Here is a 115343-nt window from a genome sequence, read left to right as displayed (position 1 = left end):
ATTATCAATCACACTAGTATCAAATTTTGTTTTGTATTTAATTTGATATTTATGATCTGTCCCCTCCTTAAGTGGGGAATTAAAGGAAACTGAAAAGCCTGCTGTTGTTTTTATCAGTGTATATTCTGTTGGGGAGAGTACTTTATTTCCAGCAGTTTTATCAATAATTTGGAAAGTATTTTCAAGGAAAGTCAATCCTTCAGACATTTTGTCTTCAAGTGACCAGTTTTCCATCCAATAGCCTGCACTATTAATATCTATTTTCCATGGAATTTCTCTATTCTCGTAATCAATATCTCCATCAATATTTTTAACGATTCCTTGTTGAGTTGCATTACCACCTGACTCGCTGTTATCTCCCGTATCAGTTGTTACTGAGTTATCAATGGTAACATTTCCATCTACGATATCTTTAACCTTCGTTTGATATTCAACTTTTACTGCATAATCGATATCAGTAATAAACTCAATTTTAAATTTTTGAGGATTATCAGGGTCTTGTACAAGTTTATAATCTTCCCCTTCTTTTAATTGAGCACCTTTAATTTCTTTTCCGTTACTATCAAAAGTAATTTTATAAAGTTTAACACTTCCGTTCACCAGCTCGATGGCATCACTCATGGTATCTTCAATAAATGACCCTGCTTTATGATTTTTTTCATTATAATTGTATTCTATATTCCAATTATAAATTTGATCGTTCCCTGTTGTAAATGGTCCATTTTTTTTAATTGGCCCTTTATATTGCGCAGTAACAGAGGCACTTGCATTGGTATCTGTTTTTCCATCATTTAATGTCGCTGTATTTTTAAAGCTTACAGCTCCCTCTTTTTCCGGAAAACTACTTTCATCGATAGTTGTTGTATAGACAACATTGAATGCTTGATCGGTGGTAGCATATTTACCAATAAAAGTAATTTTTCCATTTGAATCAACAGTATAATCTGTACCTTTTACTAAAGGATGTTCTTTATCAATGGAAATGATTTCTCCATTTTTTCCAACTGTCTCAGGGTAAATTTCGACGGATTCATAAGTTGTTCCTTCTGGCATTGGATCGGTAAGTGTAGCATTTTCCATTGTATTTAATGGACGGTTAATATTTATTTCCCAAATAACTTTACTAGGATTTGGAGTTTTATCGAAATGTCCTGATTTATCAATTGCTTGGTCATAGGTTGGCCGAACATGAATTTCTGAAGGGGGAAAATTTTACTCCGTTGGTGTATCAACTACAACTTCTCCTGGAACAATTGTCTTATCGAAATGTGCATCATAATGAAAGGTACCCTTAATATCATGATAGGTTTCAACTTTTTCATTGAAGACGAAACGAACGGTTCCATCTGCATTAATTGTATAGGTTCCATAATCTCCCAGTGACGATGTCGCTTGCTCAATCGTTACACCATCAGGAAGTTTAAAATCAAAGTAATCTCCTGATTTCAATGGTAAAATATCTTCTGGAATACTCCAGGTATAATCGATTTGAACTTCTGCATCTATCGGAACATCTGTTTGATCTGGATAAGGTTTTCCTTCTTTATCAAGATATATGACCTTAGCTGAGTCGATAATAGTCGCTGGTGAAATTCCTAAGTCTTCTAGAAGTTTACGAATATCTTGACTTTCCACAGTTTTTATAGCTTGCTCTGAATGTTTAGTCGTACTACTTTCTTTTTCTTTGATTTCAGGTGTAACAGTATTTTGAGTCACAGTGGAAGTTGACTGACTTGGGGTTTCTGAAGTTGAACTCGTTTTTGGCAACAATACATCAACTTGGCTATCATTTAATTTGGCTGTTAATCGCTCAAAGTTTTTCAAAAGTTCTTTAGAGATTGAAAAATTGACTTTCACTTCGCTTGTATTTAGTGAATTAAGGTCTATTGTCAATCTATTTTCGTCAGCAGTATAAGATGCTGTTGACTTTTGTCTGTTAGCCTCATTTGGTTCATTAATTTTAATTGATTTATCTAATTCAATAGTAGTTGTTTTACTTTTCAATATTGACTGATTAATCTTGAGACTTAAATCAAATGTCATTAAATCAGCATTACTTTCGGATTCATCTATTTTAAATTGACTTAATGTTATATCCGAATCATTTGTTTCTTCATTTATTGCTCCTGCAATTGCTCCAACTGGGGTAATAACATATTGTAAAAGCAGCATTAAACCTAAAATTATAGAAATAACTTTTTTTCTACTTTTCATAATGTCCTCCTTTTGATTTTAAATCAGTTTTGTAAGCGATGTATTTTATTAATTACATCCTCTTATAAAAATTGCTGATTCTAGGACATTATAGCATAATACAATACAAATGTGTAATAAATTTCGTACATTAAATTCTATTGTCTTACTTTTATTTATATTTTTGTTTGTTCCTAACATAGCCTTTTTGCAACATAATGGCTCCATAAAGCCATTAGCCCCTTTTTTAATATTTCATAAATATTTAAATGATTAATAAAAAAAGACCGATAAAAATTAAAAATTTGATTCTAAATCGACTTTTATAACAAAAAAAAAAAAGATAATACTTTTTTAAAAGGGGAAAGTTTCACTTTCGTTTTATTATTTTTACATTACACCTCTAAATTGAGTCTTATTTTAAATAATAAATATTATCCGCTTAAGCATTAAGGATAATAATGTATAATAAAGAGAAAGGAACGAGGAACAAATATGGATTATAATGATTTTATGAAAAGTAAGCACATTGCTGAACGTTGGGGAGAGTTTCAGGCTAATTATAAAAATTTAAATAAAACAAGTGAATTAAAGGCTTATCATGATTTACTGACAGAGTTTTATGATTATATTCAAAGCCTAGAAGCTCATCTTTTTAATGACGAAAAAGTTGCTGACCAAAAAAATTTACTGACAGAAAATGTAGCAACTCCTTCGCAATTTTTTAATGCTCCCAAAATTCCAGAAACAGTTTCTTTTGGTCAAGAAGCACTCGAAGGTGAGGAAGACCCTTGGTTTGGTTTTAATGATGAATAAAAATATTTACTGACCCACTCTGTCAGTAAATATTTTTTGTTTTATATGGGAATTTCATTGTGAAAACCTTTGCAAAAGTGATAAAATAGTGCTAGAAATGATTTTCAGTAAAAAGGAGAATAGCTTATGCCTCTAAATATTTTGGATTATGACCCTTATTTGGAACCTTTCAAAGAAGATTTGTCTTTGCGGCTTTTTGAATTTGCTCGAACAAAAAAACGGCTTTTAGGAACTGATGGTTCGCTTGTTGATTTTGCTAATGGTTATAAGTATTTTGGCTTTCAACAAGAAAGTAAACACTGGACTTTTCGCGAATGGGCACCAAATGCTAAAAGAGCTTGGTTGGTTGGAGATTTCAATAATTGGAAAAACAATTTTGAGTTGAAACAGGCCTATGGTGGGACTTGGGAAATTTCAATTCCGGGTATGCTACCTGTGGGTTCTAAGGTGAAGGTTAAGCTGCTTTTACCTTCTGGTGAAACAGTTTATCGTGTTCCCTCTTATATTATGTTTGCTGTCCCCAATGAGCGCCATGAATTGGATGGAGTGATTGTTCAACCAAAATATGATTGGAAGAATAAAGCCCCTCAGTTAAAAGAAGCTCCTTTGATTTATGAAGCACATATTGGTATTTCAACTGAAGAATATAAAATTAATTCTTATAAAGAATTCACGCGCGATGTCTTACCAAGAATTAAAAAGGCTGGTTACAATACTATTCAACTGATGGCAATTATGGAACATCCGCTCTATGCTAGTTTTGGTTATCAAGTTTCCAATTTCTTTGCAATTTCTAGTCGCTTTGGTCAGCCAGAAGATTTGATGGAATTGATTGATCAAGCTCATGGTATGGGTTTGCGAGTGCTTTTAGATGTGGTTCATTCACATGCTGTAAAAAATATCGAAGATGGTCTCAACTATTTTGATGGGACAGAAAATCAGTATTTTCATGAAGGTGAACGAGGAAATCATCCAGCTTGGAAGACAAAACTTTTTAATTATGGCAAAGATGAAGTGATTCATTTTCTACTTTCAAATCTTAAATTTTGGTTGGATACCTATCATTTTGACGGTTTTCGTTTTGACGGTGTGACTTCAATGCTTTATCATGATCATGGTTTAGGGACTGCTTTTACTGATTACAGCAAATATTTTTCGCTCAATACAGATATCGAAGCGGTGACTTATTTGATGTTGGCAAATGAATTAACACATTTATTCAATCCATCAGCAACAACAATCGCTGAAGATATGTCAGCCATGCCGGGAATGGCCCTACCTATTTCAAGTGGTGGAATTGGTTTCGATTACCGTTTATCAATGGGAATTCCTGATTTTTGGATTAAACAATTGAAAGAAAAAACGGATAATAGTCTTGACTTATTGAGTCTTTGGTGGGAATTAACGACGCGACGTCCTGGTGAAAAAAATATTGGTTATTCTGAAAGTCATGACCAAGCTTTAGTTGGTGATAAAACGATTATGATGTGGTTAGCTGATGAAGAGATTTATTGGAAAATGGACCTTAATAGTCAATCTCTAAAAATTGACCGTGCTATAGCGCTTCATAAATTAATTCGCCTAATTACTTTTAGTTTGGCTGGTGAGGGTTATTTAAATTTCATGGGTAATGAATTTGGCCACCCCGAATGGCTTGATTTTCCGCGTCAAGAAAATCATGATGATTTCCAACATGCTAGAAGACAATGGTCTTTAGCTGATAATAAAGATTTGCGTTTCCAATATTTATTGGCATTTGACCAAGCGATGATTAATCTAGAGCGACATTACAAGTTTTTAGAAAGCCCAGAACCTGTCCAACAACTTTGGATAAAAAATTCGGATAAATTACTAGCTTACAAAAAAGGGCAACTTCTTTTCGTCTTTAATTTCCATCCTAGTTATGAACAAGAGCTTCAACTCCAATTTCCTGAAAAACCAGAACTTATCTTCGATAGTGATGACCAAAAATTTGGTGGTTTTGGTCCAAGAAGTAGTTTTGGTTGGTCAAAAGAGCATTTAAATCTAATCCTTGAACCTAGAACTGCTATGGTTTTCCGAATTAAAGAATAAAAACCTGTCAATTGACAGGTTTTTTTACTGACAGTATCGCAAAAGTTACTGACAGAAATCCAAAAAGTCTGTCAGTAACTTTAAAAGGCATTTAAATTCGGTTCAAGCAAGGTCCAGAGATTTTCAAATTGATTTTGAAATTGGTCATCCCACTGTGGGGCAATTTTTGGGTGATGAAAATAAACAAAAGCTTGAATATATGCAGCAGCTTCCTCTTCACTTTCAAATTTAGCAGCTGTCTTTAGACTCTCAACCATTTCTAAAATATGTTTACGCCCCAATTCTAAATTTTCTCCAATGTAGGTTGTGTATAAGGCAAACATTTCTGGAGTTTTTCGATGTGCTTCATATTTGGCAATGGCGACTGACCAGAGCCAATCATGAACAATCTCTTTTTGATGTTGATACTTGCTTGTGTCAAAAGGAAATATTTTTACAAGTGTCTGACCATTGAGCCAACGAAGGGCAAGTATCGTTAAAAGTTCATCTTTACTTTTAAAGTGCTTATAAATAGCTGGTTGACTAATATTGAGTTCCTTAGCAATTTTTGAAATGGTGAGTTTCTCTATTCCATTCTCTAAGATAAATTCTTCTGTTTTTCCTAATATCTTTTCACGTGTATTCATAAATTAATTGTAACACAAGTTATAATTCTTGACAAATATAACTTTCTGGTTTATAATTCATTTTGTTGGTTATAAAAGTTAAAAAAAATAACCTCATAAAAAGGAGAAATCATGACATTTACAGGACATACGATTTTAATCACAGGTGGTACAAGCGGAATCGGACTTGGTTTTGCTAAAAAGTTTTCCGAATTAGGAAATAAAGTCATCATTACCGCCCGAAATGAAAAACGTCTTAATCAAATTTTAAATGAAAATCCAACTTTTACAGGATTTGTCAGTGATGTTGCTGACAAAGACTCCCTCCCCCAATTAGTCAAATTCATCAAAGAAAATTTCCCTCAACTTGATGTCATTATGAACTGTGCCGGAATTATGCGTGCGATTAATTTGTTTGAACAAGCTGACAATTCTCTGGAAGTACTGACAGAAGAAATTCATATTAATTTATTAGGAACAATTGCTGTGACACAAGCATTTTTGAAAATCCTTGTCGCAAATAACGGACTAGTCATTAATGTTTCATCAGGATTATCAAATCTGGCTGACGGTGCACACCCTATTTACAATTTGACCAAAGCTGGGGTTCATTTTTACTCTGATGCGCTTCGAGAACAAGCTAAATATTTTGAAAAGACTTTAAAAGTCATCGAATTAGTTCCACCATTAGTTGCTGAAACAAATCTCGAAAGCCATACAAATACTGACGTACCCAATAACATGGCACTTTCAGACTTAATTAGTGAAACTTTAGCCGGACTTGAAAATGGCTTAGACCGGATTGACGCTGGTTTTGCTAAACAACTTCACCAAATGGGCAAAGTAAATAGTGACGAAAACACCAAACTACTTTCTCAACAAATGCTCACTAATTATTTTCCCAAAATGAAAGATTAGAGAAGAAAAATGTCACTTAATCCCCTTCAAATGCATAATACCAAAAAAGAACTCCGTAAAAATTTTGAACTCACAAGACTTAGCAAATCTGAAGTTGCTACTGATTTAAAAATTAGCGAAGTAAAACTTGAAAAAATATTTAATCTTAAACAAAGAACACTCGAAGACACTTGGATTTTACGAAATTATTTACTAGAAAAAGTAGAAAAAACAGGTCAACAACCTGTTCCCTTTACCGCTTTATCTGGAGATTGGCACCGTCACTGGTTTTTAAATTCCAATCTAATTGACCAGCAACAAATGTCTAAAGGCGACAATTAAAACTCAAAGGAGAAAAATCATGAAAACACTTATCACTGGCGCAAATAAAGGAATTGGTTTTGCACTTGCTCAAAACCTTGGTCATCGTGGCTATGAGGTCTTGGTCGGAGCCCGTAATGAAGCACGTGGACAAGAAGCTGTTGAAAAACTGAAAGCCGAAGGAATTACTGCCGAATTTGTCAAAGTAGATTTAGATGACTTAAATCAATTGACGAGCCTGTCAGCACTGACAGATATTGATTTACTTATTAATAATGCTGGAATTTCTGGGAATATTCATTCAGATAAAGGGCACCTTGATATGGAAAAATCAGCTTTTGATTATTCAACAACTGATTTAGAAGAAACAATTAAGACCAATTTTTTGGGAACACATGCTGTGATTAAAGAACTTCTTCCACATTCACTGACAGAAAACGCTAAAATTATTAACATCACCGTACCCGTTTCTCAAGAATATTGGATGCCACTTGCTTATATCACTTCAAAAGCCGCACAAAATGCCATGACCTTTGCTTTTGGTCATCAATTCAAAAAAGATAAATCTAAAAAACAAATCTTTGCTGTTATGCCTGGTGCAGTTGCAACAGATTTGAATGGCGCAAAAGTTGGGGATAGTCCGTTTGTAAAATCTCCTGAAGAAACAGCTCAAATGATTAGTAAATTTATTTTTGATGACAAAAATCATAATGCTCAAATTATTAATTTTGACGGAACAATTTATGATAACTATGAACCAGGCTTACGTAACAAAGTCATTAAAGATGTCGCTAAAAATGGTTTAAAGCGTAAATTTAAAAAATAAATAAAAAAGTTACTGACAGATTGGTCAGCAACTTTTTTATTGTTTTTTGAAAAAAGCGTAAGCAAATCTTAACATTTATGATAAAATAATTCCATGGAAAAAGAAAGATTTTTGGCTTTTACAGATGCTATTATTGCCATCATTGCAACGATTATGGTTTTAGAATTTAAAACCCCTGATAAAAGTGGCTGGCCTGCTCTGACAGAATTAACCATCCCACTTTTAGCCTATGCTTTGAGCTTTTCTATGATTATGACCGTATGGTATAATCATCATCAACTTTATCGTGATATTAAAAATATTACTCCTCAAATATTCTTATTGAATACACTCTGGCTATTTATTATGTCATTTTTCCCCTTCACCACTGGTTGGGTCGGAAAACATGCAACTGAATTTCTTCCTGAGTTCTTCTATCTGGTCATCGTCTTTCTCTGGACAGCTGTATTTCATGTCATGGATCATGAACTTCTAAAAGAAAATCCAGATAAAGAATACAAAGAGCTTACACATAGTATTTCCCGCAGAAATATCTTCATCATATTAGGAATATCCCTTCCAATTGTTTGGTTTTGGCCTCCTATTGGCTTGGTTTGCGTAGCCATGCTTGGTGCTCTAGCCTTAGCCAGCTTTTTAAAAAAATAAAAGCCGTCAGTTAATGACAGCTTTTTATTTTAATCTTCTTGTTCATCCATAAAGCTATTGAAGACTTCTTCAATCATATCCCATTCATCTTCAGCATCTTCAGGGATTGGTTGCAAATCACCTTCAGTACCGTCAGCATTCTCAGTAAATGAGTAAGCCAAAACATCGATAAGACCTTGTTCATCTTCTTCAAACTCAGTAGGTTGTAAAACAACATAGTTTTTGCCAAATTCTTCTTGTCCATCAATGGTAATCAAAATTTGGAACAAGCTTTCGTTTCCATTTTCATCAACCAAAGTAATATAGTCAGGTTCATGATTATGGTCATGTTCGTGATCATGTGTATGAGTCATTTTATTTCCTTTTCTTCATCCTTAATTAGAGGAATTTTCTGCTATTCATAATAAAATAAATAGACAACTTTTACTGACAGAAAATCCTACGAATACTTGTCAGTATTTTTATACTTACAAATAAACTAAAGCTTTCATCAGTAAACCAAAAATTATAATTTTAATGCATGAGCATCCAAATAATTTTGTAAAATCAAAACAGCAGCCAATTTATCAATTGATTTTTTGCGATCTTTACGACGCACTCCACCATCAATCAATACTTTTTCAGCTTGCGCAGTTGTCAATCGTTCATCTTGATAAGCGACTTCCAAACCGAATTCATTGGCCAACTTTGTGCCATAATCCCGTGATGCTTCGGCACGAATCCCTTCATCACCGTTCATATGTTTTGGAAGACCAAGAACTACCTTTTCAGGTTTGTATTCTTTAATCAAAACGCCCAAACGTTCAAAGCCAAGCTCACCGGCTTCACTGTCAATCTTAATGGTTTCAACAGGTTGAGCGGTCATCCCAAGTAAATCACTGACAGAAACTCCCACAGTTTTTGTTCCGACATCAAGCCCTAAAATTCGTGCAAACACTATAAATTGACACCATTATCTTTCAAATAATTCTTGATTAATTCCTCAACAATATCATCTCGGTCAAAACGGCGAATTTTATTACGCGCATCATCATGACGAGGGATATAAGCAGGGTCTCCCGACAAAACATAACCCACGATTTGATTGATAGGATTGTAACCCTTAGCCTCAAGCACATTGTAAACATCAACGAGTGTTTCGCCAATTTCTTTCTTGTCCGAATCACCAAATTCAAAACGGACTGTTTCATCTGTAAAACTCATAAGACACCTCCTTTAAATTTATCTGTAAAGCCAGATTAAACTAAAAATCAATAATTTCCATCCCGTCAGCCAACTGATGTCCACATTTTTAGAAGACAATCATTTTATTTACTGACAGAAATATCCCATTAAAAATTTCTTAGATACATGTTAATTATACGTTATTTTTTGATTGAATTCAACCGTTTTCTCCATTAAAGTAAATAAAAGCCTTCTATCAAGGCTTTTAAATTTTAAATAAAAAGAGAATTTTAATTTGAAAATTACCAAAGAATAGTAAGCCTAATCACTAGTTACTCAGAATACCCAAAAGCTTAATAAATTTGGTAAATAAGTATTTATCAGATTTATTGAACTGTGAAGAGCGATACTTTCCCCAATTGCTTTACGCCGGTGATAGGCCAAAGTAACAACTAAACTTATGGGCAGATATAAAAAGAAAGAGTAAGTAAAACCAGTATGCACCCATGCAAACACAGTGACGCTCACAAAACAAGCCAAGCATTTTTTATCAAAAAGTCGATAAAGATATTCCCGATAAATCAACTCTTCACTAATCGGTCCAATCACGAATAAATCTAATGAATGCGACCAAAAAGGAGTCCGTGCAAAATAATTTACCAAATATATTGAATGTTCTGGAAAAGCTTCTAAAGCTGGTGTCATCTGAAAATATAAATGATGTGCCAAAGCAATAAAAATATTTCCACCAACAATAAAAAACAAAATAAATAACAAATTTTTTGGACGAAATATATCAAAAATCTTTTTAAAAGCATCATTTTTATAAGCAATAACTATTATTACTAAAAAAGTTAAAATATCCACAAATCCATAATAATTAAAAGCAAAATCATAGAAAGTTGGTGGAAAAATCCCCAAGTGGGGAGTCCAACCATTGTAAAGAATAACCGTCACTAATAGCAATAAAAGCGGTTTTAATTTAGTCCGTAAAAAATTTTTTATACGTTCAATCATAAAAGCCCCCACGTTAATAAAAAATAACAAATCTATTTATAATAAATTCTATATTAAATAATAATATGAAAAATCAAAACCATTAGATTATATCCTCCATGAACGATAATACTATCACTCACACGCTTATATCGGTGAAAAGTACTTGTGATGATTACACTCATTGGTAAGTATTCAAAAAAACTCCATGTCAACCTAGTATGAATTAATGTAAATAGAAGAATACTTAAAATATAAGCTAGCCATTTATGACTAAAAAAACGATAAAAATATTCCCTAAATGTTAGTTCTTCACAAATTGGAGCAATGATGACCATAAGAACATATACAAACCAAGTTGGTAAAAAAGAGTCAACGAGATTATTAGTAGCTTCATTTTCCACGATTGTATCAAGTGCAGGAACAAATCGCAGATATAAATAGTGTGCAATATTACCGAGAATATATCCCACAATTACAAACCCAAGAAGCCAAAGCAAATTTTGCAAGCGAAAAGTTTCTTTAAAATGCGCAAAAACACCATTTCTAATTGCAATATACAAAATAATCAACAAAATTACTAAAAATAAACTTGGATAAAAATCATGCACTGCCTCCATTGGAACAAAAGCACCAGGTCCAAGATAAAGTATTGTCGTCCCGAAGACTAAAAGTATGCTCTTTAACTTATTGAATATCGTTGTTTTATCTGTTTTCCCCATTTTTAACCTCACACATTCAAAACAAGGAATGCAAAGCACTCGCATTCCTTGTCATTAGCTGAAATTACTTAATTATTTATCCACGTTTAAGGAAGTTATTAGTGTAATTTTCAACCACATCATAACCTCCCCCACCGCCTGACCCACCGTCAGACAGTAAAGAACTCACGGAATGATTCCCAGTTACGCCCCCTCCTCCACTAACTTCCATCAATTCCTCATCAGTCAACACTTCAAATTCTTCAAAAATAGTTTGCAATTCCATAAAAACACACTTTCTAGTCCACTCCGGACTCGTTTTGAGCATTTTTAGTCAATAAACATTTCCACTAGAAAGGCTCATCGAATTTCGGCATCTTCGTAATTAATTACAAATATATTTTAAACTTTTCTGAATATTTAGTTAATACCACTTTAATATTCTTTTTGTGTACTTTTAGTTTATATTTTCACTATCTTTTAACAAATCATCTATTGAACATTTAAACACATTTGCCATCTATTGAACAAGTTCTAAACTCGGTTCACGTCGCCCGTGCTCCCAATTACAGACAGCTTGTTTACTCGAATAAAGCAGTTTCCCAAGTTCTTTTTGTGTCAACCCCAATATAATCCTTTTTTGTCGAAGATTACTAGAAAAATTTCCTCCAGAAATTTCTATCAATTCTTCATCACTAACTTTCTCAAAAATTTCTAACTTTGAAAAAATTTTTACCTTACTGTCATTCTTTTTCTTGAATTTTTAGAAAAATCCATCAGATTTCCTCCCAAAAAAGTAATCAAAAGACTAGTTTTTTTAAACTAGTCTCCTACTTTAATTATATTTAAGGTAAAATGTTTCCAGCCGCCATGTACAAGTCGTACCATTCCGCACGTTCTAAGACAATATCTGAAGCAGCAGCAATTTCTTCAATTCGACTCAATGTCATCGTTCCAATAATTGTTTGGATATTGGCAGGATGCCGATTAATCCAAGCGACAGCAATTCCAGTTGGAGTAGAATTGTATTTTTCTGCATAAAATTCCAATTTTTTATTCAAATCAGGGAATTTTTCATTTCCAACAAAGACGCCTTCAAAGAAACCATATTGGAAAGGTGACCAAGCCTGAATAGTCATCTTATTAATACGAGAATACTCTAAAATTCCATTATCATGAACAAAAGAACCTTCATCACTCATATTTACATGAATCCCAGCATCAATCATTCCCGTATGTTTTAAGCCAAACTGTAATTGATTAAACAACAATGGCTCTTTCACCGCTGTTTTCAACAGTTCAACTTGACCAGGATTTTGATTAGAAACCCCAAAATAACGTACTTTCCCTGCTTTTTCCAATTCATAAAAAGCCTCAGCTACTTCTTCAGGTTCGACTAAAGTATCTGGACGATGCAAGAGCAAAGTATCCAAATAATCAGTTTTTAAACGAGATAAACTCCCCTCAACCGATTCAATAATATGTTTTTTTGAAAAATCGAACATTTTTCCAGGAACAATTCCACATTTTGACTGTAAAATAATATCTTCTCGTTTTACTGACGATTTTTCTAGAGCATCTGCAAAAATCGATTCACAAGCTCCACCCCCATAGATATCAGCATGGTCAAAGAAATTTATCCCTTGCTCCACTGATTTTTCAATTACAGCAACCGGATCTTTTCCCTCTTCATTAATTCTCATACAACCTAAAATAATTTGAGAAGCTTCAAGTTCACCAATTTTGAATTTTTTCACGACAAAACTCTCCTTTAAGCGTGAGATTTCACCTTATCTTCAATCAACAAAGGAAAAAATTTCACTAATTATTTGATAAAACCATTATAACACAATTAATGAAACCGTTTAACAAAATATATTTAATCATCAACCGACTCCTGCCATATTTAGGAATAATCAAATAAAAAAAATCAGCCATAGGCTGATTTCAATTTCATTTACAAATTAAACTGTAAGTGAAGCACGTCCTTTACGACGACGAGCTGCAAGGACACGACGTCCGTTTTTAGTTGCCATACGGCTACGGAATCCGTGAGTAGTCTTACGAGATTTTTTGTGTGGTTGGTAAGTACGTTTCATTTTATATAAGTCCCTGGGCTACTTCACTTTTGGTTGAAAGTAGCTCCACCTTTTCGGTGTTCCTTTCATCTTTTTACTGCTATTAAAAGCATACCTTACAATTCTACACTATGAAAGGTCTTTTGTCAAGGCTAAATCTCTTTAGCCACAACAATATAGCGATTATATTCCTGTCCTTCTGAATGACTTGATACACCATTTTCCTGACCAATAATAGTGTGAACAATTTTACGTTCATTAGACTGTAAATCATTAATATAAACAGTTTCACCGCCACGCGCACGTTCAGCTGCACGATGAGCAAGACTTACGATATAAGCTTTACGTTTTTCATGATAATCACCCACATTAACAGCAATATTCATTCGTGTATTCAAAATACTATTAGCGTAAGCTTTAGCTAAAATTTGCAAACTTTGTAAAATTTTACCATGTTTACCAATAAGCAAAGCATCATGATTAGAAGTCAAATTGAAAACTGTTAAATTTCCGTCACGAGAAACTGAAACACGCGTTGCAATTCCCATTTCTTGTGTAATAGTTGTTAAATAGCTTGAAATTTTTGAAGCAATTTTTTCATCTTCGTTTGAAACTTCTTTCTTCGCTTCCACTTCTTCTTTAACAGCAGAAACCACATCAGAGAGGTCTGCTGTTCCTTGACGATTTTGAACAACCGTCTTTTTAGCCACTTCAATAATCGCATTACGCTCTTCTTCAGTGATTTCACCATTTTGTTCTCTCTCAGCCGCACGGACAGCTTTAACCACTTGGCTTAATTCAAGTGTTGCTTCCATAGCAGATTGTGACTTAGGCACACCAAGATTAATTGTATCATCCACACCACGTTCTGCTAAATGGTCAGCTTTACGCACTGTTTCTTCATGGATTGGCTCAATATTAACCCGAGCCCGTTTCTTTCCAAATCCTAAGAAACCCTTTTTTTCTTTTTGTTCAATATGAATATGAACATTTTCACGCTTAACATTTAAGCGATTTAAGCCACGTTCGATTGCATCTTCGACCGTTTCACCAGTAAAAATAGCCATAATAAAACTACTCCTGTCATATGATAAAGCCTATTGACAATTTCTAGCACAACTTCCAAATTAAAATAAAAACTGCCAATGGTATTTTTTATTTTTTTCTTGCTTTCTTCAATGCTTTTTCGCGAGCTTTAATTTTGTCTTTTTCGACCTGTACCTTAGCTTCACGCGCCGCAATAATTTTGTATGGATTTGCCAACAACATTGTTTGGAATACTTGGAAAGCATTAGAGATTACCCAGTAGAGTGCAATCCCAGCAGCAAAGTTAACCCCCATAATCAAGATGAAAATAGGCATGATATAAGTCATTGAAGTTGTCATTGCATTTCTTTCTGGAGCAGATTTCATCATCAAGTATGAACTCAAGAAAGTAAAGACCGCAGCCAATATAGGCAAAATAAAAGTAGGGTCTTTAGCACCAATTTCAAACCATAGGAAAGTTCCGTGTTTCAAAAAGTCCACACGAGACAAGGCTTGATATAGTGCCCATAGCACTGGCATTTGAACAACTAGTGGTAAACAACCCATGTAAGGGTTGACTTTATTTTCTGCATAAAGTTTTTGAATTTCCTCGTTCATCAAACGACGAGATTCCATATCTTTGCTTGGGTATTTAGCCTGAATTTTTTTGATTTCTGGCTGAATTTCTTGCATACGTTGGCTAGATTTGATTTGGATATTCATCAAGGGAAGCAATGCTGCCCGAATAACAATCGTGAATAAAATAATACCAACTCCGGTCAAACCACCAAATGACAAGAAACGAATAACTTGTGCAAAACCATATACAATTTGGTCCCAAAGGTTGGTTGAACTACTTGTCACAGCTGTTGTTCCACAAGCTGTAAGCAACAAAAGAGCTGCCCCTGCCATTGCGATCAAACTAAATTTCTTTTTCAATCGTTTTCTCCATCCACATAGATTTTTGACAACTTCAAAACGTGTTTTAGATTTTTCTTTACTTCCTCAAAACTGAGTGTTTCAACACCCGAACGTGCAATAATTACAAAATCTTCATCTGTCAAATAAGGCTTAAATTCAGCAATGGCATGGCGTAAAAGACGTTTAATTCGATTACGTAAAACCGCATGACCAAGCTTTTTGCTTACTGATAGACCTACACGAAAATGAGGTTGATTTGTGTTTAATTTATAGACCACAAATTTTTTATTGGCAAAGCTATGTTTCGCTGAAAAAATTTGGTCAAAATCCTTTGAGCGTTTAACGCGATATGTTTTTTTTATAGCCAAGCCACTCTCTCCCATTTTAGAAATTATCGTATTAATTTTATCATAAACTTGCTAAAAAGTCACTATATCACTTGAAAACGTTCTATATAGAACGAAGGGATTATCAGTTACATTTAGCATTTAAAAATACCATGTATTTAACAAGGTATTTTTAAATATTTTCTGGATTATCTAGACGACTAAGCAGATGATCAACCATGTAAGTAAAGGATTCTTCTTTAGAAATTGATCCAGACTGACGGAAATATCCTAATTGTGTTAAAGTGATAAATCCATGAAGCGTTGAGCGAAACATCCGACTGATATGAAAATTTTCTTCTTCTGACAAATGAAAATTTTCCAAGCTTCGACGAACCAAACGAATATTTTCTTTTGCCAAATATTCAAGTTCCCCATTATTTGTTTGGTGTATTACATTAATCAGTTCATAAACTGCTTCATATTTTTCAGCGAATCTTTTATAACTCTCAGCATAAGCCCTAAGTGCTGCCAAAGGAGTTAGTCCCACCATTGCATGAGTTAGTTCATAGTTTAATTCTTTTTGGAGGTAGACTGCCGTTGCCACACGTACTTCTTCCATATTTTTAAAATGATTATAAAGTGACGGAGCTTTAATTCCAAAATACTCAGCTAAGCGCGGAAAACTAACATTAGAGAGACCAATTTTACCAGCTAGTTCAATAGTAGCTTGAACGATTTTATCACGAGTCAATGCAATCCTTGCCATAATTGGATTCCTTTCAATACTTTCGATGTCGAAAGTTTACTCGAAGTTTGAACTTTTATAGTCGATTCAAACTATCTTACTATCAGTATAAAACTATTCTCAATCTTTTTCAAGCAATGTTTCGTCATTGACAAACTACGAACAATAGTTTTATAATATTATTATGAATACATCAAAAAAGAAGGACATTCATTCATGAAAGAATCATGGCAACGAAATTTAATTGTCCTTTGGTTTGGGACATTTATGACGGGGATAGGTTCAAGCCTTATCGCCCCTTTTATATCACTTTACATCAGTACACTTGGCCATTACTCAAAAACGGAATTAAACATCTGGTCAGGCTTGGTCTTCTCATCCACTTTTATTGTTTTAGCAATCGTTTCTCCCCTTTGGGGAAGATTAGCTGACCAGAAAGGTCGGAAATTGATGCTCTTACGCGCTTCTCTTGGGATGGCAATTTCAATTTCATTAATGGCTTTTGTTACAGCTGCTTGGCAATTGCTTATTTTACGCATGCTACTTGGGGCATTTTCCGGTTTTGTTTCTAATTCAATGGCCTTAATGGCCAGTTCTGCACCAAAGGAAAAATCAGGGGCCGTCTTATCGCTCCTTACAACAGGATCTGTTGCTGGAACTCTTATCGGTCCAATCATTGGCGGAATACTTGTTAATATAACTGGTTATCGTCGCGTTTTTAGCGTCACAGGAATCATTATGTTTCTCGTCTTTTTCCTTGCTTTAGTTTTTGTCAAAGAAACATTTAAGCCCGTTGAGAAGAAAAACATGCTTTCCTATAAACAAGTTTGGGAAGTTGTTACCCACCCAGCCATTATTTGGGGCATGTTTTTTGCAACCCTCATTACTCAAATGACCAATCAATCGATTAATCCTGTTCTTTCACTCTATGTCCAAGAACTTATGCATGGTCAAGGAAACATTACTTTCATGGCCGGAATTGTCGCTGCTGCCCCAGGAATTGTTACATTAGTGGCTGCTCCATTCTTAGGCCGTCTAGGTGATAAAGTTGGTCAAAGAAAAATACTTGGTTTTGGACTTTTCTTTTCACTAATCGTCTTCTCAATCACAGCAATGACAACTAATGTTTGGTTTTTAATTGTTATGCGACTACTTGTCGGAGTTTCTGATGCGGCAATTCTCCCTTCAGTTCAAGCCATCCTAGCAAAAGAATCTCCTCAAGCTATTACTGGTCGAATTTTCTCTTATAATCAATCTGCTCAATCAATTGGTGCTTTTGCAGGTCCCTTACTTGGTTCAGCTATTGCTGGATTTATTGACTATCGTTATGTCTTTGTGGGTTCAGCAATTCTGGTTGTCTTTAACTTAATAAACTACTTTACACATACTAAATCACTTGCTGTAAAAAACTAATTATAAAAAAGAACTTCAAATTTGAAGTTCTTTTTTTGCTTCTTCTATTTGTTTTTTAACCGATTCAAATCCTGTACCACCTAGAGAATTTCTTCTTGAAACTGCCGTTCTTGATTTTAAAATTTCATAAACATCTTCATTGATTAATGGAGATAGCATTTGATAATCTTGTAAATTTACATCTTGGAGGTAAATTCCTTTTTTTATACAATCTAATACTAAGAGACCAACTAATTCATGAGCTTTTCTAAAAGGAAGGCCTTTTGCTGCAAGGTAATCGGCCAACTCTGTCGCATTAGAAAAATCTTGTTCAGTTGATTTTTCCATGTTTACACGGTTTACAGTTAAAGTTGACAACATCCCATTCATAACTGTTAAAGAAGTTATTATAGTATCAGCACTATCAAACATTCCTTCTTTATCTTCTTGCAAATCTTTGTTATAAGCTAAAGGTAAACCTTTCATCACAGTCAATAAAGCTGTAAGATTTCCATAAACGCGGCCTGTTTTTCCTCTGATTAATTCTGCCATATCTGGATTCTTTTTCTGTGGCATAATAGAAGAACCCGTAGAATATGCATCAGACAGACTGACAAATTTGAATTCATGACTAGACCATAGTAAAAGCTCCTCACAAAACCTTGATAAGTGCATCATTAACAAACTTGCATTTGATAGAAATTCTAAAATAAAGTCACGGTCACTGACCGCATCCATTGAATTATCATAAGCCTTCTCAAAACCAAGTAATTTTGTCGTCAACATTCTATCAATCGGAAACGTTGTCCCAGCTAGAGCTGCTGCTCCTAAAGGATTCATATCTGTATGCTTAACATTAAATTCAAAACGTTCAAAATCACGTGTCAGCATTTGATAATAAGCCATTAGATGTTGACCAAAGGAAATCGGTTGTGCATGTTGCAAATGAGTATAACCAGGCATAATAGTGTCAATTTGGTTTACAGCGAGCTTTACAATTGTTTCTCTTAACCCTTTTAAAGCTTCTAAAACGGCCTCTAAGATACTTTTGAGGTATAAATGCATATCTGTTGCCACTTGATCATTTCTAGAGCGAGCCGTATGCAATTTACCAGCTAGTGGACCAATTTCTTGATGAAGATAAGATTCCATATTCATATGAATATCTTCATTTTCCATCTTGAATTCAATTTGGCCATTAAGAAGCTTTTCTTCTACTTTTTTCAGACCTTCGGCAATTTTTTGGGATTCCTCGGTAGTAATAATTCCTGTTTCACCCAACATCTTTACATGAGCTAATGAGCCTTTTAAATCAAAAGGAGCAAGTCGTTGCTCAAATTTAATTGATGCTCCAAATTCTTCCGTTTGTTTATCTAGTGACGCCTCAAAACGTCCTCCCCAAAGTTTTTCTACCATTCTCTTACTTTCCAAATTTTCCTATAGCTATTATTTGAGATTTACTTGAGCATTGACTTGAGTAGGTAGACCCCACAATTTAATAAATCCAACTGCCGCTGCTTGGTCAAACTCATCTGCAGCAGTATATGTTGCTAATTTTTCGCTGTAAAGCGAATTAGTTGATTTACGTCCCACTGGTGTTGCTAAACCTTTATATAATTTAATTTTTACAATCCCGTTAACTACTTTTTGAGTTTCATCAAGATAAGCAACCAAAGCCTTAGTAGCAGGATTGAACCACAAACCATTGTAAATCAAGTTTGCCAATTCATTTTCAAGAACTGGTTTAAAATGTGCAAGTTCTCGAACGAAAGTTAAGTCTTCCAAATCTTTATGTGCTTTTAATAAAGTAATGGCAGCAGGACATTCATAAAATTCACGTGATTTAATCCCAACCAGTCGATTTTCAATATGGTCAATCCGACCAATTCCATGTTTACCTGCAATAATATTCACTTCTTTGATAATTTCATGCAATTCTAAGCTTTTTCCATTTAAAGTGATTGGTAATCCTTCTTTAAATTCAACCTCAATAAAATCAGCTTCGTTTGGAGCGTCCTCCACAGAATTAGTCATAAAGAAAGCATCCTCTGGACAAGTATTCCAAGGATTTTCAAGAACACCAGCTTCAATCGCACGTCCCCATAAATTCATATCAATTGAGTAGGGATTATCTAAATCAGCAGGAATAGGAACACCATTTTGATTGGCGTATTCGATCTCTTCTTCACGAGCCCAATGCCATTCACGAACTGGAGCAATAACTTCAAGCTCAGGTGCAAGAGAATGGATGGCTACTTCAAAACGAACTTGGTCATTTCCTTTTCCTGTACAACCATGAGCAATAGCCGTTGCCCCTTTTTCTTTGGCAACTTCTACTAATTTTTGAGCAATCAAAGGACGACTCAAAGCGGATACTAAAGGATATTTATTTTCATACATTAAATTTCCTTTGAGTGCTGCTCCAACAAATATTTTAGCGAATTCTTCCTTGCAGTCCAAAACAACAGATTCCACCGCCCCTACTTGAAGCGCCTTATCATGAATAAAATTCAAGTCTTTTCCTTCGCCAACGTCCATGCAGGCAGCAATGACGTCAAATCCTTTATCAGTCAACCATTTTACAGCAACACTTGTATCCAATCCACCCGAATATGCCAAGACAATTTTTTTGTTTCCCATCATTTTTCTTCTTTCAAATTAATATAAATGCAATTGTACAGCATATTTATTCATTTGTCAACATTTTTGTATAAATATGCGCTTTATTTTCGTTCTAGCAATTTCATATTATTTCAAGAAGAGGATCAACTGTGATATAATTAATTTAGATAAAGGACTGGAGCCATGGCAGAGTGGTAATGCAGCGGACTCGAAATCCGTCGAACCGTGTAAAGCGGCGCAGGGGTTCAAATCCCCTTGACTCCTTTTATAAATGGATTTTTCTACCCTATTTGAAAAAATTATAGAAAATCCAGTGACCAATACGCTTACTCCTTTTCCTCCTGACTGTATAAGATTACATCAGGAGGTTTTTTATTCATTTTTATAAAAAAGATTCAACTCATTAATAAGTTGAATCTTTTTTATTTGGATATTTCCTCAACAGGATTTAGACTGTCTTTACTTTTATTAAATCCAATTATATCGTCTGCTAAAATAGCACAATTAAAGATTATTACAAAATATAAAAATAACAGTGGCCGGTCTGATGACGCTAATAGTGTCGGTGATAAACTAATAGCCATTCCCGCCGAAAAGGTGACAGCTAAAGAACCAATAGCTACGAAACTTTTCTTTGATTTACCATCCAATAAGATAATAACAAAGACAATCATAGCCAGCATTATCATAAAAATAACACTCGGTCCTAGTAACTTGCCAGTTATATTATAATTAAACTTCTTTTCCGATGAATGGTGCACAATTACACTAAGTGGATCTGAAATTAATTTTTGTGAGATTTTGGATAACATTATAAGCACAGCAGATAGTATTACGGACAATATCTGTCTTTTCTGAACTGCTCTCAATAATAACAATAGAAATAAAATCTCTATAAAGTTATGACTAACAATCAAATTTGAAGCGATATTGTTGAATTGAATTAGTAACTTATCAAAAAATGATAAATGGTTAAAAGTTGGAAACCAATGGACCATTTCTAAAGCTCCTCTTTTTTGATTTCCCGGGCATAGCAAGACATTTAAAATACTCAATAAAGAAACGAGAAGACAAACTATCCGATATGGGTTCAAAAATTCTTTTTTCTCAATAACAACTTGAATGATAAGATAGAGAAAAAGTACAATTGCCAATCCTTCATTAAATACTGATAGTATTAGAGAAAGAGTGGCGATAACAATCTTATAAATCGCAATTTTCTCTTCTGAATTTCTCTGACGGTCAATCATTAACCAGTATGCAAATAAGGCACTAGGCCAGACGTAATTCACAATTGTAGCAATTAGTCCTGCAGATTTAAGAGAGACCATTGGAAATAGTATTATAAAAACTAAAACAAGCACTAAATTACTTATAAATTTATTAAAAGAAATAAGTTGACTTATCGAATAAAATAACAGAAAGATAAAAACAATTGTTAGGATGAAAAAAATCAACAGATTTTTACTTGATAGAAGCACTGCTCCCTCAATCCAAAATCGAGAGGACCAAGTCTCATATCTGTCTATAGCAAAAGTAAGTGGCGAAGAATTAACTTTAGAGAACCACAAGGCATCTCCACCCAGCCAGTCAACTTGATTTGTTATAAAAAATAAAATGTAAAAAAGGACTATGAGCAGAAAGGGAAATTTTTCTTTTTTTATCACATTACTAACCTTTTACCTTTCTGATTGTTCAATGGTTCATCTTCGGACTTTATATTACTTTCTTTGATGATATAATTAGGACGTTTTTTTACTTCAATAAACGTTTTAGCTAGATATTTTCCGATGATTCCAGAGGCTAAAAGTTGCAATCCTCCCAACATTAGAACTAAGATAACAAGCGTTGGGAATCCTTGCACACTATCGCCCCAAACAAGTGTTTTTACTGTATAAAAAAGACTCAGAATGATTGATATAAAAAAACAAAGAATACCAACAAATGTCGCTATATTTAATGGTAACTCGGAAAAATTAACGAAACCATCAACAGAATACCGTAATAAACTCCAAAAAGACCATGAAGTTTGTCCTCTACTCCGTTCTCTATTCTCATATTCTAAATAAGTAACTTCATAACCCACCCAAGAAAACAAACCTTTGGAAAATCGATTACTTTCCTGAAGCTTTAAGATGCTATCTACCACTTGTCGAGTCATCAATCGATAATCACGCGCACCATCGACTATTTGTGGTTTAGAAATTTTATTTATTATTTTATAGAAAAGCTTTGCAAAGAAAGAGCGAATAGGAGGTTCTCCGGTTCGACTTGTTCGTCTTGTCCCCACAACATCATATCCTTCTTGCAACTTTTCAAACATTTCTGGAAGCATTTCTGGCGGGTCTTGTAAGTCTACATCCATAATCGTAACAAAGTCACCAACCGCTACTTCTAAACCTGCTAATAGAGCGGCTTCTTTACCAAAATTTCTCGAAAAGCTGATATATTGTATATCAGCTCTCTTTTCGGCTAGCTTTTTTATTATTTTTAATGTCTTATCAGTTGAACCGTCATTTACAAAATAAAAAATTTTTTCTAATGGTAAACTTTTGGTTTTTTCTTCCACTTCCTTTATGAATATTTCGATGCTTTCTTCTTCGTTATACACCGGAACTACAATTGATAACTTCATATTAAACTTTTCTCATTTTCTTAGATACTTAAGAATCCGTATTTCTTAATAGACAAAATAGAAATTTTTTTATCCATTTCTTTGCTTCTAGTATAGTTCATATATTGTTAAAAATCAACAAATTACTGTTATTTCTAGACAAACCTTAATACTATGTTTTGTAATACTTCATCCACTTTAATATTTACGAAATTTAATACTTTTTTAATTATTATTAATACATAAATACAAAAAACCTACAGATTAGTGTAGGCTTTTTGAATAAAAAAATTATATTTAGATTTTACTGAAATTTTTTCTGTTTAAGAATAGTGATAAAAATCCGGTTCCCAGTAGAATAATCGCAGAGATATAATATGGAAATAAATGGTTAAGGTCAAACATATAACCCGCGGCCATTGGCCCTAAAATATTTCCAAAACTCGTAAAGGCTGAGTTCAAGCCATTGATTGCCCCTTGGCGATTGCCCGCATGCTTTGAAAGATAGGTTGTTACAGCCGGCCTAAATAAATCAAAGGCTAGAAAAACAACAAATGTAGAAAGAGCAACGACTAAATTTGATTTTGTAAAGGCAATAACAGCAATGAAAATTGCACTGGCAAAGAAAGTTAATTGAATCAAGCCAAGTTCACCAATTTTATTGACGATTGCATCAAATAAGAAAAGTTGGAAAAAGAGGGCTAAAATTCCACTCACTGTAATTACCAAAGCAATTTCACTCATACTAAAACCAAAGTTAATGCTTGCCATGATACTATAAATTGACTCAAAGGCCTGTAAACCAAATGATGAAATCAAAATTATAATAAAGAGTGAACCAAATAATGGATTTTTGAGAATATCAAGAAATGAAACTTTTTCGATTTCTTGATGACTTTCAATTGTGCGCTCTGGTTCTCTTAAAATTGTGATTGTTAAAATAAAACCAAGGAAAGCTAAAATTGCTGCAACATAAAAAGGAACACGTATTCCAAAATGGGCAATAAAACCACCCACTCCAGGACCAATAATAAAGCCACCACTGATTGCTGCTGAAACAAGTCCCATCGCTTTAGGACGTTCAGCAATTGTGGTCATATCAGCCACGTAAGCAGTAACTGAAGGCATGAGCATCGCAGCTGCGACACCCCCTAGCGCTCGCGAAATATAAAAGCCTGTTTTCGCTTGTGCTAAACCAAATAAAAGTTCAGAAAAAGAAAAAATAATCATTCCAATGGCAATGAGTTTTTTGCGCCCAATTTTATCAGATAAAGCACCAGCGACTGGTGAAGCAACCAATTGAGCAATTGCAAAAATAGAAATCATCATTCCCATTGTTGTTCCTGAAAAGTGCATTTGTTCTTTAAGGGTTGGCAAAACAGGAATAACTAAACCTGCACCCAAAAATACTAAAAACAGATTAGAAATTGCTAAATTCATCATGCTTTTTTTGTTTTTCATTTTTTCCTCCTCATTAAAAATAGCAAATAGATTATTCTATTGCTATTTCTTTTATTTTTTACCAATTCTCTTATTATATCATGAAATCTATATACTAAAAAATTAAAAGACTGTATCATCTTTAGTGACCGCTTGTTACTTTTATTCCAATAATACCCACGACTAAACAGGCAATGAAAAGCCAAGTTAATGGTGGGACTTTATCTTTGAATAGAATAAGTCCGATTAAGATTGAGCCAACGGCTCCAATCCCCGTCCAAATTGGATAAGCAATCCCTAAAGGTAATTTTTTTAGAGCTAGTGCAAGAAAACCAAAGCTAGCAATCATTCCGATGATTGTCAGTAGTGTAAACTTCAAATTTGAAAAGCCGTGGCTCAACTTCATTGTTGTTGCCCAAGCCACTTCAAATGTTCCCGCTATAAGTAAATAAATCCAAGTCATTTTTGCCTCCTCAGCTAAAAAAAGAACGACCATCTACATTTCTTCTCAGACCTACTGAAATGTAAACAATCGTTCATACGATTTAACTCCCGGTGGAGTATTTATTCTATTTTCTTCATTCTATCACACTTTTATTAAAAAAGCTAAATTTATTTTTAACGAATAGGTATTCCCGCTGGAATTTGAATTCCTCCTGTGGTTTGTTTAGCTCCTGGGAATGAATCCCAATCGTAACCTGCTGGCAAGCTAGAAGTCCCTTTTACAGTCACACGTGCTTGTGTTGGTATCATTTGACTTCCTGCTATACCATTTGATTGATGAATACTTGAATAATCCTTGGCTAGGATATTCCACCAATTAAGCGCACCATTTCCCGGGCTGTCTATCCAATTTTCATAACCCAAAGGTGCTCCTTCAGTTGTAATGTTAGTAAAGGCCGCGTTAATAGAGTCTCCACCAAAAGCAGTCGCTCCTTGGGCACTGAGCATATAAAGAGCATTGGTTTCTGTCAGACCAGTTCGATCACTATTTAATATCGCATTAGTTGTTGATTTTGTTTCCTTAAAGTTTACTTTTTGACTTCCCATCAACACCCCATTTGCAAAGAAAGCGACAAGTTGACGACTTTGATAGTAAGCTAAGCTGAGATGTACTGTTTTACCAATTGGTGCAGAACCATAAGCGACATACAAAGCATTCCCTCCTTCATGCACTCCTCCGTCTGCAACATTTTCTGATAGATACAGCCCTTTACCAGACCATTGCCCATCATCCAAACCACTTTTAGCATCATACTGAATTCCAAAAGAGACGTTGTCTCCACCCATGTCACCAATCATAAGTTTTCCATGATAACCTCGTCCTGAACCAGTTAGGTCTAAATCAGCATCTACTTTTAAAGTTACTGGTCCTAGTTTATTTACATCTGCTTCTTCCATGATGTTATCACCAAAAACGGTATGAGCAATGCCTGGAATAGTATAGAAGCGAGAAACACCCGGTTTCCAAGATGGTTGTGGTTTGGGAGTTATCCAGGTTTCCGAAGTCCAAGCGACCGCTCCATATTCCCAACCAGATTTAAGAAGACTATTTTGTTCATTTGAATTTTTAGTAAAGTTATGTGAACCAGAGCTTGCATTTGGATTAAAAGCAACGTATACTGGAATATTCCCACCAGAATAGAAGACAGGTTGAGCATTATTATCCCATTTCCAGCCTTTTTTTACGAGTTGAGTAGCTTCATAATTACTTTTAGTATAATAGTGGTCTCCACTACGAGCATTGGGATTGAATACTCGGTAAATTGGAGTTGCAGATTTTTTAGGAGAAACCCAACCCACTCCTTCGTAAGACCAGCCTGATTTACTGACAGAATCACGCTCAAAAGCACTACTGGTATAAAAATGCTCGCCAGTGTTCTTATTGTATAAGCGATAAATTTCAGATTGTGTTGAATCAGCAGAGACTTTAACTCCACCAATCATCAAAATTGTCATAATGGTTAGAAATGACAGCAATACTTTTTTCATACTTTCCTTTTTACTCCTCACTTTTTAAAAACATTGAAATTTCTTTCACAAGAAATTCCTATTTAGTATAGTTTACCACAAAAAAGGGCATCAATCCATACAGCAAGCGGTTTGTATGACATTGCAGACATTATTTTTTGGTATTATTTTGAATTTCATGTATAATAAAATTTATGAAAAAATTTAGAAAAAAACAAATCTGGCGTGTGATAATTGGCCTTTTTGCTCTTCTTTTAGTTATTAATTTAGGAGCAACTTTATATTTTTATCAAATTGCCTGTGTTCGAAATAATCAACAGATTGGCCAGGTCAAAAGTAGCAGTCCTAATTATTCTTTGGTACAAAAATTCGATAAATTATCAAAAAGTACTGAGTCAATTAAAAATGATGGTCTGAAACTTGATGCATGGTATGTTCCAGCTGAGCACAAAACTAATAATACAGTAATCGTGGTACATGGTTTTCGCCAAGATAAGTCGGCTATGCGCCAGTATGGTCAACTTTTTCATGAATTAGGTTATAATGTGCTCATGCCAGATAATCGTGGGGCCGGTCAGTCAGAAGGCAAATTCATCACTTTTGGTTATCATGACAAATTTGATGTCATTGCTTGGGCTAACTATTTAACTGACAAGAATCCTGAGAGTCAAATAAGTCTTTATGGACTGTCCATGGGAGCTTCTACAGTAATGATGGCTTCCAGCGAAAAATCTTTGCCTTCGTCAGTAAAAAATATTATTGAAGATTGTGGATATACCAACGCTTGGGATGAAATTACTTATCAAGCAAAAGAAAGTTATAATATTCCACCTTTCCCACTCGTTTATAGTGTTTCTCTTGAAAGTAAATTGCGACAAGGTTGGTTTTTCCAAGAGGCTAGTGCTACAAAAGCACTGACAAAAGATAAACTTCCTATTCTATTGATTCATGGAAGTAATGATACTTACGTCCCTACTTCGATGGTTTACGAAAATTATAAAGCTGTCAAAAAAGGAACGCCAAAAGAATTATTGGTTATCAAAGGGGCTGCTCACGCCAAATCATTTGAAACAAACCCTGAACTTTATCGTCAAACAATTTCAAAATTTATGAAAGCTTATAATCCATAATTTACTATGAATCTTGTCAGTAAATTACGAGTTAATTCTTGACAGAGAACAATGAAAATGGTATTATATTTAGGTACTGTTTTCGCGGTGGTGGCGGAATTGGCAGACGCGCAGGATTAAGGATCCTGTCGGGAATTTTCTTGGTGCGGGTTCAAGTCCCGCCCACCGCACTAATAAAACTCAGCTAAGGCTGAGTTTTTTTGTCTCATTTTTTACTGACAGAACGCTCCTCAACCCTTTCTACTTCTGTCAGTAAATAAAAAGTGACTTTACATAAGTTTCATTTGTCTCTCCTTTATTTTCCTATTTTTTTATTATCTTTTTTTATGGTAAAATAGAGAAGTGTTGAAAGGCTTTCAACAAAATTTCTAAAAGAGGTAATATTTCCATGATGAATATGCAATCAATGATGAAACAAGCACAAAAACTTCAAAAACAAATGCAAGTTTCACAAGAAGAAATTGCCAATACAACTTTTGTTGGTAAATCTGCTCAAGACCTTGTAACCGTTGAATTTTCCGGTGACCGCACTTTGAAATCTCTCGACATCAAACCTGATGTGATTGACCCTGAAGATCCTGAAACTTTACAAGATATGGTTGCTGACGCTGTTAACGATGCGCTAAGCCAAATCGAAAAAGTTACTGAACAAAAACTTGGAAAATTCACTAAAGGATTACCATTTTAAGCATGTATGAGTTACTGACAGATTTTTTGTCAGTAACTTTTTTACTGCCCAAAAGGCAATGTTAGCAACCAAAAAGTTGTCACTGAAAGTAAAATACAATTCAATATCAGAATAATATATTTTTGTTTAGTCCAATAAATAGAAGTTGAGGTCATCACCCGTTGAATTAGATTAGGCAAGGCCATCAAAATTGGTAGGGCAATAATATTAAAAACTGAACCGCTAGTTTGCTTACTCGTCAAAATAAGCCAGAAATTAATATTAATTTGGCCAGGTAAAATGAATATCAAAACGAGACCGTAACCTCCCTCTCCAACTAACCAGTAATCAAAAAAATTTAGTTTTGTCATTTCTCTCCACTTATCATCATTGTAGCGCTTTAACATTAAAATAACACAAAAAAACTTATCCACGTGGATAAGTTTTTCTGTCAGTAAATTTGTTGTTGATAAATAGATTACAAAAAATCCTGTCAGAACTGACAGGATTCATTTATTCAAATCAATCGAAAAGATTATTTAGTGTATTCTTCAACGAGGGCAATAACTTCTTCCATTGTTGCACATTCGCTCAAAGCTTTGCTAGACAATTCTTCCATTTTCTTAGAATCCAAACGTTTCATAAGTGAACGAGTTTGGAGTACTGATGTTGCTGACATAGAGAATTCGTCAAGCCCCATACCCATAAGCAATGGTACAGCAGTTTGGTCGCCGGCCATTTCACCACACATACCAGCCCATTTACCTTCAGCGTGAGCTGCTTTGATTACATTGTTAATCAAACGAAGGATTGATGGATTGTAAGGTTGGTAAAGGTAAGAAACTTGTTCATTCATACGGTCTGCAGCCATTGTATATTGGATGAGGTCGTTTGTACCAATTGAGAAGAAATCAACTTCCTTAGCAAATTGGTCTGCAAGCATTGCTGCTGCTGGAATTTCAATCATGATACCTACTTCGATACCATCTGCAACTGGAACACCTTCAGCAATCAATTTTGCTTTTTCTTCGTCATAAATCTTCTTAGCTGCACGGAACTCAGTTACGAGAGCAACCATTGGGAACATGATACGAAGTTGTCCGTGTACAGAAGCACGCAAAAGTGCACGCAATTGTGTACGGAACATTCCGTCACCAGCTGTTGAAAGGCTGATACGAAGTGCACGCCATCCGAGGAATGGGTTCATTTCTTTAGGAAGGTCAAAGTAAGGCAATGTTTTGTCACCACCGATGTCCATTGTACGGACAACAACTGGTTTACCGTTCATTCCTTCAAGTACAGCTTTATATGCTTCGTATTGGTCATCTTCTGTAGGGAAATCTTGTGCATCCATGTACAAGAATTCTGTACGATAAAGACCAATTGCTTCAGCACCGTTATCGTTAACACCTTCAACGTCTTTAGGTGTTCCGATATTAGCAGCAAGCTCATAATGACGTCCGTCAGCTGTAACAGTTTCAGCGTCTTTAAGAGCAGCCCATTCTGCTTTTTGAGCAGCATAAGCTTCACCAGCTTTGCGGAATTCGCTTTGTTGTTCAGTAGATGGATCAAGAATTACTTCACCAGTCAATCCTGAAACAGCCAAAAGTTGACCTTCAGAAACAAGTTCAGTAATATTATTTGTTCCAAGAACAGCAGGAATTTCCAAAGTACGAGCCATAATTGCAGAGTGAGAAGTACGTCCACCAATGTTAGTAACAAAGGCTTTAACGAATTTCTTGTCCAATTGGGCTGTATCAGATGGTGTCAAGTCTTCTGCTACGATGATTACTTCTTCATCGATAAGCGCTGGACTTGGCAATTTAACACCAAGAAGGTGAGCCAAAACACGTTTTGTAACGTCTTTAATGTCAGCTGCACGTTCTTGCATATAAGCATTATCAGTCATTCCTTCAAAGATACCGATAAACATATCAGTTACTTCTTTGAGGGCTGATTCAGCGTTAACTTTTTTGTCGTTGATTACTGCTTTAATTTGAGCAGTCATATCTGGGTCAGCGAGGACCATCATATGAGCGTCAAATACAGATGCTGCTTCTTCACCAAGGGTTGTTACTGCTTTGTCCTTAATAAGTTGAAGCTCGCTTTGAGATGTAGCAAGTGCTGCATCAAGGCGAGCTTCTTCATTAGCTGTATCAGCAATTGTCTTTGTTTCGAAAGACAAATCTGGTTGGACAAGCAAGTATGCCTTAGCTACTGCTACACCTGATGATGCGGCGATACCTTTAAGCATAGTTGTCATGATTATTCTGCGAGTCCTTCTTTAGTCATTGTTTCAGCGATTGTTGAGATTGCATCGTCAGCATCTGCACCTTCAGCTGAAATAGTAACGTCAGCGCCTTGACCAACACCGAGTGACATAACACCCATGATTGATTTAAGGTTTACTGATTTACCTTTGTATTCCAAAGTGATTTCTGATGTGAATTTTGAAGCTGTTTGCACAAGCAATGTAGCTGGACGTGCATGGATACCAGTTTCTGCAACGATGTGGAATTCTTTAGATGCCATTTTTATGGTTCTCCTTAGATGTTTTTTCATTTTTATTGACGATATCTAAAATATCTATCACTCTTGAAATTGTACCACAAAACGAAAGGGTTTGCAATATCTGCTGTTAATTTTTCATTATTTTTTTCATGGCTGCTTTTGAATGGTTGCTAGACTTTGATTTCTTTTATCATCAAATAAGTATTTTTTATATTATTTTCCTGAAGAAAATGAGCTGAAAAAAAGCTGTCAGTTCTGACAGCTTTTATTTTTAGTTATTTTTGTTTTCAGCTTCGTAAATTTCTTGAACAAGTGCTTCTGTTTTATCCCAACCTAAACATGGGTCAGTAATTGATTTACCAAATACTTCTGGTTTATCTTGGCGACCATCTTCTAGGTAAGATTCAATCATGAAGCCACGAACATTTTGGCGAATTTTATCATCCCAGTCACGATTAACTAAGGTTTGACGAACAATACGGATTTGTTCCATAAATTTCTTACCAGAGTTATCATGGTTTGTATCAATGACAATAAAAGGATTTTTCAAGCCCATTTTTTCATAAATTTCAATTGTATCAAGCAAGTTATCAGTGTAGTAGTTTGGATGATATTTTCCATTTTCATCTTGTCCACCACGCAAAATCGCATGTGCTAAAGGATTTCCTGATGTTTGAACTTCTGCACGACCAAAGAGGAAATCTTGTGATTGTTGAGCGGCGTAAATTCCATTAAACATCACTTTCAAATTTCCTGATGTTGGATTTTTCAAACCAGTTGGCACATCAATCCCAGATGCAACAAAACGGTGTTGTTGATTTTCAACAGAACGTGCACCAATTGCATGGTAGCTGACCAAATCATCTACCATTGGAAGATTTTCTGGGTAAAGCATTTCATCAGCAGTTGTCAAACCAGTTTCAGTGATGACCTTGTAATGTAAGTCACGAACCATTTTGATTCCATTGATTAAATCGGTATGACCATCAGCATCTGGTTCGTGAATCAATCCTTTATAGCCATCGCCATTTGTACGGGGTTTTGCAGTATAGACACGCATGACCATAAAAATTTTATCTTTAACTGCTTCTTGAAGTTTAGCTAAACGGCGAGCATATTCTAAAACTGCTTCTTCATTGTCTGACGAACATGGCCCAATAATCAAGAGTAAACGGTCATCTTCACCTTTTATAATTGCTTCAAGTTCTTTATCTCGTTGCAATTTTTTTTCTTGTTGCTCACTGTTGAGATGTCCCAACATCTTAATCGCATCAATATTTATCTTAGGACTTATTTCTTTAAAACTCATTCCAATTCCTCGTATTTCGCTTTGTTATTTTATCTATTGTATCAAAAATTTATTTAATTCTATACTTATTTGCGTCCATTAGTGATAAAAAAATTTACTGACAGAGCTGTCAGTAAATTAATTGGCCTTTTAGGCAATATGTGTACGTCCGTGACAATTTTTAAACTTCTTACCAGAACCACAAGGACAAAGGTCGTTACGTCCAACATTTTCAAATGAAATTTCTTCACTGACAGAATGTTCAGTATCAACATTTGTAATATTTTCTTGTGAAGCTGTGGTTGTCATTCTTGGCGCTTCCTGACGGATTGCCGTTTGTGGTTGAATTTGAGCTTTCATCATCAAACGAGTCACTTCAAATTCAATCGCACCAATCATATTATTGTACATTTTATATGATTCTTCTTGATATTCAACAATAGGGTTATTTTGGGCATAACCACGAAGTCCTACTGATTGACGCATTTGGTCAAGCGCATCAATGTGTTCTGACCAGTTATTATCAACAACTCGTAAGATAACTGCACGTTGGAATTCCAACTGACGTTCTGGGTCAGATAATTTTTCCATTTGTGAAGCATAACGAGCTTTGACTTTATCAAAAATCAAATCTTTCATTGCTTGTACTGACAAGCCTGTCAGTTCAGACAATTCAATGCCATCTTCTGGCAACATTGTATTGTGTAATGTTTGCAAGAGATTTTTGACATTTTCTTCATCTTTAAGACTTCCTGCAAGTTCATGACCATCCACTTGACGATCAATTGTTCGCTTGAACATGCCCATCAAAACAGGAGTCATATCTTCTGTAGCCAAGATAACTTCCTGACGTTGCGCATAAATAACTTCACGTTGCTCACGGATGACATCATCATATTGCAAGACTTGTTTACGAGAATCGTAGTTATTTCCTTCGACACGTTTTTGTGAACTTTCAATCTGACGAGTAATCAAGCCAGATTTGATGACAGCATCTTCACCAGAAATACGCATTCTATCTAGGAAAGCTGAAACACGTTCCGAACCAAAACGTTTCATTAATTCATCTTCAAGAGAAAGATAGAATTGTGAAACCCCTGGGTCACCTTGACGTCCAGAACGACCACGTAATTGATTATCAATACGACGAGATTCATGACGCTCAGTACCAATAACAGCAAGACCTCGGAATTCAGGGTCTGCATGATCAATTACACCAGGCCCAAGCTTGATATCAGTCCCACGACCGGCCATGTTGGTCGCAATCGTTACTGCTCCTTGTTGACCCGCATTCATGATGATTTGTGCTTCACGGAAGTGATTTTTCGCATTCAAAACTTCGTGAGGAATTTTTGCTTCAACCAATTTCTTAGAAATCAATTCGGAAGTTTCGACAGCAACAGTACCAATCAATATTGGTTGACCTTCAGCATGACGACGTTTAATATCATCAATAACTGCTTTAAATTTAGCTTCCAAAGTTGGGTAAAGTAAATCTGGATGGTCTAAACGTTGAACAGGACGGTTTGTTGGAATTGGTGTGATTTGAATGTTATAAATCTCACGGAATTCTTCTTCTTCGGTTTTAGCAGTACCTGTCATCCCTGACAGTTTTTTATACATCCGGAAGTAGTTTTGAATCGTAATTGAAGCCATTGTTTTTGATTCGTCTTGAATCGGCACAGCTTCTTTAGCTTCAATTGCTTGATGAAGACCATCAGAATAGCGACGTCCAGGCATCGTACGTCCAGTAAATTGGTCAATAATCAAAACTTCTTGGTTTTCATCAACCATATAGTCGATGTCGTGAAGCATGATAAAGTTGGCACGTAAAGCATTATCTACAAAGTGAGTTAAGGCAACATTTTCCATATCATAAAGATTTTCGATTTGGAAGAATTTTTCGGCCTTATCAATTCCTTCTTCAGTTAAGGAAATTGTTTTTGATTGTAAATCAATCTTGTAATCGTCGCCTTCTTCATATTCAGAAGTAGCAACATTCAAGTTTTGACCTTTTAATGTCTTAGTGAATTGGTCAGCACGATAGTAAAGTGCTGATGAACTTTCAGCTTGTCCAGAAATAATCAAAGGTGTTCTGGCTTCATCGACCAAGATTGAGTCAACTTCATCGACAAGTGCATAGTTCAATGGCTTTTGAACCATATCTTCGGCACGTGTCACCATGTTATCACGAAGATAATCAAAGCCAAGCTCAGCTGATGTTGAATAAGTGATGTCACAGTTGTAAGCTTCACGTTTTTCTTCTGGTGATTTTGAATTCAAGTTCAAACCAACAGTCAATCCAAGCCAGCTGTAAAGTTCACCCATTTCAGTCATATCACGTGTTGCCAAATATTCATTGACAGTAACAACGTGAACGCCTTTACCTGACAAAGCGTTAAGATAAACTGGCATTGTCGCAGTTAAAGTTTTACCTTCACCAGTACGCATTTCGGGAACGTCACCATTATGTAAGACAATCCCACCCATAATTTGAACGTGGAAAGGGTACAACCCAAGCACACGGCGGGCCGCTTCACGACAGACAGCAAATGCTTCATAGAGAAGATCATCAAGACTTTCTCCTTTTGCAATACGTGCTTTTAATTCGGGAGTTTTGGCTTTCAATTGCTCATCAGTCAAATGTTCCATTTCATCAGCGAAACTTTCAACTTGAAGCGCCATTCTATTGAGTTTTTTGAGCTCTTTTTTGTCGTTTTCGACAAGTTTTCTAATAATATTCGGCATAATTTCTCTTTCACAAAATAAGTGGATATTACCATTAATTGTAACACTTTTACATAGCTTTTACAAACTGAAATACCACAAATAATTCGAATTTAATTCGTTTTCATGTTGACAAGCAACAAAATTAAGTTTATAATGTTGCTTATCAACAAAAAGAAAGAAGGATAAAAAAATGACAACTTTACTTATAATTTTAGCTCACCCACATACTGACGACTTTAGCTGGTCTCTTGCTACAGTAGAAGAATTCAAAAAATCTTATCAAGAGTCTCATCCTTTAGATAAAATAATCATCCGTGATTTATTTTCAGAAAAGGTCCCAGCTCTTGATAATGAAACTTTTGCTGCTTGGAAACGTAATAAATATGCTCCTGATACACTGAGTACTGATGATAAAAATTTACTACATCGACACGAAGAATATTTAGAAGAATTTCTATCAGCTGACAAATATGTTTTCGTCAACCCGATGTACAACGGCTTTGTCACTGCTGAATTGAAACAATATATTGATGTTATTGCTGTGCCTAGAAAACTTTTCCGTTATACTGAAAATGGTCCGATTGGCTTACTTGAAGGAAAAAAATCGCTTCACATTCAATCAGCTGGAGGATTTTATCATAATGAACAAGACCCAACACATATGGCTAACGATTTAGGTGCTGCTTATATTGACCAAACAATGAAAATGGTAGGAATTACTGACGAGAACCGTCAACAACTTTTCGTAGAAGGATATGCTCGCTACCCAGAACGTGCGGATGAATTAAAAGAAAAAGCATTTACCAGTGCAGAAAAATTTGGGAAAGACTTCTAATTCCCTTTTATTGTATAATGTAAGCATGGATAAGATGACCTCAGCAGACCTAAACCAACAAATTTCAAAAGAATTGCGTGAGTTACGACATGCAACTGACAATCGTTCTCAGGAAAGAAGCTGGATTTTAGCTCAATTAGATAATGATAAATTAGAAAAAGAAGTTTTGACTTTGTCAGTTGTTGCCCTTCACATTTTGTCAGCTTTGACCAAAGAAGATTTAACCGGTATTGAATTAGCCACAAAATTATCCGTCACTCGCGGCGGAGTGACTCGTGCTGTCCAAAATTTAATCAAATATCAGTTTTTAACTACTTATCAATCTGAAAGTGATAAAAAGAAAATTTTCTATCACCTGACAGTCAAAGGTCGAAAAGTAGCGACCATTCACGATAAAATGCATAAAATCATGGGTATTAAACTTGGACAAATTTTCGATAAATATAATGAACAAGAAAAATCAATTATTTTGAACTTTCTGTCTGATTTCAATCTGACAGAAGCAGGACTTTTTGATTCAGAATAAGTCAAAAAAAAAACCTAGCAAATCAATTTGCTAGGTTTTTTTATTTTGCTTCATAATGAAAATCTGGGTTCAATTCTCTATCAAGCTCTGCAAAAGCAACTTCCATTCGACGGTTAACTTCGGCAATGCCTGCTTCATCCATTTTTTTAATATCTGAAATATCAATTGGATGTCCAATATTTATTGAAACTTTTTGGCGCTTGAAAACACCTTTCATCGTCAAAGGCCCTTGATAGACGGCAGGTACAATTCGGACTTTTGCCATTTTAGCAATGACCGCAACGCCACCTTTCATCTCTGCACTATGACGACTTCCTGATGGAAACATAATCATTGATTTATCTGATTCTTTAAGCATTTTAACCGCATGTTTTAAAGGCTTAGTTCCTGGATTTTCGCGGTCAACTGGAAAGGCACCACACATTTTAATCCACCAACCTCCAAATCCTTTAAACAATTCTTTTTTCGCCATGAAAATAAATTGTTTAGGACGAGTTGCAAAAGCAAACCAAACTGGCTCCCAAGCCATTCGGTGAGGGGCGACTAATATATAATTTTCATCTTTAGGAATTCGGTCAACATTGTAGTATTTACTTTTTCCATTCAAAATCAAAAGTAAAAAAGCGACAAGATTGCGTAAAAAGACATAAAAGATTCGATGTTGTTTTTCATATTCTTTCATTTTTGGATAATTTACTCCTCATATCATAGTTGCTGATAACTTCCCTATTTTAACTTATTTTAGTAATTTTAGCAATTTTTGTCCGCTCCAAAATGATGACAAAAAAATGGTTCCAAAAGATTTTGAGCCCATTTTTTATAATATCTTTTTATTTTTCTTCTGATTTTCTGCTTCGACGATTTCCATAAGCAAAATAAATCAAAATTCCAATAAGGAACCAAATTCCTGAATAAAGTTTTGCTTGCACATCCAATCCCCAAAATACAAATAGTGAACCAATAAAACCAAGAGCTGGTAAAACTGGGTAGAAAGGCATTTTGTAAGTTGCTTCTGGCAAATCTTTTCCTTGACGACGACGAAGTGAATAGATTCCAAGTGTAACAAACATGAAAGCAATCAAAGTTCCTGCTGAAATAAGTTGAGCAAGGAAAGCAAAGGGGAAGAATGCCCCGATGACAATAGCAACAACGGCTAAGGTCCACACACCATTTGCTGGAAGATTTCGAGCATTCATTTTACCCAAACCTTTAGGTAAAAGTCCATCGCGTCCAAAAGCATAAAGCAAACGTGAACCTGCAAGAACCATTCCCAAAAGAGCGATAAACATTCCGGCAAGTGCAATAGCTGTTACAACTTCTGATAAAACAGAATAACCTGATTGTTGAAGAGCCCAACCAACTGGCGCTGCATTTCCTGCATAGGCTGAGTAAGGATGCATCCCTACAAGTACCAAGGTTACTGCTGCAAATAGAACAACAGCAATCAGAAGCGACCCAATAATTCCACGTGGCATTGTTTTTTGGGGGTTTTTAGCTTCCGCTGAATTGGCTGCAATTGAATCAAAACCGATATAGGCCAAGAAAATCATTGACACCCCAGACCAGATTCCCGAGAAGCCACCAAAACCTGTTTTGGGATTGTGTGGTGGAATAAATGGATGGTAATTTGCTGGCTTAATGACCGTAATCCCAACGATAATGAAAGCAATAACAGCTGCTACTTTAAGCACAACAAGAATTTGACTGATTCGTCCAGCATCAGATGCCCCACGAAAGACAATAATTGCCGAGAGTAAAATGACTAAAAGTGAAATAATATCGACAACTCCACCGTCTGTACCAAATGGATTGGCCAATACTTTTGGTAGATGGAAACCGAGTGGCGCTAGCAATTGTTGCAGATTTGCTGAGAAGCCTGAACCAACAAAGGCAACGGCAATAAAATATTCCGCAAGCAAAGCCCAACCAGCAATCCAACCAAAACCTTCGCCAAATAAGACTGAAATCCAAGAATAGGCTGAACCCGCAAATGGCATCACTGTTGACATTTCAGCATAAGCCAAGGCAACAAAACCAGCGACCAATGCAGCAAGCAGGTAAGAAAAAACAACACCTGGGCCTGCAAATTGAGCAGCGACCTGACCTGGTAAAGTAAAAATAGAAGTCGAAATAATTGTTCCAACACCTAGTGCAAGAAAATCACGTGTGGTTAACACCTGATTATAGTGTTTATCTGCATCTCGATAAAGCTCAAAATCAGCTTTTCTCATAAATCCCATAATAAATCCTCATTTTTCTGAATTTGTAACTAAATAATTTCAATAAACTGTATTTTACCGAATTGTCTGACAATTGTCAAGAACTAACTTTATGCAGTATAAAAATATTTTTTCCAAAAAAAATTACTGACAGACTTGTCAGTAAATTATTTCTTGAAAATTGAGTTCTGTCAGTACTTTTGGTGCCTTTAGATGATACGTTTTCAAACCTGCTGCTTGCGCCCCCAAGATATTATCCGCATTGTCATCAACAAATAAAGTTTCATCAGCCTTTAAATTTGACTGACGAAGAACCTCTTGAAAACTTTCAACTGTTGGCTTTCTTAAATGCAAATCATGTGAATAATAGGTTTTTCTAAAATAAGTTGATAGAGGCTGACCCATTTCTTCAATACAACGTTGCTCAAAACACTTAGCGTGAATAGCATTCGTATTTGAAAAAAGATAGAGTGAAAAATCTGCTGACAGCTCTGTCAGTAAATCCATTCGTTCTTTTTGGAAATCTTTTAGAATTAAATTCCAATTTTCTTCAATTATTTCATCTGTCAGTTGGCTATTTGTTGCTTCTCTAAACTTGTCATAAAAAATTTCGGGAGAAATAAGGCCTAATTCTAATTCCTCAAAAAAATCGACTTGCTTTTGCGGATTAAAATAAGCAGAAAAATCTTTTATTCCTAAGTTCTCAAAGGAGTTGACCATTCGTTCAAAACCTAAGTCTAAAATTACACCACCTAAATCAAAAATAATATTTTTTACAGTCATTATTAACCTTCTTTCAAATAAGGAACACCGATAGAACGTGTAGCAGCATAAACTTCTTCCTCCTGATTGCGGTCATTAACCATGCGGAACAAAAAGTTAAAAATAGGAACAATAACAAAGAGCCAATGTCCATAAAATGGAAAAATAATGGCAATAATCATGATGACAACATTCATTAGAATAGTTGAAAATAGCCTGATTAACCAAACACGACGCCAGAATTTAAATGATTTAGGCATTTTATGAAAATGATCTTTAGTAATTGAATAACTTAAAAGCTCCTGCTGAAGTAAAATCACAATCAAAACCAGACCAAAATTCAGGGCACTAAATGATGTTGGAGCAACCATAATCCATTTGGTCAACAGCGGAATTAGTGAAAGCAAACCAATAAAGATAAAATCTTGAACAATGATTTTTTCCGTAATTTCCTCTGTCAGAGCAAAAATCTTGTGACGATTGAACCAAAAATTAGCTGTAACAACAAAACTAACTAAGAAGATTCCAACTGAACTGATGAACTCCCAATAACCTTGATTACCAGAAGGGACAGGAATTTCAAGGAGCATAATTGTAATGATAACCGCAATAATTCCGTCAGCAAATGCTTCAATGTGATGACGGAGCTTTTGTTTTCTAAGCTTTTCATCTTCTAAAGCATGATGAGTCATTGATTCTTGCAATTCTTCACTCGTCATCTTGGCATATTGTGGATGCGTATTGAGAAACTCTTCTTTAAGTTCTTCACGCGCTTGAATCATCTCCGGATTGCTTTGCATTTCCTCAATTTTTCGTTTCTGACGTTCAGTCAGGTTTTGACTTTGTTGTTTTCTTGCCTGTTCCTTTAAATAATCTTCATCAAGGGATTGAATAATATTATTTTGCCAGATTTCACCAATTTGGTCAGGCTTTTCTGAGGCCTGATAAGTTTTTATTTTACTGACAGAGCGAACAGAAACCCGCTTTTTTACGCTACTTTTTTGCAGTCTTTTAGGCATTTTTTCTAGCTTCTTTCGTATCTAAAATAATAGTGACAGGACCATCATTTATCAATTCAACTTGCATATCTGCCCCAAAAACTCCTGCTTTAACCGGCACAATCTGAGCTAAGCTATCATTAAATTTTTCATACATTGCTTTAGCAAAATCAGGTTTTCCTGCTGCAGAAAAGCTCGGACGATTCCCTTTTTTAGTTTCCGCATACAAAGTAAACTGAGAAATTGATAAAATCTCTCCTTGAATATCTTGAACGGAGAGATTCATTTTATCAGCTTCATCTGAAAAAATTCGCATTTGCGCGATTTTACGTACTGCATAATCCAAATCAAAATTGCTGTCAGCATCTTCAACCCCAACCAACAATAAAAAGCCTTGATTAATTTTTTCCTTAATGACTCCATCAATACTGACAGAAGCTGACTTTACACGTTGAATTACTATTTTCATAATCTTTATATTTCACTCCTATGATAATCTCTTTACTGACAGTATAGCACAAAAAGTTCAATTTTAATCAGCTCTCTTTGGGCATTTCTTCATTTTAATAACATCAAAAGGAAGCTTGACATCACAGGACTCTTTAGCTATTATCATAAATAGGTACTAAGATAAGATAAGATAAAAAAACAATAAAGGAAAAAAATGGAAGAATTAGCGATTGTTGTCCCCGTTTATAACGAAGAAGAAACGATTGAGCTCTTTATTAAAGAGGTAAATGACAAAACAGAAAAACTTGAGCTAAAAAAGGTTTTTTACTTTGTAAACGACGGTTCTAGTGACCACACGCTTCCTCTTATAAAAAAATTAGCGAGTCAAGTTGACAATATTAACTACATTAGTTTCTCAAGAAATTTTGGTAAAGAAGCAGCTTTACTTGCTGGCTTAGAAGCTACTACAGAGCCACTTGTTACAGTAATGGATGTTGATTTACAAGATCCACCTGAACTAATTGTTTCTATGTATCAGAAACTTCAAGAAGGCTATGATAGTGTTGGTGCTCGCAGAATTTCACGTTCTGGTGAATCTCCACTGATTTCATTTTTCTCTCGACTTTTTTATAAGATTATTAATAAAGTATCGACTACACCTATTGTAGACGGAGCCAGAGATTTTCGGCTTATGACTCGTCAAGTTGTGGATAGTATTTTGACACTCAGAGAAAATAATCGTTTTTCAAAAGGACTTTTTTCTTGGGTCGGTTATGATGTAACTTATTTAGAATACGAAAATCACGAACGAAGTGCTGGTCAAACTTCTTGGTCTTTTAGTCAACTTCTCCGTTATTCTATTGATGGGATTATAAATTTTTCGGAAATGCCGCTCAATATTGCGACATTTGTTGGTTTTTTTAGTTTTTTAGCCTCACTTTTACTCAGTATTTTTTATCTTCTTAAAACGCTGATTTTTGGTGACCCTGTTCAAGGTTTTCCAACTTTGATTGTTTTGATTTTACTTTTGGGCGGCTTACAACTTCTCTCTCTTGGAATTATTGGTAAATATATCGCTAAAATATTCCTGGAAACAAAAAAACGTCCCAATTATATTATTAAAGAAAGTAATTTAAAAGAGCTTGACTAAGTCAAGCTCTTTTTTTAAGCATTTGTCCGTTTTACAGAATAAACATCTGGGGTCATTTTGATTTTATCAACAATCAAAGTCAAATCTGATAGATTTTTAATGCCTAAAGCGATGTGAATATTCGCCATTTTTTTATCTTTAGTGGGTTGAGCATTAATTGAAATCAAATTTTTAGTAGAATTTGATAAAACTTGCATCACATCATTGAGTAATCCAGGACGATTAAAGCCATAGACATCAATATTAGCGACATATTCTTTCACTAAGTTTTCTGAATCATCCCATTCAACTTCAACAAGTCTTTGTTCAAAGTCTTCCATACTTCGCACATTTTGACAATCAGCTCTATGAACTGAAACACCACGCCCTTTTGTAATATACCCCACAATTGGGTCCCCTGGAACAGGATTACAACATTTGGCGATACGAACTAGTAGGCTATCAATCCCTGAAACACTGACTCCACCATCGTGACGAATCTTCATGATGTTTTTACTTGATTCGCGTTTAACTTCACCCTTCATCAGCTCTTCAGCTTCGGCTTTTTGTTTGGCTCTCTCAACTTCACGACGTTCATTTTCAGTTAAACGATTGGCAATTGTTGTTGCTGAAAGCTCACCAAATCCAATCGCCGCATACAAAGCTTCCGCATTACGGTAGCTAATCTTATTGAAGACTTCATCTAGATGTTTCTTATCTAAATACTGATTTGGTACAAATCCACCTTCTTCCAAAGCTTCTTGTAACATTTCACGGCCTTTATTGACCGACAATTCTTTATCTTGGTTCTTAAAGAATTGTTTGATTTTGTTTCTAGCTTTATTAGTTTTAACTAGATTAATCCAGTCACGGCTTGGTCCAAAAGAGCTTGAGCTGGTAATAATTTCAACCCGATCACCTGTTTTTAGTTGAACAGATAATGGTTTCATTCGTCCATTTACTTTCGCTCCAGTCGCATGGTCACCAACTTTTGTATGGATAGCATAAGCAAAGTCAATAGGACCTGAACCTCTTGGTAATTCTTGGACTTCACCATTTGGAGTGAAGACATAAATCTTATCTGATAAAATATCTTCTTGAACGGCTTTGACAAAATCTTCTGCTGAATCACCAGCTTCTTCACGCAATTCCACAAGTTCATGAATCCAATTCAAGGTTTCAGAAATTTCATGAACATCAACTTTTGCTTTAATTCCTTGTTTGTAAGCCCAGTGAGCGGCAACCCCAAACTCAGCGATTTGGTGCATTTCTCGTGTTCTAATTTGGAATTCCATTGGCCCTTTGGGACCATAAACGGTTGTATGGACAGATTGATAACCATTGGCTTTTGGATTGGCAATATAGTCTTTAAAACGACCTGGCATTGGTTTCCAAAGGTCATGAATATAACCTAAAGTCGTGTAAACGTCACTTGTTGTTTCTGTGATACAACGAATGGCAATCAGGTCATAAATCTCATCAAAACGTTTTTTCTTATCGTGCATTTTACGATAAATAGAATAAATATGTTTTGGACGACCGTAAATTTCTGCGTCAACTCCAGCTTTTTCGACTCGTTCTTGTAATTTACCAATTACTTCAGCAACAAGCGCTTCACGAGCCGTTCTTTTTTCATTCATGAGACCACGAATGCGATAAAATTCTGCTTCTTCAAGATAACGGAATGATAAATCTTCTAATTCCCACTTGATACTGGCAATCCCCAAGCGATGAGCAAGAGGGGCATAAATTTCCATGGTTTCACGTGAAATCCGCTTTTGTTTATCTGGTCTGAGATGTTTAAGCGTGCGCATATTGTGCAAACGGTCAGCCAATTTGACCAAAATAACACGAATGTCTTTGGACATAGCCATAAGCATCTTACGGTGATTTTCAGCCAATTGTTCTTCGTGTGACTTATACTCAACTTTACCTAACTTAGTAACTCCATCAACAATTTCAGCAATTTCGTCGCCAAATAATTCTTGCAAATCACCTTGGGTAAAATTGGTATCTTCAACAACATCATGCAAAAAACCACAGGAAACGGTAACAGCATCCAGTTTTAATTTGGCTAAAATTCCTGCAACTTGGGTAGGGTGGACAAAGTAAGCTTCTCCTGATGCACGATATTGGTCTGCATGGGCAAGTGAAGCACAAGCAAGTGCTTTTTCTACGAGTAAAAGGTCTGTTTCATTCATGTAGTCAGAACAGATATTGACAACTTCTGCTCCGGTTAAGTCTGGTTCTTTAGGCATAACTTTAGATACTAGACCATTTTAAAAATGACTCTAAAATGGTGACCAGTTTTCCTCCTTATTTAGATTAATATATCATCTCATCAAATTTTGTAAGTTAAGGTTTATTTCACTTAATTTAATCTATTCTATCACATTTGTAGGTTAAGCAAAAGGATGACTATTGCAAAACTAAAGATAAAACTCCGATTATTCGGAGTTTATTTATTTTTTTCATTATAATCGGTTGAGGGTTGAATCATTTGTAGCATTTGCTCAGTTGTGGTAGAACTCATCATTCTAAAGCGTGGTAGCGTTAATAGACCATCACTTTCTTTGGCTGCTATTGCGACAGCACCGTTACGGCCCGGGTCAAGCAAACCAAACTTATAACCTAACTCGTTAGCTAAATTCAAGGTATTCTGGTTATAACCCCCTGCTGGATAACAGATGATATCTGTTTTTTGCTCGAGGTTTTTATCTAAATCTGCTTTTGATTGTTCAAGTTCTGTTCGTTGAGCTTCCAAAGTGAGCTTTCCTAAATCAGGATGGCTGACCGTATGACTGCCAAAATCAACAAGTCCACTTGCTTTCATTTCCTTGATTTGTTCCCAGGTCAAAATTCCGCCTTGGCCTTTATTCACATAACCTGTAATAATAAAATTCGTGGCGTGCATATTGTATTTTTTCAATAAAGGGAAAATTTCAGTATACATTGTGACTGAACCATCATCAAAAGTAAGCCAAACCATTTTATCACTTGGTTTTTCTTTGGTCGTTAGAATTTTTTCGGCATCTGAGCCACTAACCGTTGTGTAGCCTTTTTCTTTCAGCGCTTTTAATTCATTTTCAAAGGTTACAATATTGATGTTATTACTATCTTGTGGGAGCTGATCAGCCCTTGAAGTGACATAATGAAACATCAAAATGGGCAGTTGATTTTCATTTGATCCAGCCAGCCATTTTGTTTCTTTTGGTTGAGAAGCACTAGATGAGGCAGTGCTTTTTGCTTTTTCTTGACTTGAAGTTTGACTGATTTTTGGGCTTGTATTTGTTTTAGGACTTAACAAATGAACCCCAGCAAAAGCAATTGCAATTATTCCAATTAAAAGAACGAAAACTGTGAGAACTGAAGCCCAGCGAATTCGTTTTTTGTTACGTTGTGCACGTTTTTTCATAATCGATTTCCTAAAATTTTTCTTTATTTATAATAATTCAAAATAAGCTGAAATACTTGAGAGGGCATATAATGGAGCCGTTTCTGCTCTTAAAATTCGCGGCCCTAAGCCAATCATTTTTGCACCTAAATCGGAAAATTTTGTGATTTCGTCTGGACTAATTCCGCCTTCTGGTCCAAAAATGATAAGCACTTTTTGGTTGGGTGACATTTCTGTCAGTGCTTGTTTGAACATTGTTTTCTCACCCATTTTTGCTGATTCTTCATAAGCGATAAGAACTTGGTCAAAATCAGAAAATTTATCAAGTAAATCAGTAAATTGCTCAAAAAGTTGAAGTTCTGGAATCATTTGTCTGCGTGATTGTTCGGCTGCTCCTAGAGCAACTTTTTCCAATTTTTCTTGTTTTTTTGTCAGTTTTTTCTTGTCCCATTTACTGACAGAAGCTTTAAAAGGTGCTGACCAAATGGCTGTAGCTCCTAATTCTGTTGATTTTTCAACAATAAAATCGAGCTTATCCCCTTTAGGAAATCCTACAGCTACTGTAATTTGAACAGGCAATTCTGAGGACTCTGTCAGTAATTTTATCAGCTTCACTGATTGGTCACTTGGCGAGATGACTTCTGACAGCCCAATTTCACCATCAGTAAAAACAAGACGGATTTGGTCACCACTTTTAGCCCGCATCACAGTGAAAATATGATGAGCTGCTGCTTGATTTTCAATGATAAATTCTTCGCCCAGTTCTGGTGATTTTTTAAATACAAAATATTGGTTGGCCATATTTTTTTCCAATCATTTCTTAGAATAAAGTTTTGAATCTAATCTTTTCTTTATTATGCTTCTCCATTGACTGAAAGATAAACGACTTTATTTAAGCCTTTTATCCACCAATGACGCCTTCACGATTTTCTGTTTTCTTGAAAATCAGGCAGTTCCATTCGCCTTGAATCATTCGTGTTTCAAGGAAAAATCCAGCTTTTTCTGCTGATGCAATGACCATGTCCGCTTTGTCAGCAATAATTCCTGACATAATGAGATAGCCTTCTTCTTTGACCAAGCGGAATGCGTCTTCCGTCATTAAAACAAGAATATCAGCCAAAATATTAGCCACAATGACATCCGCTTTTTTGTCAATTCCTTCAAGCAGATTGTTTGCTGAAACGTGAATTTTTTCATGACCAGGATTGAGTTCAATATTTTCTAAAGCCACACGCACAGCCACTTCATCAATATCATAAGCAAATATTTCTGCTGCCCCAAGATATGAAGCTGCAACTGACAGCACGCCCGAACCTGTTCCAACGTCAAGTAACGTTTCTCCACCACGAAGAACTTGTTCTAAGGCATAAAGTGACATTTTGGTCGTTGGATGTGTTCCAGTCCCAAAAGCCATACCAGGGTCAAGTCGAATCAATTTTTCAGAGCCTGTCGCCACGTAATCCTCTGTCCAACTCGGCACAATGGTTAAATCATGCGTAATTCGTGCTGGTTCAAAATACTTTTTCCAAGCTTCTGCCCAATTTGTTTCTGACAGGTTATTCGTTGTTACTGACAGACCTGTCAGTGAAAAATAATCACTCAAATTTGCGATTTTATGTTCAATTTCGGCTTTGAGTTCCACAATTGGCATATTTTCTGGATAATAAGCAGTAATTTCAACAAAACCAGATTGTTCAATTTCAGGAAGAACTTCGCCAAATTGGTCTTCGTGATTAAGATAATCAGCACTGTCATTAATTTCAACGCCGGCTGAACCCGCCTCTATCAGCAAAGCTGAAATGGCCTCTTCGGCTTCCCGACTGATTTTTATTGTGATTGAATTCCAATTATTCATTTATTTCATCTTTCTTTCTATGGTTTATCTCGGCCTACAAAAGAGTTCTTTCCCAGTAAGAAACCAATCGCTCGCCTAACATTTCGCTCGATAGCTTCTTCTGTTTTCAACCTTGCAATATAACGATTAATTTCAACTTGTTTAGAGGGAATTAATTGGTCAAATACTTTTTTTGCTTCCGGATTTTTGGCTAATGCTTCACTTAAAACTTGTGGTTGTTTGACAATTCGTGGCTCTGAATCATAGGAAATTGTAAAATCAAAGATTTCCCCGATTCTTTTAGGCGAATTTTTCAGCATCGTCGTATTGACATATAAGCGCCAATCCCCTTTGAAAAACATTAGATTTTGCTGATAAGTTTTTTCATTAATCTGACCACAAATAGGAATGGGCGATTTTTCTCGTCCTGAATCCTGAAATATTTTCTGCAAAATATCTGGCGGTACAGCCACAAAGGGATTGATACCGATAATTTCCAGTTCAGCTTGAAAACTATAACTTTTCATAGTGCCCTTAAAGTCCTCTTTTCTGTCAGTAAAAAATTTACTTTTCAAGTTTTTTTAGTTCTCTTTGCATTCGCGAAACAAATTTTTTTGCTGACTTAAAATCTTCATCATCAACATATTCAACAGCATCTTCAAGCAAATCAATCCAACTCAATATCTCTGAGTTAAAATTGTTCACATCGTACTTTTTAAATTCTGTCAGTAAAATTTTAAGCGTCTTTACTAACTGTAAGCTCCGATAACGCCGCTCTGAGCGGCGTTTTGCCAAAGTTCGTGCATAATCTTGTTCGGGATTTTCCCAAGGATGAAGTTTCTGAGTCATTTTTCTCCTAATACTGTTTAATTTTTCATGCAAACCATTTCTTGTGTTTGTGCAAGCTAGTATAACTGCAGTTCAACTACCAATTTTTAAGAAAAATTAGAGATGAACTAGCATAAGAATTAATCAGTAATTACAAAATACGAGTTGTCCATTCTTCACAGTTAATGACATCAGAAACTAGACCTTCATAAAATTCTGGTTCATGTGAAACCATTAAAACAGTTCCCGGATATTCAATCAATGCACGTTTGAGTTCTTCTTTAGCGTCCACGTCCAAATGATTGGTTGGTTCATCCAAGATGAGAATGTTAGATTCGGTATTCATTAATTTAGCAAAACGTAATTTTGCTTGTTCTCCACCTGAAAGAACATAAACACGTGATTCAATTTGTTTGGCCGTCAAGCCCACTCGAGCAAGTGCCCCGCGGAGTTCTGCTTGATTCCAACTTGGATACTCATCCCATAAATCATCAAGTACCGTTTTTTGCGAAGGATTTTTGATTTCTTGCTCATAGTAAGCAATATCTTGGAAATTTCCTTTTTCAACTTCCCCATCAAGACTCGGAATCAAGCCCATTAAACTCTTGAGCAAAGTCGATTTCCCAATCCCGTTGGAACCAATAAAGGCAATTTTTTGTCCAGATTCTACTTTTAAATTAATTTCTGACGACAAAGGTTCATTGTAACCAATAACTAAATCTTTTGCCTCAAAAACGAGACGACTTGGTTTTCTACTAAATTTAAAATCAAAATGAGGTTTTGGCTTTTCAGAAATAGTCTCAACAATTTCCATTTTCGCCAATTTTTTCTCACGCGCTTTTGCTTGGCCAGACGTTGCCACATTCGCTTTTTTACGGGCAATGAAATCTTTAAGTTTAGCTTGTTCAGCGACCTGCGCATTATGCAAAGATTCAAGCTGTGCCTTTTTCTCTTCAAAGACACGTTCAAATTCCGCATACCCCATTGAATAGCGGGTAATCCCTAGACCATGCACATGATAAATGATATTGACCACTTCATCCATAAATGGCACATCATGCGAAATCAAAATAAAGGCATTTTCATAGTTTTTAAGGTAATTTTTCAACCATAAAATATGTTCTTCATCCAAATAGTTTGTTGGTTCATCCAAAAGCAAGATATCTGGTTTTTCAAGCAAAAGTTTACCAAGTAAAATTTTTGTTCTTTGCCCTCCAGAAAGCTCGGCTACATCTTTATCCAAAAGAGGAGTTAAACCAAGTCCTCGTGCTGTTTCTTCAACTTTGGCATCAATGAGATAAAAGTCACTATTATCCAATTCTTCTTGAAGTTCTCCTACATTCTCAAGCGCAGCATTCATCTCATCTTCTGACATTTCTGCCATTTTCATGTAAGTATCATTGATTTGCGCTTCTATATCAAAAAGATATTGAAAAGCCTCAGCCAATGCTTCACGCGTCGTTTTACCTTTTCCAAGCGCAGCGTGTTGATCCATATAGCCAACCCGGTGTTTTTTAGACCAGATTACTTTTCCCTCATCAGGAACCAGAGTTCCTGTGATAATATTCATGAAAGTTGATTTACCCTCACCATTTGCCCCAACAAAGCCGATGTGCTCACCTTTTAGCAAACGGAAACTTACATCTTCAAAAATTGCGCGGTCACCAAAACCGTGGGATAGATTTTTTACATTTAAAATACTCATTTTTTATTTCTTAAATCTTTCTAAATTTCTTAATATCTTGGATACTTATAAAAGTCTGTTTCAGATAAATCAGCAATGCCATTTTCAAAAGCTTCTTTATCCCAATTGACTGAAAATTCTTCGGCAGCTTCATCAGCTAGAAAGTCCATTAAATCATCCAAGCCTTGATCGGCACTTTCTTGTAAAAATTGAGCAAAATAAGCCAAAAATTCACGAGATAAGCCTTTTTCACCATAAGGAATTGTTGCCAAATAATCATTTTCATCAAAACGTGATTTAGCGGGATTATAAAATAAAACTGCATCCTCATAGACGATATTTTCTGCTGATTCTACTCCTTCTGCATCAGTCAAAAGCGCTCCAGAACTATTTTCTGCCTCTAGTAAAAAGCTGACTTCTACCGCAAAATTACGCTTATCCCAATTCATTTCAAAATCATAAGTAAATCCTTTTTCTAAAACTTCTTCCAAAACATCTAAAAACCCAAATTTAGCCATTGTTCACACCCTCTTTATATTATGTTAAAATAATTATAACAAAAATTTGCTCTAGAAAAGTCGCAAGACTTAATAAATCAGTTCATTTAATAGCTTTTTTACGTTTAGAATGTGTAAATAGATATTTTTTTAGAATTTGGAGAAAGATTTAATGGAAATTAGAAAAATAGAACCACGTGACTTTGTCAAAGTTGCTCAATTGGAAAATGAAAATTGGACCTTAGCTTCAACTCCACATGTCATGGATTCCTCAGCAGAAAAAATTATCGGTAAAATTATGACTGGAACCACTTATTTTCTGGCAGTAGAAAATGATGAAATTCTTGGAATACTTGATTACGGCCCCCGCCACAAATCTGAATTTGGAAGACATACTGTCACCTTTGGCATTATGACAGCACAAGAAGCCAGAGGTAAGGGCGTGGCTACTACACTAATAAACTTCTTTATTGATTTTGCAAAAAAAGAAGGATTCAAAAAAATTACAATTCAAGTGATGGGTTCAAATCCAGCAGCCTTGAAACTTTATAATAAATTAGGCTTTGTTGAAGAAGGACGTTTGAAAAAAGAATTTGTCATTGATGGTGAACATATTGATGATTACATTCTCACTTTCTATCTAGACAAAAGCCTTATGTAAACCAGATTTACATTTGTTGTAAACCTATGGATTGGAGAATAATATGGCACAAAATCTTGCAAGACGAATGAGACCACGAAATATTGATGAAATTGTTGGACAAAAACATTTAGTTGGTAAAGGAAAAATCATTCGCCGAATGGTCGAAACTCAACTTCTTTCAAGTATGATTCTCTACGGACCTCCTGGCATTGGTAAAACTTCAATTGCTTCAGCAATTGCTGGAACAATGAATGTCGCATTTCGGACATTTAATGCAACGACAGACACTAAAAAAAGACTTCAAGAAATAGCCTCAGAAGCCGAATTTTCTGGTCAGCTTGTTTTATTACTTGATGAAATTCATCGCCTAGACAAACCTAAACAAGATTTTCTTTTACCACTTTTAGAAAACGGACAAATTATTTTAATTGGAGCAACAACCGAAAACCCTTATTTTTCAGTTGTTCCAGCGATTCGTTCTCGCGTACAGATTTTTGAATTAAAACCTTTAGAACCAGAAGATTTAGAATTTGCTGTAAACCTAAGTTTACAAGATAAAGAACGTGGATTTGATTTTGATGTGACCATTGACGATGATGCACTTTACTTTTTAATTCATTCAACTAATGGGGATTTACGTTCTACTTTTAATGCCTTAGAATTAGCCGTTCTTTCCTCAGAAGAACACCATGTCACTTTAGATGATATGGAAAATTCTTTACAAAGAAAAGCTGCAACTTTTGATAAAGAGGGCGATGCTCATTATGACTTGCTTTCTGCTTTACAAAAGTCAATTCGTGGTTCTGATGTCAACGCAAGTTTACACTATGCGGCTCGTTTAATTGAGGGCGGAGATTTGCAGAGTCTAGCCCGGCGCTTAACCGTTATGGCTTATGAAGATATTGGTTTAGCAAATCCTGATGCCGCACTTCATACGGTTACAGCATTATCAGCAGCCGAAAAACTCGGTTTTCCTGAGGCACGGATTCCCCTTGCCAATATCATTATTGACTTGGCTTTATCCCCTAAATCAAACGCGGCTTATTTAGCGATGGATGAAGCCATTGCTGATTTAGGAAAATATGGAAATCTTGCTGTACCACCACACTTACAGGATGGCCATTACGCTGGGGCAAAAGATTTAGGAAGGTCTGTAGAATACCAATATGCTCATAATTTTCCTAATCACTGGGTAAACCAACAGTACTTACCTGATAAAATTAAAAATGCTGATTATTTCCGTCCTGATGATATGGGAAGATATGAAAAAGCACTTCACAGTCGTAAAGAATGGATTGATGAACAAAAAAAGAGGAACTGACAAATCTGTCAGTAAAATAGAGCACAATAAAATTTACTGACAGAAAGTGAAAAATATGGTAGAACAAATCACTCAACTTAAGTTGTCAACAATTGTAAAAAACCCTTACCAGCCTCGTCTTGTTTTTGATGAGGATAAATTAAAAGAATTGGCTAATTCTATCCAAGAAAATGGCGTTTTACAACCCATAATCGTTCGTAAATCAAAACTTGTTGGCTATGAGCTTTTAGCAGGTGAACGTCGGTTTCAAGCTTCAAAATTAGCTGGTTTAGAAACTATACCAGCAATTATTAGAAGCTATTCTGATGAAGAAATGATGACTCTCTCAATTTTAGAAAATTTGCAGAGAGAAAATCTCAATCCACTAGAAGAGTCCAAAAGCTTGGCACAACTGGCTGACAAATTGGGAATGACCCACGATCAAATCGCTAAGGCCCTTGGAAAATCAAGGTCTTATGTCTCTAATCTTATTCGTTTACTTGGTTTGCCTGACACAATTTTGAAGCATGTTGAAAATCGAGATATTTCACCTGCTCACGCTAGAACACTTTTAGCTGAAAAAAATCCTAAAAAGCAATTAGAGCTCGTTGATAAAATAATTAAAGAGCAGCTCAATGTCAGAGCACTTGAAGCTATTATTTATGGTGAAGAAAAAGTTACTGACAAATCTGTCAGTAAATTAAATATCAATCTTTTTACTGACGAAACTGAAAAAGAACTGATGAAAAAATTGGGAAATAGGGTTAAGATTCAAGCAAATAAAAAATATCAAGGGAATTTATCCATTCATTTTGATAATCTTGATGAACTGGAACATCTAATAAAATTACTAAAAAAATAAAAAAAATTTACTGACAGAGGACTTTTAAGCATTCCGTCAGTAAATTTTTTCTTTATCCTCTTAAAGCCCGAAGCGCATAGAGAATTGAAACAACATCAATGATCTCTTGGAACAAAGCTCCAATCACAGCTGGAATCACTCCCAGAGCTGCAATAAACATCAAAATAATACAAATGATAATCCCAATCATGACCGCTTGTTTAGCAATTTTTAACGTATCACGACTGATTTCAATAGATGTCGTCACTTTCCTAAGGTCATTTTGCAATAGAACAATGTCAGCCGCTTCACTTGCAACTGTACCTGAGCCCACACCAATCGAAATTCCAACATCTGCTGTGGCTAGAGCTGGAGCGTCATTAACTCCATCGCCAACCATAATTACTGGTCTATTCGTCGCATTTTTAATAAATTTTAATTTTTCATCTGGCATCAAACCTGCATAAACATTGTCAATTCCAACAGTGCTCGCAATTTTATCAGCAACAAGTTGATTGTCACCCGTCAACATTGTAATCTTTTCAAGACCAATTTTTCTCATCTGAGCAATTGTTTCTTTAGTTTCTGGTCTTAAAGTATCAGAAAAAGTGACCGCCCCAATATATTTACCAGCTTTACTCACATAAAATGCTGTTTCATAGTTAAGATTTTCAGGTGCATAAGCAAAAGAACTTCGGCCAATTTTAATTTCTTGACCTTTGATTTCTCCAATCACACCAAGTCCAGCAACCTCAGTTAAAGAGGTCAATTTTAATGGTTGAACCTTTTTATTTTCAGCATATTCAACAACAGCTTTTGCCAAAATATGACCACTTGATTTTTCAACCGTGTAAACCAACTGTAAAAGTTCTACTTCATCTACCGTTTCTATTGGTTTTAGACTGTCAACCTTAATTGTCCCCTCAGTAATTGTACCTGTTTTATCTAAAAATATTTCCCGAGCTTTTGCTAATTTTTCGATGACTGTTCCATTTTTGATTAATGCTCCATTTTGACTAGAGCGACTCATTCCCGAAACAAACGCGATAGGGGCTGCCAAAATCAATGGACAAGGGCTTGCAACCACTAGGACTTCCGCAATCCGCACTGGGTCACCAGAAATAAAGTAAGCAACTGCTGCAATAAGATAGGCAATAATTGTAAAAGGAACAGCATAACGATCAGCCAGACGTACAAATTGAGCTGGAGTTTTCTCCGTTTCTTTAACCAGTTCTACAATTTTTTGAAACTGTGATTCTGCCGCTATCACCGTAGTTTCAATCTGGATACTAGAATTCCCATTGATAGCTCCCGAAAGAACAGGATCACCTTTTACTAATTCATTCGGCTTGGTTTCACCCGTCAATGACGCTGTATCAAGTACCACTGCCTCAGAAATAAGTTTCCCGTCAATTGGAATAATTTCCATCGGTCTAATCAATAAATGACTCCCGACTTCCACATGGTCTATCGGCAAATCGACCACCTTATCTCCTTTTTGCACATGAGCAATATCAGGCGACTTATCTAATAAAGCAGCTAAAGCTCGGTGAGCTCGACCATTTGCATAGTCTTCTAAACTCTCACCTCCAACAAGCATGAGAATAATAATCAAAGAGGCCCAATATTCGCCCACTAGTAAAGTAGCAATAATGGCCGTGATGGCCAATAAGTCAACACCATAAGAGCCAGACCGTAAAGTTTTAATCATTTCAATCAGCATTGAGAAAGCCAAGACTCCCCCAGCAATTGTAACAATTAAGCGTGCCAAAAAAGGCTGATTAAAGCCAAAGTAAGCAATTAATGCCACGCCTGCAATGACAAAAACAAGAATCAGTTTTTTCCAGTTCTTCATTCATTTCTCCTTAAAAATTTAATTGTCCTAGAACATTGCCCTGCTTTGTGAGGAGTTTTTACGACCTGATTGTCTTCTCCTTACGCCGCTTTGATTCTTTCGAAGCTGAGCTTAAATTTTTAAGTTATCCGTTAAGTTACTTCTATTTTATCAAATTTGCGCTAAAGGCCCTATCATTTTAGTTGTCAAAGATATTTGTCAGTACTTTTGCTTACTCAAATTTTACTGACAGAAAGGTTTGCAAAAAATTGTCAAGTAATTTTACTTTACAAAACTTGCATTTCTGAAAATTTATGCTATACTAATAAAGTACGTTTTTGCACTCTGCAAGAACGAGATAAAATTCTACGGAGGAAAAAAACAATGGCAGTACCTGCACGTCACACTTCATCAGCAAAGAAAAACCGTCGTCGTACACATTACAAATTGACAGCTCCAACTGTTACTTTTGACGAAACTACTGGTGACTACCGTCACTCACATCGCGTTTCACTTAAAGGCTACTACAAAGGCCGCAAAGTTCGCGACACTAAATAATTCGACAAAAGTTATAGAAAGGGACTATCATGCGCGTAAATATTACACTTGAACACAAAGAATCTGGTGAACGTCTGTACCTTACTCAAAAGAACAAACGCAACACCCCAGACAAATTGGAACTTAAAAAATACTCTAAAAAATTGCGTAAACACGTAATCTTTAAAGAAGTTAAATAAGACTTCTTTACACGGCAATTAAGCTTTAAAATATTGCTGTACTGCGATTTATCAGAAATGAAATTTCAGTACATAGCAATAAAAATCAGTTGAATTACCATCAAAACTACCATCTTTTGCGTGAAATAAAAATCGGGAAGATTGAGAGACAGTGCTTGTTTACAGGTGCTGTTTTTTATTTTGATACCATCAAAATCTGAGCGAGTCTGTCAAGCTTGTACTTAAAACAAAAACAGGGCAACTTTCGCCCCTCCAAAAATGATATAATAGGCATATAAAAAAACAAAGGAAAGAACCACTAATGGCAACCATTGAACCGAGAATTTTCGACGAGCTGAAAACTGCACTATCCTCTTTTGGAAAAAAGTATTTTATCAGCGACGAACTCAACCGCTCAAAACTGACCGATGACTTGCGAGCTTATGACGAAGCTCTGCTTTCTCGTCTTTTTGAGATTGACTTCATCAAGCAGCACTATATCAAAGAAGTCTCAGGGCAGAAGCTCTTTCAGATTGAACAATTACAAGACGCTATCTTGTATAACGACTATTGGGACACGAGCTATACCAAGTATGAAAACCGTGTCGGCTTGGCGAGTAATGGAAAATTTTTGCAGGACAGCCAAGACGTTGTTTTGGACTTTCCTTTCAAAGATGGTGTCTTGACGGCAAACATGACAAAAGAAGATGCCGAAGAAGGTTATGACGACGCTTTTCTGAATGAAGTGATTGAAAAAGATGAGATTGACCGCCTTTTTGACAAGAAAATTTTGACGAACGTCAAAAGGTATGGGCAAGCAAGAACAGAACAGGTAGATGATAGGATTGTTTCTTTTGATAAGAAGAACGACAATCTGATTATCAAAGGAAACAATCTACTGGCATTACATACGCTGGCGGGTAAATATGCAGGTCAAATCAAGCTTATTTATATTGACCCACCTTACAATACAGGGTCAGATTCTTTTGCGTATAATGATAAATTTAATCACTCCGCTTGGCTTACTTTTATGAAAAATCGTTTAGAAATTGCTCGAGATTTACTGGCTGATGATGGTCTTCTTTGGGTACAAACAGATGATGTGGAAGTCAACTATCTCGGAGTACTTCTTGATGATATTTTTGAACGAAAAAATTTCATTAACTTAATTACTGTAAAAACAAAAATCGGTGGTGTATCAGGAAGTTCGGGGGGTAAAAGCTTAAAAGACGTCACTGAATTTATTCAAGTTTATGCAAAGAACAAGGAGCAAATCAATTTAGAACCTGTCTATGCGATGACACCAGTTTGGGATTATATTCAAGAGGAGTATATTGAAGCGGGTAAAAGCTGGAAATATACGTCTGTTTTGACAGAGCTCGGAGAAAGGGAACTCATCAAATTTGACGAAAAAGCAAATCGAAAGTATTATCATTATCCTAATGCCAAGCAGATGTCAGTCAAGCAGTATGCGACAGAAAATAACATGACCGAGGAAGAGGTTTATAATGCTGTTCCTGAAAAGATTTTTCGGTCAACCAATGCTCAGTCATCAGTTCGTGCAACAGTTATGGAGGAAACAAAATCAGTAAGTACTGGATTAGTAAGTATTGAGTATGTCCCAACAAAAGGGAAAAATAAAGATTCACTAACTGAAATTCTTTATACAGCAACAGGTGCAACAAATATGTTGATGTTTTTATCAGATATGCTAACAGAAGATAAAGATGGAAAATTACTTTATAAAGAAAAATTGACGACTCTTTGGGACGATATTCAATATAACAACTTGTCAAAAGAAGGGAAAGTGGATTTTCCAAATGGTAAGAAGCCTGAGAAATTGCTCCAAAATATTATAGAAATGTCGAGCTATAAGGGCGACTATGTTATGGATTTCTTCGGAGGGTCAGGTTCAACCGCAGCCGTTGCTCACAAACTGGGTAGGAGGTGGATTACTTGTGAGCAAATTGAAACGCAGGTTGAAAAGATGAAAGAGAGGCTTCAAAATGTTATTACTGGTGCAGATGATAAAGGGATTTCTTCTGATGTAAAATGGCAAGGCGGTGGCTCTTTCGTCTATGCTGAGCTTTTCCCTAAAAATATGGGTTACTTGCAAGACATTATCCACTCGTCAGATTTGACGGAACTCAAAACTGTTTATGACCGTATGCTCTCAGGTATTGACGGTTCACAAGAACCTGCTGACCTTTCTTTCCGTGCTGACCTTGATAAAATAGAATGGGAAGCCTCAAAGGTCAAATTTGACGATCAGAAGCGTTTGCTTGTCAAATTACTGGACAAAAATGGGCTTTATTATAATTATTCGGAAATTGACGATACAGTTGTCCGTGAGTTTCTTTCAAAGGAAGATATAGCTTTCAATAAAGCATTCTATGAAAGTGAGGCTTGACGATGGCAAAGGCAAAAAAGAATAAAGAAAAGACGCTCCAATTTCCGCTCATTGAACAAGCTAGACACGCTGACAATGCTTTCCTTGATGAAGCTGGTAACACTCTTGAGCACGCTTCTTTTGAAGTCCCAAGCTATATCGATGAAAATCTTCTTCATACGCTGCGAAACTATCAAAATCAGGCTCTAAGAAATTATCATTTTACACAAACCCATATTCAGCCAAACCCTCAGCACGTGCTTTTCAATATGGCAACGGGTTCAGGTAAGACCGACTTGATGGCAGCTTTGATTCTGTATCTCTATCAAGAGCATAATTATCAAAACTTCCTTTTCACAGTCAATACAAACTCAGTCTTAATGAAAACAGAGGATAATCTCGTCAATGCTGCAAGTGAGAAATATCTTTTCAATGAGAAAATTGAAATTGATGGCAACACTATTGCCATCAAAAAAGTGGAACGCTTCCCACGACTTACTCAAGCAAACACTATCTATATTAAACTTTCCTTGGTGCAAAATGTATTTGATGGCCTTTTCACGATAAAAGAGGGGACGATGGGACTTTCTGACTACGAACGCCACCCTGTCGCTATCCTAGCCGACGAAGCCCACCACTACTCAGCCAGCACCAAGTCGTCGGAGAAAGACGCTGAAAATACATGGGAATCAGCGATTAACAAGATTTGGAATGCTCGTAACAATGAGGAGCAAAAAAATCTCCTGCTGGAATTTACAGCGACCGTGGGTTTTGAAAAAGAAGCCATCTATGATAAATACCGTGATAAAGTGGTCTATCGCTATCCTTTGAGCAAATTCATGCTTGACGGTTACTCAAAGCAAGTTAAGCGGATTGAAACTTCTGCGAGTGATGAAGATAAAATGCTAAATGTGGTCTTGCTCTCACAGTTCAGAAAATACCGTGCTCAGATTGAGGGGGTAACAGGGAATTTCAAACCTGTCATCATGTTCAAATCGGCAAAGGTGGACATTTCAATTGCTGCGACAAAAGCCTTTAAAACACTGATTGCAAACTTGAATGCAAGTAAGCTCAGCAATTTTATCAAGCGGCAACAGCTTTTAGACAGCAATGACAGCTCAGCTTTAGAGCTTGCTTACACTTTCTATCTGAAAAACGAGGATAGACTGGCGGACATTGTGCGAGAAATCAAGCATGACTTTGACCCTAAAAACGTGCTGAATGTTAACGATAAAAGCGGAAATATGCTTGAAAAAGGGCAGTACGAGGCACTCAACACGCTTGAAAGCCCGAATAATTTTTATCGTGTGGTTTTTGCTGTCGCAAAACTGACTGAGGGTTGGGACGTGCTCAACCTTTATGATATTGTGCGAATCACTGAAAGTGCTGCCACCAATAAAGATGCCACGATGGTGGAAGCTCAGCTGATTGGACGTGGGGCTCGTTACTATCCTTTTGAGATTGAGGGCGTAAAAAGTTATAGCCGCCGCTTTGATGGCGATTCCTCAAATAAGCAGCTATTTCTTGAAACTCTGCATTATCACACAATGAATGAGCCACAATATCTCAAGCAGCTTGTTGGCTCACTCAAACAGATGGACTTGCCAACAGGAAAAGACAAGCAAAACCCACCGATTGAAATTAAAGTCAAATCTGCTTTCAAACGGACGGACGCTTGGAGAAACGGAAAGATTTACTACAACGAATCCGTTGAAGTGCCTGACAGTTACTTTGATAGTCTCGAAAAGTATGGAATCAATCACAGGGAAGACATTCAACGTTATCTGAATTATGGCTCACGAGAAGTGGATTATCGTACGATTGACCTCAGCCAAAATACAAAATCTATCCACGTGAAGAAGTTTGACGCTCGCTATATCAAGAAAGCATTGCAAAAGTTGGATTTCTACCACTTTGCAAACTTGAAAAAATATCTTCCACAACTAAACTCAATGAAAGAGTTTATTCATGACGAAAAATGGCTAAATGCTGATAAGCTAAAGCTCTTTCTTACAGTTCCGCAAGAATACCGCTCAGAAGCGTTGACGGCAGATGAAATATTGAAAGTAACCATTGATTTACTCAAAGAGTATCAAGTGAAAATTCAATCGGGTTATGTGAAAGAGCGAGGTACAAACAAATTCAAAGGTTACCCAATCAAGGACTATCTGAGCAATTATAATAAACGGGTGCCTGAATACGACACGACAACTCAGATAAGTGGGCAACAGCATATTACCGTTCATGAAATGCCTGACGATTTCTTTATCTATGAAAAAGCTATCGTCAATAACCTTGAATATGAACTTATTGAACGAGTTAAAGCTTATGTTGACGCCTTAAGAGATAAATATAAAAAAGCCGTTTACCTTTTCCGCATGGACGAGAATATGCACCGTGAATCAATAAAAAGCGAAGCTCTCAAGCTTCATCAATATGGAAAACCAACTCAAGCCGATGGAAAAACTCCGAGCGATGTTCACTTAAGCGGCTTCCAGCCTGACTTTATCCTTTTTTTGGAAGATGAATCTGACTTTTACTTCCAAATTTTCATCGAACCAAAAGGAATGAGTGGCGACCGTTTTGTCAAGGAACTATGGAAAGAAGAACTGCTTGCCTACATGACAACTCATCAAGGAGAGATTGAGTTTGAAGATGACGCTGTTAACGTAAAAGTGAGCGGTCTCAAATTCTACACCAAAGATGACGGACAGGACACGATGAAGCAGCTCCGTGAGATGACGGGAATTAAAGAAAATCAAAAGCAAGAGGAAGCTTTGCTTTCCGTTGAATAAAAAACATTATCAAACTCAAAAACACGACCAGCGGAATTTGCTGATCGTGTTTTTTGATGTAAGATCTAATATTCTTCAATTTTCGTGTAGTAGTTTTTATTATTAGCAAATTTATCAGTAAACTCCAACCCTTCTGGCGTGAATTGAGCGTCATAATCTTCTTGAGTTTCAACTAAAATCTGACAATCAGCAAGCAGCTTATCCTCATCAAGGTCAAATTTTTCTGAGAAGAGAGCGTCTAACATGATTTCTCTTTTTTTATTCCTGAAAATTTCTGAGTTTTTAGTAAGTGGGGTCGTGTCAGGGGCATTTGCAAGAAGATATGGGCTACTGACAAAATCTTGAAATTCTTTTTCTTTTTGCTTTATAAATTCTTGAATTTCTTTTTCTATTTGCTTTCTAAATTCTTCCTCCAAGAGTTTTCGTTTTGCTTGAGATAACGGGTCATTGCTATAGAGATTTGATAATTCTTCCATCTCCTGCCGATTTTCTTGCTCGATATTATTGCTCATTTCTTCATAATATTTTGAGCCATGATGATTTCTTAATTCCTTTTCAACCTTTTTCCTCTCGTCCGAACGCAACTTATTGAGAAAATAGTCTTTGCAATAATCATTAAGAATATCATTTTTTACCGCCTCAGTATACGCTTTCACAGGCCTCTTTGAAACTTTCTTTTTTCCCACAGATTCAGTTATAGCATTGGGTTGTTGTCGTTTTTTCCCAGTAGGGTCAATGTTTTTGTTTTTGAGAGTTCTGTCTATGTGTTTCCTCATGGTAGGAATTTCGGTTTCTATGACTTCTATTTTGAAAAAATCGTGTGCTTCCTGCAAAATATCGGTAATAGAAAATAAATTATCGTTCATTGTCATGTCCTTTGTTTTGTCGTTTATTACACTCTTAATAATACCACTATTATAGTATTTTGTAAAAATTATTGTCTTTTATTGTCGTTTATTATTTTGCTACAATAATATTAGAAAGTCAAAGGGACTTTCTCGGCAAGTGGACGAGCCACTGCAAAATGAAAGGTCGTATTCACTATGACAGAAAAACAATCACTCGCTACTGCCTCAGTCAAGGAAACCCTTGCTGCCGCAACGCACAAACCTCTCATCGAACTGCTCGCTGTTCCAGAAGTTGCAATTATCAAAGACGTCCGCACCTCTTACGCCTACGATGACAAGACCAACGAGCGGACAGAAACCGTCATTAAACAAACCGTTACTGCAATGGTCGGCACAACAATTGACGACGCCGAGCAAATTACATTCGACTACATAGGCACTCCAATTATCGATGACAATTTGACTGCAATTATTGGTCAGCGTGTTCAGCTCAAACAAGTCAGTTTTGGTCTCATTGCAAACATGGTAAATCGCCGCTTTGTTGGATACAATGCCACCGGCTTCAAGCTCATTGTCGACGAGATGATTCCCGTTCCAAAGCCTCAGCCGCAGAAATAACTAAGACAATCTACGTTGGGACTTGTAAGACTTGCTCTCTGCAACAATAGCAAGCTTTGCAAGCCATTACGTGGCTAAAAACATTACTAAAACGAAAGGTCGTATTCATTATGACAAAAAAACACAGAACAATCATCATCAGCAAGGGCTCCCCCGTTGCTACAAAACACACCAAGCAGCTCGTCATCTTTTTATGCATACTACTTTTGTCAGGATTCTTTGGCTTTAGAATTGCTACATGGCTGGGTGGAAATAATAAAGCCGCCATTAATATTTTCATATTATGGATAGCTTTAACAGCTGGTAGCTTGCTTTTTTTGCTCATTCGTGAGCTCGTAAATATTCCTTTGAATAAGACGAGGTCATGTTTACAGACACTTGCAGAACGTTCAGGAATGCTCAAACAAGACCAAGACGACAAGCACACGACCATTACCGCTAAATTCAAGGTGTGGCGTGAAAATGGACTTGATTGGATTGAATACTTTCCTCGTGCCTCAAAAGTTGTGAGTTATGATGAACTCCCTAATCTTCTTATCGAAGTTTTCGAGGAAATAAGCGGCAAGCCATGGATTTTAGTAAAAGCTCAGCCGACGAGAACTTCGCTCATTATGAGCTTCCAACACGAAGAAGACACCCGCCTTACAATGCATGGAGCAGATGAATATGCCAAGAATTAAACTGACTTCACAAATCGCATTAAATCTTAGCGGTACGTCATCTAACTTACTGGTAGTAGGTCCGACAGGCTCAGGCAAGACATTTCTGCTTTGTCATCTGCTATTGAGCTTATACGGTCAGAGGTGCGTCGTTTATGTCGTAGATTTCAAACAAGGCGATTTCTATGGTGTTGTCCGCTGGCACACCAAGGACGGAGCAGATTACTGTGCAAGCACTGCCGACGAATTCGAGGAAATTCTTGACCTGATACGGGATACGCTCCGCATACGCTTTCAAAAGCTTGCCAGTCCTAACACCACCTTTGGTCGTGTTGCGACTGACCTCGTGGACGATTGGCGCCCTGTCTATCTCTTTGTAGATGAGTATTCTGCCGCACTCGCTCCGCTGCTTACCAATAAAGAAACCAAGTCACAGGCTAATCGTATAAATGCCAAAATGCTTGAAATCATTCAGCTCATTCGTCAAGCTGGCGGTGGAGTGATTTTGTCCTTTCAAAAAATGGCAGCGGATATTCTACCTACTGCGATTACTGATAACATGGCAAAAATCGGGCTGGGCAACCTATCTACACAATCAAAGGTGCAGCTTTTTGGCAAAGCTACGAACTTGCCTATCATCGACCTCTCACAACAAGGGGTAGGATATCTGCAACGTCCCGAAGACCCAATTCCACTGCCATTTCAAGCACCGCAGCTACACGCTGACAAAATCCAAGAAATCGCCGAAACGCTCACAGGTTTTAATAGTATTGATGAAGATGTCAGCATTGAGCACGATGGTGAAGAAATCTAAACCGCACCGCTTGACGGTGCAAGAGCCGTGCAGACGGCTCAGTTAAACGTCTGCTTACTCTAGCGTATCACTTAATTGTGGTACGTCTGAGCAAGCTGATGTTAGCACAACAACACCAGTTATCTTAATTGAAAGGATTTTTAACACATGGAAAATCAGGTTTTATGGAAGTTCTCGATTGCTTACTACAAAGGCACAGGACGAACGGTCATTGCTACGGCTGATGAAAATGGTCTGCGAAAGCTCCGAGGCTATCACAGCAAAGGCTATGTTACTGAGCCCGTGCATCAAGGCAACGTTTGGACAGCTGAAGTCGTTGATGAGAAATTTCTCACGTTCTCGTTCAAGCCCAAACGGTAAAGGTGCGGGTCAAAATTCAAGTCTTTGCGTAACGCCTCGTGATTTTGGCGGATGGCTTGACGTATAACTGCCACGGGCTCATATAGCACGGCGACCAAGTCGTGCGTCAAAGAGCCCACGGCATACAGTACAATAAGCCGCACGACTTATCACACGAGGCGAAAACGTAAAGACCACAAAATTCTGACCCGTGCCATTGCCGTGAGGCAGAACGGGAAACTATACCGTTTTATGTGAGCCGCTACTTGACAAAAGGCTCATACTTACCTCACTTTATAAGGCAACCTAAAAATTCAACCCTACAAAATCACGTTTTAAAGAAAAAATGGAGGCGGGGAGATATGGCAGATTTAATAAATTACAATACAAAAATTACAAGTTACCCTAACGGCTACCGTGAAATTATCCGCAAAAAGTCGGGCATGGTAAAAATGAAAGAAGGCTTTACAATGACCGATAAAGAAGTTGAAGCACGTATAGCAGCAGCACAACGACCAGTAACCCAGTCCGAGCAGGAAGAACGAACAGCAAAGCAAGAATTTCGTATTAAGCGGAAAATCCGCCAGTTAATACTTGCAAATCCATTTGATTACTTCTGTACGCTGACCTTGAATCCCGAGAAAGTCAACAGTTTGGATTACGAAGCCTCAAAAAAACGCCTGCTCACGTGGTGTAAAAATCAGCGAGACCGAAAAGGGCGTTTTGATTGGCTCTTTGTCCCTGAGTTCCACAAATCGGGACGTGTTCATTTTCATGGTGTAATTGGTAACTCACAGCTGAACTTTAGCAAGGCAGCTAATCAAAAGACAGGTAAAAGCGTAATAAGGCAAGGAAGGCAAGTTTACAACCTGTTAGACTGGAAGAATGGCTTTAGTGATTGTGAGCGAATTGAAAACAAAGACAAGACGGCGTCTTATATGACAAAATATATCACTAAAGAGTTGATGAGCAACCCAAATATGGCAAATAAGCCCCGCTATTTTCGCAGTCAAGGACTTATTGAACCCGAAATGACTTTTACAGATACTGATGATGAACAATATTCAGGATTTGTCCCCAGCTTTGGACTAGTTGACCTTGATGAAAACGGAGACAGTTTTCTTGACCTCGCTATCTACAAACAGGAAATAGACAAAGCAACTGGCGAAATAATCGACTTGTCAGGCAATAGCCTGATCCGACTGAAAAACGACGATACAAAAACACCACCATCTGAAACTTTCGACGGCTCAGATGATGGCTTCTCTTTATGAGTAAGCGAATTGCTTACTACCCCAATTATAACATTTTACGAGGACTACAACATGGATTTAGAAACCCTTAACGCTCAGCTCACTATAATTATTGAGCTGATTAAGCAACAACAAAACAATCAACAAATTCTCGGTATCTTGACGCAAAAAGAGCTTTTGCAAAAACTGAATATCGCTCCTAACACACTGAAAAGCTGGGAGTCACTCGGATTACCTCGTCTAGAACCGCCAATAGAGGGAACTCGCACCGTATTCTATCAGATTTCTGATGTGATTGACTTCTTGAGTGGCAAATAATGGCAAAAAGATGGTAAAATATAAGTATCATAGAAAGGATGCCTATATTTTAGTATCTCAATCTTTCCAACGAAATGAGAACTAAAAATGAACATTGAAAAAATCGCCCGTAAGGGCAAACCAACGGTTGAAAAACGCACTAAGCAAGATGGCTCTATCAGTTATCGTTATACGGGATATTATCTCGGTATAGACGAACTGACGCGGAAGAAAGTGAACGCAACTATCACAGGGCAAACACTAAAAGAGCTTGACCGCAACATGATTAAAGCACGGCTTGACTTTGAAAGAAACGGACATACGAAAAAAGAGCAACTACAAATTACTCTTTTCTCAGAGCTCGCCGAAGAATGGTTTGTCAGCTATAAGCTGATAACTTCGTCGGAAAACACAAATAACCGTGTCCGTGGTTACCTTGATACTTACATTATACCACGTTTTGGCGATTACTTGCCTGACAAAATCAAGCCAATTGATGTGCAGAAATGGGTCAATGATTGTGCAGCTAAGGCTCGGCAAGTTGCCGCTGAGGGACGACGGGCTAAAAAGGGCGAAGCCAAAGACTTTGGAGCTGCTCTTTACAAACTGCGTGATATATTTGACTATGGTATCACAAATTTTGGGCTCGATAAAAACCCTGCGGCTACTGTGCAAGTGCCGCCAAAACCTAAAGAAAACAAGGTCAAAATCAAGGTATTACACGATGATGAGTTAAAAATCTGGCTTAAACATTTGTCAACTCTGCCGAACAACCAAGCAAACAGACGTTTCAAGCTCATTTGTGAAACATTGCTTGCGTCGGGTATTCGTATCAATGAACTTTTAGCTTTAACCATTGATGACCTGAACTTTGAGACTTCGGAGCTTGATATTAACAAGACTTTGATGTGGAAAGCAGCCGATAAAAAAACTGGTATTAAAGGAAAAGTCATCTGCAAGCCATCGCCAAAAAGCGACGCAGGCTGTAGAAAAGTTGACGTCCCCCCTAAAATTCTTGAACGGCTAAAGGCATGGTATGATGAGGTTTCGGAACGATTTGAAAAAATCGGGCTTGATAAACCCTCGCTTATCTTTCCAACTGTCTATGGTGCTTATATGTGCGACCGTAACGAACGGACGACCCTTAAAAAACAGCTTACTGCTTGCGGTCTTCCTCTCTATGGTTTCCACATCTTCCGACATACTCACGCCAGCTTACTCTTAAATGCAGGAACGAACTGGAAAGAGTTACAGGTAAGAATGGGGCATAAGAGCATTGCTACAACCATGGACTTATATGCAGAGCTTGCACCAAAGAAAAAAGCTGAGGCTGTGAATATCTATCTTGATAAGATAGATGAACTCACTGCTTAAAGTGCTTCATTACCATCATTATTACCATCTTTTTGATATAATAGAAGGTATGAAAGCTACAAATAGAGTAAAATCAATGCTTCTTACAACTAAAATACTGGCAACGGTAGTTTTTAAAGAAGTTAAATAATAAAAATGACCTTCGGGTTATTTTTTTATTTTTAAAGCAAACAAAAACTTACTGACCAATCATCAGTAAGTTTTTTTATTTATCTAGGTCGTAAAAGGCTGAATCGATTTCCTAAGGTACTGTAATCATCACCCGCTAAACGCCCAACTGGTTTGAGTTTATTTAGATTGACATGAAAGTTTTCCTCATCCAATAGTTCCTCTGCAAAAGAGAAATTGACAACTTCAAGAAGAACTAAATGCCCACTCTCTCCTAAAGGTAAATGATGATACAATTTAGTTTCTAAACGAACATTTGACTCCTTTAAACTTGGAACCTGAACTTTCTGAGAAGGGACAAGTTCAAGTGAAAATTCTTCCGCTTCACTAATATGCTCCGCTAATGGTGCTGCCGTTTGATTCATTAGCTCCACATTATCCTCATTCACAAGGTGAACCACTGCTTCTTTCGTCGTCAATAAATTATTCAAACTATCTTTATTTCCCGTAAACGAAATGGATAAAAGTGGTGGATTTGACGAAGCAACATTGAAAAAACTAAAGGGTGCCACATTAACTAGACCTTCGAGATTTTGACTGGTCACCCAAGCAATTGGGCGTGGAACAATACTGCCTGACAGAAGTTTATAGACTGTTTTTTCGTCGAGCTCATTTGCTTGATATGATTTCATCAGTTCTCCTTTATTGCACTGTTTCAGCCGGAGTTCCAGCTTTGTGTTCCAATACTTTTTCAACAGTCCATAGTTCATCTTTTGTGCGGTCACGATGAGCATCTGAAGTGTCCAATGGACGTAAACTTGCGGCTGTTCTCGCTTTAGTAGCTTCATCTCCGGGGAATAAATGAGGAGGTAAGCTCAAAGATAAACCTGATTCTTCCTTAGTTTGGTCAATCCAGAAACCAGAAGTAATTAAAGCTTCTTCATAAGAATCAACAGCTCCTAGACCTGATTTTGCCATGTCCAATGCCCCAATCCCTGGTGTGTAAGTCGCAATTTCAAAGAGAACTCCTGGTGCTACTCTGACATATTCACTTGAGAAATAGAAACGGTCAACCAAACCAGAATGTGGCAAACGGAAAGCCTTAATGCGTTCAATCCAATAGTTTAAAGTTTCAGGATTTGTTGTTCCCAGAGCTAAATGATGAATCGTACCATAACCTTGATAAGCGTAAGCTTCTTTTTCACCAGCTTCTTGAAGAATCAAAGCTGCTCCATTTCCACCATTCGCCACTTCAAAAAGATGTAAATCAGCTTCTTGCCCAGCGTAACGGAAGCCAAAAACTGTTTCCAAAATGGTCCGAAGATTTTCGGCATTTTCAACTTTTACAAAAACAGGGCCAAGTCCAGTAATTCCATGTTCTTGCGGAACATTGGAAAGTTGCCAAGAACGTCCTTTTGAATCATCCCCACTATTATTTTGGTCAGAAATCAATTGATACAATTGACCATCAAAATCTTCAAACTCTAAGGCTTTTTGACCAAATTTACTAGAAATTTCGCCATGTTTAACATGGGCATTGTCAAAACGACGAGTCCAATAATCTAAGGACGCATCTGTCGGTACACGAAATGAAGCACGTTCAATATTATTAACTCCATGATTTCCTTTAGGAATATCTTTGAAATCAAAGAAAGTCATATCAGCTCCATGCCCATCTTCTTCTGTGAAAAAGAGGTGATAAGTTTCATAGTCATCTTGATTGACTGTTAATTTTGCTAAACGCAGACCCAAGATATTTGTGAAAAAATCATAGATTTTTTGAGCACTTGAGGTGATTGCTGTTACGTGGTGAACACCACCAAGAGTAAGATTTTCAGGTATTTTTGTTTCAATTTTTGTTAATTCAGCCATTTGTTTTCTCCTATTTAGTTACTTTGCACTGAAACTTTTTCAATACAAAATTATTTTGTTTCTGTAAGCCATTTTTTAGCGGCTAAAACTTCCTCTTGCGTCAATTGATGACCAAGTGAACTTTCATATATTTCAAGCTGACAGCCTGAATCTTCCAAATCACCTTTTAAATCACCAAAGTTTTTCTGAGGAACAATCATATCATTTGGTGCATAGCTTAGAAAGACATGCTTATCATCAAGTTGAACGGTCTGTTCAAAGTCTTCCAATTGCATCCCATGAAAGGCAATAATTTTATCAAAATTTATTTTTCCTCTAAGAAACATATTCAAAGCTACATTTGCACCATTTGAATAACCGATAGCTATCATTTTATGGATGTCAAGGTCATGTTTTTCAGCCAACAAACTGACCTCATCCGTCAACCAGTCTGTTTCTTCATCTAAAGATTCAAGATCAAAATTTTCTTTAGTAAAACCACCTAAGCCTCGGAGTTTAAAATAACGATTGACTCCTTGCTCATTAATACGTCCACGAATTGACAAAATAGGATGTGAAGGGGCAATCATTTCAGCAATTTCTACTAATTGATGCTCATCTCCACCCGTGCTATGTAATAACAAAAGAGGTGCCAAATCTTTACGACCTGCCTTAAAAACATAATCTGTCATCTTTCCTCATCCATTCATGATTTCAGATTCTTATTTACTAAGTTTGAAATACAAATCAGCAACATTTCCACTAAATTCTTCAACTTGTCCAGAAATTACAACTTCAAGAACTTTCGCTGAATCATCAATTGCCGGAATTTCACGATTTTGTAGTGTTACGAATTCATCTAAACTAGCAAATTCTTTAGTCATTGTACGTCCATCAAGGGTTTTAAAAGTAACTTTCATTGTTCAATCCAACTCTCTCATTTCTATGTTTACAATTGTAAACGAAAAGAATTTCATTGTCAAGGAATTTATTTTTAAAATACAAAAAAATCGGCAAATGCTTGCCGATTCTTGAAATCTATCTAATTTATTTGATGATTGTTACACTACAAGGTGCATGTTTAACCACGTAAACTGCTGTAGAGCCAAGCAACATTCGGTCAAGAGCGCCTTTTCCTGAAGAGCCCATCACAATCATATCAATTTCATGTTCTTTAGCGAAATCGACAATTTCATTTTTGGCCGAACCGTCAACTCGAATTTCTTCAAATTTCACTTCATTATTGATAATTGCTAAAGCTTTGTCTAAAACTTCTTTAGCTTCATTATCTGCACTTTCTTCAAGTACGGGAACTGCTGGAACTACTGGAATAGCTGGTGCAGGAACCACAGGAACTGGGTTACCAGCTGCATAAATACTGTTTTTATCCGTCGCATGTAAAACGAATAATTGTGAGTTGTCTCTTTTAGCAAGGACAATAGCTTCTTTTAACGCTTCTTCTGCCTGCTCAGATCCATCAATTGCGACTAGGATTTTTTTATAATTTTTACTCATTGTAACCGTCCTCCTCACTACAATTTTACGTTATTTCAGATAGCAAGTCCAATTAAACGCTGTACGATTTATTCTATAAACCATTTATAAAAAATCAATTTCTTACTAAGAATGCTTCAAACTAGCATTATCACTCAATCATCAGGTCCTTATAGTTAGAATTGATTTATAGAAAAGGGATTCTAAAAATACAAAAACATTTTCTTTTTCATTTAAGTTTCATTTCAGCATTATAACGTATAATAGTTTCCATACTCCTAAATAAACTTTTTTCATAAATACTCCTAAAACTTCCGTTTACTCCGCGGAAGTTTTTTTAGTCTTTGATTTACTAAAGTGGTATAATTACTTTTAAAATCATGAAAACAAGATACAGACAAATTGAAAGGACTCTAAAGAGATGACACAAAAAATTGTTGCAATCACAGGTGCTTCAAATGGAATGGGGTTTGAGGCAGCAGAACTTTTTGCCAAACGTGGTTGGAAAGTTTACGCTGGTGCACGCCGCGTTGAAAAAATTCCACAATATGAGAACAACATCAAAGCACTAAAACTGGATGTTACTAGCTCTGAATCAAACCAAGCCTTTGTGAAACAAATTTTAGATGAGGCAGGTCATATTGACGTCCTCATCAATAATGCAGGTTATGGCGAATACGGACCAGCCGAAGAAATCCCAATGGATAAAATTCGCAATCAGTTTGAAACCAACTTCTTTGGTGCCGTTGAATTAACTCAACTTGTCTTACCAACAATGAGAGCTCAAAATTATGGACGAATTGTTAATATTTCATCAATTGGTGGAGATGTCTATATGCCACTTGGTGCTTATTATCATGCCACAAAAGCCGCCCTTCAACAATGGTCTGACGTTTTGGACCTCGAAGTTGCCCAATTTGGTATCCGTTCAGTTTGTGTTCAACCCGGTGGAACTCAGTCAAGTTGGGGAAATATTGCCCTAGAAAATTCTAAAAAGAATATGAGTTCAAACTCTGCTTACCAACCTTTGGTAAATTCTGTTGCTTCAGGACTTGACCGTTTTATGAAAAATAGTGCTAAAGCTTCTGATTTAGCTGAAGTTTTTTATAAAGCTGCGACAGAGATTAAACCGAGCCTTCGCTACCTCCACTCTTTCGGTGATAAATTCATGGTAAATGTTGCTCGTAAACATCCAAAAATCTTTCGTAAAGCTCTTCTTATTACAATGCGTTACTTTGAAAAGCACAATCAATAAAAATACAACCTTGAGTTGTATTTTTTTATTTCTACTTTTAAAAGTTCTATCAGCTCCATTAAAAAATCATATCGCTAGAATTTTCTGAATTTCTTATAATTATAATAAGTTTTATAGCTAAAGGAGAAAGCTATGGTTCAAGAATTGCTGACGAATAATCAACGAATGTGATTAACTACTATTTTTTATACTAACTAAAATTTTCAAAAATAGGAGAAAAAACTATGACTAATCACAATTATAAATTCGACACTTTGCAAGTCCATACAGGACAAGTCCCTGATCCTGTCACAGGTTCACGCGCCGTTCCCCTCTATCAAACAACTTCTTTCGTTTTTAACAATTCAGACCATGCCGAAGCTCGTTTTGCTTTACAAGATCCTGGAGCTATTTATTCACGTTTAGGAAATCCAACCAACGATGTTTTTGAAGCACGCATCGCAGCTCTTGAAGGTGGAAGTGCAGCCCTTGGTGTTGGTTCTGGCTCAGCAGCTATTACTTATGCCATCTTGAATATCGCTACAGTCGGTGATAATATTGTTTCCGCCAGTACCCTTTATGGTGGAACCTACCACCTTTTTTCTGGGACTTTACCAAAATATGGAATTACAACTAAATTTGTCAATCCAGATGACCCGAATAATTTTGAAGAGGCGATTGATGAAAAAACCAAAGCTATTTATTATGAAACTTTGGGCAATCCGGGAAATAATGTGATTGATTATGATGCCATTGGTCAAATTGCTAAAAAACATGGAATTCCCGTTATTGTTGATGCAACGTTTACTACCCCTGTGACCTTTAAACCATTTGAACATGGTGCTAATGTAATTGTTCATTCAGCAACGAAATTCATTGGTGGTCACGGTACTTCTATTGGTGGAGTCATCGTTGATGGCGGAAACTTTGATTGGGCAAATGGTAAATTTCCTGATTTTACACAAGCTGATGAAAGCTACAATGGGATTAAATTTGCCGAATTGGGTGAAATTGCTTTTGTGACTCGGATTAGAGCTATTTTATTACGTGATACGGGTGCGGCTTTATCGCCTTTTCATTCTTGGCTTTTCTTACAGGGGCTAGAAACACTCTCACTCCGGGTAGAACGTCACATCTCCAATACTAAAAAGATTGTAGAATTTTTAGACAATCATCCTAAGGTGGAACTTGTTAACCATCCTCTGCTTGAAAGTAATTCCTATCATGCGCTCTATCAGAAATATTATCCAAAAGATGCTGGATCTATCTTTACCTTTGAACTCAAAGACAAAGATGAGAAAAAAGCGCGTGATTTGATTGATCATCTTGAAATTTTCTCACTTCTAGCCAACGTTGGAGATACCAAATCATTGGCCATTCATCCTGCTTCGACCACTCACCAGCAGCTGAATGCCGAAGAACTTGCTAGTGCAGGGATTTCCAAAGGAACCATTCGATTATCGGTTGGTATTGAAGATGTAACTGACTTGATTGCTGATTTAGAGCAAACATTAGAAAAAATATAAAAAATGAGCGGTAACCAGCCGCTCATTCTTTTGTTTAGGAGTAAACTTTATGAAAAATTTTATTGGAATAAGTATATTATAGTCAACTTGACTTAAGTTTTACTAAAACTAGGCTAAAATGAAACTTGATTTATACTTGTATGCTAAACATACAAAAAATTTATCTTTGTGGTTTCTAGCATTGATTTAAAACTGTACAATCCTACTAACACATTTTACTTATCTAAGGAGAAACAATGTCATATACAGGTTACGAAAAAACTTTAGGTTAATCCGCGAACAAAAAGGATTGCCTTTGTCCTAATTTCAAAAAGTAGGAATCGACTTTTTGATATCAATGATTTAATTTTAAATACTCTTGGAGCAATATTGGCTTTAGTTTTTTAAACTTACTCAAATATTTTTTAGAAATTAGAAGTTGTTTTAGGAAGAATATTTGTTGGTGTTTCATAAAAAACAGCCTTATCCCCAGAAACATTTATGGAAGTTTGGCGAACGTTAGGATTTGGATTTATTAACAAGTCTATTAGGTAGTCTATTTTCAATTCTACTGTTTATTTATGTTGTAAATATTTCTGTAGATGCCAAAGAAAGTTAGGAGAAGGATAAAATATGAATAAAAACTATTTATAGGAGCCTTAATTTTTTAGTCCTAACATTATTTATTTGGGGATAGGAATTCCTGCCGTGCTTATCTTTAATCAGTTGGGATATTCTTCAAATGTTTTCATATCATTTATCGAATTTAATGGAATTGGTTTTGTGGCTTTAGCTATTTCAATTATTTTATTCCTTAAAAATAGCGATAAATAAAAAAATGAGCGGTAACCAGCCGCTCATTCTTTTATTTAGGAGTAAACTTTATGAAAAATTTTATTGGAATAAGTATATTATAGTCACCTTGACTTAAGTAATGCTAAAATTACGCTAAATTGAAACTAAACTTCATCTTTTTGTAAGAACATGAATGAAAATCTTGTCAAGATTTATAAAAAAGTGGGCTTTATAAAGTCCAAGATTTATGATAAAATAAGGGCAGAATGCTTATTTTTTAGCACAAAAGTAGTCAAACTACTTTATCGAAAAATATTTGAGAATTTTTCTCATCAATAAAAAAGGAAAATACATGCTTACAGTATCTGATATTTCATTACAATTCTCTGACCGCAAGCTTTTTGACGAAGTAAACATCAAGTTTACACCGGGAAACTGTTACGGTTTAATCGGTGCCAATGGTGCTGGTAAATCAACTTTCTTGAAAATCTTGGACGGTGAAATTCAACCAACAACAGGTCACATCTCAATGGGGCCAAACGAACGCATGTCTGTTCTTCGTCAAAATCATTACGATTACGAAGATCAAACACCACTTGATGTCGTGATGATGGGGAATGAAAAACTTTTCGCCATTAATCAAGAAAAAAATGCCATTTACATGAACCCTGATGCGACAGATGATGACTTCATGAAAGCTGCCGAACTTGAGGCAGAATTTGGTGAAATGGGTGGTTATGAAGCCGAAGCTGACGCTGCTCGTCTTTTGCAAAACCTCGGAATTAAAGCTGAACAACATACAGATTTGATGGCCAATTTGACTTCTGGCGAACACGTTAAAGTCCTTCTTGCTAAAGCACTTTTTGGTAAACCTGATGTGCTTCTTCTTGACGAACCGACCAATGGACTTGATATTCAAGCGATTGCTTGGCTTGAAGAATTTTTGATTAATTTTGAAAATACCGTTATCGTTGTTTCCCATGACCGTCACTTCTTGAACAATGTTTGTACTTACATGGCTGACCTTGACTATGGTAAAATCAAACTTTACCCAGGGAACTATGATTTCTGGAAAGAGTCTTCTGAACTTGCTCTTCGCTTGCAAGGTGACCAAAACCGTAAAGCTGAAGAAAAAATTGCCGAGTTGAAAGAGTTTATTGCTCGTTTCTCTGCTAATGCGTCTAAATCAAAACAAGCAACATCACGTAAGAAAATGCTTGATAAAATTGAAGTTGAAGAATTCGTTCCTTCATCACGCAAATATCCTTTTGTTGGTTTTGAACAAGAACGCGAAATCGGTAATGATTTACTTCGTGTAGAAAATCTTTCAGTTGCGATTGAAGGAGAAATGATTATCGAAAATATTTCATTCATCTTAAATCCTGGTGATAAGACCGTATTTATTGGTCAAAACGATATTCAACAAACAACGTTACTTCGTGCTTTAATGGATGATGTGGAAGATAATTGGACCGTAACTGGCGATATTAAATGGGGAGTTACATCTTCTCGTTCATATCTTCCAAAAGATAATACCAAAGATTTTGATACAAGTGATTCTATTCTTGACTGGTTGCGTCAATTTGTATTGACAAAAGAAGAAGATGATAATACTTATCTTCGCGGTTTCCTTGGACGTATGCTTTTCAAAGGTGAAGAATCTTTAAAAGCTGTCAATGTCCTCTCAGGGGGAGAAAAAGTTCGTGTCATGCTTTCTAAAATGATGCTTCAACGAGCTAATGTGCTTGTTCTTGATGACCCAACTAATCACTTGGATTTGGAATCTATTTCTGCACTTAATGATGGTTTGAAATCATTTAAAGGCTCAATCCTCTTTGCTTCACATGACCATGAATTCATTAATACTATTGCCAATCACATTGTTGTTCTTGGTAAATCTGGTGTCATTGACCGTATTGGTGAAACTTATGATGATTTCTTAGATAATGCAGAAGTCCAAGAAAAAGTAAAAGCACTCTGGGCCGATTAAATTTATTATTATTTAGTTCGTTTACACTGTTGTGTAAACCAAGTTTACAGTTCTGTCAGTAAAATTTACTGACAGAATTCATTTTCATCCACTGTTAGCGCTAACAGTGGACTGGGGGAGAAGTCATGAATCAAAATTTAAAACTTTTTGCGACAGATATGGACGGAACTTTTCTGCGCAATGACCATTCGTATAATCACAAAAAACTCGCTGAAGTAATTAAAAAAATTCAAGATAGAAATCTTCTTTTTGCTGCTTCTTCTGGACGTTCTTTACTTGGTTTGATTGAAGTTTTTTCAGAATATAAAGATCAAATGGCTTTTGTTGCTGAGAATGGTGGAGTTGTTGCTTATAAAGGAGAAATTCTCTTTGCAAAAGATTTGACTGTTGCTCAAACTCAAGAATTAATTGATGACTTGCAAGAGATGCCGTTTAGTCCCAAAAATGATTATTTAATTTCTGGCCTTAAAGGTGCTTATTATCCTGAAGGTATTTCTAAAGAATACCTTGCTCATGCAAAACTTTATTATCCTAACTGTCAACTTTACCATCGCTTAGATGAAATTGATGACAAATTGCTCAAGGTTACAACCAACTTCCCCGAAGACCACGTGCGTGACTGTGAACAATGGATTACAGACAGACTCTCTTTCGTAAGGGCAACAACAACTGGTTTTTCTAGTATTGACATCGTGCCAAATGGTATTTCTAAAGCTTCTGGTTTGGCACATTTGTTAGCACATTTTAACTGGCTCCCTGAAAATTTAGCTGTTTTTGGTGACCAAATGAATGATTTGGAAATGTTTGAATACGCTGGTTCTTCTTTTGCTGTCAGTAACGCAGCACCTGAAATTCTTGAACTAGCTGATAAAGTCATTCTTTCTAATGACGAAGATGCTGTACTGGTTGAGATTGAAAATATTTTAAATGAAGAATAATTTTATTCAATAGATTTCCTATTGTGAAAAAAAGTGACTATCTGGTCACTTTTTTTGTTATAATTTTAATGAGAGATTATTTGATTTGGAGAAAATAAAAATATGAAAATTGCAATTGATGCAATGGGAGGAGATTTTGCTCCCGAAAATATTGTCAAAGGTGTAAACTTGGCAAAGAAAGAACTTTCTGATGTTACCTTCCAACTCTACGGAGATGGGGCAAAAATTCGTCAATTTTTAGACGATGAAACAAATATTGAGATTGTTGAAACAACTGAAATCATTGATTTTCATGATGATCCAGTTGCTGCCATTAAATCAAAAAAAGACAGCTCACTTGTCCGAGCTGTGACTGCTGTGAAAAAAGGGGAGGCTGATGCGGTCTTGTCTGCCGGCTCAACTGGTGCACTTTTAACCGCCGGCTTACTTTTGGTTAAGAGAATTAAGCAAGTGTCACGTCCAGCCTTGATGTCAACCTTACCGACAGCTGATGGTCGCGGTTTTGATATGCTTGATTTGGGAGCAAATACTGAAAATACTGCCCATCATCTCGTTGATTTTGCCATTCTTGGTTCTTATTACGCTGAAAATGTTCGCGGCATCAATAAACCACGTGTTGCTTTGATTTCTAATGGTGCCGAAGAATCTAAAGGTTCGCCAACTGTCAAAGAAGCGCATGAAATTTTGTCAGCTATGTCTGAAATCAACTTCATCGGAAATATTGAATCTCGTGATTTACTTTCAGGTGGGGCTGATGTTGTAGTAACCGATGGTTTCACGGGAAACGCCATTTTAAAAGCGATTGAAGGAACAGCAACTGTTCTCATGAAAGAAATAAAATCAGCCATCATGGCTGGTAGTGTCACCACTAAAATCGGTGGGGCTCTAATTAAAAAACCTTTGTCTGGACTTAAAGATTTGATGAGTACAGATGGAGCTGGTGGAGCTGCTTTTGTTGGTCTTAAAGCACCTGTTGTTAAAGCTCACGGAAATTCAAGTGAGTTGGCGATTGCCTCTGCCTTGAAACAAATTCATAAAATGTTGGAATCAGATGTTTCTGGTAAATTAGTCGAACATTTTGAAAAAATGGACAAATAAAAAACTCGGGAAACCGAGTTTTTTTACTGACAGAATTGAGCTGTCAGTATTTTTTATCTACCATTTATACTTCGTACCGAAATAGTTAAAGATAATCATATCAACAACTAAAATTATAAGGAGACTCTTTTTTCAAAAAAATAGAATAAATAAACAAAATTACAAAGAGTGGAATAAAAATCCAAGCCCAAAAAACTTTTTTCTGATAAAACTTTTCGGGTAATGGTTTTCTCGATTCATTTTTGTCCTTAATGAAAAAAACTAAAACTAGTCCAATTATTAAAGCAGTAAAACTAGCATTTTGTATTGAATGACTGGGGATGAATTGCAAAATTAGACCAATTATTAAAAAAATACTGCTCAACAACTAAAATGCATATTCTTTTTTTTCATATTTTTCTCCTTATTTTACTGACAGCTTTCTTCAGTAAAATAAAATATCTAAAAATTACTTACAAACGTTTAACAGTATTGACATCTGCTCCTTTTGACTTTTCTTGGTGTTCTTTGAGCCATTTTTCACGTTCATCATCATCTAATTTAACGACAAAATAAATCATAACAAGTAATATCAAGATTCCTAATCCTAAAATTAGGACGGATAAAGTAAAGCTTGTCAGTAAAACCAATGAAAAGAGAACCGAACCAATTCCAATCAAAAGGAATTTTTTCTTAATGTTAGCAAGTCCAGTTGATAAATATTGAACAAAACTCATAAAGACAGTCAGGCCACTCAGAAAAACATAATTTCCACTCAAAAAGAGAGCTATCCCACAAACTGTCGTCAAAATAATCGCCCAAGTGGGGGTTCCAAAGCGATTATTTTTAGAAACAAACATAGGCACATCTTCATGAGCCTGAGCCAAACTGGCTAAAATTGTTGGTGTATTAAAAGTGGTCGCAACAATAACACCAAAAATTGAAAAACATATTCCGACAACAAAGAGCGGAATTCCAATGTTACCTACGATTTTACTAAAAGCTGTTGCCGCAGGTACAAGTGTTTTAGTCAGCTCTGGCCCCAATGCCCCAATGGTAATGGTTTGAATAATCAGATAAACAGCCAAACAGGTTAACATGACAAGGGACATCATTTTTGGTAAATTTTTTGCTGGATTTTTCATTTTTTCAGCATTCACCGGTAGAAATGAAAAGCCAGTGAAGAAAAAGAACACAGTACCATAAGCTGACAGAAATCCTTTAAAGCCACCTAAATTTGCTGACGAAGCTGTCAGTAAATTTGGACTTGAAAAATTAAGACCACGTACCAACCATAGACAAGTAAAAATAAAAACAAGAATTAAGACAATTTTCACAAAAGAAGTCAGATTGTCTAAACCAGCAATAATTGAACTCCCAAAATAGGAGATGATTCCTAGGGCTAAAATAATAATGATACCAATTAACCGACTATTAAGATTTGGAAGAATCATTTTCATTGCTGTCAGTAAAGCCGAAACCTCTGTAGCTAGTGTCACTGTACCTAGCAACCATGTCACCATTCCCACAATAAAGCCTGGAAAACGCCCAAAAGTTTCTTTAGCATAAACAAAAGCTCCACCATTTTTTGAATAAATTTTACTCATGTTGGCATAAGCAAAAGCAATCACAAAAATCGATAAACCAGCACATAAAATAGCCAGTAAACTCCAAATTCCTGCATCTTCATAAATTTTGCCAGAAAGTAAGAAAATTCCTGAACCAATAATGGAATTCACACCCAACAGAAAAATGGCTGCCGGTGATAATAATTTATTTTCTTTCATTGAAACCTCACTTATTTTAATTAAGTTAGGACTTTATTAAATTTATTGTTAGTTAAATTATATCAGAAAGGCCTTATTTTTAGTCATTATTTTACCAGTTTATGCAAAAAACTAAGCTATTCATTGATAACTTAGTTTTTATTTTATTCTATAAAATAAACTAGCCTAAAGTCGCTTCAAGTTCAATATCAACTCCTGACAGAGCCTTAGATACTGGACAGCTTTCCTTTACTACTTTGGCAATTTCTTGAAAATCAGCTTCAGAAAGTTCTGGTACCACTGAACGATTAGTCAATTTAATTTTTGTAATCGCTGGACCATCTGCTGTTGCTTCAAAAGTAACATCTGCCGTTGTGTCAATAGAAGTTGCTACTAAGCCTTTTTGTCCTAAAACCATTGAGAATGCCATACTAAAACAGGCTGCATGAGCAGCTCCCAAAAGTTCTTCTGGTGTGGTAATATGAGCTTGACTTTCTGAACGTGCTTTGAAATTATAGGGAGTTTCTGTAAAAATTTGAGAACTTTCAGCAGAAATTGTGCCAAAGCCGTTTTCTAAAGTGTCCTCCCAATGTGCTGATGCTGTAGAGATATTTTTCATTTTTTTCCTCCTTAATAGAACTGTGCAATTGCTTTATGAATTGAATACTTAAGTTGTATTTGTAATTCTCTCTTGTAATTTGAGTATATCTTTTTGCAATTGTGAATTCAAGCAAATTGATTTTCTACTTTTTAAAGTTTGACAGTTCATTACAAAAAGTGTAAAATTTAAAACAACAAGAAAGTAACTTTGATTTTGAAATCTTTAGGAAGTTGGTGGTTGTGCAAACCAACGTTTTCAGCAAAGTGAATGGGCTTGTGATTAACTAATAAATTTGATTTAAAAAAATAAAGAATCACGGCCGCTTCCGTTACAGAGCAACTTGTTTTTTGACAAGTTCTAAGAAAATCATTTGATTTTAAATTTACGGTGGCACCGCGCTCAAAGCGCCCGTAGGACTTTTTATAGTTCTATGGGTGCTTTTTTTATTTTTTATTTAGTGTAAACCAGTTTACACTCTTCAATAATCAACCTAATCCAAACACACATAAGGAGAACAAAATGACAAAACCAACTATTTTAACTGGAGACCGTCCAACAGGAAAACTTCACATCGGCCACTATGTAGGCTCTTTGCAAAATCGTGTCAAAATGCAAAATGAAGATAAATACAATATGTTTGTCTTTTTAGCTGACCAACAAGCTTTAACTGACCATGCAAAAGAACCTGAACTCATTCGTCAATCTGTCGGTGATGTTGCCCTTGACTACTTAGCAGCAGGACTTGACCCTGAAAAATCAACCATTTTCATTCAAAGTCAAATTCCTGAACTAGCTGAACTCTCAATGTATTATATGAATTTAGTTTCACTTGCCCGCCTTGAACGCAATCCTACTGTAAAAACAGAGATTGCACAAAAAGCTTTTGGTGAATCAATCCCTGCCGGCTTTTTAGTGTATCCAGTTTCTCAAGCTGCTGATATTACTGCTTTTAAAGCCACTCATGTTCCAGTCGGAAATGATCAAAAACCAATGATTGAACAAACACGAGAAATTGTTCGCTCATTTAATAATGCTTATCACACAGATGTTTTAGTTGAACCAGAAGGAATTTACCCTGAAAATGAAGCTGCTGGTCGTTTACCTGGACTTGACGGAAATGCCAAAATGTCTAAATCTCTTGGAAACGGAATTTTCCTTGCTGATGACATGGACACACTCAAGAAAAAAGTGATGTCAATGTATACTGACCCTGACCATATCAAAGTTGAAGATCCTGGTAAAATTGAAGGAAACATGGTTTTCCATTATCTTGACGTTTTTGGTAAAGCTGAAGATGCAGAGCAAATTGCTGAAATGAAAGCCCAATATCAAGCGGGTGGTCTTGGTGATGTGAAAACAAAACGTTTCCTTCTTGATGTTCTTGACCGCGAACTTTCACCAATCCGTGAACGTCGTATTGAGTTTGCAAAAAATATGGACTACATTTACGATATGCTTAAAGCAGGCTCACTTAAGGCCCAAGCTGTAGCCAGTCAAACTCTCGATGAAGTCAAGTCTGCAATGGGAATCAACTATTTCAAATAATTCATTTTCAAATTTCACTTCCTTAGCCTTACTAATCTTGAGGATTTACTAGTTTACACTATTTGCTTTTAGTTGACACTAGTGTAAACTCAAGTCATTTATTTTGGAGATTTAACTTGATTGATTTAAAGAAAATTAAAAGATTTGCTCAAGAAATTCATGATAAAAATAATGATGGACATGGCTTTGACCATATTGAACGGGTCGTTGCTCTTGCTCAAAAAATTTTACTGACAGAGCCGTCAGCAAATCAAGAACTTGTTCTAGCAACTTGTTATTTACATGATACTTATGATGAAAAATTAACAGATGATGTTCCTAAACAAAAAGCTAAAGTTGCGCAATTTTTAAATGAGCTTAAAATTGATAAAAAGCTCATTGATGAACTTTTTATGATTATTGACAACATGAGTTTTTCAAGTAATTTAATCGAGAGAAAAACACTCTCTTTGAATGGACAAATTGTGCAAGATGCTGACCGCCTTGATGCAATGGGAGCTTGGGGAATTGTAAGGACACTTGAATATGGTTGGGCAAAAAATCGAGTCTTTTATGACCCAAATCTGCCACCTTTAGATTACAATTCTAAAGAAGACTATCATAGTCAAAAAAATAACTCCACACTCAATCATTTTTATGAAAAATTATTTTTGTTAAAAGATTTATTAAATACAACCGAAGGAAAAAGACTAGGCGAAAAGCGTGATAAAATAATGCACCTTTTTGTCAGCCAAATCGAAGAAGAATACAAGGAAACTCATCTTTAATTTTTACTGACAGACCCTATCAGTGCTTCTTTTTTATGGCCTTGTCAGTAAAAATCATTCCCAAATCGAAAGGAAGTGACTAATGTCCGGCTTCACAAAAATAGTTTTTAAACTTCATGATTTTCTTGACAGAAATAAAATCAAAAACAATTTGAAATTCAAGCCAAGCCTCACTTCTAAAACATTGGTTTTTGCTCATCGTGGTTCTAAATCCAACTGTCCAGAAAATACATTGGCCGCTTTTCATGAAGCTGTTCGTGTCCATGCTGACGGAATTGAGCTTGATGTCCACTTATCACTCGATAATGAATTAATTGTTATTCACGATGAGAAAATTGACCGGACAACAAATAGTAAAGGTCTTGTCAAAAATATGAATGCTATAGATTTAAAGAAATTTGATGCTGGTTCTTGGTTCAATCCAAAATTTACTGACGAAAAAATTCCAACTTTGTCAGAGGTTTTAAAATTACTTACAGACCTATCATTTACTGGTTATTTAAATATCGAAATTAAAACTGATAAATTTGACTATCCCGGAATTGAAAAAAAACTCTCAGACTTAATGACAGAAACTAAATGGCCCTTTAGCTATATTTATAGTTCGTTTAATTTCGATTCATTAAAAAAAATACACACTTTTGATTCAAAGGCTGAGGTTAATTATCTGACAAAAAATCTTTTGACCCTAAAAAGTCATTATAAAGGCAGCTCAACAGATTTTATTTCAGGAATTCATCCCCGAAGAACCTACGCCTTCAAGCACCCACTTCTTCTCAAAAGTTCAAAAAGACCCCTTCGTCTTTGGACAGTTAATCAAGAAACAGAAATACGACAAGCTTTTCAACAACATGTAGCTGGAATCATCACCGATTTTCCGGAACGTGCCCTCGAAATTCGTCGAGAAATCCAAGACCAGTCAAAATAGACTGGTCTTTTTTTCATCTATCACAAATGATATCTATTTCACAATATTTTGAGGTGAAAATCACATAGTACAGTAATTGTAAGCGTAAAACATTTCTCTTTACATTTTGTTTCACAAAGGGTATAATTAAATCGTGCGTGTTATTTTATCAAACTTGTTTGACAAAATAAGCACAAGGATTTGGAAGGGATGCATAAACATGCAATTTATTAACTATCTAGGTCAAGACGCTTACACAAATATCGCGATGGACAGCTGGCTACTTTATCACCTAAAACCAACTGAGCCTGTTTTTGCTTTATGGCAAAATAAACGTGCAGTTATTGTGGGGCGCAACCAAAACACTTTTGCTGAAGTGAATCAAGACTACATTGACAGTCATGATGTTCAAGTTGTTCGTCGAGTATCTGGCGGTGGTGCAGTTTATCATGATGAAGGAAACATCTGTTTCACCTTTTTTGTTCCTGTCGAAAATTCTGGCTCTGTCAACTTTAAAAAATTTGTTCAACCGATGTATGAAGCACTCCATGCTGTTGGAATCAAAGCTGAAATCACTGGACGCAATGACCTTGAAGTTGAGGGTAAAAAGATTTCGGGAAATGCCCAACGCTATGCCGGAGGTTATTTGATGCATCACGGAACCCTCCTTTGGGACACTGATGTTGAAGCAATGATTCGTTCTCTCAATGTTTCTGATGAAAAATTTGTCAGTAAAGCAGCTAAATCAGTTCGCGCTCGTGTGGGAAATATCAAAGATTTTGCCCCTGAGGACTTAACCTTAGATAGTTTTATTGACGCATTAAAATACTATCTCACAGACGAAGGAAAAGATGGTGAATTAGTTTTAACTGATGACCAACTTAGCTCAATCAAAAAAATACGAGATGAGCAATTTGCGACTTGGGATTGGAATTATGGCGAATCACCAAAATTCTCCTTCCAAAATCACGCTAAATTTACCGGCGGAGCTATTGATATTCAAGTCAATGTCGAAAATGGTAAAATCACTGAAATTAATTTCCAAGGAGATTTCTTAGGCGTTCGAGATTGGCGAGATATCAAAGAGCAATTTATTGGTCTTGAATTTGAACCTTCAGCAATTCTTGAAGTCCTTGAAACAAATAAAGAAGGACAATATTTTGGAACAATTCAAAATACTGAACTTTCTGAAATGTTCAAAGCTGACTACCGAACAGATTAAGTTATTTCACAAGCATAACCTTAGGAAATTTCTCCAAAAAATGATAAATTTCTAATTATAGACACATAAAATAGAAAGGGAATCTATTATGTCAAATTCAGAACAAATCTTAGATTTCAAAGCGCAGCTAGAACTGCAAGACACTACATTTCCAATGCTTCAAATTCTTAACGAAGAAGGAAAAATTGTTGACGAAGATGGTCTTAAACGTGCAGGACTTTCTGATGAAAAACTCGTTGAACTCTTTAAAAGTATGCTTTTTGCACGTCAAGTTGACATTCGTTCAATGAAATTAGCTAAACAAGGACGTATGGGATTCTTTGGACCTCACGCTGGTCAAGAAGCTTCTCAAATGGCCTCATCATTCGCTTTCACTGACGAAGACTGGCTCTTCCCAGGTTACCGTGACTTGCCACAAATTTACGCAAAAGGTTGGCCAATTTGGAAAGGTCTTCTTTGGTCTCGTGGACATCAACTTGGTAATGAGTACACTACCGATGATGGTAAACCTGTAAACTCATGGTTCCCACAAATTATCATTGGTGCTCAATACGTTGAAGCTGCTGGTGTCGCACTCGGACTCAAAAAACGTAAAAAAGATGCTGTAGCTTTCGTTTACACTGGTGATGGTGGTTCTTCACAAGGTGATACTTATGAAGGAATTAACTTTGCTGGAGCTTATAAAGCCCCACTTGTTGCCTTTATCCAAAATAACGGCTATGCAATTTCGACGCCTCGTAGTCTCCAAAGTGCTGCTCCTCATTTAGCTGCTAAAGGTTGGGCCGCAGGTGCTCCTTCTATCGTAGTTGATGGAATGGACGCGATTGCCATGTATCTTGCTTCTAAAGAAGCTCGTGCTTGGGCAGTAGCTGGAAATGGTCCAGTTGTTATTGAAGCAATTACAAACCGTTTAGAACCACACTCAACAGCTGGTGATGACCCACTTCGCTATCGTACTAAAGAAGATATTGAAGCTTGGTGGAAAAAAGAACCTCTCGTTCGCATGCGTAATTTCCTGACTGAAAAAGGACTTTGGGATACAGAGAAAGAGGAAGCTTATATTGCTGAACTTGATGCAGGTATTGATGCCGACATTAAGAAAGCCAACAATGTTGAAAAACAAAAAATTTCTAGCTTCATTAAAAATACACTTGAAGTGCCAAGCCAAGCAATGGCAGAACAAATTGCAAAATTTGAAAGCGAGGGCAAATAAGAATGGCAGTAAAAACTTATATTGCAGCAATTACAGAAGCGCTTGATTTGGCGCTTGAAAAAGATAAAGATGCACTCATTTTTGGTGAAGACGTTGGACAAAATGGTGGGGTTTTCCGTGCTACTGATGGTCTGCAAGCAAAATATGGAGAAGATCGTGTTTTCAATACGCCACTTGCTGAATCAGGAATTGGTGGAATGGCAATTGGTCTTGCAACACAAGGTTTCCACCCCATTATGGAAATCCAATTCGGAACCTTTATCTTTGAAGTTTTCGACTCAATTGCTGGACAAATGAGCCGGACACGTTATCGTTTTAATAACACACGTTCAAATAATATTGTCGTGCGTACACCTTACGGAATCGGAACTAAAACGCCTGAAATGCACGCGGATTCAATTGAAGGGCTATTTTCACAAATCCCCGGAATTCGTGTTGTAATGCCTTCAAATCCAGCTGATGCTAAAGGATTATTGCTGGCTTCAATTGAAAATAACGACCCTGTTATTTTCCTTGAAAACCTTCACCTTTATCGCTCGCTTAAAGGTGAAGTTCCTGAAGGTTACTATACTACACCACTTGATACTGCTGCAGTCGCTAAAGAAGGATCTGATGTTTCAATCATTGCTTATGGTGGAACAGTTCCACTTGCTCTTAAAGCTGCTGAACAACTCGAAAAAGATGGAATTAAAGCTGAAGTCCTTGACCTCAGAACAGTTGCTCCTCTTGATATTGCGTCAATTGGTAAAACAGTTGAAAAAACTGGACGTGTGGTCGTTGTTCAAGAAGCTCAACGTACAGCCGGTATCGCAGCGAATGTCATGGCCGAAATTTCAGAACGTTTTGTTTTGAACCTTAAAGCGCCAATTGGACGTGTTAGTGGTCCTGACTCAATTTTCCCATTTGCACAAGCAGAAAATGACTGGGCAGTTAAAGCTGAAGATATTGTGAATAAAGTTAAAGAGGTGGTTGACTATGACTGAGATTTTTAAAATGCCTGATATTGGCGAAGGAATGCACGAAGGAGACATTGCCAACTGGTTAGTTAAAGTTGGAGATGTTGTTAAAGAAGATGACCCAATTGCTGAAGTACAAAATGATAAACTTATGCAAGAAATTCTCTCTCCTTATTCTGGTACCGTAACAAAACTTTTCGTTGAAGCTGGAACAACCGTAGAAGTTGATTCTCCTTTGGTTGAGTTTGATGGTGACGGTTCAGGCTCTTCTGCAGCTGCTCCTGCTGCTCAAGAAACAGCTGGTTCTGATACTGCTACAACTGATTCACCTTCTGAAGAAGCTCAAATCTTCACGATGCCTGATATTGGTGAAGGAATGCATGAAGGAGATATCGCCAACTGGTTAGTTAAAGTTGGAGACGAAATTAAAGAAGATGATCCTGTTGCAGAGGTTCAAAATGATAAACTCATGCAAGAAATTCTTTCTCCATATTCTGGAAAAGTCACTAAACTTTTCGTTGAAGCTGGAACAACTGTAGAAGTTGGGGCTCCTTTGATTGAGTACAATGGAAATGGGGCTGCTCCAGCAGCTGCTAGTCCTGCTCCAGTCGCAGAAGCACCTAAAGCACCTAAAGCAGCTACTCCTGCAAATGCTCCATTGACTAAAACAACTTCTACTGGTCACATTCTTGCGATGCCTTCTGTTCGTCATTATGCACGCAAGGCTGGTATTGATTTAAGTCAAGTTCCTGCAACTGGTCGTCACGGTCACACAACGTTGGCCGATGTTAAAGCTTTTGAATCTGGCAGTGCCGCTCCTATCGCTCAAACAGCACCAGAAGCTGCTCCAGCACCTAAGGCTGATAAACCAGCTGCTCCTGTTGCTGAAAAAGCGCCAAGCGTTAAAGCAGGGGCTGGTGATCGACGTGAAGCAATGAATCCAACTCGTAAAGTTGTTTCTAAAGTCATGACTGCTCAACATACACACATTCCACCAGTAACAAACTTTGACCAAGTTGAAGTTTCTAAACTCGTGAAACATCGTGCTGTCTTTAAAGAAATTGCTGCAAAACAAGATATTAAATTAACTTATCTTGCTTATGTTGCTAAAGCTTTGGCTACTACTGCTCATAAATTCCCAGATATCAATGCTTCTGTTGACTATGAAAAACAAGAAATTGTTTATCATGAACATGTCAACCTTGGAATCGCTGTAAATGCTCCAACTGGTTTGTACGTTCCAGTGATTCATGAAGCTGAAACTAAATCAATTCTTGAGATTGCTAAAGAAATCGCTGAATTAGCTACTGCTACACGAGAAGGAACACTTAAACCTCAACAAATGCAAGGTTCAACAATTACAATTTCAAATATTGGATCTGCTCGTGGTTCTTGGTTTACACCAATCATTAATGGTTCTGATGTCGTAATTTTAGGACTGGGTTCAATCGTTAAAGAACCAATTGTTAATGGTGAAGGCGAAATCGTTGTGGGACAAAACATGAAATTGTCTATGACTTATGACCACCGTTTGATTGATGGGATGTTGGGTCAAACATCACTTAACTACTTGAAATCTCTATTGGCTGACCCTGAGTTCATGCTTATGGAAATCTAATAGGCTGTAATAAATGGTGCTAAAGCATCTATTTATTACAGGCGAGTCCCCTAGGGGATACTCGCTAATTGTCTTATTAGTAAAGGAACGGAAAAATATTGTTTTCGTTTCTTTCTGTCATAGATTTAAAAAACTAGTTTACAGTATTGTAAATTCAAGTTGACACTAATGTTTACAAGAAAGAGGATATATTATGGTTGTTGGTGCACAAGCAACAGAAGTTGATTTGGTTGTTATTGGTTCAGGCCCTGGTGGTTATGTTGCAGCCATCCGTGCGGCTGAACTTGGTAAAAAAGTTACAATTATTGAAAAAGATAATGTTGGTGGGGTTTGTTTAAATATTGGTTGTATCCCATCAAAAGCATTGATTAATATTGGTCATCATTACCAAGAATCTTTGGAGGAAGAAAAAGGAGAAAATCCTTTTGGTCTTTCTGTCGGAAATGTTAAATTAAACTGGGAATCTGCCCAAAAATGGAAACAAGATAAAGTTGTCAACCAGTTGACAGGTGGCGTTAAAATGCTACTTAAAAAACACAAAGTTGACGTGATTCAAGGAACTGCAGAATTTATTGATAACAATACAATAAATGTTGAACAAGAAGATGGGTTCCAACTTTTGCAATTTAATGATGTGATTATCTCAACTGGTTCACGTCCTATCGAAATTCCTTCTTTCCCATTTGGTGGTCGCATTATTGACTCTACTGGTGCTTTGTCACTTCCAGAAGTTCCTAAACATTTGATTATTGTTGGGGGAGGAGTTATTGGTTCTGAGCTTGGTGGAGCTTACCGTATGCTCGGTTCTAAGATTACAATTGTTGAAGGTTTGGACCACATTTTAAACGGTTTTGATAAAGAAATGTCTGATATCATTGCTAATCGCGTTAAATCTGCTGGTTCTGAAATTTTTACTTCAGCAATGGCTAAATCAGCTACTCAAACTGACAAAGATGTAACATTAACTTTTGAAGTTGATGGAAAAGAACAAACAGTGACTGGTGATTACTTACTCGTTTCTGTTGGACGTCGTCCAAATACTGATTTAATCGGCTTGAACAACACTGATGTTAAATTGACTGACCGTGGTTTGATTGAAGTTGACGATTCTTATGCAACTAATGTTCCTCACATTTATGCAATCGGTGATGTGGTTCCTGGTCCAATGCTCGCTCACAAAGCTTCTTTCCAAGCTAAAGTTGCTGCTGCTGCGATTGCTGGAGCTGAGGACGACGTGGACTTACACGTTGCTTTGCCTGCTGTAGCTTATACAACAACTGAATTGGCAACAGTTGGAGAAACGCCTGAATCAGTTAAAGACCGTAAAGATGTTAAAATTTCTAAGTTCCCATTTGCTGCAAATGGCCGTGCCATTTCAATGAATGATACCACTGGTTTCTTACGTTTGATTACTGAAACTAAAGAAGGGGCCTTAATCGGTGCTCAAATCGTTGGCCCTGGTGCATCTGACTTGATTTCTGGTTTGTCACTAGCGATTGAAAATGGATTGACTTCTAAAGACATTTCATTGACTATCCAACCTCACCCAACACTTGGTGAAGCGATTATGGATACAGCTGAATTGGCTGATGGCTTACCAATTCACGTTTAATAAAATTAAAAATCACTGACAGATTTGTCAGTGATTTTTTCTATGGATAAATTTACTAACGGAAAATCTGTCAGTAAATTTTTGTAAGTGTGATATCAGATTCACCAAGTTCAAAACGTGAAACTTGTTGCTTTGAAGTAATAAAATTTGGTGAATTCTCATAATCTCCTGCAACTTTGGCTAATGACAAATTTTTCATTTCGCGAATTTCACGAAAAACTCTTCCCCATGATTTTGAGTCCATAAATTATCCTCATTTTTTACTGACAGAAATATTTAGAGGTTTCTGTCAGTAATTTTAAGTTTTCCACTGTGGATAAATTTACTGACAGAACTTCTAGCGACTTATCCACAGATTTATTTCATAATATCTGCCCAACCAGACATTCCGTCCAAGAATTTTTTGGATTTGAGATGAATTCCGACATATTCATCATAAAGCCCATCAATAAATTGACGAATTTTTAGTTTCATATCTGCTTTTATCGAGATTTTTTTGAGTTCATCTAAAGATATTTCTTGAAAAAGATTGACCAAATAAATCACATTTGGGTCAAGATGACTTCGTCGTAAATCTTCATCAAAATGTTGGGGACAAAGGCAGCCACTAAATTTATAAGAAAAATCAAAGGGGCCAACGTTTTTATGACAAAATGCACATTCTGAGAAGTTCAAAGAAATCCCAAAACGATGAAGAACTTGTAATTCAAAAATGTTAGTCACGACTTCCATATCAAATCCTTGATCTAAAAGCTCTAAACTTCGCTTTAGAAATCCATAAAGCCCTGGGTCGTATTGATTATCAGAAATGGCCGCATCAGCTAAACTTATGATATAAGAAGCATGAGCATTGATGAAAATATCTGAACTAATATTTTTATAAACGACCACTTCACTGACATCCTCGATAAAAGAAAATCCCCCGTCATTAATCGTTGCCGTCAATTTTCCATCAGTAAAAGCTTGTAAGGAACTAGCATAAGGGGATTTTCCAAAATTTTTGACAAAAAACATCCGTTTACCAAAAGACTCTGTAAAAATCTTGACCAATTTATCTTTTTCTTTGTAATTACGACTGTAAAGCACTAGACCTTGAGTTTCGGCATCACGCATGATTTTCTCCTTTCGATATTTTATTTCATTATATCAAAAAAATCACTGACAACTCTTCTAACTGTTATCAATGATTTTTAATTTTACTGACCGATTCCTCAGCCACGTTTTTTAGTCACATAATCCGTCAATCTTGCCATTGCTTGCTCAATCATATCCATTGAAGCCGCATAAGATAAGCGGACAAATCCTTCACCGTACTGACCAAAAGCGATACCAGGAATAATGGCAACTGCATTTTCTTTTGCAAAATCCACAGCAAATTTGAATGAATCTTGTTCTAAATCAACTGGAATTTTTGCAAAAATGTAGAAAGCTCCATCTGGTTCAATAATTTTAAAACCAAGGGCTGACATCTTTTCAATAATATAATCACGACGTTTAAGATATTCTTTTTTCATCGGAAGAGCATCATCAGCACCATTTTTCAAAGCTTCAATTGCTGCAAACTGTGACTGAGTTGAAGCTGAAGTCACCAAATATTGGTGAGTCTTAATAATCTGTGCCACTAATTCACGCGCTGCAAAGATTAATCCAATCCGCCAACCAGTCATCGCATGCGATTTTGATAAACCATTAAGTACGATTGTTTGCTCAGGTGCATATTCAGCAATTGACACATGCGGTTGGTCAGTATAATTTAGTTCAGAATAAACTTCATCAGCAATCACAAATACTTCATGCTTTTTCAAAACTTCAGCTAAAGCCTTAATTTGCCCCCGATTATAAGTTACCCCTGTAGGATTTGCTGGATAATTCAAAATAACGGCCTTAACTTTTCCCTCACGCTCGACAATCGCTTGTTCAAGCATCTCAGGCGTAAGAACAAAATCATTAGCTCTTGTATCAATTTCAACCAAAGAACCGCCAGCAAGCGTAATTAATGGCTCATAACCAGGATATGCAGGCGCGGGAATCAAAACTTCATCACCAGCAACTAAAATTGACAACAAAACACTAGAAATGGCTTCCGTTACTCCAACAGTAACTAAAATTTCATCTTCTGCTGCATAAGATAAACCATATTTTTTATTCATAAATTCACTAGCTGCCTGACGTAGTTCTAGTAAACCAGCCATTCCAGTATAATGACTTTGATTATTTTCAATCGCCGCAATCCCTGCTTGTTTAACATGCTCAGGCGTATAAAAATCAGGTTCTCCCAAAGTCAACTTAATAATATCAGGAATAGATGAAACCTGTTGGTCAAACTGACGAATCAATGAAATTTCAATTTTATCTAAATTAGGGTTAAATTTTTTTAATAAATCCATAAAACATCCTCTACTTACATCCTGTTCTACTGACAGAAATCTTTTGACAATATTATACACTATTTTCAGACTATTTACTTTACTGACAGATTTCTGTCAGTAAAAAAAGCACTCTAAACTTTTAAAAATTTAGAGTGCTTTTACTATTTATGGCTCGGCAGGGGCTCGAACCCTGGACCCATAGATTAAGAGTCTACTGCTCTACCAACTGAGCTACCGGGCCAACTTATAAAAAGTTGAATATTTTGTGACCACTTCTAGAATTCTAAAATTCTGTGGTAGTAATGATAAATTGCTTCGCAATTTTTCTATCCGCAACCTTGAAGCAGTGCTTCAAGCCAACTGAGCTACCGGGCCAACTTACTAGCTTATTATACCGATTTATAGACCAAAATGCAAGAATTTTTATTATTTAAGTCTTAAATATAGAGTTACTAACAAAGAGTTTTAAACAAAATTGTTACTTAGTTAAAGGCTTCTGAGTAGTGAATTACTCCTGATTTTCCTTCTAAGCCACCGTCAGTTAATTCTTTAATCATAAAGTTCTCATCAGGGACTTCAAAGGGTGCTTTGATTTGATATTGACTTGCTGGTACATAACCAAACTTAGGATAATAAGTTTCATGTCCTAAAATACTAATAAACGGATAAGCCAAAATTTTTGCTCTTTTTTCAAGTTCCAATAATACTGCTGCCCCAATTCCTTTACCTTGGTAAGTAGTTAAAACATCAAGGGGAGCTAAGACCAAACCTTTGAATTTTTGTGAGTCACTTACTATCTCTACCTCACTCAAAAGACCGTGACCAACGATTTTACCATCTTCAAAAGCAACAATTTCCAAATCTTTGATATAACCTTCTTCATTACGAATTTTATCAACAAGTTCAGCCTCATTACCATAACCATGTTCTGACTGACTAAAAGATTCACGAATAAGTTCAGTAACTTCTTTATAGTTTTCCAAATTTATTGTTTTAATTATCATTATCTTCCTCTCCTAATAAAATCTCTATCATTATTTTAGCAGTTATCCTTCAATTTTTCATTAGATATTAGTAATAAATTTATTTTCTGGTTTTTTAATTACAAGAAATTTACCTAATCTTGATTTCATTTCGATTCCGATAATTATTTGATATGATTACTCATCTCTGTTATCATAGAATATTGTGATAAAAAATTAAAGGAATTATTATGATTAAACAATTTTTAGGTATTATTAACTCAGAATTCAAAGACTACAACCGACGAAAATTCTTACAAGATTTGATGGCGGGAATTACTGTAGCCGCCGTTGCCCTCCCTCTAGCCCTTGCCTTCGGTGTATCAAGTGGTACAACAGCCGCAGCCGGACTTATAACAGCCATTGTTGCAGGTATAATTATTAGCTCACTTTCTGGAGCTTTCTATCAAATTTCTGGTCCAACAGGAGCAATGGCGGCTATTTTAATTTCACTCATTGGTAAATACGGAATGAATGGAATATTTATTGCTACTTTTATGGCAGGAATCTTTCTATTACTCGCTGGTATTTTCCGTTTAGGAAATTTAATTTCACTTATTCCCTCACCAGTAATAACAGGTTTTACTTCTGGTATTGCCATCATCATTGCCAGCGGACAAATTAAAAACTTTTTCGGAATAGAACATTTTACAGGTTCTTTTTTTGATTTAATGAAATTTATCTCTGGCTTACACATTGATTATCCTTCAACAATTATTGGACTTTTAACAATCTTATTAATGATTTTCTATCCTAAATCATGGGGTAAAAAATTCCCAGCTTCATTGTTGGCTATCCTTCTGTCAACTTTAGCAGTCCTTGCCCTAAAACTAGATATTCTTTTAGTAGGAAAAATTCCAACCACCCTTATTCCCCAAGCTCATCTACGTTTGACTGAATTGAATCTTCAAGACATGAAAACTCTACTTATCCCAGCCATAAGCATTACCGTACTTGGAATGACCGAAAGTCTCCTTTGTGGTGCCTCAGCAGGCCGTGCAACCAATCACCCAATGGACAATAACCAAGAACTCGTTGCTCAAGGAATCGGAAATATTTTCATTCCCTTTTTCGGAGGAATTCCAGCAACAGCCGCAATTGCTCGAACAAGTGTAGCTATAAAAGCAGGTGCTCAAACTCGCTTAACTGGTATTATTCACGCCCTTATTCTTCTCCTCTCCATGTTTCTATTTGCACCATTTATGACTCATATTCCACTAAGTGCCCTTGCTGGTGTTCTTATCATGACCGCCGTAAGAATGAACGAGTGGGAAGCCATTCGTTTCTTATTCAAAAATAAATTAAAAAGTGGAATCATCGAATTTTTTGTAACGATGATTATCACTGTTATTTTCGATTTAAGTACTGCAATATTAGCAGGAATCATTGTTGGTTTCTTACTCTTTATCGTAAAAATTTCCCAAATTGAGATTAATAGTTCACAAATTGAACCCGATCGAATCAGTCAAAATCATCATGAAGTATTTACTGATTGGACAGTTATTTATATCTCTGGCCCGCTTTTCTTTTTAAATAGTAGCAAGTTAAAACAAGCAATTGATGAACTTCCAGCAAATACTAATGTTGTTCTTTCTCTAAGAGGTGTACCGATGATTGACGTTACTTCTATAAAACTATTGATTGATATTTACAGTATTTTTCATAAGGAAGAACGCCAAATCGTCTTCGCCTCAATGAATCCTAAATTAAAAGAATCATTTAAGAGAACTGGACTTATTAGCATGGTTGGTGAAGAAGCCATTTACCCAAGTGTCAATGAATTCCTTTTAGATTTAGTTGATAAAAATAAATAAAAAATAGGCCAATAATTGGTCTATTTTTTATTTATAAACTTCTAAAAGAAATTTGAGAAATAACTCAAATAGATGAGCTTTTATCTAGAATATCCACCATTAATAAATGTAATATCTTCAGTATCGTTGTAAGTACTATAAGCCTTGACCAAGGCTACAATCCAATCGACAAAAGACCAAATGCCAAAAGTAGCCCAGTTGAATAATAATTTACAAATCCCCACTCCAATTTGTCCTCGCATAAAACGGTCAACCCCAAATCCCCCAAATAGAAAACTTCCTAACCAGACAAACAAATGTTTGTTAACTGTTTTCGTTGTCATAATAACAATATTCCTATCAGCTTTTTACGTGTCTCAGTGCCTGAACATTATTTTAAGTTGTTAAATAAAATCAACTTTATTCAACAACTTTTTTAAAGTAAAATTAACAAAATCTTGCCCTCGCAAGTGTACACAGTTCTTTTTTGTTTCTTTATAGCCCATTTTTTCAAAGAAGGGCTTAGCAGTAATAGATGAATTAACCATAAAACTAGTATAATTCGAGCTTTTTTCTAAATCATTTAGAAGTTTTTGCCCTACTCCCTGCCTTTGATAATCTGCACTGACATAAAATAAATCAATATATCCTTTATCATCAATGTTACCAAATCCTACTATCTGCTCATGATTAGAAATGACTCTGGCGTAGGTTTTGCCAAGATTATCATCAAATAACTTTGTGTCAACGTCAACCCAAGCTTTAATCTGTTCCAAAGTATAATCAGAAATATTTACTTCAAAAATAGTGTTTTTAAACAGATTAATAACTTCATCTAAATCTTTTGATTCATAATTTCTAATCAGCATAAATCTTTACTCCTTTTAGATTCATATCCTTTTACAAACAAAAAACCCATAGAAGTTAAACTATGGGCTTTCAAAATCGAAAGATAGTTTGAAGTACATATCTAGGTACAAACAAAGTTAGACTGACCTTTTATTATTCGTGTAAGGTCTACACATTTGAGGTATCTTTATTCTACAAAAATTATCCAACGAATAAATTAACAAAAATTGTTAATAAATGAATGCAAAAACAACTCTAAAACTCAAACGTAGCTCTATTTAAATATACAGTCTCATAGCTCCAGATTTATTATTGCTTCGTCTAATTTTTGATATACAAAAAAACACTGATTGAATGCCGTATGCTCTTCCGTGTATTGAACCCGCTAAAACGCCAGGTGGGTGTTCTCGCTTCGCATCAGCTTCCCCTACTTTCGTTCGAGGTATTACGCTACCGAATGTCTCATGAACCCCTATGCAATACAAATATAGTCGGTCAAAAAAATGAAAGAGCTCGCACATTCCAGTGCTTTTTCTATGATTCTATAATAACACTTTTTATCTTTTTTTTCAATAGAAAGCGGTTAAATTTTGAATCATAAATTGTATTAATAAAAAATCATCATCTCTCCCAAATTTTATTTTTTATAGTGATTAATAACCTTTTCGATTTCCAAAATCAACTTTTGATTGCTTATACCAGTCACTTCTTCAATGAGCATTGGGAGTTCTGTTATTTTTAGTTTTTCTTGGAGTTGAATGGCTTGAGCATCATTTTCATCATGGTAAGCAAAAATTTTTCCAACAATATCTAGATGATTTTGATAAGAAAGCTTACGATCGTTTAATTCTCTTATTGGACGAATAAAACGTTCATCATATCCTAATTTCCGGATAGGTGTTCTTGCCACGCGTGACACTTCATCAATAATTTCTGGATTAGAAAAGCGAGAAATGATTAGTTCATGATATTTAATTAACTCATCTTGCTTAAAATATTGAGCCCATTTTGATAAAAGTAAAGCGCGTGTTTCTTTTTGAACTGCTTTTAGGATATTCAAAATTTCTTCATCCTGTAAACCTTCTAATATTGTTTTATAACCTTTATATGCGCTAGAATAGGCAACTGCAGCATGTCCTGAGTTTACAGAAAAAAGTTTACGCTCAATAAATGGTTCGAGGTCAGTTGTATAATGAACTCCTTCAAGTTTGATTCCTTTATTTTTTAAATGACTTGCATCTATTACCCACTCACTAAAAGGTTCTACCTCAACATAGAGAACATCTTTATGTTTTTGAGCAGGAACAATACGGTCAACTGCAGCATTAGGAAAACCAATAAATTTAGAAAGATAAAGTTTATCAGATTCCGACAGATAATCGGACACTTTTTCTTCCAAAAATTCAGAGCCCCCTATCATATTCTCACAGGCAATAATATCTAACGGGCTCTGAACCTTTTCTTCCTTACGTTTCTGAAGTCCTTTTGCAATAAGCTCAGCAATATAAGGCAAGACATTAGGACCAATCGCTGTTGTTAGAATATCAGCTTTTGCAATTGCTTCAATGACTGCCTCAGGATTCTCACTATTGTTAATACCAGAGACAGCTTTTACAGAAATTTTTTCATGTTCACTACTTGCAATCCCAATTTCATAAGAATGTCGATTATTAAGTTCGTCAATTATAGACTTATTTGTGTCAACAAAGTGAATATCAAATCCATTTTTACTCAAAATTTCACCTATGAAACCACGTCCAATATTTCCTGCACCAAAATGTACTGCTTTTTTCATCTTACTTACTGCTCCTTTATTTAGAAAGTAAAAGTTCAAATAGAATCCTCTAAAATCCCTCTATATAAGCAATTGTAAGCTTTTACATTATGCTGGTAAATATAAAAAATGGCACTAAAAGCTGTGCCATTTTTTAATTAATTTTCAAAGTATTTTGCAATTTCTTCGATTGTCTGAGCATCAGCAAGTTTTACAACATTGTCAACGTCCGCACAAAAAATTGATATTTTTTGAATCAGCTCAAGATGCTCCTCTTTAATCCCCGCAATTCCAAATAGCATTGTTGCTATCTTAGGATTTTCTACTGTTCCAAAGTTTACACCACGAGGAACTTGAACAATGGCTACTCCTGTTTTTAAAACTTCTTTTTTTGATTCATCAGTTCCATGAGGAATTGCAATAAAGTTTCCCATATAGACTGACAATTCTCTATCTCGTTCAATCATTGCTGAGATATAGTTAGGTTTGACATAACCTCCATCAACCAACAAACTTCCACAATATTTTATGGCCTCTTCTTTATTTGAAAAGTTTTGATTAATTTTAATCAGACTTTTTTGAATTTCCATTTAAAAACTACCTTTCTTGGTTTACTAGGTTTACAACTTATGTAAACCTAGTCATCATAATGTTTAACAGCTTCGATAATTATCTCTCTTAGTAACTCACTTACAATTTCATAATTTCCGGAATCGTATATCCTAGTATAAAGCTTGTTTTCAATAATTGAACTTGAGATTTTACCTAATAAAAAGGAAACATACTCTGGAACTTCTGGAGGGGCTAATAACAATAGAACTCGTCCAATTTGAATAGATTGATGATCCATTGCTACTCCTTCAATTGGCTGACTTAAGTCAAAGATTTTAAAAATTGGGCTTGAGATTGATGGATGAACTGCGTGAAAGAGAGCAATTTTTGTTTCTGGAATTGCTAGATGTGTTTCTTTAAATCTTTCTTCCACCAAATGAACGAGTTCTCCACTATCCTCTGGGTTTACTCGCTGAATAATTTGTTTTACAGTATCATGTAATTCTGCCTTATTTTCAAGAGATAGGATTTCAAAAGATTTTAATATTTCATTGCCTATTGAAAATAAGTCATTGAGATTTAAAAAATTCTTTTCTTTTTCTGAATCAGAGGTAAGTGCTCGTGATTTTTGTTGAATCAACCTCAGCTGGTGACGAATATTTTCCAAATTCTTTTGATCTAGCATTGGATTGATGTAGAGGTAATCTAACTCTTTCTCTGTTGTAAAAATGACGTCATATTTTTCCTGAGTGATATGGATCGAACTTTGAATAAGTTCTATCTTTTTTAAGAAGGGAAAATTCTTTCTTAAATTACTCATGATAAATTCGCAAGAAATTCTTCCACGACTGCTGACAAGTGCCGCACTTAAAGGTAAAACTAGGTCACTGCGTTCAAGAGTCGCCACAAAGTGAAGACTTATAAAAGCAATTTCCATTTCTGAAAAATTCTTATCAAAGACCTCCCTTAATGATTCTTTGACTGTTTTATAAATTTCAAGATTATCTTTATTTATCTTTTTGATAAAATCATTTTCTTTTTTAGGAAAGAGGACTGGTAACATCTCTGATTCTTTGAGATGAGCATATAGTAAACCATATAAACGGTCATCTTTCCCAAATTCTATCTCAAGAATTGTTGAAACTTTATCAATGAGTTGGCGAATTTTATAAGAAAAATCGGTATCAAATTTTTCCATAAATAACAGCTCTCTTCCAAAGCCAAAATATAAAATATCATAAACTGATGCAAGATAAGTGATTTCAGAAACAACAAATTTTGTTACTGATAACTCTGTCAGTAACTTATTGACAAAGTTTAAGGCTTGCTTACTTGGTCTGCCCAAAGGTTCACTACCTACAGAATACCCCTTCATCCAAACGCAGCAAAACAACTAAGCAAAAAAGTTGCATTAAAACTTTGACTTTGTCAGTCATTTTTTCAGGTAAATCTATACGTTTAAAAGCCTCATTAACTTGCTTAAATTTATTTAAATCTATTATTCTTAAAATTTTATTGTTAGAAAGTTGATTAAGAAGTAGTTCCTGAATGCTTGCTGAATTATAAATCACTGCCACAAATACTGGACGAATATTTTCTTCTGCCCCTTTAAGTTTTAAGCCACGATCTCGGATTAGTACTAGTTCATTTTCAAACAGAGCTTGCTCAATTTGCTTCAAATCACTAGTTACTGTCGGTTGACTAATTCCAAAATAATCTGTTAGAGAAGCGATAGATGCTTTATTTTCAATTAATAAAAGCAACTCACCATACAAACGTTCACTTATTGAATAGTCTATTAATTCATGGGCTTGAGTAAGTTGATTGATGTCCCCTTTCAAAAAATATCCTTCATCAGTATTTTCCAAACTGAGATTTTCTGGTAAAGACTTTTGTAAGTTGTTTAAATCGCGATAAAGCGTTCTGCGACTTGTATCTGTAATTTCCATCATTTCTGCTATCGTAAGCTTTCCACGTTTCAAAAATGTCTGGATTAATTTTTGCTCACGACTTGTTAAAAACATAAAAATTCCTTTTTTAAAATTCTACTCATAACTAGACTGCCAATTAACAGCTAGTATTTTTATTTGTTCATCCGTTTCACCATATTGATGTATTCAGGAGTAGTAATTAATGACTCAACAAAAAGATGTTGAGCATTTGGAGCTTCGTTTTTTACACTTGTCGTAAATTCTTTTGTTGAAACAATCATGATATTTTTGGCATTAAATGCTCCTAAACCAATAAATTCAACATCAGAAATAGGAATTTTAACACCATGCATCTGGAATATTGCTTTTAATGTTTCTTTGCCCATTGTATTTGAACCAATATGTAAATCATCATGAGCAAAGACAACTTCATCAATTTGGTTCAAGTCTATCTCATTTTTACTGACAGGTCTGTCAGTAATTATTGTTTGATTTGTATCATTATCAGTAGTCAATAAACTACTGATAATTTCATCATAGCGAGGTGAATTGAGGAAATTAGCCACTGAGTATCTGATTGCTTCAGGAGCCATTATCGCAGCTCGTGGAGCAAGTTCATCTTGTGTCACAACAATTGTGTCAGAACCTGCTTTTAAGTTAGCTATAGCGACATTAGTAACATCTTGTAGCAAACCTGCTTTCTTAGCTTTATTCCTCAAAATAGAGGCTCCCATTGCTGATGAACCCATTCCTGCATCACAAGCAAAGATAATATGATTAATCGTAGAGAAATCGACTTGGTCAGTAATATTATTGCTGACAGAAACTTGTCCTTTACTGACAGCTTTATCTGCAGCTACACCTACTTTTGCATTCTCAAAAGCAGAATCATCAATCATTGATTTATCCCGTTTTAAAATAAAAGATGCAACTAGAAATGAAACAATTGCTGCCACAGCTATTCCTGACCAGACACATAAGACATTTACAAAACCACCCGCTGATTTAGCTGATGCCATTCCTGTGATTGCAATAATTGAACCAGGAGAAGCAGGAGCCGCAAGACCCGAGCCTAGTAAATTATTTGTCAAGGTTCCTGATACCCCACCTGCCATCACAGCAAAAAAGAGCGCAGGTTTCATCATGACATAAGGAAAATAGATTTCATGTATACCACCGACAAATTGAATCAAAATCGCACCGGGTGCCGTCGCTTTAGCTGAACCCTTACCAAAAAGCATAAAAGCAATCAGAATTCCAAGTCCTGGTCCAGGATTCGCTTCTAATAAAAATAGAAGTGATTTTCCATTTTCAGAAACTTGCTGAATTCCCAATGGCGATAAAATCCCTTGATTGATTGCATTATTTAAAAATAATATTTTTGCTGGCTCAATAAAAAGATTAGCAAGGGGAATCAAATGATTAGCAATTAAAAAGTCGACCCCATGTCCCATCACGTCGGTTAGCCAAGCTACAAGTGGACCAACCACTTTTACAGCAAAAAGTGCAAGTCCAAATCCAACTAAACCAGCTGAGAAATTATTAATTAACATTTCCAGACCTGCTTTAATATGCGGTTGAACATAGTCATCAAATTTTTTTATTACCCAAGCACCAAAAGGACCCAAAATCATTGCACCTAAAATCATAGGAACATTTCCTTTAGTGTTTAGACCTCCTAGAGAAAGACTAGCTGTGGCAATAATTGAACCGAAAGTCGCAATTGCACCAACCACTCCTCCACGATGTTCATAAATATTTTTTCCACCAGTGTAACCAATCATTAGGGGAATAAAAAAAGCAAGCATCGGACTAACCATTGCTGCAAATGTTTTATTAGGGGTAAAACCATCAGGAATGAAGAACATCGTCAACACCCCCCAGGCAATCAAAATAGGAATATTTGGCATTACCATATTTGATAATGCGGTACCAAGTTTTTGCACTCGTACTTTTAAGTTTACAGTATCAGTCATTTCAGACTCCTTTACATAGTAACTAGTATAATTATATTGTAACCGCTACCAACAAAGCTGTAAATAAAAACCTTGACACAAAAAGGCGTGCCAAGATTTATTGATGATATTTATAAAATAAAAAAAGTCACCCTTAGGTGACTTAGTTACTGCGGATGTCAGACTCGAACTGACGACATCATGATTAACAGTCATGCGCTACTACCAACTGAGCTAATCCGCAATGTAAACTTGGCATCGACTTTATCTCCCAGGGGGCAACCCCCAAGTACTTCCAGCGCAAAAGGACTTGACTTCTGTGTTCGACATGGGAACAGGTATATCTCCTATGCAATAAATACCAAATATGGGAATTCCAGGATTCGAACCTGGGACCCCTGCGTTATCAACACAGTGCTCTAACCAACTGAGCTAAACTCCCAAAATATTAAGTTAAGCGGATGACGAGAATCGAACTCGCGTAGCCAGCTTGGAAGGCTGGGGTTCTACCATTAAACTACATCCGCTAAATAAGGAATGGCGCGAGACGGAATCGAACCGCCGACACATGGAGCTTCAATCCATTGCTCTACCAACTGAGCTACCGAGCCAAAATTGCGGGAATAGGATTTGAACCTATGACCTTCGGGTTATGAGCCCGACGAGCTACCTAGCTGCTCCATCCCGCGATAATTAAAAAGGAGGATGTGGGATTCGAACCCACGCACGCTTTTACACGCCTGACGGTTTTCAAGACCGTTCCCTTCAGCCGGACTTGGGTAATCCTCCAGATATAGTCCGTACGGGATTCGAACCCGTGTTACCGCCGTGAAAAGGCGGTGTCTTAACCCCTTGACCAACGGACCATATATTGTTGTGCTGTCTCAAACAGTACTTTTCTATTATACACTTTTATATTTTTTTGTCAAGAATAAACTGTGTTATCTTTTCAAAATAATATTTTAGATGAATAATAAGAAAGTCAGTCGTCTCAAACGACAACTATTTAATTATATCAAAATATTATTTTTTGTCAAGAATAAACTAGACCACTTATTCTAAAACATAAAAAAAAAGAAAAACAGCCTTATTCGGCTGTTTCATCTTCTGATTTTTCTTTATTTTCTTCTGGTTTAGAATCTGTTTTTTCATCACCATTATAGATATTAATGTTTGAAAAATCATCAACATTCGCATTTGCATCTTTGAGAGATTCTTCAAATGTTTTTGGTTCTGGTACTTCTGCTGCCGCTGCTTCATCAGGCATTTTTCCTGTTTTGAAGAGTGACATGATTTGTTTCGCATCAAGTGTTTCATATTTAAGCAGAGCTTCCGCAATTGCTTTATGTTGCTCACGGTGTGTTTCAATTGCTTCTTTAGCACGGTCATAAGCTTCACCGAGAATACGACGCACTTCATCATCAATCATAACAGCAGTTGCTTCTGAGTAAGTCTTAGTTTGACCATAGTCGCGACCAATAAATACTTGATGGTCTCCTTCATAAGATACCATACCAAGTTTCTTAGACATCCCATATTCAGTTACCATTGAACGAGCAATGTGTGTTGCTTTTTCGATATCATTTGATGCCCCTGGAGTAGCTACACCAAAGACAATTTCTTCACCAAGTCGTCCACCCATAAGGCTGGCAAGTTGGTCTTGAAGATGGAAATTAGTTGGTTGCATGATTTCTTCATCTGGAAGAGCAAGCATGTAACCACCGATGCGTCCACGTGGAACAACGGTAACTTTACGAACAGTAGAGCCATTTTCAAGAACGAGTCCAACAATAGCGTGACCTGCTTCGTGGTAAGCCACGATTTCACGTTCGCGCATTGATTGAATACGATCTTTCTTAGCTGGACCAGCCATTGCACGGTCCATTCCTTCATCAATGTCAGCAGCATTGATTTCTTTTTTATTTTGACGTGCAGCAACAAGTGCAGCTTCATTCAAAACATTTTCCAAATCAGCTCCGACATAGCCTGGAGTTTGTGTAGCAACATTGTGCAAATCAACATCACTTGCTAAAGGTTTGTTTTTAGCATGAACTTTAAGAACGGCTTCACGACCTTTAACATCTGGAGCTCCGACCAAGACTTTACGGTCAAAACGACCTGGACGTAAAAGTGCTGGGTCAAGCACATCTGAACGGTTAGTTGCAGCAATAACGATTACTGAGTTGCCATCATCTTGGAAACCATCCATTTCAACGAGCAATTGGTTAAGGGTTTGTTCACGTTCATCGTTACCACCACCAAGACCTGCACCACGTTGACGACCAACAGCATCAATTTCATCAATAAAGATAATTGATGGTGCAGTTTTCTTAGCATTTTCAAATAAGTCACGGACACGTGAGGCACCGACACCGACAAACATTTCAACGAAATCAGAACCTGAGATACTATAGAAAGGAACTCCTGCTTCACCGGCAACAGCCTTAGCAAGCAATGTTTTACCTGTACCTGGAGGGCCTTCAAGAAGAACACCTGCTGGGATACGAGCTCCTAAATCATGATATTTTTTCGGATTTTTAAGGAAATCAACAACTTCTACAAGCTCTTGTTTTTCCTCTTCAGAACCGGCAACGTCAGCAAAACGAACTTTAGATGTTTTACCATCTTGTTGTTTAGCACGAGATTTACCGAAGGACATCGGATTTCCACCGCCGCCTCCGCCACGAGCGCCCATTCCGCCCATCATGAGCCAGAAGATACCAACAAATAGAAGCATTGGAATGATATATGAGAGAATTTGAACCCACATACCACTTGATGAAGCTTGAACAACACTAAGTTTTACATCATTACTTTTAGCTGCATTTTGGATATCCTTGACAACACTGTCAGTTGGAATAATATAAGCTTGGAAGTTTTTAACTTCACTACTAGAATTACCTAAAAGTGGGAAATTATTTGTTCCTTTTACTTTTACAGGTTCTTTATATTCACCTGTTACAGTAATTAAGCTATCAGAAGGTTGCATTGTGACGTTTTCAATCTTGTTACCGTCAAGTTTCGTCATCAATTGTGAATAGCTAATTTTATCCACGCTCGATTGATTACTACTGAAGAAGAAATTGAAACCGACAACAACAACAATAGCCAAGATTACCCACATCAAGATATTTTTTACAAAATTTCCTTGTTTTGGTTGTTTGTTGTTATTCATATTTTCCTTATCTTTTGTTTATTTATTATTAGAAAAGCCAAGAATTTACTTCTTAGTATCACTGGTAATAAAGGATACAGGCTAGTCAATAACAGCTATACCTAGTTATAGCATATTTCCTTTTGGAATGCTAATAGTAAGTATTGGTCAGAGATTTTTTCATACTTTAGTCTGAGAAAACTTTAGATGACTAAAATCAACGAATTATTTGTTATAAACTTCTGGTTTTAAAACTCCGACATATGGAAGATTACGATAGTTTTCTTCGTAGTCCAAACCAAATCCAACAACAAATTCATTAGGAATTGTAAAACCTGAATAATCTGGTTTAATTTCAACAATTCGTCCTTCTGGTTTGTCAAGAAGTGTTACAATTTTTACGTTTGCTCCACGATGTTCCAAAAGTTCTTTTAGATATTTTAAAGTACGACCAGTATCAATAATATCCTCAACAATCAAAATTTCACGACCTTTGACTGCTGTATCAACATCTAAAATCAATTTTACTTCACCAGAAGATTTTGTACCGCCGTGATAACTTGATACAGTCATAAAGTCAGTTTCTAAGTGACAATCAATATGTTTGATTAATTCAGCTAAGAAAGGAACTGAACCACGAAGAATTCCTAAGACTAATGGATTTTTTCCTTCGTATTCTTTTGTTAATATTTCTCCAAGTTCTTTGGATTTTTCTATAATTTCTTCTTCTGAAACTAATACTTTTTCAATGGCCTTATCAAGATTTTTTTCGAGCATCGTTGATTTCCTCTCCTATACTGGGTTTGACCCATAATATTCTTCTAATTTTATCATTTTTGAGCATTTTACTCAAATCAGAACACGCAAGACCGACAATGGCATAGAGTTTTTTATCAACGAAGATAAGTGGATTCTCTCGGGCCTTTAATGGAACTTTGTTATCAATAAAAAACTTGCGTAATTTTTTATGATGACCATTGATTAGAATTTGATCCCCAGGCTGGCGTTTACGAATTTCAAGCTCTCCTTCAAGAGGCAAATAAACCTCCATAAATGATTCATCTTGTGGATTTTCACTTACAATTTCTACTGAATTCTCCCTTTCAAGTTGAATTTTTTCAAGATAAAAGAAATCTTTAGTCTTCACAAAATAAAATTCCTTATTCAATTTTGCGAAATATTGTTGAGGGCGATTGATAATATGAAGTACTTCCGCAAATTTTTTCTTACTTACTTCTATTTCTGGATATTGAGCAAAAAATGCTTGTAAGATAAAATGTTGTAATTCTTTTGTTTGGGAGATAAATTTTTCAGATGATATTTTTTCATCAACAATTTCAAGTTCCGAAATTTTTTGATTAATTACTGCCAACGCCTTTTTAATTTCCAAGCTCAAATCACTGATTGATTGTGAAAATTGAGGATTTTCTTTTGTTAATTCTGGAATTAGTTGATTACGTATTCTATTTCTAAAATAATCTAGTCCTTGATTTGTTGAATCTTCATAATAGGTTTGTGCATCAAGTTCTTCTTTTGTAAATTTCAATAATGGTCTGATTAATTGCCCACCTGCAAAAGGTTGACGGTCAGCAATGCCCTGAAGACTTCTCAAAGGACGTCCTGTAATTTGACGCATTAATACCGTTTCAACAAGATCTCCTTGATGATGAGCTGTCAGCAAAATATTGTAATTTTCTCTTATCATTAGCTTTTCAAAAAACTGATAACGGAAATCACGGGCATTTTTTTCTGTAAACTCTCCTGTAAACTTGTCAATATAAATTGGTACTTTAAGTTTTGTTGCCATTTCTCGAAGAGCAATTTCTTCAAACTTTGACTCTTCTCGTAAGCCATGATTAATGTGAGCCAGTCCCAGTTCAATACCGAGAACTTCTTTTAAATCATAGAGCCAGTTAAAAAGAGTCATTGAGTCTTTACCACCTGATAAAGCCAATAATATTTTTGAATCTTTATCAAAATAGTGTTCATCTTTGACTATTTTTAAAAATTTACGTTGAGCTGGTGTCATTTCATAACTCCATAAACATCTTGAGAAATTGCTTTTATTTCATCATCAGTTGCCCCATCAGTTTCAATCACCAAAAGATATGGTTTACTTGCAAATACAATGGCTGCATCATGATTATCTGTATCTGCACCACCAATTTTGTGAGCAACTGATATATTTTTAGGAACGCCTGCTCTAATTTTAACATCATCAAAAGAGGTATCAAATAAAGCGTTAAAGGAAGCCCCTCCTTCATTATAAAGAGCTTCTAGCATTCTACCTACCATTTGAGCTGAGGCATTTCGCTCTTTTGGATTCCACTCTTGTCCAGCAATCCTATTTATTTCTTTTTGATAGTTTGGATTAAACTCTTGGGTTTCATAATAGGCGAGCATATTACTTCCGACATTGTCTGAGAGTTTGGCTGTTCTATTGATGACATCCTGAAGACTGTAATATTTATTATCTGCTGTTTTTGGTAAATTTCCAGTTCCTTCTGGTTTATAACTTCCATAAAAAGTATTAATGGCTGGGGTGTACAATAGTTTGTCATCAAGTGAAGCCAAACCTTCATTAAGTCGTTTTTGAGTCCAATAAAGAATTGGAATTTTAGAAAGACTTGCTGAATACATTTTCTGTTCTTGGTTTACACCAGCTGTAAACTTATCGTCAAGTTCTTTGACATAGATTGAATACTTTTTGTCATTGTATTTCTGATTCAATAATGCCTGAACTTGTTTGATTTTTGGATTTTCCAAAGAAATATCATTTTCTGAAACCCAACCCGTTTGGCCATTATCTAAAGATACTTCGTAGTAAGTTCCCCAGTTAGTCTTAGCGATTTTGTCAGCAGAAAGTTGATGACTGCCACTTAAATTTGTCATTATTTGATTATCATAAGTGGTTACGGGGTTGTAAAATACATTGACACTTTTATCAGTATATATTGTTGTATTTGTTGACTCTCTAGAAATTGTAAGATCTGATATCACAGCTTTTTTGTCAGTAGAAATATACTTTCCAGTCTTTAACTTAAAGGATTTTCCAAGAATTTCGACAATATCTAATTGTGTCTTAGCTGCAATTTTACCAACTGATTTGGTAAGGTTTGAGTCCTCATAAGTTGTTAACTCTTGATAAGCCACTGCTCTTTGGGGGATTGAAGTCCAAGTTTCAGTTTCTTTTTCTTTGTCTGTAACTTTGTCAGCTACAACAATATTTTTGGATTTACTGACCTTTTTGTCAGCAAAATATCTTGTTTGTGAAAAAGCAAAAAAGCCTGTGATAATCATTAAAAGCATCACCAAGGCCACTCCACTATTAATTTTTGTTCTCTGTTTTTGCATGATTAAAACCTTGCCCAACATCTTATCCATTCCATAGAATAATTTCTGTTGTAATCTTTATCTTTTTAATTCCTAGAATTTTTCATAAAATAGGTGCTATTTTTAGTCAATAGAATAGTCAAAGAAAAAACTAAATAATATTTTTTCTTTTTAATTATTTAGTTCAATTCACGATTTTTTTGCTCAAGTTCTGTAAGTCTTTGGTGACTTGTTTCTAAAAATTCGGCATAGACATTTTTAAAATTTTTTTCTTGATAATTTAAATCAACCTTACCATCTTCGTGTATTTTTGAAATTTCAACACCAATCAAATCTCCAATTTGTACTTTGGGTACATTTTTAGGGATTTGTGACCAACGCAAAAGTCCTCTATTTTTACTGACAGCTTTGTCAGCAAGTTTTTCTGTACTTTCGTCAAGTTTGTCAGTAGAAATTTTTACAAAAAGTCCAAATCTTGTAATGTTTTCAACTTGTCCAATCATTATTTTGACCCGTTACTTCCAATCAAGGGACTGTCAGTAGTAAAAACTTTTTCATCACTTTGTGAATATTCTTGACCGTCACTCCGAGCAAATTTTTGGAGATAGTTAGGATCCTGAAGTTTTGATATTTCTTCTTTTTTAATCGTTACTTCTTTAGAAAGACTCTCATATTGTTTCTTTGCACTTTGTTCTAAAGCTACTTGACTGTGCAAAGTTTCATATGATTTTATCAAACTCATACTTGCTAAACTAAAAAGTAAAATTGCCACGATCAAAATAAGCCCTAAATGTTTTCTTTTTGGTACTGGGTTTAAATTTCTTTTTTTATGCTTCTGAGTGTACTTATTATTTAGTTGAATCACTTGCTTTGCCATGACAACCTCCAATCTATTTTGATGATAATTACTCAACTTCTTCTGTAATACGAGTTTCGCTAATCATTTCATACATTTTATCAGCATCTTCTTTACGTGTAAACTCTTTTAATTCAGCAACCCGAACTTCAACAATTTTATTTCCGAAACGAATTTCAATTGTGTCATTAAATTTTACATCAGATGAAGATTTCGCTAATTTTCCATTAATTTTAATCCGACCTTTGTCGGCAACTTCTTTCGCAACTGGTCGACGTTTAATCAAGCGCGAAACTTTTAAAAACTTATCTAATCTCATGGTTTGATTATAACATATTTCATTTTGTTTGAAAATGCCTTTATTTATAATAATAAGGCTCCATCATTAGTGACAGAACCTTATTAAATTACTGACAGACCTGTCAGTAATTTTTTTATTATTTTGAACGTCTAAGTTCTTGATATTCAAGCCTTGCTGCTTTGGCATCTTCTTTCATTGTTGGATAAGCTTTTTTAATATCATTAGCTGAAATAAAGAAGAAAACAATGGCAATAATTTCAATTGGAAGTAGAATAAGACTTGAAAATCCTAAAGCAATATTTCCTGTCCCACCCGCTGAAACTTCGGTAACTAATAAAACCATAAGAATAACTCCTAAGCCTTGAGTTACATACATTAAAATTGGCGCCACATGTTTTCTTTTTCTTACTAAATCCAGTTTACTTGCCCAAACATGAGCAAAAATCACAAAAACAAAAACGATTGTTCCAAAAGTTCCTTTATTGTGCCCCACTAAAGATAATAGAAAAACAAGAATAATAAAGATTGGAATGATAAGATAGTAAGAATAAGTTTGATAAGGACGGCTTTTTTCTCTCAACTCCGCTTTTGCTGCTTTTAAATCCACTTTTATAAATCTCCTTTAAGATATGAGTTTAATTTTATAAATTACATCTTGAAAATTTTTTCTCTTTATGTTTTTTTTATTTCTTTAAAATTATTAAACTCTATTTTTTATAGTTTTATATAAAAATATTGTATCATATTTATCTTTTTTTACGAAAAGATTACTTATTTTCGTAACTATCTCGTATTTTTGATAATTCTTCAATAAAATTCATTATTTCGCTCAAAAGAACAACTGAATTTCGATTTTCAATTTTAAAGCGGAAAGTCATTTTACCATATTTTTCCCCCACAGAAGCTTTCATGCTTGTTTTGGCCAAAGCTTTGAAATAATCTTGTGGATCATAGGTGGTATTAGCCACTTTTTCCAAAGTAACAGTTGCTTCAAACCTCGATTTTTCAATTTTTTCAACTAAGGCATTATCTGCAAAGTGTTTTAAGAGACCAATTTCCAGAAGATAAGCGACTTCATCTGGATATTCTCCAAAACGGTCAACCAATTCTTCTTGTAGTTCTTCATAAATCTCACGACTATCAATTTGACGAATTCGTTTGTAAATTTCAATTTTTTGACGTTCATCAGAAATATAATAAGCAGGAATAAAGGCATCCAATTCCAAAGAAATTTCCACATTTGAAGTCCGTTTTTGCTTACTTGTTCCAAGTTTAGCGTGAATGGCTTCTTCCAACAGTTGTGAGTACAAATCGAAACCAACAGAATCAATAAATCCTGATTGCTCACTTCCCAGTAAATTACCAGCACCACGGATAGACAAATCACGCATGGCAATCTTGAAACCTGAGCCTAATTCTGTAAAGCCTTTAATAGCTTCCAAACGTTTTTCCGAAACTTCAGACAATATTTTTTCAGGTCGATACATGAAATAGGCGTAAGCCACCCGATTTGAACGCCCCACTCGCCCTCTTAATTGATAAAGTTGTGACAAGCCCATCATATCCGCATTTTCAATAAAAAGCGTATTCGCATTTGGAATATCAACCCCAGTTTCAATGATTGTCGTTGCAACAAGCACATCATAATCACATGCGATAAAGGCAAGTAAAGTATTTTCAAGTTGTACTTCAGTCATTTGGCCGTGTATAAAACCAATTCTTGCTTCAGGAATTAATTCTTCTAATTGAGAAACTTTTTGCTCAATCGTGTCAACCCTGTTGTAAACATAGTAAACTTGTCCACCACGAGAGATTTCTCTCAACACTGCATCACGAACCACACCGTAGTTTGTTTCCATGACATAGGTTTGAACTGGATAACGGTTTGTTGGTGGTGTTTCAATAACTGACAAGTCACGAATTCCAAGCATTGACATATGTAGAGTCCTAGGAATAGGTGTGGCTGTCAATGTCAAAACATCAACCTGGGTTTTTAATTCTTTCAAACGTTCTTTATGCTTAACCCCAAAACGTTGTTCTTCATCAATAATCATCAAACCTAAATCAAAAAATTCAACATCTTTTGAAAGTAAACGGTGGGTTCCAATAATTAAATCAACTCGTTCTTTTTTCAATTTGGCTAGAATTTCAGTTTGCTGTGTTTTCGTTTGAAAACGGCTGAGAACTTCGACATTTACACCAAAGTTGATAAAACGTTCAGTAAAATTATTAAAATGCTGCTCAGCAAGAACAGTCGTTGGCACAAGAACTGCGACTTGTTTCCCGTCGTTTATGGCTTTGAAGGCTGCTCGCATTGCAACTTCGGTTTTGCCAAAACCAACGTCACCAACTAACAAGCGGTCCATTGGTCGTTCAAGTTCCATATCATGCTTAATTTCATTGATTGAACGCATCTGGTCTTCAGTTTCAACATATGAAAAACCAGAATCAAATTCTTCTTGACTGGTGTCATCCGGCGAGAATGCAAATCCTTTTTTCGCCTGACGTTCAGCATAAAGTTTAATCAAATCATCTGAAATATCTTCAACTTGTTTACTGACAGAAGACATGGTTTTACGCCAACGCCCATCATTCAGTTTATTGATTTTAGGACTTTTTCCTTCACCAGCTGTATATTTACTGAGTAAATCTAGGTGATCAACTGGAACAGAAATTGTATCCCCATTTTGATATTGAATGGTCAGATAATCACGATGCATTCCGCCGACTTCAAGCGTTTGTAAACCTAAATATTTCCCAATCCCATGATTCTTATGGACAACAAAATCACCAACAGCGAGTTCATTGTAATCTTTTAGTCTTTCTGCATTTGTAATATTCAGTTTGCGTGCCTTTTTCTTACGCATTTTACCAAATATTTCATGCTCAGTCATGACGACTAATTTTTCATCAAGGAAATTAAAACCATTGGATAATTGCAAATCAATCAGATTGACTTTACCCACTTGAATAGATTCTCTGTCAACCTCTTGTAAACTTAAATCTAATTCATGGAGTGATTTACGGAGTTTTTCTGATGATACAGCTAAAACAACTGTAAACTCTTGCTTAATAAATCGTTCAACTTCAGTGTAAAAAAGTTCTAATTGACCGAAAAATTGTTGCATTGAATGTTGTTTGAAATTATAAAGTTGTTCAAATCTGAGATTTCCGAGCCCTTTTTGGAAATTTGAAAAGAAGGTAGCAGGCTTATAATTTCTAACTTTTGCCATTGTATCTAGCAAATAAGTCTGCCCTTCAAATCCTCTTTCCATTGCTTTTTCAGATAAAATGAAATCTGCTAATTCCATTTCTAACTTATTATTCATTTCATTTACTTTTTGAAAATCATCAATGAATATTTGAACATTTTTTGGAAAATAATTTAAAAGTGAAGTTTTTTTATCATAAAAATACTCCGCAAATTTTCGTAAATCTTTGTGATAATAGTGATTTTGAGCTGCTGAAATCACTTCTTCCATATATGATTTTGCTGACGGGTCTGTCAGTAAATTTGTCATTTCTGTCAGTGATTTTGCACCCTTGTCAAATTCTTTGTCAGTCAAAATAAAATCACTGGCCGGATATATTTCCAAACGTTCAAGGCTTGTCAGTGAACGTTGACTCTCCACATCAAATGAGCGAATCGTATCTACTTCATCACCAAAAAACTCTAAACGTACCGGATTTTCCGCATCTAAAGGATAAATATCAACGATATCTCCTCGCATTGAAAATTCACCTGGCGTCATCACGCGCTGTGTCTTTTCATAACCAGCTTTTGATAATAAATTAACTAAATTTGATAAATCATACTCATCCCCAGAGGTCAGTAAAAGATAATTTTCTAAAAAATTTTCGGGACTTGGTAAATAGCTCCGTAATGCCAAAAAAGGTACGACCAAAAATCCTGTTGACTTTTCGTCAAGTAGGAAATTAAGTGCCTCAAGTCGATAAGCAACTCGATCTTTAGATGCAAGTGCGAACTCTGCGTAGATGTTATCGTCAGAAAAAGATTGAAAAACTTTTTCTTCACCAAGCAAAGTTGACAGTTCATCATAAAGTTCATTCGCATGAAACTGGCTGTCAGTAACAATAATATATTTGTCAGCAACATTTTCATAAGCATTTGCCATCACTAAGCTCTTTGCTGTTCCTGACAATCCTGTCAGTAAAGTTCGCTCACGCTTTGAAAAACCTTGTTGCCATTTTTGTAGTTGCCAATTTTGGTCAAAAAATTCAATAATATTCATTTAGTTAAATTTATTCATTGTCTTTTGAAAATCACCATTTTCAAGATAGAATTTCATTGCATCAACAGCTTTGAAAATTCCATCTTGAGCGATTTCCTTATCTTCATTGTCAAAACCAGAGAGTACATGATTCACAACTGTCATCCCATGTTTTGGACGACCAATCCCAATTTTTACACGGTTAAAAGTTTGACTTCCCACATGTGTAATGACTGATTTTATTCCATTTTGTCCACCTGATGACCCTTTTTGTCTTAGACGCACGCGCCCGACTGGTGAATCCAAGTCATCATGCATGACCGTTAAATCTGCCTCGTCTATATTATAATATTTCAAAAGTGGCGCCACCGCACGCCCAGATTCATTCATAAAAGTCAGAGGTTTCACGAGAAACAATTTTTCACCATTCACAAACGTTGACGCGACAAGCGACATAAAAGGTTTTTCTTCTTTAAAATCAACATTCAGTTCTTTTGCCAGTAAATCAAGTGCCATAAAGCCCATATTATGTTTTGTTTTTTCATATTTATCGCCTGGGTTTCCCAAGCCAACAATCATTTTTGTCATTTTCTATTCTTTCTTCTCTATTTTTGAAAATTTTTTATAAATTGCCGAATTTCTCTTTTATTGTGTAAAACAATTTTATTTTTTTGAGCATTTATCAGTTCACTCCGGTCAATTTTTTGCCAGATAAACATCTGTTTTAACATCTGTAAACTTGGTCGATAAGTTGATTTTTCAAGTCTCAATTTTTGTTTTACATAGCGCTTAATTATCCGATATTTCAGTAAGTTCTTAGGTAAATCTAAATAAATAATCTTGTCAACTTTGTCTAACAATGGAATAAATCGTTCGCGTAATGTATCTTCAATGATAAAACACTCATTCTTAAAAATACACTCAATTGACTCGAAAACTTCTTTATCTGTTCGATTTCTTTCACCTTCATGAACGATATTATCCAAGTGAAACACTCGCATTGAGTTTTTTTCACTTAATTTCCTAGCCAACGTTGATTTTCCAGAACCAACTGTTCCGACAATATAGATTTTCATTAGTTTAACCTACCAAATTTACTGACAGAATTTTCAGCTTCGCTGACAATTCTTTTATTCACCGATAAAATGCTCTTTATTCAGTCGCATTTTACTGACAGACTTTTCAGCTGTCCTATTTTTATCTGTCAGTAAATATTTCAATAAATGCCAAAAGGCCGATTCATAAAAATCAGCTTCTGAGATTATTATAACATGTTTATTTACCTAGAGGAGAAAAAAAAAGACCCAATATTTCTATTGAGCCTTTTACGTTTGCTCTATCTAAGATAATCACTCTATAGTAATTATCCACCATACCAAGCCGTTCCTTCATAGTTCCAACCTGCTCTTACAAGAGAGTCACGCTCAGCTGAACTTTGAGTATAAA

Annotated in this window: 111 protein-coding genes, 10 tRNA genes, 1 rRNA gene, 1 pseudogene and 1 other annotated feature (2 of these 124 only partly in view); of the genes and pseudogenes, 42 read left to right on the top strand and 81 right to left on the bottom strand. The window is 35.9% G+C overall.

Going from position 1 to position 115343, the window contains the following annotated elements; translation table 11 throughout:
* Nucleotides 1-1116: the 5' portion of a collagen binding domain-containing protein gene (locus MKX45_RS02060; RefSeq protein ID WP_340817253.1), read on the bottom strand. It extends 831 nt beyond the left edge of the window; only the first 1116 of its 1947 coding nucleotides appear in the window; the start codon lies at nucleotides 1114-1116; the stop codon falls past the left edge of the window.
* A 96-nt stretch (nucleotides 1117-1212) separates the two neighbouring features.
* A complete protein-coding gene (locus MKX45_RS02055) occupies nucleotides 1213-2214 on the bottom strand; it encodes an Ig-like domain-containing protein (protein ID WP_340816746.1) in 1002 nt (333 codons plus the stop codon).
* Between the two features lie 474 nt (nucleotides 2215-2688).
* Between MKX45_RS02055 and MKX45_RS02050 the strand changes: the two genes are divergently transcribed.
* A complete protein-coding gene (locus MKX45_RS02050) occupies nucleotides 2689-3009 on the top strand; it encodes a hypothetical protein (RefSeq protein WP_057719809.1) in 321 nt (106 codons plus the stop codon).
* A gap of 126 nt (nucleotides 3010-3135) precedes the next feature.
* Complete coding sequence (locus MKX45_RS02045) at nucleotides 3136-5082, top strand: alpha-amylase family glycosyl hydrolase (protein WP_340816745.1); 1947 nt, start codon at nucleotides 3136-3138, stop codon at nucleotides 5080-5082.
* Between the two features lie 80 nt (nucleotides 5083-5162).
* On the opposite strand, the gene MKX45_RS02040 is transcribed toward MKX45_RS02045, so the two are convergent.
* Nucleotides 5163-5708: a TetR/AcrR family transcriptional regulator gene (locus tag MKX45_RS02040; protein ID WP_012896984.1), complete on the bottom strand. Its 546-nt coding sequence runs from the start codon at nucleotides 5706-5708 to the stop codon at nucleotides 5163-5165.
* A 111-nt stretch (nucleotides 5709-5819) separates the two neighbouring features.
* Here MKX45_RS02040 and MKX45_RS02035 point away from each other — a divergent pair, with 111 nt between their 5' ends.
* The 4 genes from MKX45_RS02035 (at nucleotide 5820) to MKX45_RS02020 (ending at nucleotide 8376) form a co-directional block, all read left to right on the top strand.
* Nucleotides 5820-6605, top strand: coding sequence for an SDR family oxidoreductase (locus MKX45_RS02035; RefSeq protein WP_128267452.1), 786 nt, complete (start codon nucleotides 5820-5822; stop codon nucleotides 6603-6605).
* A gap of 9 nt (nucleotides 6606-6614) precedes the next feature.
* The gene (locus tag MKX45_RS02030; RefSeq protein WP_014570343.1) at nucleotides 6615-6926 is read left to right on the top strand and encodes a DUF2316 family protein; all 312 of its coding nucleotides are present in this window, start codon (nucleotides 6615-6617) and stop codon (nucleotides 6924-6926) included.
* Nucleotides 6927-6945: 19 nt separating this feature from the next.
* Nucleotides 6946-7731: an SDR family NAD(P)-dependent oxidoreductase gene (locus tag MKX45_RS02025; protein WP_057719811.1), complete on the top strand. Its 786-nt coding sequence runs from the start codon at nucleotides 6946-6948 to the stop codon at nucleotides 7729-7731.
* Nucleotides 7732-7824: 93 nt separating this feature from the next.
* Nucleotides 7825-8376 carry a TMEM175 family protein gene (locus MKX45_RS02020; protein WP_340816744.1) on the top strand — a complete coding sequence of 184 codons (552 nt, stop codon included), beginning with the start codon at nucleotides 7825-7827 and terminating at the stop codon, nucleotides 8374-8376.
* A 29-nt stretch (nucleotides 8377-8405) separates the two neighbouring features.
* Here the strand turns inward: MKX45_RS02020 and MKX45_RS02015 are convergent, their stop codons facing one another.
* From MKX45_RS02015 to MKX45_RS01955, 13 genes are all read right to left on the bottom strand, one after another.
* Nucleotides 8406-8729 (bottom strand): DUF1292 domain-containing protein, encoded by a 324-nt coding sequence (locus MKX45_RS02015; RefSeq protein WP_003131822.1) that lies wholly within the window; start codon nucleotides 8727-8729, stop codon nucleotides 8406-8408.
* Between the two features lie 152 nt (nucleotides 8730-8881).
* Nucleotides 8882-9313, bottom strand: a complete 432-nt coding sequence (gene ruvX, locus MKX45_RS02010) for a Holliday junction resolvase RuvX (RefSeq protein ID WP_003131821.1) — start codon at nucleotides 9311-9313, stop codon at nucleotides 8882-8884.
* Nucleotides 9313-9579 (bottom strand): IreB family regulatory phosphoprotein, encoded by a 267-nt coding sequence (locus MKX45_RS02005; protein WP_003131820.1) that lies wholly within the window; start codon nucleotides 9577-9579, stop codon nucleotides 9313-9315. The genes ruvX and MKX45_RS02005 overlap by 1 nt, the downstream gene beginning before the upstream one ends.
* Nucleotides 9580-9876: 297 nt before the next feature.
* On the bottom strand, nucleotides 9877-10557 hold the full coding sequence (locus MKX45_RS02000) for a CPBP family intramembrane glutamic endopeptidase (RefSeq protein ID WP_340816743.1): 681 nt from the start codon (nucleotides 10555-10557) through the stop codon (nucleotides 9877-9879).
* Between the two features lie 53 nt (nucleotides 10558-10610).
* Nucleotides 10611-11258, bottom strand: a complete 648-nt coding sequence (locus MKX45_RS01995) for a CPBP family intramembrane glutamic endopeptidase (protein WP_240664814.1) — start codon at nucleotides 11256-11258, stop codon at nucleotides 10611-10613.
* A 76-nt stretch (nucleotides 11259-11334) separates the two neighbouring features.
* Nucleotides 11335-11523, bottom strand: coding sequence for a bacteriocin (locus MKX45_RS01990; protein WP_136122417.1), 189 nt, complete (start codon nucleotides 11521-11523; stop codon nucleotides 11335-11337).
* A 234-nt stretch (nucleotides 11524-11757) separates the two neighbouring features.
* Complete coding sequence (locus tag MKX45_RS01985; RefSeq protein ID WP_340817251.1) at nucleotides 11758-11859, bottom strand: helix-turn-helix transcriptional regulator; 102 nt, start codon at nucleotides 11857-11859, stop codon at nucleotides 11758-11760.
* 223 nt (nucleotides 11860-12082) lie between these two features.
* The gene (locus MKX45_RS01980; RefSeq protein WP_003131819.1) at nucleotides 12083-12994 is read right to left on the bottom strand and encodes an aldo/keto reductase; all 912 of its coding nucleotides are present in this window, start codon (nucleotides 12992-12994) and stop codon (nucleotides 12083-12085) included.
* Nucleotides 12995-13201: 207 nt separating this feature from the next.
* Complete coding sequence (gene rpmH, locus MKX45_RS01975; protein WP_003131818.1) at nucleotides 13202-13336, bottom strand: 50S ribosomal protein L34; 135 nt, start codon at nucleotides 13334-13336, stop codon at nucleotides 13202-13204.
* Nucleotides 13337-13467: 131 nt separating this feature from the next.
* Entirely contained in the window at nucleotides 13468-14382 is a 915-nt protein-coding gene (gene jag, locus MKX45_RS01970; RefSeq protein WP_003131817.1) for an RNA-binding cell elongation regulator Jag/EloR, read from the bottom strand.
* Nucleotides 14383-14470: 88 nt separating this feature from the next.
* Nucleotides 14471-15280, bottom strand: a complete 810-nt coding sequence (locus tag MKX45_RS01965; RefSeq protein ID WP_010905140.1) for a YidC/Oxa1 family membrane protein insertase — start codon at nucleotides 15278-15280, stop codon at nucleotides 14471-14473.
* Nucleotides 15277-15645, bottom strand: coding sequence for a ribonuclease P protein component (gene rnpA / locus MKX45_RS01960; protein ID WP_003131815.1), 369 nt, complete (start codon nucleotides 15643-15645; stop codon nucleotides 15277-15279). Before rnpA ends, MKX45_RS01965 begins: the two co-directional genes overlap by 4 nt.
* Nucleotides 15646-15781: 136 nt before the next feature.
* A complete protein-coding gene (locus MKX45_RS01955) occupies nucleotides 15782-16357 on the bottom strand; it encodes a TetR/AcrR family transcriptional regulator (RefSeq protein ID WP_003131814.1) in 576 nt (191 codons plus the stop codon).
* Between the two features lie 195 nt (nucleotides 16358-16552).
* On the opposite strand from MKX45_RS01955, the gene MKX45_RS01950 reads away from it, so the two are divergent.
* A complete protein-coding gene (locus tag MKX45_RS01950; protein WP_340816742.1) occupies nucleotides 16553-17749 on the top strand; it encodes a multidrug efflux MFS transporter in 1197 nt (398 codons plus the stop codon).
* A 15-nt stretch (nucleotides 17750-17764) separates the two neighbouring features.
* On the opposite strand, the gene argH is transcribed toward MKX45_RS01950, so the two are convergent.
* Nucleotides 17765-19144: an argininosuccinate lyase gene (argH, locus tag MKX45_RS01945; RefSeq protein ID WP_057719816.1), complete on the bottom strand. Its 1380-nt coding sequence runs from the start codon at nucleotides 19142-19144 to the stop codon at nucleotides 17765-17767.
* 30 nt (nucleotides 19145-19174) lie between these two features.
* Nucleotides 19175-20368, bottom strand: coding sequence for an argininosuccinate synthase (locus MKX45_RS01940; protein WP_128267447.1), 1194 nt, complete (start codon nucleotides 20366-20368; stop codon nucleotides 19175-19177).
* A 159-nt stretch (nucleotides 20369-20527) separates the two neighbouring features.
* On the opposite strand from MKX45_RS01940, the gene MKX45_RS01935 reads away from it, so the two are divergent.
* Nucleotides 20528-20614, top strand: a tRNA-Ser gene (locus MKX45_RS01935).
* Between the two features lie 158 nt (nucleotides 20615-20772).
* Here the strand turns inward: MKX45_RS01935 and MKX45_RS01930 are convergent.
* The 5 genes from MKX45_RS01930 to MKX45_RS01910 form a co-directional block, all read right to left on the bottom strand.
* Nucleotides 20773-22017, bottom strand: a complete 1245-nt coding sequence (locus tag MKX45_RS01930; RefSeq protein WP_057719817.1) for a hypothetical protein — start codon at nucleotides 22015-22017, stop codon at nucleotides 20773-20775.
* Nucleotides 22014-22985: a glycosyltransferase family 2 protein gene (locus MKX45_RS01925; RefSeq protein ID WP_128267446.1), complete on the bottom strand. Its 972-nt coding sequence runs from the start codon at nucleotides 22983-22985 to the stop codon at nucleotides 22014-22016. Before MKX45_RS01925 ends, MKX45_RS01930 begins: the two co-directional genes overlap by 4 nt.
* A gap of 276 nt (nucleotides 22986-23261) precedes the next feature.
* A complete protein-coding gene (locus MKX45_RS01920) occupies nucleotides 23262-24425 on the bottom strand; it encodes an MFS transporter (RefSeq protein WP_014570341.1) in 1164 nt (387 codons plus the stop codon).
* A gap of 121 nt (nucleotides 24426-24546) precedes the next feature.
* Nucleotides 24547-24867 (bottom strand): SugE family quaternary ammonium compound efflux SMR transporter, encoded by a 321-nt coding sequence (locus MKX45_RS01915; protein WP_021723289.1) that lies wholly within the window; start codon nucleotides 24865-24867, stop codon nucleotides 24547-24549.
* Between the two features lie 155 nt (nucleotides 24868-25022).
* Nucleotides 25023-26396, bottom strand: a complete 1374-nt coding sequence (locus MKX45_RS01910) for a hypothetical protein (RefSeq protein WP_340816741.1) — start codon at nucleotides 26394-26396, stop codon at nucleotides 25023-25025.
* 173 nt (nucleotides 26397-26569) lie between these two features.
* On the opposite strand from MKX45_RS01910, the gene MKX45_RS01905 reads away from it, so the two are divergent.
* The 3 genes from MKX45_RS01905 (at nucleotide 26570) to MKX45_RS01895 (ending at nucleotide 28193) form a co-directional block, all read left to right on the top strand.
* A complete protein-coding gene (locus MKX45_RS01905) occupies nucleotides 26570-27505 on the top strand; it encodes an alpha/beta hydrolase (RefSeq protein ID WP_010905132.1) in 936 nt (311 codons plus the stop codon).
* Between the two features lie 84 nt (nucleotides 27506-27589).
* Nucleotides 27590-27675: transfer RNA gene (locus tag MKX45_RS01900), tRNA-Leu, on the top strand.
* A gap of 218 nt (nucleotides 27676-27893) precedes the next feature.
* Nucleotides 27894-28193 carry a YbaB/EbfC family nucleoid-associated protein gene (locus MKX45_RS01895; RefSeq protein WP_057719819.1) on the top strand — a complete coding sequence of 100 codons (300 nt, stop codon included), beginning with the start codon at nucleotides 27894-27896 and terminating at the stop codon, nucleotides 28191-28193.
* Between the two features lie 41 nt (nucleotides 28194-28234).
* Here MKX45_RS01895 and MKX45_RS01890 read toward each other — a convergent pair whose 3' ends face one another.
* The 5 genes from MKX45_RS01890 to secA form a co-directional block, all read right to left on the bottom strand.
* Nucleotides 28235-28543 (bottom strand): hypothetical protein, encoded by a 309-nt coding sequence (locus MKX45_RS01890; RefSeq protein WP_057719820.1) that lies wholly within the window; start codon nucleotides 28541-28543, stop codon nucleotides 28235-28237.
* Nucleotides 28544-28707: 164 nt separating this feature from the next.
* Nucleotides 28708-30435: a phosphoenolpyruvate--protein phosphotransferase gene (ptsP, locus tag MKX45_RS01885; protein ID WP_057719821.1), complete on the bottom strand. Its 1728-nt coding sequence runs from the start codon at nucleotides 30433-30435 to the stop codon at nucleotides 28708-28710.
* A 2-nt stretch (nucleotides 30436-30437) separates the two neighbouring features.
* Nucleotides 30438-30704 carry a phosphocarrier protein HPr gene (locus MKX45_RS01880; RefSeq protein WP_003132292.1) on the bottom strand — a complete coding sequence of 89 codons (267 nt, stop codon included), beginning with the start codon at nucleotides 30702-30704 and terminating at the stop codon, nucleotides 30438-30440.
* Nucleotides 30705-30954: 250 nt separating this feature from the next.
* Nucleotides 30955-31992: a 3-deoxy-7-phosphoheptulonate synthase gene (locus tag MKX45_RS01875; protein ID WP_003132289.1), complete on the bottom strand. Its 1038-nt coding sequence runs from the start codon at nucleotides 31990-31992 to the stop codon at nucleotides 30955-30957.
* Between the two features lie 129 nt (nucleotides 31993-32121).
* On the bottom strand, nucleotides 32122-34719 hold the full coding sequence (gene secA / locus MKX45_RS01870) for a preprotein translocase subunit SecA (protein WP_015425646.1): 2598 nt from the start codon (nucleotides 34717-34719) through the stop codon (nucleotides 32122-32124).
* Nucleotides 34720-34891: 172 nt separating this feature from the next.
* On the opposite strand from secA, the gene MKX45_RS01865 reads away from it, so the two are divergent.
* On the top strand, nucleotides 34892-35536 hold the full coding sequence (locus MKX45_RS01865) for an NAD(P)H-dependent oxidoreductase (RefSeq protein ID WP_057719822.1): 645 nt from the start codon (nucleotides 34892-34894) through the stop codon (nucleotides 35534-35536).
* Nucleotides 35537-35570: 34 nt separating this feature from the next.
* On the top strand, nucleotides 35571-36062 hold the full coding sequence (locus MKX45_RS01860; protein WP_057719937.1) for a MarR family transcriptional regulator: 492 nt from the start codon (nucleotides 35571-35573) through the stop codon (nucleotides 36060-36062).
* Nucleotides 36063-36102: 40 nt separating this feature from the next.
* On the opposite strand, the gene MKX45_RS01855 is transcribed toward MKX45_RS01860, so the two are convergent.
* From MKX45_RS01855 to dtd, 5 genes are all read right to left on the bottom strand, one after another.
* Nucleotides 36103-36717, bottom strand: a complete 615-nt coding sequence (locus MKX45_RS01855; RefSeq protein ID WP_282575031.1) for a lysophospholipid acyltransferase family protein — start codon at nucleotides 36715-36717, stop codon at nucleotides 36103-36105.
* Nucleotides 36718-36892: 175 nt separating this feature from the next.
* Nucleotides 36893-38302: an APC family permease gene (locus tag MKX45_RS01850; protein ID WP_057719824.1), complete on the bottom strand. Its 1410-nt coding sequence runs from the start codon at nucleotides 38300-38302 to the stop codon at nucleotides 36893-36895.
* A gap of 138 nt (nucleotides 38303-38440) precedes the next feature.
* On the bottom strand, nucleotides 38441-39064 hold the full coding sequence (locus MKX45_RS01845) for an HAD family hydrolase (protein ID WP_057719825.1): 624 nt from the start codon (nucleotides 39062-39064) through the stop codon (nucleotides 38441-38443).
* A gap of 2 nt (nucleotides 39065-39066) precedes the next feature.
* Nucleotides 39067-40062, bottom strand: coding sequence for a TMEM175 family protein (locus MKX45_RS01840; RefSeq protein ID WP_015425641.1), 996 nt, complete (start codon nucleotides 40060-40062; stop codon nucleotides 39067-39069).
* Nucleotides 40055-40510: a D-aminoacyl-tRNA deacylase gene (dtd, locus tag MKX45_RS01835; RefSeq protein WP_033900261.1), complete on the bottom strand. Its 456-nt coding sequence runs from the start codon at nucleotides 40508-40510 to the stop codon at nucleotides 40055-40057. Before dtd ends, MKX45_RS01840 begins: the two co-directional genes overlap by 8 nt.
* A 195-nt stretch (nucleotides 40511-40705) precedes the next feature.
* Here dtd and MKX45_RS01830 point away from each other — a divergent pair, with 195 nt between their 5' ends.
* Nucleotides 40706-41641 carry a glycosyltransferase family 2 protein gene (locus MKX45_RS01830; RefSeq protein WP_015425640.1) on the top strand — a complete coding sequence of 312 codons (936 nt, stop codon included), beginning with the start codon at nucleotides 40706-40708 and terminating at the stop codon, nucleotides 41639-41641.
* Nucleotides 41642-41655: 14 nt separating this feature from the next.
* Here MKX45_RS01830 and MKX45_RS01825 read toward each other — a convergent pair whose 3' ends face one another.
* The 8 genes from MKX45_RS01825 to MKX45_RS01790 form a co-directional block, all read right to left on the bottom strand.
* Nucleotides 41656-43878 carry a RelA/SpoT family protein gene (locus MKX45_RS01825; RefSeq protein ID WP_003132277.1) on the bottom strand — a complete coding sequence of 741 codons (2223 nt, stop codon included), beginning with the start codon at nucleotides 43876-43878 and terminating at the stop codon, nucleotides 41656-41658.
* A 200-nt stretch (nucleotides 43879-44078) separates the two neighbouring features.
* Nucleotides 44079-45035, bottom strand: coding sequence for a polysaccharide deacetylase family protein (locus tag MKX45_RS01820; RefSeq protein ID WP_248554328.1), 957 nt, complete (start codon nucleotides 45033-45035; stop codon nucleotides 44079-44081).
* Nucleotides 45036-45062: 27 nt separating this feature from the next.
* Nucleotides 45063-45815, bottom strand: a complete 753-nt coding sequence (locus tag MKX45_RS01815; RefSeq protein WP_057719827.1) for a 16S rRNA (uracil(1498)-N(3))-methyltransferase — start codon at nucleotides 45813-45815, stop codon at nucleotides 45063-45065.
* A 100-nt stretch (nucleotides 45816-45915) separates the two neighbouring features.
* Nucleotides 45916-46869, bottom strand: coding sequence for a 50S ribosomal protein L11 methyltransferase (gene prmA, locus MKX45_RS01810; RefSeq protein WP_128267442.1), 954 nt, complete (start codon nucleotides 46867-46869; stop codon nucleotides 45916-45918).
* Between the two features lie 17 nt (nucleotides 46870-46886).
* Complete coding sequence (locus MKX45_RS01805; RefSeq protein WP_010905115.1) at nucleotides 46887-47375, bottom strand: YdeI/OmpD-associated family protein; 489 nt, start codon at nucleotides 47373-47375, stop codon at nucleotides 46887-46889.
* Nucleotides 47376-47412: 37 nt separating this feature from the next.
* Nucleotides 47413-47697: a hypothetical protein gene (locus MKX45_RS01800; RefSeq protein ID WP_010905114.1), complete on the bottom strand. Its 285-nt coding sequence runs from the start codon at nucleotides 47695-47697 to the stop codon at nucleotides 47413-47415.
* Nucleotides 47698-47827: 130 nt separating this feature from the next.
* Nucleotides 47828-49381 carry an ABC-F family ATP-binding cassette domain-containing protein gene (locus MKX45_RS01795; RefSeq protein ID WP_038598438.1) on the bottom strand — a complete coding sequence of 518 codons (1554 nt, stop codon included), beginning with the start codon at nucleotides 49379-49381 and terminating at the stop codon, nucleotides 47828-47830.
* Nucleotides 49382-49410: 29 nt separating this feature from the next.
* Nucleotides 49411-49878: a DUF3013 family protein gene (locus MKX45_RS01790; protein WP_010905112.1), complete on the bottom strand. Its 468-nt coding sequence runs from the start codon at nucleotides 49876-49878 to the stop codon at nucleotides 49411-49413.
* Nucleotides 49879-50029: 151 nt separating this feature from the next.
* Here MKX45_RS01790 and MKX45_RS01785 point away from each other — a divergent pair, with 151 nt between their 5' ends.
* Genes MKX45_RS01785 through MKX45_RS01775 form a run of 3 tightly spaced genes read left to right on the top strand, consistent with a single transcriptional unit; the run spans nucleotide 50030 to nucleotide 52662 of the window.
* The gene (locus MKX45_RS01785) at nucleotides 50030-50518 is read left to right on the top strand and encodes a GNAT family N-acetyltransferase (protein WP_340816740.1); all 489 of its coding nucleotides are present in this window, start codon (nucleotides 50030-50032) and stop codon (nucleotides 50516-50518) included.
* Nucleotides 50519-50561: 43 nt separating this feature from the next.
* Nucleotides 50562-51821 (top strand): replication-associated recombination protein A, encoded by a 1260-nt coding sequence (locus MKX45_RS01780; protein WP_057719830.1) that lies wholly within the window; start codon nucleotides 50562-50564, stop codon nucleotides 51819-51821.
* A 55-nt stretch (nucleotides 51822-51876) separates the two neighbouring features.
* Nucleotides 51877-52662, top strand: a complete 786-nt coding sequence (locus tag MKX45_RS01775) for a ParB/RepB/Spo0J family partition protein (RefSeq protein WP_023189497.1) — start codon at nucleotides 51877-51879, stop codon at nucleotides 52660-52662.
* Nucleotides 52663-52714: 52 nt separating this feature from the next.
* On the opposite strand, the gene MKX45_RS01770 is transcribed toward MKX45_RS01775, so the two are convergent.
* Nucleotides 52715-54496: a heavy metal translocating P-type ATPase gene (locus MKX45_RS01770; RefSeq protein WP_057719831.1), complete on the bottom strand. Its 1782-nt coding sequence runs from the start codon at nucleotides 54494-54496 to the stop codon at nucleotides 52715-52717.
* Nucleotides 54497-54859: 363 nt separating this feature from the next.
* On the opposite strand from MKX45_RS01770, the gene rpmF reads away from it, so the two are divergent.
* From rpmF to MKX45_RS01750, 4 genes are all read left to right on the top strand, one after another.
* Nucleotides 54860-55033: a 50S ribosomal protein L32 gene (gene rpmF / locus MKX45_RS01765; RefSeq protein ID WP_010905107.1), complete on the top strand. Its 174-nt coding sequence runs from the start codon at nucleotides 54860-54862 to the stop codon at nucleotides 55031-55033.
* A gap of 29 nt (nucleotides 55034-55062) precedes the next feature.
* Nucleotides 55063-55212 (top strand): 50S ribosomal protein L33, encoded by a 150-nt coding sequence (gene rpmG / locus MKX45_RS01760; RefSeq protein WP_003132258.1) that lies wholly within the window; start codon nucleotides 55063-55065, stop codon nucleotides 55210-55212.
* Between the two features lie 301 nt (nucleotides 55213-55513).
* Nucleotides 55514-57601, top strand: a complete 2088-nt coding sequence (locus MKX45_RS01755) for a DNA methyltransferase (RefSeq protein ID WP_340816739.1) — start codon at nucleotides 55514-55516, stop codon at nucleotides 57599-57601.
* Between the two features lie 2 nt (nucleotides 57602-57603).
* Nucleotides 57604-60375, top strand: coding sequence for a DEAD/DEAH box helicase family protein (locus tag MKX45_RS01750; protein WP_340816738.1), 2772 nt, complete (start codon nucleotides 57604-57606; stop codon nucleotides 60373-60375).
* 65 nt (nucleotides 60376-60440) lie between these two features.
* Here the strand turns inward: MKX45_RS01750 and MKX45_RS01745 are convergent, their stop codons facing one another.
* Entirely contained in the window at nucleotides 60441-61241 is an 801-nt protein-coding gene (locus MKX45_RS01745; protein ID WP_311929778.1) for a hypothetical protein, read from the bottom strand.
* Nucleotides 61242-61418: 177 nt separating this feature from the next.
* On the opposite strand from MKX45_RS01745, the gene MKX45_RS01740 reads away from it, so the two are divergent.
* The 7 genes from MKX45_RS01740 to MKX45_RS01710 all read left to right on the top strand — a co-directional run bounded on the left by MKX45_RS01740 (nucleotide 61419) and on the right by MKX45_RS01710 (nucleotide 66577).
* Nucleotides 61419-61841 (top strand): hypothetical protein, encoded by a 423-nt coding sequence (locus MKX45_RS01740; RefSeq protein ID WP_270227827.1) that lies wholly within the window; start codon nucleotides 61419-61421, stop codon nucleotides 61839-61841.
* Nucleotides 61842-62047: 206 nt separating this feature from the next.
* Nucleotides 62048-62521, top strand: coding sequence for a hypothetical protein (locus MKX45_RS01735; RefSeq protein WP_340816737.1), 474 nt, complete (start codon nucleotides 62048-62050; stop codon nucleotides 62519-62521).
* The gene (locus tag MKX45_RS01730; RefSeq protein WP_196498117.1) at nucleotides 62508-63314 is read left to right on the top strand and encodes a type IV secretory system conjugative DNA transfer family protein; all 807 of its coding nucleotides are present in this window, start codon (nucleotides 62508-62510) and stop codon (nucleotides 63312-63314) included. Before MKX45_RS01735 ends, MKX45_RS01730 begins: the two co-directional genes overlap by 14 nt.
* A 147-nt stretch (nucleotides 63315-63461) precedes the next feature.
* Complete coding sequence (locus MKX45_RS01725) at nucleotides 63462-63674, top strand: hypothetical protein (protein ID WP_196498116.1); 213 nt, start codon at nucleotides 63462-63464, stop codon at nucleotides 63672-63674.
* A 341-nt stretch (nucleotides 63675-64015) separates the two neighbouring features.
* The gene (locus tag MKX45_RS01720; RefSeq protein ID WP_340816736.1) at nucleotides 64016-64927 is read left to right on the top strand and encodes a rolling circle replication-associated protein; all 912 of its coding nucleotides are present in this window, start codon (nucleotides 64016-64018) and stop codon (nucleotides 64925-64927) included.
* Between the two features lie 51 nt (nucleotides 64928-64978).
* Nucleotides 64979-65224, top strand: a complete 246-nt coding sequence (locus tag MKX45_RS01715) for a hypothetical protein (RefSeq protein ID WP_340816735.1) — start codon at nucleotides 64979-64981, stop codon at nucleotides 65222-65224.
* 87 nt (nucleotides 65225-65311) lie between these two features.
* Nucleotides 65312-66577, top strand: coding sequence for a tyrosine-type recombinase/integrase (locus MKX45_RS01710; RefSeq protein ID WP_336253721.1), 1266 nt, complete (start codon nucleotides 65312-65314; stop codon nucleotides 66575-66577).
* Nucleotides 66578-66786: 209 nt separating this feature from the next.
* Here the strand turns inward: MKX45_RS01710 and MKX45_RS01705 are convergent, their stop codons facing one another.
* The 5 genes from MKX45_RS01705 to MKX45_RS01685 all read right to left on the bottom strand — a co-directional run bounded on the left by MKX45_RS01705 (nucleotide 66787) and on the right by MKX45_RS01685 (nucleotide 70051).
* A complete protein-coding gene (locus MKX45_RS01705) occupies nucleotides 66787-67377 on the bottom strand; it encodes a flavin reductase family protein (RefSeq protein ID WP_003132255.1) in 591 nt (196 codons plus the stop codon).
* Nucleotides 67378-67387: 10 nt separating this feature from the next.
* Nucleotides 67388-68557, bottom strand: a complete 1170-nt coding sequence (locus MKX45_RS01700) for a ring-cleaving dioxygenase (RefSeq protein WP_057719864.1) — start codon at nucleotides 68555-68557, stop codon at nucleotides 67388-67390.
* Between the two features lie 50 nt (nucleotides 68558-68607).
* Nucleotides 68608-69228 (bottom strand): alpha/beta hydrolase, encoded by a 621-nt coding sequence (locus MKX45_RS01695; RefSeq protein WP_340816734.1) that lies wholly within the window; start codon nucleotides 69226-69228, stop codon nucleotides 68608-68610.
* Nucleotides 69229-69258: 30 nt separating this feature from the next.
* On the bottom strand, nucleotides 69259-69456 hold the full coding sequence (locus MKX45_RS01690) for a hypothetical protein (RefSeq protein ID WP_057719866.1): 198 nt from the start codon (nucleotides 69454-69456) through the stop codon (nucleotides 69259-69261).
* Nucleotides 69457-69583: 127 nt separating this feature from the next.
* Nucleotides 69584-70051, bottom strand: coding sequence for a universal stress protein (locus MKX45_RS01685; RefSeq protein ID WP_010905090.1), 468 nt, complete (start codon nucleotides 70049-70051; stop codon nucleotides 69584-69586).
* A 400-nt stretch (nucleotides 70052-70451) separates the two neighbouring features.
* Between MKX45_RS01685 and MKX45_RS01680 the strand changes: the two genes are divergently transcribed.
* The 5 genes from MKX45_RS01680 (at nucleotide 70452) to plsX (ending at nucleotide 77590) form a co-directional block, all read left to right on the top strand.
* On the top strand, nucleotides 70452-71285 hold the full coding sequence (locus MKX45_RS01680) for an SDR family NAD(P)-dependent oxidoreductase (protein ID WP_057719868.1): 834 nt from the start codon (nucleotides 70452-70454) through the stop codon (nucleotides 71283-71285).
* A 224-nt stretch (nucleotides 71286-71509) separates the two neighbouring features.
* On the top strand, nucleotides 71510-72790 hold the full coding sequence (locus MKX45_RS01675) for an O-acetylhomoserine aminocarboxypropyltransferase/cysteine synthase family protein (protein WP_128267423.1): 1281 nt from the start codon (nucleotides 71510-71512) through the stop codon (nucleotides 72788-72790).
* A 1126-nt stretch (nucleotides 72791-73916) separates the two neighbouring features.
* A complete protein-coding gene (locus MKX45_RS01670; protein ID WP_014570333.1) occupies nucleotides 73917-75554 on the top strand; it encodes an ABC-F family ATP-binding cassette domain-containing protein in 1638 nt (545 codons plus the stop codon).
* A gap of 125 nt (nucleotides 75555-75679) precedes the next feature.
* The gene (locus MKX45_RS01665) at nucleotides 75680-76492 is read left to right on the top strand and encodes a Cof-type HAD-IIB family hydrolase (RefSeq protein ID WP_340816733.1); all 813 of its coding nucleotides are present in this window, start codon (nucleotides 75680-75682) and stop codon (nucleotides 76490-76492) included.
* Nucleotides 76493-76594: 102 nt separating this feature from the next.
* Nucleotides 76595-77590, top strand: a complete 996-nt coding sequence (plsX, locus tag MKX45_RS01660) for a phosphate acyltransferase PlsX (protein ID WP_017863956.1) — start codon at nucleotides 76595-76597, stop codon at nucleotides 77588-77590.
* A gap of 452 nt (nucleotides 77591-78042) precedes the next feature.
* Here plsX and MKX45_RS01655 read toward each other — a convergent pair whose 3' ends face one another.
* On the bottom strand, nucleotides 78043-79356 hold the full coding sequence (locus MKX45_RS01655; protein WP_340816732.1) for an APC family permease: 1314 nt from the start codon (nucleotides 79354-79356) through the stop codon (nucleotides 78043-78045).
* A 160-nt stretch (nucleotides 79357-79516) separates the two neighbouring features.
* A complete protein-coding gene (locus tag MKX45_RS01650; protein ID WP_003132235.1) occupies nucleotides 79517-79954 on the bottom strand; it encodes an OsmC family protein in 438 nt (145 codons plus the stop codon).
* Between the two features lie 162 nt (nucleotides 79955-80116).
* Nucleotides 80117-80351, top strand: a binding site (T-box leader).
* Nucleotides 80352-80455: 104 nt separating this feature from the next.
* On the opposite strand from MKX45_RS01650, the gene trpS reads away from it, so the two are divergent.
* The 8 genes from trpS to lpdA all read left to right on the top strand — a co-directional run bounded on the left by trpS (nucleotide 80456) and on the right by lpdA (nucleotide 89776).
* Entirely contained in the window at nucleotides 80456-81481 is a 1026-nt protein-coding gene (gene trpS / locus MKX45_RS01645) for a tryptophan--tRNA ligase (protein ID WP_057719871.1), read from the top strand.
* A 116-nt stretch (nucleotides 81482-81597) separates the two neighbouring features.
* Nucleotides 81598-82248, top strand: coding sequence for an HD domain-containing protein (locus tag MKX45_RS01640; protein ID WP_014570331.1), 651 nt, complete (start codon nucleotides 81598-81600; stop codon nucleotides 82246-82248).
* 82 nt (nucleotides 82249-82330) lie between these two features.
* Entirely contained in the window at nucleotides 82331-83176 is an 846-nt protein-coding gene (locus MKX45_RS01635) for a glycerophosphodiester phosphodiesterase (protein WP_340816731.1), read from the top strand.
* A gap of 199 nt (nucleotides 83177-83375) precedes the next feature.
* The gene (locus MKX45_RS01630; RefSeq protein WP_010905078.1) at nucleotides 83376-84377 is read left to right on the top strand and encodes a lipoate--protein ligase; all 1002 of its coding nucleotides are present in this window, start codon (nucleotides 83376-83378) and stop codon (nucleotides 84375-84377) included.
* A gap of 88 nt (nucleotides 84378-84465) precedes the next feature.
* Nucleotides 84466-85590, top strand: coding sequence for a thiamine pyrophosphate-dependent dehydrogenase E1 component subunit alpha (locus MKX45_RS01625; RefSeq protein WP_010905077.1), 1125 nt, complete (start codon nucleotides 84466-84468; stop codon nucleotides 85588-85590).
* 2 nt (nucleotides 85591-85592) lie between these two features.
* Nucleotides 85593-86573: an alpha-ketoacid dehydrogenase subunit beta gene (locus MKX45_RS01620; protein ID WP_057719875.1), complete on the top strand. Its 981-nt coding sequence runs from the start codon at nucleotides 85593-85595 to the stop codon at nucleotides 86571-86573.
* Nucleotides 86566-88164 carry a 2-oxo acid dehydrogenase subunit E2 gene (locus MKX45_RS01615; protein WP_128267422.1) on the top strand — a complete coding sequence of 533 codons (1599 nt, stop codon included), beginning with the start codon at nucleotides 86566-86568 and terminating at the stop codon, nucleotides 88162-88164. The genes MKX45_RS01620 and MKX45_RS01615 overlap by 8 nt, the downstream gene beginning before the upstream one ends.
* 193 nt (nucleotides 88165-88357) lie before the next feature.
* Nucleotides 88358-89776, top strand: a complete 1419-nt coding sequence (gene lpdA, locus MKX45_RS01610) for a dihydrolipoyl dehydrogenase (protein WP_010905074.1) — start codon at nucleotides 88358-88360, stop codon at nucleotides 89774-89776.
* A 70-nt stretch (nucleotides 89777-89846) separates the two neighbouring features.
* On the opposite strand, the gene MKX45_RS01605 is transcribed toward lpdA, so the two are convergent.
* The 5 genes from MKX45_RS01605 to MKX45_RS01585 form a co-directional block, all read right to left on the bottom strand.
* Nucleotides 89847-90020, bottom strand: a complete 174-nt coding sequence (locus tag MKX45_RS01605; protein ID WP_223247194.1) for a helix-turn-helix domain-containing protein — start codon at nucleotides 90018-90020, stop codon at nucleotides 89847-89849.
* Between the two features lie 113 nt (nucleotides 90021-90133).
* Nucleotides 90134-90889 carry a DNA repair protein RecO gene (gene recO, locus MKX45_RS01600; RefSeq protein WP_015425615.1) on the bottom strand — a complete coding sequence of 252 codons (756 nt, stop codon included), beginning with the start codon at nucleotides 90887-90889 and terminating at the stop codon, nucleotides 90134-90136.
* Between the two features lie 98 nt (nucleotides 90890-90987).
* Nucleotides 90988-92163, bottom strand: coding sequence for a pyridoxal phosphate-dependent aminotransferase (locus tag MKX45_RS01595; RefSeq protein ID WP_128267421.1), 1176 nt, complete (start codon nucleotides 92161-92163; stop codon nucleotides 90988-90990).
* A gap of 150 nt (nucleotides 92164-92313) precedes the next feature.
* Nucleotides 92314-92386: transfer RNA gene (locus MKX45_RS01590), tRNA-Lys, on the bottom strand.
* A gap of 241 nt (nucleotides 92387-92627) precedes the next feature.
* The gene (locus tag MKX45_RS01585; RefSeq protein WP_057719883.1) at nucleotides 92628-93149 is read right to left on the bottom strand and encodes a GNAT family N-acetyltransferase; all 522 of its coding nucleotides are present in this window, start codon (nucleotides 93147-93149) and stop codon (nucleotides 92628-92630) included.
* Between the two features lie 209 nt (nucleotides 93150-93358).
* On the opposite strand from MKX45_RS01585, the gene MKX45_RS01580 reads away from it, so the two are divergent.
* The gene (locus tag MKX45_RS01580) at nucleotides 93359-94981 is read left to right on the top strand and encodes a SulP family inorganic anion transporter (RefSeq protein ID WP_128267420.1); all 1623 of its coding nucleotides are present in this window, start codon (nucleotides 93359-93361) and stop codon (nucleotides 94979-94981) included.
* Between the two features lie 80 nt (nucleotides 94982-95061).
* Here the strand turns inward: MKX45_RS01580 and MKX45_RS01575 are convergent, their stop codons facing one another.
* The 26 genes and pseudogenes from MKX45_RS01575 to MKX45_RS01445 all read right to left on the bottom strand — a co-directional run.
* Entirely contained in the window at nucleotides 95062-95304 is a 243-nt protein-coding gene (locus MKX45_RS01575; protein ID WP_012896919.1) for a TM2 domain-containing protein, read from the bottom strand.
* Between the two features lie 60 nt (nucleotides 95305-95364).
* The gene (locus MKX45_RS01570; RefSeq protein WP_057719887.1) at nucleotides 95365-95829 is read right to left on the bottom strand and encodes a GNAT family N-acetyltransferase; all 465 of its coding nucleotides are present in this window, start codon (nucleotides 95827-95829) and stop codon (nucleotides 95365-95367) included.
* 617 nt (nucleotides 95830-96446) lie between these two features.
* Nucleotides 96447-97604 (bottom strand): mannitol-1-phosphate 5-dehydrogenase, encoded by a 1158-nt coding sequence (locus MKX45_RS01560; protein ID WP_128267419.1) that lies wholly within the window; start codon nucleotides 97602-97604, stop codon nucleotides 96447-96449.
* 137 nt (nucleotides 97605-97741) lie between these two features.
* Nucleotides 97742-98173 carry a PTS sugar transporter subunit IIA gene (locus MKX45_RS01555; RefSeq protein ID WP_003132182.1) on the bottom strand — a complete coding sequence of 144 codons (432 nt, stop codon included), beginning with the start codon at nucleotides 98171-98173 and terminating at the stop codon, nucleotides 97742-97744.
* A gap of 47 nt (nucleotides 98174-98220) precedes the next feature.
* Nucleotides 98221-100159, bottom strand: a pseudogene (locus MKX45_RS01550) (BglG family transcription antiterminator).
* A 59-nt stretch (nucleotides 100160-100218) separates the two neighbouring features.
* Nucleotides 100219-102042, bottom strand: a complete 1824-nt coding sequence (locus tag MKX45_RS01545) for a PTS transporter subunit EIIC (protein ID WP_139008572.1) — start codon at nucleotides 102040-102042, stop codon at nucleotides 100219-100221.
* Nucleotides 102043-102191: 149 nt separating this feature from the next.
* Nucleotides 102192-102265 (bottom strand) — tRNA-Asn (locus tag MKX45_RS01540).
* 6 nt (nucleotides 102266-102271) lie between these two features.
* Nucleotides 102272-102387: ribosomal RNA gene (gene rrf, locus MKX45_RS01535) — 5S ribosomal RNA — on the bottom strand.
* 2 nt (nucleotides 102388-102389) lie between these two features.
* Nucleotides 102390-102463, bottom strand: a tRNA-Ile gene (locus MKX45_RS01530).
* 14 nt (nucleotides 102464-102477) lie between these two features.
* Nucleotides 102478-102548, bottom strand: a tRNA-Gly gene (locus tag MKX45_RS01525).
* Between the two features lie 11 nt (nucleotides 102549-102559).
* Nucleotides 102560-102632: transfer RNA gene (locus MKX45_RS01520), tRNA-Phe, on the bottom strand.
* 4 nt (nucleotides 102633-102636) lie between these two features.
* Nucleotides 102637-102710 (bottom strand) — tRNA-Met (locus tag MKX45_RS01515).
* Between the two features lie 10 nt (nucleotides 102711-102720).
* Nucleotides 102721-102810, bottom strand: a tRNA-Ser gene (locus MKX45_RS01510).
* A 5-nt stretch (nucleotides 102811-102815) separates the two neighbouring features.
* Nucleotides 102816-102887 (bottom strand) — tRNA-Glu (locus MKX45_RS01505).
* Nucleotides 102888-103108: 221 nt separating this feature from the next.
* Nucleotides 103109-105196, bottom strand: coding sequence for an ATP-dependent zinc metalloprotease FtsH (gene ftsH / locus MKX45_RS01500; protein WP_003132177.1), 2088 nt, complete (start codon nucleotides 105194-105196; stop codon nucleotides 103109-103111).
* A gap of 204 nt (nucleotides 105197-105400) precedes the next feature.
* Nucleotides 105401-105952 carry a hypoxanthine phosphoribosyltransferase gene (gene hpt / locus MKX45_RS01495; RefSeq protein ID WP_021467019.1) on the bottom strand — a complete coding sequence of 184 codons (552 nt, stop codon included), beginning with the start codon at nucleotides 105950-105952 and terminating at the stop codon, nucleotides 105401-105403.
* Nucleotides 105933-107204, bottom strand: a complete 1272-nt coding sequence (tilS, locus tag MKX45_RS01490) for a tRNA lysidine(34) synthetase TilS (RefSeq protein WP_057719898.1) — start codon at nucleotides 107202-107204, stop codon at nucleotides 105933-105935. Before tilS ends, hpt begins: the two co-directional genes overlap by 20 nt.
* Nucleotides 107201-108550 carry a serine hydrolase gene (locus MKX45_RS01485; RefSeq protein WP_128267508.1) on the bottom strand — a complete coding sequence of 450 codons (1350 nt, stop codon included), beginning with the start codon at nucleotides 108548-108550 and terminating at the stop codon, nucleotides 107201-107203. The genes tilS and MKX45_RS01485 overlap by 4 nt, the downstream gene beginning before the upstream one ends.
* Nucleotides 108551-108687: 137 nt before the next feature.
* Nucleotides 108688-109011, bottom strand: a complete 324-nt coding sequence (locus MKX45_RS01480) for a hypothetical protein (RefSeq protein WP_015425604.1) — start codon at nucleotides 109009-109011, stop codon at nucleotides 108688-108690.
* On the bottom strand, nucleotides 109011-109385 hold the full coding sequence (locus tag MKX45_RS01475) for an FtsB family cell division protein (protein WP_003132171.1): 375 nt from the start codon (nucleotides 109383-109385) through the stop codon (nucleotides 109011-109013). Before MKX45_RS01475 ends, MKX45_RS01480 begins: the two co-directional genes overlap by 1 nt.
* Before the next feature lie 28 nt (nucleotides 109386-109413).
* Nucleotides 109414-109683: an RNA-binding S4 domain-containing protein gene (locus MKX45_RS01470; protein WP_003132170.1), complete on the bottom strand. Its 270-nt coding sequence runs from the start codon at nucleotides 109681-109683 to the stop codon at nucleotides 109414-109416.
* A gap of 118 nt (nucleotides 109684-109801) precedes the next feature.
* The gene (locus MKX45_RS01465; protein WP_340816730.1) at nucleotides 109802-110272 is read right to left on the bottom strand and encodes a hypothetical protein; all 471 of its coding nucleotides are present in this window, start codon (nucleotides 110270-110272) and stop codon (nucleotides 109802-109804) included.
* Between the two features lie 160 nt (nucleotides 110273-110432).
* The gene (mfd, locus tag MKX45_RS01460) at nucleotides 110433-113918 is read right to left on the bottom strand and encodes a transcription-repair coupling factor (protein WP_340816729.1); all 3486 of its coding nucleotides are present in this window, start codon (nucleotides 113916-113918) and stop codon (nucleotides 110433-110435) included.
* Nucleotides 113919-114485, bottom strand: coding sequence for an aminoacyl-tRNA hydrolase (pth, locus tag MKX45_RS01455; RefSeq protein ID WP_003132167.1), 567 nt, complete (start codon nucleotides 114483-114485; stop codon nucleotides 113919-113921).
* A 17-nt stretch (nucleotides 114486-114502) separates the two neighbouring features.
* Complete coding sequence (locus MKX45_RS01450; RefSeq protein WP_015425600.1) at nucleotides 114503-114973, bottom strand: AAA family ATPase; 471 nt, start codon at nucleotides 114971-114973, stop codon at nucleotides 114503-114505.
* 287 nt (nucleotides 114974-115260) lie between these two features.
* Nucleotides 115261-115343, bottom strand: the 3' portion of a protein-coding gene (locus MKX45_RS01445) for a cell surface protein (RefSeq protein ID WP_445667034.1). The gene runs 910 nt beyond the window's last position; only the last 83 of its 993 coding nucleotides appear in the window; its start codon lies beyond the right edge, outside the window — the gene reads right to left on this strand; it ends in the stop codon at nucleotides 115261-115263.

The sequence above is a fragment of the Lactococcus sp. FSL W8-0209 genome (assembly GCF_038006585.1).
GTDB lineage: Bacteria > Bacillota > Bacilli > Lactobacillales > Streptococcaceae > Lactococcus > Lactococcus lactis.
Note: the sequence above shows the minus strand (reverse complement) of the source record. Positions and strands in the feature narration are given on the sequence as shown.

Excerpts from the sequence above, each read along its gene's own strand:
- MKX45_RS02055 (WP_340816746.1), bottom strand. The coding sequence starts at position 2,214 with ATGAAAAGTAGAAAAAAAGTTATTTCTATAATTTTAGGTTTAATGCTG.
- MKX45_RS02050 (WP_057719809.1), top strand. The coding sequence starts at position 2,689 with ATGGATTATAATGATTTTATGAAAAGTAAGCACATTGCTGAACGTTGG.
- MKX45_RS02045 (WP_340816745.1), top strand. The coding sequence starts at position 3,136 with ATGCCTCTAAATATTTTGGATTATGACCCTTATTTGGAACCTTTCAAA.
- MKX45_RS02040 (WP_012896984.1), bottom strand. The coding sequence starts at position 5,708 with ATGAATACACGTGAAAAGATATTAGGAAAAACAGAAGAATTTATCTTA.
- MKX45_RS02035 (WP_128267452.1), top strand. The coding sequence starts at position 5,820 with ATGACATTTACAGGACATACGATTTTAATCACAGGTGGTACAAGCGGA.
- MKX45_RS02030 (WP_014570343.1), top strand. The coding sequence starts at position 6,615 with ATGTCACTTAATCCCCTTCAAATGCATAATACCAAAAAAGAACTCCGT.
- MKX45_RS02025 (WP_057719811.1), top strand. The coding sequence starts at position 6,946 with ATGAAAACACTTATCACTGGCGCAAATAAAGGAATTGGTTTTGCACTT.
- MKX45_RS02020 (WP_340816744.1), top strand. The coding sequence starts at position 7,825 with ATGGAAAAAGAAAGATTTTTGGCTTTTACAGATGCTATTATTGCCATC.
- MKX45_RS02015 (WP_003131822.1), bottom strand. The coding sequence starts at position 8,729 with ATGACTCATACACATGATCACGAACATGACCATAATCATGAACCTGAC.
- MKX45_RS02005 (WP_003131820.1), bottom strand. The coding sequence starts at position 9,579 with ATGAGTTTTACAGATGAAACAGTCCGTTTTGAATTTGGTGATTCGGAC.
- MKX45_RS02000 (WP_340816743.1), bottom strand. The coding sequence starts at position 10,557 with ATGATTGAACGTATAAAAAATTTTTTACGGACTAAATTAAAACCGCTT.
- MKX45_RS01995 (WP_240664814.1), bottom strand. The coding sequence starts at position 11,258 with ATGGGGAAAACAGATAAAACAACGATATTCAATAAGTTAAAGAGCATA.
- MKX45_RS01990 (WP_136122417.1), bottom strand. The coding sequence starts at position 11,523 with ATGGAATTGCAAACTATTTTTGAAGAATTTGAAGTGTTGACTGATGAG.
- rpmH (WP_003131818.1), bottom strand. The coding sequence starts at position 13,336 with ATGAAACGTACTTACCAACCACACAAAAAATCTCGTAAGACTACTCAC.
- jag (WP_003131817.1), bottom strand. The coding sequence starts at position 14,382 with ATGGCTATTTTTACTGGTGAAACGGTCGAAGATGCAATCGAACGTGGC.
- rnpA (WP_003131815.1), bottom strand. The coding sequence starts at position 15,645 with ATGGGAGAGAGTGGCTTGGCTATAAAAAAAACATATCGCGTTAAACGC.
- MKX45_RS01955 (WP_003131814.1), bottom strand. The coding sequence starts at position 16,357 with ATGGCAAGGATTGCATTGACTCGTGATAAAATCGTTCAAGCTACTATT.
- MKX45_RS01950 (WP_340816742.1), top strand. The coding sequence starts at position 16,553 with ATGAAAGAATCATGGCAACGAAATTTAATTGTCCTTTGGTTTGGGACA.
- argH (WP_057719816.1), bottom strand. The coding sequence starts at position 19,144 with ATGGTAGAAAAACTTTGGGGAGGACGTTTTGAGGCGTCACTAGATAAA.
- MKX45_RS01940 (WP_128267447.1), bottom strand. The coding sequence starts at position 20,368 with ATGGGAAACAAAAAAATTGTCTTGGCATATTCGGGTGGATTGGATACA.
- MKX45_RS01925 (WP_128267446.1), bottom strand. The coding sequence starts at position 22,985 with ATGAAGTTATCAATTGTAGTTCCGGTGTATAACGAAGAAGAAAGCATC.
- MKX45_RS01920 (WP_014570341.1), bottom strand. The coding sequence starts at position 24,425 with ATGAAAAACAAAAAAAGCATGATGAATTTAGCAATTTCTAATCTGTTT.
- MKX45_RS01915 (WP_021723289.1), bottom strand. The coding sequence starts at position 24,867 with ATGACTTGGATTTATTTACTTATAGCGGGAACATTTGAAGTGGCTTGG.
- MKX45_RS01910 (WP_340816741.1), bottom strand. The coding sequence starts at position 26,396 with ATGAAAAAAGTATTGCTGTCATTTCTAACCATTATGACAATTTTGATG.
- MKX45_RS01905 (WP_010905132.1), top strand. The coding sequence starts at position 26,570 with ATGAAAAAATTTAGAAAAAAACAAATCTGGCGTGTGATAATTGGCCTT.
- MKX45_RS01895 (WP_057719819.1), top strand. The coding sequence starts at position 27,894 with ATGATGAATATGCAATCAATGATGAAACAAGCACAAAAACTTCAAAAA.
- MKX45_RS01890 (WP_057719820.1), bottom strand. The coding sequence starts at position 28,543 with ATGACAAAACTAAATTTTTTTGATTACTGGTTAGTTGGAGAGGGAGGT.
- ptsP (WP_057719821.1), bottom strand. The coding sequence starts at position 30,435 with ATGACAACTATGCTTAAAGGTATCGCCGCATCATCAGGTGTAGCAGTA.
- MKX45_RS01880 (WP_003132292.1), bottom strand. The coding sequence starts at position 30,704 with ATGGCATCTAAAGAATTCCACATCGTTGCAGAAACTGGTATCCATGCA.
- MKX45_RS01875 (WP_003132289.1), bottom strand. The coding sequence starts at position 31,992 with ATGAGTTTTAAAGAAATAAGTCCTAAGATAAATATTGATGCGATTAAG.
- secA (WP_015425646.1), bottom strand. The coding sequence starts at position 34,719 with ATGCCGAATATTATTAGAAAACTTGTCGAAAACGACAAAAAAGAGCTC.
- MKX45_RS01865 (WP_057719822.1), top strand. The coding sequence starts at position 34,892 with ATGACAACTTTACTTATAATTTTAGCTCACCCACATACTGACGACTTT.
- MKX45_RS01860 (WP_057719937.1), top strand. The coding sequence starts at position 35,571 with ATGACCTCAGCAGACCTAAACCAACAAATTTCAAAAGAATTGCGTGAG.
- MKX45_RS01850 (WP_057719824.1), bottom strand. The coding sequence starts at position 38,302 with ATGGGATTTATGAGAAAAGCTGATTTTGAGCTTTATCGAGATGCAGAT.
- MKX45_RS01845 (WP_057719825.1), bottom strand. The coding sequence starts at position 39,064 with ATGACTGTAAAAAATATTATTTTTGATTTAGGTGGTGTAATTTTAGAC.
- MKX45_RS01840 (WP_015425641.1), bottom strand. The coding sequence starts at position 40,062 with ATGCCTAAAAGACTGCAAAAAAGTAGCGTAAAAAAGCGGGTTTCTGTT.
- dtd (WP_033900261.1), bottom strand. The coding sequence starts at position 40,510 with ATGAAAATAGTAATTCAACGTGTAAAGTCAGCTTCTGTCAGTATTGAT.
- MKX45_RS01830 (WP_015425640.1), top strand. The coding sequence starts at position 40,706 with ATGGAAGAATTAGCGATTGTTGTCCCCGTTTATAACGAAGAAGAAACG.
- MKX45_RS01825 (WP_003132277.1), bottom strand. The coding sequence starts at position 43,878 with ATGCCTAAAGAACCAGACTTAACCGGAGCAGAAGTTGTCAATATCTGT.
- MKX45_RS01820 (WP_248554328.1), bottom strand. The coding sequence starts at position 45,035 with ATGAAAAAACGTGCACAACGTAACAAAAAACGAATTCGCTGGGCTTCA.
- MKX45_RS01815 (WP_057719827.1), bottom strand. The coding sequence starts at position 45,815 with ATGGCCAACCAATATTTTGTATTTAAAAAATCACCAGAACTGGGCGAA.
- prmA (WP_128267442.1), bottom strand. The coding sequence starts at position 46,869 with ATGAATAATTGGAATTCAATCACAATAAAAATCAGTCGGGAAGCCGAA.
- MKX45_RS01805 (WP_010905115.1), bottom strand. The coding sequence starts at position 47,375 with ATGAAAAGTTATAGTTTTCAAGCTGAACTGGAAATTATCGGTATCAAT.
- MKX45_RS01800 (WP_010905114.1), bottom strand. The coding sequence starts at position 47,697 with ATGACTCAGAAACTTCATCCTTGGGAAAATCCCGAACAAGATTATGCA.
- MKX45_RS01795 (WP_038598438.1), bottom strand. The coding sequence starts at position 49,381 with ATGAGTATTTTAAATGTAAAAAATCTATCCCACGGTTTTGGTGACCGC.
- MKX45_RS01790 (WP_010905112.1), bottom strand. The coding sequence starts at position 49,878 with ATGGCTAAATTTGGGTTTTTAGATGTTTTGGAAGAAGTTTTAGAAAAA.
- MKX45_RS01785 (WP_340816740.1), top strand. The coding sequence starts at position 50,030 with ATGGAAATTAGAAAAATAGAACCACGTGACTTTGTCAAAGTTGCTCAA.
- MKX45_RS01780 (WP_057719830.1), top strand. The coding sequence starts at position 50,562 with ATGGCACAAAATCTTGCAAGACGAATGAGACCACGAAATATTGATGAA.
- MKX45_RS01775 (WP_023189497.1), top strand. The coding sequence starts at position 51,877 with ATGGTAGAACAAATCACTCAACTTAAGTTGTCAACAATTGTAAAAAAC.
- MKX45_RS01770 (WP_057719831.1), bottom strand. The coding sequence starts at position 54,496 with ATGAAGAACTGGAAAAAACTGATTCTTGTTTTTGTCATTGCAGGCGTG.
- rpmF (WP_010905107.1), top strand. The coding sequence starts at position 54,860 with ATGGCAGTACCTGCACGTCACACTTCATCAGCAAAGAAAAACCGTCGT.
- rpmG (WP_003132258.1), top strand. The coding sequence starts at position 55,063 with ATGCGCGTAAATATTACACTTGAACACAAAGAATCTGGTGAACGTCTG.
- MKX45_RS01755 (WP_340816739.1), top strand. The coding sequence starts at position 55,514 with ATGGCAACCATTGAACCGAGAATTTTCGACGAGCTGAAAACTGCACTA.
- MKX45_RS01750 (WP_340816738.1), top strand. The coding sequence starts at position 57,604 with ATGGCAAAGGCAAAAAAGAATAAAGAAAAGACGCTCCAATTTCCGCTC.
- MKX45_RS01745 (WP_311929778.1), bottom strand. The coding sequence starts at position 61,241 with ATGAACGATAATTTATTTTCTATTACCGATATTTTGCAGGAAGCACAC.
- MKX45_RS01740 (WP_270227827.1), top strand. The coding sequence starts at position 61,419 with ATGACAGAAAAACAATCACTCGCTACTGCCTCAGTCAAGGAAACCCTT.
- MKX45_RS01730 (WP_196498117.1), top strand. The coding sequence starts at position 62,508 with ATGCCAAGAATTAAACTGACTTCACAAATCGCATTAAATCTTAGCGGT.
- MKX45_RS01725 (WP_196498116.1), top strand. The coding sequence starts at position 63,462 with ATGGAAAATCAGGTTTTATGGAAGTTCTCGATTGCTTACTACAAAGGC.
- MKX45_RS01720 (WP_340816736.1), top strand. The coding sequence starts at position 64,016 with ATGGCAGATTTAATAAATTACAATACAAAAATTACAAGTTACCCTAAC.
- MKX45_RS01715 (WP_340816735.1), top strand. The coding sequence starts at position 64,979 with ATGGATTTAGAAACCCTTAACGCTCAGCTCACTATAATTATTGAGCTG.
- MKX45_RS01710 (WP_336253721.1), top strand. The coding sequence starts at position 65,312 with ATGAACATTGAAAAAATCGCCCGTAAGGGCAAACCAACGGTTGAAAAA.
- MKX45_RS01705 (WP_003132255.1), bottom strand. The coding sequence starts at position 67,377 with ATGAAATCATATCAAGCAAATGAGCTCGACGAAAAAACAGTCTATAAA.
- MKX45_RS01700 (WP_057719864.1), bottom strand. The coding sequence starts at position 68,557 with ATGGCTGAATTAACAAAAATTGAAACAAAAATACCTGAAAATCTTACT.
- MKX45_RS01695 (WP_340816734.1), bottom strand. The coding sequence starts at position 69,228 with ATGACAGATTATGTTTTTAAGGCAGGTCGTAAAGATTTGGCACCTCTT.
- MKX45_RS01690 (WP_057719866.1), bottom strand. The coding sequence starts at position 69,456 with ATGAAAGTTACTTTTAAAACCCTTGATGGACGTACAATGACTAAAGAA.
- MKX45_RS01685 (WP_010905090.1), bottom strand. The coding sequence starts at position 70,051 with ATGAGTAAAAATTATAAAAAAATCCTAGTCGCAATTGATGGATCTGAG.
- MKX45_RS01680 (WP_057719868.1), top strand. The coding sequence starts at position 70,452 with ATGACACAAAAAATTGTTGCAATCACAGGTGCTTCAAATGGAATGGGG.
- MKX45_RS01675 (WP_128267423.1), top strand. The coding sequence starts at position 71,510 with ATGACTAATCACAATTATAAATTCGACACTTTGCAAGTCCATACAGGA.
- MKX45_RS01670 (WP_014570333.1), top strand. The coding sequence starts at position 73,917 with ATGCTTACAGTATCTGATATTTCATTACAATTCTCTGACCGCAAGCTT.
- MKX45_RS01665 (WP_340816733.1), top strand. The coding sequence starts at position 75,680 with ATGAATCAAAATTTAAAACTTTTTGCGACAGATATGGACGGAACTTTT.
- plsX (WP_017863956.1), top strand. The coding sequence starts at position 76,595 with ATGAAAATTGCAATTGATGCAATGGGAGGAGATTTTGCTCCCGAAAAT.
- MKX45_RS01655 (WP_340816732.1), bottom strand. The coding sequence starts at position 79,356 with ATGAAAGAAAATAAATTATTATCACCGGCAGCCATTTTTCTGTTGGGT.
- MKX45_RS01650 (WP_003132235.1), bottom strand. The coding sequence starts at position 79,954 with ATGAAAAATATCTCTACAGCATCAGCACATTGGGAGGACACTTTAGAA.
- trpS (WP_057719871.1), top strand. The coding sequence starts at position 80,456 with ATGACAAAACCAACTATTTTAACTGGAGACCGTCCAACAGGAAAACTT.
- MKX45_RS01635 (WP_340816731.1), top strand. The coding sequence starts at position 82,331 with ATGTCCGGCTTCACAAAAATAGTTTTTAAACTTCATGATTTTCTTGAC.
- MKX45_RS01630 (WP_010905078.1), top strand. The coding sequence starts at position 83,376 with ATGCAATTTATTAACTATCTAGGTCAAGACGCTTACACAAATATCGCG.
- MKX45_RS01625 (WP_010905077.1), top strand. The coding sequence starts at position 84,466 with ATGTCAAATTCAGAACAAATCTTAGATTTCAAAGCGCAGCTAGAACTG.
- MKX45_RS01620 (WP_057719875.1), top strand. The coding sequence starts at position 85,593 with ATGGCAGTAAAAACTTATATTGCAGCAATTACAGAAGCGCTTGATTTG.
- MKX45_RS01615 (WP_128267422.1), top strand. The coding sequence starts at position 86,566 with ATGACTGAGATTTTTAAAATGCCTGATATTGGCGAAGGAATGCACGAA.
- lpdA (WP_010905074.1), top strand. The coding sequence starts at position 88,358 with ATGGTTGTTGGTGCACAAGCAACAGAAGTTGATTTGGTTGTTATTGGT.
- MKX45_RS01605 (WP_223247194.1), bottom strand. The coding sequence starts at position 90,020 with ATGGACTCAAAATCATGGGGAAGAGTTTTTCGTGAAATTCGCGAAATG.
- recO (WP_015425615.1), bottom strand. The coding sequence starts at position 90,889 with ATGCGTGATGCCGAAACTCAAGGTCTAGTGCTTTACAGTCGTAATTAC.
- MKX45_RS01595 (WP_128267421.1), bottom strand. The coding sequence starts at position 92,163 with ATGGATTTATTAAAAAAATTTAACCCTAATTTAGATAAAATTGAAATT.
- MKX45_RS01585 (WP_057719883.1), bottom strand. The coding sequence starts at position 93,149 with ATGATAATTAAAACAATAAATTTGGAAAACTATAAAGAAGTTACTGAA.
- MKX45_RS01580 (WP_128267420.1), top strand. The coding sequence starts at position 93,359 with ATGATTAAACAATTTTTAGGTATTATTAACTCAGAATTCAAAGACTAC.
- MKX45_RS01575 (WP_012896919.1), bottom strand. The coding sequence starts at position 95,304 with ATGACAACGAAAACAGTTAACAAACATTTGTTTGTCTGGTTAGGAAGT.
- MKX45_RS01570 (WP_057719887.1), bottom strand. The coding sequence starts at position 95,829 with ATGCTGATTAGAAATTATGAATCAAAAGATTTAGATGAAGTTATTAAT.
- MKX45_RS01560 (WP_128267419.1), bottom strand. The coding sequence starts at position 97,604 with ATGAAAAAAGCAGTACATTTTGGTGCAGGAAATATTGGACGTGGTTTC.
- MKX45_RS01555 (WP_003132182.1), bottom strand. The coding sequence starts at position 98,173 with ATGGAAATTCAAAAAAGTCTGATTAAAATTAATCAAAACTTTTCAAAT.
- MKX45_RS01545 (WP_139008572.1), bottom strand. The coding sequence starts at position 102,042 with ATGACTGATACTGTAAACTTAAAAGTACGAGTGCAAAAACTTGGTACC.
- ftsH (WP_003132177.1), bottom strand. The coding sequence starts at position 105,196 with ATGAATAACAACAAACAACCAAAACAAGGAAATTTTGTAAAAAATATC.
- hpt (WP_021467019.1), bottom strand. The coding sequence starts at position 105,952 with ATGCTCGAAAAAAATCTTGATAAGGCCATTGAAAAAGTATTAGTTTCA.
- tilS (WP_057719898.1), bottom strand. The coding sequence starts at position 107,204 with ATGACACCAGCTCAACGTAAATTTTTAAAAATAGTCAAAGATGAACAC.
- MKX45_RS01485 (WP_128267508.1), bottom strand. The coding sequence starts at position 108,550 with ATGTTGGGCAAGGTTTTAATCATGCAAAAACAGAGAACAAAAATTAAT.
- MKX45_RS01480 (WP_015425604.1), bottom strand. The coding sequence starts at position 109,011 with ATGATTGGACAAGTTGAAAACATTACAAGATTTGGACTTTTTGTAAAA.
- MKX45_RS01475 (WP_003132171.1), bottom strand. The coding sequence starts at position 109,385 with ATGGCAAAGCAAGTGATTCAACTAAATAATAAGTACACTCAGAAGCAT.
- MKX45_RS01470 (WP_003132170.1), bottom strand. The coding sequence starts at position 109,683 with ATGAGATTAGATAAGTTTTTAAAAGTTTCGCGCTTGATTAAACGTCGA.
- mfd (WP_340816729.1), bottom strand. The coding sequence starts at position 113,918 with ATGAATATTATTGAATTTTTTGACCAAAATTGGCAACTACAAAAATGG.
- pth (WP_003132167.1), bottom strand. The coding sequence starts at position 114,485 with ATGACAAAAATGATTGTTGGCTTGGGAAACCCAGGCGATAAATATGAA.
- MKX45_RS01450 (WP_015425600.1), bottom strand. The coding sequence starts at position 114,973 with ATGAAAATCTATATTGTCGGAACAGTTGGTTCTGGAAAATCAACGTTG.